This window comes from Pseudomonas sp. PA1(2017), from assembly GCF_001945375.1.
In the GTDB taxonomy this organism is placed as follows: Bacteria; Pseudomonadota; Gammaproteobacteria; order Pseudomonadales; family Pseudomonadaceae; genus Aquipseudomonas.
The window spans coordinates 1,280,263-1,393,849 of record NZ_MSXU01000009.1; the positions used below are offsets into that span (position 1 = coordinate 1,280,263).

107 protein-coding genes, 2 pseudogenes and 1 riboswitch (1 of these 110 cut by a window edge) are annotated in these 113,587 nt (G+C 63.5%); of the genes and pseudogenes, 33 read left to right on the forward strand and 76 right to left on the reverse strand.

Annotation, left to right across the window (positions count from 1 at the left end; genetic code table 11):
• Positions 1-174: 174 nt before the first annotated feature.
• The 19 genes from flhB to BVH01_RS12860 all read right to left on the reverse strand — a co-directional run bounded on the left by flhB (position 175) and on the right by BVH01_RS12860 (position 16,176).
• Positions 175-1,311 carry a flagellar biosynthesis protein FlhB gene (flhB, locus tag BVH01_RS12770; protein ID WP_075930655.1) on the reverse strand — a complete coding sequence of 379 codons (1,137 nt, stop codon included), beginning with the start codon at positions 1,309-1,311 and terminating at the stop codon, positions 175-177.
• Positions 1,311-2,087: a flagellar biosynthetic protein FliR gene (fliR, locus tag BVH01_RS12775; protein WP_075930656.1), complete on the reverse strand. Its 777-nt coding sequence runs from the start codon at positions 2,085-2,087 to the stop codon at positions 1,311-1,313. The genes flhB and fliR overlap by 1 nt, the downstream gene beginning before the upstream one ends.
• A 5-nt stretch (positions 2,088-2,092) precedes the next feature.
• Positions 2,093-2,362, reverse strand: coding sequence for a flagellar biosynthesis protein FliQ (gene fliQ, locus BVH01_RS12780; RefSeq protein ID WP_013791040.1), 270 nt, complete (start codon positions 2,360-2,362; stop codon positions 2,093-2,095).
• A gap of 10 nt (positions 2,363-2,372) precedes the next feature.
• Positions 2,373-3,158, reverse strand: a complete 786-nt coding sequence (fliP, locus tag BVH01_RS12785; RefSeq protein ID WP_075930657.1) for a flagellar type III secretion system pore protein FliP — start codon at positions 3,156-3,158, stop codon at positions 2,373-2,375.
• Positions 3,158-3,583, reverse strand: coding sequence for a flagellar biosynthetic protein FliO (gene fliO / locus BVH01_RS12790; protein ID WP_075930658.1), 426 nt, complete (start codon positions 3,581-3,583; stop codon positions 3,158-3,160). The genes fliP and fliO overlap by 1 nt, the downstream gene beginning before the upstream one ends.
• 4 nt (positions 3,584-3,587) lie before the next feature.
• Positions 3,588-4,058: a flagellar motor switch protein FliN gene (fliN, locus tag BVH01_RS12795; RefSeq protein WP_070886352.1), complete on the reverse strand. Its 471-nt coding sequence runs from the start codon at positions 4,056-4,058 to the stop codon at positions 3,588-3,590.
• 62 nt (positions 4,059-4,120) lie between these two features.
• Positions 4,121-5,095, reverse strand: coding sequence for a flagellar motor switch protein FliM (fliM, locus tag BVH01_RS12800; RefSeq protein WP_075930659.1), 975 nt, complete (start codon positions 5,093-5,095; stop codon positions 4,121-4,123).
• A 15-nt stretch (positions 5,096-5,110) separates the two neighbouring features.
• On the reverse strand, positions 5,111-5,635 hold the full coding sequence (fliL, locus tag BVH01_RS12805) for a flagellar basal body-associated protein FliL (protein WP_075930660.1): 525 nt from the start codon (positions 5,633-5,635) through the stop codon (positions 5,111-5,113).
• Between the two features lie 248 nt (positions 5,636-5,883).
• On the reverse strand, positions 5,884-7,167 hold the full coding sequence (locus BVH01_RS12810; protein ID WP_075930661.1) for a flagellar hook-length control protein FliK: 1,284 nt from the start codon (positions 7,165-7,167) through the stop codon (positions 5,884-5,886).
• A 73-nt stretch (positions 7,168-7,240) separates the two neighbouring features.
• Complete coding sequence (locus BVH01_RS12815) at positions 7,241-7,597, reverse strand: Hpt domain-containing protein (RefSeq protein ID WP_075930662.1); 357 nt, start codon at positions 7,595-7,597, stop codon at positions 7,241-7,243.
• A gap of 67 nt (positions 7,598-7,664) precedes the next feature.
• On the reverse strand, positions 7,665-9,359 hold the full coding sequence (locus BVH01_RS12820; protein ID WP_075930663.1) for a fused response regulator/phosphatase: 1,695 nt from the start codon (positions 9,357-9,359) through the stop codon (positions 7,665-7,667).
• Positions 9,360-9,365: 6 nt separating this feature from the next.
• On the reverse strand, positions 9,366-9,671 hold the full coding sequence (locus BVH01_RS12825; protein WP_013791031.1) for an STAS domain-containing protein: 306 nt from the start codon (positions 9,669-9,671) through the stop codon (positions 9,366-9,368).
• Positions 9,672-9,877: 206 nt separating this feature from the next.
• Complete coding sequence (gene fliJ, locus BVH01_RS12830) at positions 9,878-10,330, reverse strand: flagellar export protein FliJ (protein ID WP_075930664.1); 453 nt, start codon at positions 10,328-10,330, stop codon at positions 9,878-9,880.
• 3 nt (positions 10,331-10,333) lie between these two features.
• Positions 10,334-11,692 carry a flagellar protein export ATPase FliI gene (gene fliI / locus BVH01_RS12835; protein WP_075930665.1) on the reverse strand — a complete coding sequence of 453 codons (1,359 nt, stop codon included), beginning with the start codon at positions 11,690-11,692 and terminating at the stop codon, positions 10,334-10,336.
• On the reverse strand, positions 11,682-12,470 hold the full coding sequence (gene fliH, locus BVH01_RS12840) for a flagellar assembly protein FliH (protein ID WP_075930666.1): 789 nt from the start codon (positions 12,468-12,470) through the stop codon (positions 11,682-11,684). The genes fliI and fliH overlap by 11 nt, the downstream gene beginning before the upstream one ends.
• A 3-nt stretch (positions 12,471-12,473) precedes the next feature.
• Positions 12,474-13,490, reverse strand: a complete 1,017-nt coding sequence (fliG, locus tag BVH01_RS12845; protein WP_075930667.1) for a flagellar motor switch protein FliG — start codon at positions 13,488-13,490, stop codon at positions 12,474-12,476.
• On the reverse strand, positions 13,483-15,285 hold the full coding sequence (gene fliF, locus BVH01_RS12850; protein WP_075930668.1) for a flagellar basal-body MS-ring/collar protein FliF: 1,803 nt from the start codon (positions 15,283-15,285) through the stop codon (positions 13,483-13,485). The genes fliG and fliF overlap by 8 nt, the downstream gene beginning before the upstream one ends.
• Before the next feature lie 16 nt (positions 15,286-15,301).
• On the reverse strand, positions 15,302-15,631 hold the full coding sequence (gene fliE / locus BVH01_RS12855) for a flagellar hook-basal body complex protein FliE (protein WP_027905070.1): 330 nt from the start codon (positions 15,629-15,631) through the stop codon (positions 15,302-15,304).
• A 218-nt stretch (positions 15,632-15,849) separates the two neighbouring features.
• Positions 15,850-16,176 carry a helix-hairpin-helix domain-containing protein gene (locus tag BVH01_RS12860; RefSeq protein ID WP_075930669.1) on the reverse strand — a complete coding sequence of 109 codons (327 nt, stop codon included), beginning with the start codon at positions 16,174-16,176 and terminating at the stop codon, positions 15,850-15,852.
• Between the two features lie 182 nt (positions 16,177-16,358).
• On the opposite strand from BVH01_RS12860, the gene BVH01_RS12865 reads away from it, so the two are divergent.
• Positions 16,359-17,915, forward strand: a complete 1,557-nt coding sequence (locus tag BVH01_RS12865; RefSeq protein ID WP_075930670.1) for a beta (1-6) glucans synthase — start codon at positions 16,359-16,361, stop codon at positions 17,913-17,915.
• Between the two features lie 40 nt (positions 17,916-17,955).
• Here BVH01_RS12865 and BVH01_RS12870 read toward each other — a convergent pair whose 3' ends face one another.
• Positions 17,956-18,330 carry a hypothetical protein gene (locus tag BVH01_RS12870; RefSeq protein ID WP_075930671.1) on the reverse strand — a complete coding sequence of 125 codons (375 nt, stop codon included), beginning with the start codon at positions 18,328-18,330 and terminating at the stop codon, positions 17,956-17,958.
• A gap of 276 nt (positions 18,331-18,606) precedes the next feature.
• Between BVH01_RS12870 and BVH01_RS12875 the strand changes: the two genes are divergently transcribed.
• The 3 genes from BVH01_RS12875 (at position 18,607) to BVH01_RS12885 (ending at position 21,664) form a co-directional block, all read left to right on the forward strand.
• A complete protein-coding gene (locus BVH01_RS12875) occupies positions 18,607-19,905 on the forward strand; it encodes a serine/threonine protein kinase (RefSeq protein WP_075930672.1) in 1,299 nt (432 codons plus the stop codon).
• Positions 19,898-20,680: a VacJ family lipoprotein gene (locus BVH01_RS12880; protein ID WP_075930673.1), complete on the forward strand. Its 783-nt coding sequence runs from the start codon at positions 19,898-19,900 to the stop codon at positions 20,678-20,680. The genes BVH01_RS12875 and BVH01_RS12880 overlap by 8 nt, the downstream gene beginning before the upstream one ends.
• A 135-nt stretch (positions 20,681-20,815) precedes the next feature.
• Positions 20,816-21,664 (forward strand): pirin family protein, encoded by an 849-nt coding sequence (locus BVH01_RS12885; RefSeq protein WP_075930674.1) that lies wholly within the window; start codon positions 20,816-20,818, stop codon positions 21,662-21,664.
• A 14-nt stretch (positions 21,665-21,678) separates the two neighbouring features.
• Here the strand turns inward: BVH01_RS12885 and BVH01_RS12890 are convergent, their stop codons facing one another.
• The 5 genes and pseudogenes from BVH01_RS12890 to BVH01_RS12900 all read right to left on the reverse strand — a co-directional run bounded on the left by BVH01_RS12890 (position 21,679) and on the right by BVH01_RS12900 (position 26,803).
• Positions 21,679-22,278 (reverse strand): tRNA-uridine aminocarboxypropyltransferase, encoded by a 600-nt coding sequence (locus BVH01_RS12890; RefSeq protein ID WP_075930675.1) that lies wholly within the window; start codon positions 22,276-22,278, stop codon positions 21,679-21,681.
• A gap of 62 nt (positions 22,279-22,340) precedes the next feature.
• Positions 22,341-23,315: pseudogene (locus BVH01_RS25220) on the reverse strand (methyl-accepting chemotaxis protein); the annotation flags it as partial.
• A gap of 309 nt (positions 23,316-23,624) precedes the next feature.
• Positions 23,625-23,906: pseudogene (locus BVH01_RS25225) on the reverse strand (PAS domain-containing protein); the annotation flags it as partial.
• Between the two features lie 457 nt (positions 23,907-24,363).
• The gene (locus BVH01_RS24990) at positions 24,364-24,489 is read right to left on the reverse strand and encodes a PA1414 family protein (RefSeq protein ID WP_256562757.1); all 126 of its coding nucleotides are present in this window, start codon (positions 24,487-24,489) and stop codon (positions 24,364-24,366) included.
• Between the two features lie 187 nt (positions 24,490-24,676).
• Entirely contained in the window at positions 24,677-26,803 is a 2,127-nt protein-coding gene (locus BVH01_RS12900) for a TonB-dependent receptor (RefSeq protein WP_075930677.1), read from the reverse strand.
• A 330-nt stretch (positions 26,804-27,133) separates the two neighbouring features.
• On the opposite strand from BVH01_RS12900, the gene BVH01_RS12905 reads away from it, so the two are divergent.
• Positions 27,134-28,021: a DMT family transporter gene (locus tag BVH01_RS12905; protein ID WP_075930678.1), complete on the forward strand. Its 888-nt coding sequence runs from the start codon at positions 27,134-27,136 to the stop codon at positions 28,019-28,021.
• A 315-nt stretch (positions 28,022-28,336) separates the two neighbouring features.
• Here BVH01_RS12905 and cysK read toward each other — a convergent pair whose 3' ends face one another.
• On the reverse strand, positions 28,337-29,311 hold the full coding sequence (cysK, locus tag BVH01_RS12910; protein WP_075930679.1) for a cysteine synthase A: 975 nt from the start codon (positions 29,309-29,311) through the stop codon (positions 28,337-28,339).
• A gap of 134 nt (positions 29,312-29,445) precedes the next feature.
• Between cysK and BVH01_RS12915 the strand changes: the two genes are divergently transcribed.
• The 3 genes from BVH01_RS12915 (at position 29,446) to BVH01_RS12925 (ending at position 32,852) form a co-directional block, all read left to right on the forward strand.
• Positions 29,446-30,519 (forward strand): DUF748 domain-containing protein, encoded by a 1,074-nt coding sequence (locus BVH01_RS12915; RefSeq protein WP_075930680.1) that lies wholly within the window; start codon positions 29,446-29,448, stop codon positions 30,517-30,519.
• A gap of 103 nt (positions 30,520-30,622) precedes the next feature.
• Entirely contained in the window at positions 30,623-31,468 is an 846-nt protein-coding gene (locus BVH01_RS12920) for a MoxR family ATPase (RefSeq protein WP_075930681.1), read from the forward strand.
• Between the two features lie 205 nt (positions 31,469-31,673).
• Positions 31,674-32,852, forward strand: coding sequence for a VWA domain-containing protein (locus BVH01_RS12925; RefSeq protein ID WP_075930682.1), 1,179 nt, complete (start codon positions 31,674-31,676; stop codon positions 32,850-32,852).
• A gap of 58 nt (positions 32,853-32,910) precedes the next feature.
• On the opposite strand, the gene BVH01_RS12930 is transcribed toward BVH01_RS12925, so the two are convergent.
• The 3 genes from BVH01_RS12930 to BVH01_RS12940 are packed head-to-tail and all read right to left on the reverse strand — an operon-like array spanning position 32,911 to position 34,753.
• Positions 32,911-33,444: a DUF2937 family protein gene (locus tag BVH01_RS12930; protein ID WP_075930683.1), complete on the reverse strand. Its 534-nt coding sequence runs from the start codon at positions 33,442-33,444 to the stop codon at positions 32,911-32,913.
• 34 nt (positions 33,445-33,478) lie between these two features.
• A complete protein-coding gene (locus BVH01_RS12935; protein ID WP_075930684.1) occupies positions 33,479-34,255 on the reverse strand; it encodes a class II glutamine amidotransferase in 777 nt (258 codons plus the stop codon).
• Positions 34,256-34,279: 24 nt separating this feature from the next.
• Positions 34,280-34,753 carry an MFS transporter gene (locus BVH01_RS12940; protein ID WP_075930685.1) on the reverse strand — a complete coding sequence of 158 codons (474 nt, stop codon included), beginning with the start codon at positions 34,751-34,753 and terminating at the stop codon, positions 34,280-34,282.
• A 188-nt stretch (positions 34,754-34,941) separates the two neighbouring features.
• On the opposite strand from BVH01_RS12940, the gene BVH01_RS12945 reads away from it, so the two are divergent.
• The gene (locus BVH01_RS12945) at positions 34,942-36,981 is read left to right on the forward strand and encodes a S9 family peptidase (protein ID WP_075930686.1); all 2,040 of its coding nucleotides are present in this window, start codon (positions 34,942-34,944) and stop codon (positions 36,979-36,981) included.
• 29 nt (positions 36,982-37,010) lie between these two features.
• On the opposite strand, the gene BVH01_RS12950 is transcribed toward BVH01_RS12945, so the two are convergent.
• Positions 37,011-37,274 carry a hypothetical protein gene (locus tag BVH01_RS12950; protein WP_075930687.1) on the reverse strand — a complete coding sequence of 88 codons (264 nt, stop codon included), beginning with the start codon at positions 37,272-37,274 and terminating at the stop codon, positions 37,011-37,013.
• Between the two features lie 120 nt (positions 37,275-37,394).
• Between BVH01_RS12950 and BVH01_RS12955 the strand changes: the two genes are divergently transcribed.
• Entirely contained in the window at positions 37,395-37,763 is a 369-nt protein-coding gene (locus tag BVH01_RS12955; protein ID WP_075930688.1) for a YajD family HNH nuclease, read from the forward strand.
• A 57-nt stretch (positions 37,764-37,820) separates the two neighbouring features.
• Positions 37,821-38,288: an RNA methyltransferase gene (locus BVH01_RS12960; protein ID WP_075930689.1), complete on the forward strand. Its 468-nt coding sequence runs from the start codon at positions 37,821-37,823 to the stop codon at positions 38,286-38,288.
• A 55-nt stretch (positions 38,289-38,343) separates the two neighbouring features.
• On the opposite strand, the gene BVH01_RS12965 is transcribed toward BVH01_RS12960, so the two are convergent.
• From BVH01_RS12965 to dapA, 8 genes are all read right to left on the reverse strand, one after another.
• Positions 38,344-38,808, reverse strand: a complete 465-nt coding sequence (locus BVH01_RS12965) for a hypothetical protein (RefSeq protein ID WP_075930690.1) — start codon at positions 38,806-38,808, stop codon at positions 38,344-38,346.
• Positions 38,809-39,023: 215 nt separating this feature from the next.
• Complete coding sequence (locus tag BVH01_RS12970) at positions 39,024-39,656, reverse strand: LysE family translocator (RefSeq protein WP_075930691.1); 633 nt, start codon at positions 39,654-39,656, stop codon at positions 39,024-39,026.
• A gap of 79 nt (positions 39,657-39,735) precedes the next feature.
• Positions 39,736-40,962, reverse strand: coding sequence for a hypothetical protein (locus tag BVH01_RS12975; protein ID WP_075930692.1), 1,227 nt, complete (start codon positions 40,960-40,962; stop codon positions 39,736-39,738).
• Between the two features lie 105 nt (positions 40,963-41,067).
• Positions 41,068-41,517, reverse strand: a complete 450-nt coding sequence (locus BVH01_RS12980) for a YcgN family cysteine cluster protein (RefSeq protein WP_075930693.1) — start codon at positions 41,515-41,517, stop codon at positions 41,068-41,070.
• An 83-nt stretch (positions 41,518-41,600) separates the two neighbouring features.
• Positions 41,601-42,530 carry a D-2-hydroxyacid dehydrogenase gene (locus tag BVH01_RS12985; protein ID WP_075930694.1) on the reverse strand — a complete coding sequence of 310 codons (930 nt, stop codon included), beginning with the start codon at positions 42,528-42,530 and terminating at the stop codon, positions 41,601-41,603.
• Positions 42,531-42,545: 15 nt separating this feature from the next.
• Complete coding sequence (locus tag BVH01_RS12990; protein ID WP_075930695.1) at positions 42,546-42,839, reverse strand: YcgL domain-containing protein; 294 nt, start codon at positions 42,837-42,839, stop codon at positions 42,546-42,548.
• On the reverse strand, positions 42,836-43,969 hold the full coding sequence (gene rnd / locus BVH01_RS12995; RefSeq protein ID WP_075930696.1) for a ribonuclease D: 1,134 nt from the start codon (positions 43,967-43,969) through the stop codon (positions 42,836-42,838). The genes BVH01_RS12990 and rnd overlap by 4 nt, the downstream gene beginning before the upstream one ends.
• A gap of 56 nt (positions 43,970-44,025) precedes the next feature.
• The gene (gene dapA, locus BVH01_RS13000; RefSeq protein ID WP_075930697.1) at positions 44,026-44,880 is read right to left on the reverse strand and encodes a 4-hydroxy-tetrahydrodipicolinate synthase; all 855 of its coding nucleotides are present in this window, start codon (positions 44,878-44,880) and stop codon (positions 44,026-44,028) included.
• Between the two features lie 540 nt (positions 44,881-45,420).
• Between dapA and BVH01_RS13005 the strand changes: the two genes are divergently transcribed.
• Entirely contained in the window at positions 45,421-45,900 is a 480-nt protein-coding gene (locus tag BVH01_RS13005) for a hypothetical protein (protein ID WP_075930698.1), read from the forward strand.
• A gap of 160 nt (positions 45,901-46,060) precedes the next feature.
• Positions 46,061-47,362 (forward strand): OmpP1/FadL family transporter, encoded by a 1,302-nt coding sequence (locus BVH01_RS13010; protein WP_083659467.1) that lies wholly within the window; start codon positions 46,061-46,063, stop codon positions 47,360-47,362.
• 95 nt (positions 47,363-47,457) lie between these two features.
• Here the strand turns inward: BVH01_RS13010 and BVH01_RS13015 are convergent, their stop codons facing one another.
• The 19 genes from BVH01_RS13015 to ttcA form a co-directional block, all read right to left on the reverse strand.
• Complete coding sequence (locus tag BVH01_RS13015) at positions 47,458-48,015, reverse strand: glutathione peroxidase (RefSeq protein WP_075930700.1); 558 nt, start codon at positions 48,013-48,015, stop codon at positions 47,458-47,460.
• A gap of 20 nt (positions 48,016-48,035) precedes the next feature.
• Positions 48,036-48,158 (reverse strand): hypothetical protein, encoded by a 123-nt coding sequence (locus tag BVH01_RS24995; protein ID WP_256562758.1) that lies wholly within the window; start codon positions 48,156-48,158, stop codon positions 48,036-48,038.
• Positions 48,155-49,357 (reverse strand): MFS transporter, encoded by a 1,203-nt coding sequence (locus tag BVH01_RS13020; protein ID WP_075930701.1) that lies wholly within the window; start codon positions 49,355-49,357, stop codon positions 48,155-48,157. Before BVH01_RS13020 ends, BVH01_RS24995 begins: the two co-directional genes overlap by 4 nt.
• A 58-nt stretch (positions 49,358-49,415) precedes the next feature.
• Positions 49,416-49,820 carry a MarR family winged helix-turn-helix transcriptional regulator gene (locus BVH01_RS13025; protein ID WP_075930702.1) on the reverse strand — a complete coding sequence of 135 codons (405 nt, stop codon included), beginning with the start codon at positions 49,818-49,820 and terminating at the stop codon, positions 49,416-49,418.
• A gap of 330 nt (positions 49,821-50,150) precedes the next feature.
• Positions 50,151-50,879 (reverse strand): adenosylcobinamide-GDP ribazoletransferase, encoded by a 729-nt coding sequence (locus BVH01_RS13030; RefSeq protein ID WP_075930703.1) that lies wholly within the window; start codon positions 50,877-50,879, stop codon positions 50,151-50,153.
• Positions 50,876-51,442, reverse strand: a complete 567-nt coding sequence (gene cobC / locus BVH01_RS13035; RefSeq protein WP_075930704.1) for an alpha-ribazole phosphatase — start codon at positions 51,440-51,442, stop codon at positions 50,876-50,878. The genes BVH01_RS13030 and cobC overlap by 4 nt, the downstream gene beginning before the upstream one ends.
• A complete protein-coding gene (gene cobT, locus BVH01_RS13040) occupies positions 51,439-52,494 on the reverse strand; it encodes a nicotinate-nucleotide--dimethylbenzimidazole phosphoribosyltransferase (protein WP_075930705.1) in 1,056 nt (351 codons plus the stop codon). The genes cobC and cobT overlap by 4 nt, the downstream gene beginning before the upstream one ends.
• On the reverse strand, positions 52,491-53,012 hold the full coding sequence (gene cobU / locus BVH01_RS13045; protein ID WP_075930706.1) for a bifunctional adenosylcobinamide kinase/adenosylcobinamide-phosphate guanylyltransferase: 522 nt from the start codon (positions 53,010-53,012) through the stop codon (positions 52,491-52,493). Before cobU ends, cobT begins: the two co-directional genes overlap by 4 nt.
• Positions 53,013-54,497: a cobyric acid synthase gene (locus BVH01_RS13050; protein ID WP_075930707.1), complete on the reverse strand. Its 1,485-nt coding sequence runs from the start codon at positions 54,495-54,497 to the stop codon at positions 53,013-53,015.
• Complete coding sequence (gene cobD, locus BVH01_RS13055; RefSeq protein ID WP_075930708.1) at positions 54,494-55,486, reverse strand: threonine-phosphate decarboxylase CobD; 993 nt, start codon at positions 55,484-55,486, stop codon at positions 54,494-54,496. The genes BVH01_RS13050 and cobD overlap by 4 nt, the downstream gene beginning before the upstream one ends.
• Positions 55,479-56,387: an adenosylcobinamide-phosphate synthase CbiB gene (gene cbiB, locus BVH01_RS13060; RefSeq protein ID WP_075930709.1), complete on the reverse strand. Its 909-nt coding sequence runs from the start codon at positions 56,385-56,387 to the stop codon at positions 55,479-55,481. Before cbiB ends, cobD begins: the two co-directional genes overlap by 8 nt.
• A gap of 12 nt (positions 56,388-56,399) precedes the next feature.
• The gene (gene bluB / locus BVH01_RS13065; RefSeq protein WP_075930710.1) at positions 56,400-57,050 is read right to left on the reverse strand and encodes a 5,6-dimethylbenzimidazole synthase; all 651 of its coding nucleotides are present in this window, start codon (positions 57,048-57,050) and stop codon (positions 56,400-56,402) included.
• Positions 57,047-58,372 (reverse strand): cobyrinate a,c-diamide synthase, encoded by a 1,326-nt coding sequence (locus BVH01_RS13070; protein WP_075930711.1) that lies wholly within the window; start codon positions 58,370-58,372, stop codon positions 57,047-57,049. Before BVH01_RS13070 ends, bluB begins: the two co-directional genes overlap by 4 nt.
• Positions 58,369-59,004, reverse strand: a complete 636-nt coding sequence (cobO, locus tag BVH01_RS13075; protein WP_075930712.1) for a cob(I)yrinic acid a,c-diamide adenosyltransferase — start codon at positions 59,002-59,004, stop codon at positions 58,369-58,371. Before cobO ends, BVH01_RS13070 begins: the two co-directional genes overlap by 4 nt.
• Before the next feature lie 128 nt (positions 59,005-59,132).
• Positions 59,133-59,359, reverse strand: a riboswitch (cobalamin riboswitch).
• A gap of 68 nt (positions 59,360-59,427) precedes the next feature.
• The gene (locus BVH01_RS13080) at positions 59,428-59,955 is read right to left on the reverse strand and encodes a C40 family peptidase (RefSeq protein WP_075930713.1); all 528 of its coding nucleotides are present in this window, start codon (positions 59,953-59,955) and stop codon (positions 59,428-59,430) included.
• A 135-nt stretch (positions 59,956-60,090) separates the two neighbouring features.
• The gene (locus tag BVH01_RS13085) at positions 60,091-60,726 is read right to left on the reverse strand and encodes a C40 family peptidase (RefSeq protein WP_075930714.1); all 636 of its coding nucleotides are present in this window, start codon (positions 60,724-60,726) and stop codon (positions 60,091-60,093) included.
• A gap of 54 nt (positions 60,727-60,780) precedes the next feature.
• Positions 60,781-61,560 carry an NAD-dependent deacylase gene (locus BVH01_RS13090; RefSeq protein ID WP_075930715.1) on the reverse strand — a complete coding sequence of 260 codons (780 nt, stop codon included), beginning with the start codon at positions 61,558-61,560 and terminating at the stop codon, positions 60,781-60,783.
• Positions 61,560-62,279: a DNA-3-methyladenine glycosylase I gene (locus tag BVH01_RS13095; RefSeq protein WP_075930716.1), complete on the reverse strand. Its 720-nt coding sequence runs from the start codon at positions 62,277-62,279 to the stop codon at positions 61,560-61,562. The genes BVH01_RS13090 and BVH01_RS13095 overlap by 1 nt, the downstream gene beginning before the upstream one ends.
• A 22-nt stretch (positions 62,280-62,301) precedes the next feature.
• On the reverse strand, positions 62,302-63,126 hold the full coding sequence (gene ttcA, locus BVH01_RS13100) for a tRNA 2-thiocytidine(32) synthetase TtcA (RefSeq protein ID WP_075930717.1): 825 nt from the start codon (positions 63,124-63,126) through the stop codon (positions 62,302-62,304).
• Between the two features lie 142 nt (positions 63,127-63,268).
• On the opposite strand from ttcA, the gene BVH01_RS13105 reads away from it, so the two are divergent.
• Positions 63,269-63,847, forward strand: coding sequence for a DNA-J related domain-containing protein (locus BVH01_RS13105; RefSeq protein ID WP_075930718.1), 579 nt, complete (start codon positions 63,269-63,271; stop codon positions 63,845-63,847).
• A 299-nt stretch (positions 63,848-64,146) separates the two neighbouring features.
• Complete coding sequence (locus tag BVH01_RS13110; protein WP_075930719.1) at positions 64,147-64,641, forward strand: SprT family zinc-dependent metalloprotease; 495 nt, start codon at positions 64,147-64,149, stop codon at positions 64,639-64,641.
• Positions 64,642-64,643: 2 nt separating this feature from the next.
• Here the strand turns inward: BVH01_RS13110 and BVH01_RS13115 are convergent, their stop codons facing one another.
• From BVH01_RS13115 to BVH01_RS13130, 4 genes are all read right to left on the reverse strand, one after another.
• Positions 64,644-65,531, reverse strand: a complete 888-nt coding sequence (locus BVH01_RS13115) for a chemotaxis protein CheV (protein ID WP_075930720.1) — start codon at positions 65,529-65,531, stop codon at positions 64,644-64,646.
• A 79-nt stretch (positions 65,532-65,610) separates the two neighbouring features.
• The gene (locus tag BVH01_RS13120; RefSeq protein ID WP_075930721.1) at positions 65,611-65,847 is read right to left on the reverse strand and encodes a glutaredoxin family protein; all 237 of its coding nucleotides are present in this window, start codon (positions 65,845-65,847) and stop codon (positions 65,611-65,613) included.
• A gap of 57 nt (positions 65,848-65,904) precedes the next feature.
• Entirely contained in the window at positions 65,905-67,029 is a 1,125-nt protein-coding gene (locus BVH01_RS13125) for a DUF5610 domain-containing protein (protein ID WP_075930722.1), read from the reverse strand.
• 96 nt (positions 67,030-67,125) lie between these two features.
• Positions 67,126-68,334, reverse strand: coding sequence for an ammonium transporter (locus tag BVH01_RS13130; RefSeq protein ID WP_075930723.1), 1,209 nt, complete (start codon positions 68,332-68,334; stop codon positions 67,126-67,128).
• A gap of 368 nt (positions 68,335-68,702) precedes the next feature.
• Here BVH01_RS13130 and BVH01_RS13135 point away from each other — a divergent pair, with 368 nt between their 5' ends.
• The 6 genes from BVH01_RS13135 (at position 68,703) to BVH01_RS13160 (ending at position 73,704) form a co-directional block, all read left to right on the forward strand.
• Positions 68,703-69,032: a YqjD family protein gene (locus tag BVH01_RS13135; RefSeq protein WP_075930724.1), complete on the forward strand. Its 330-nt coding sequence runs from the start codon at positions 68,703-68,705 to the stop codon at positions 69,030-69,032.
• Positions 69,033-69,044: 12 nt separating this feature from the next.
• Positions 69,045-69,431, forward strand: a complete 387-nt coding sequence (locus BVH01_RS13140) for a phage holin family protein (RefSeq protein WP_075930725.1) — start codon at positions 69,045-69,047, stop codon at positions 69,429-69,431.
• The gene (locus BVH01_RS13145) at positions 69,428-69,757 is read left to right on the forward strand and encodes a hypothetical protein (protein ID WP_075930726.1); all 330 of its coding nucleotides are present in this window, start codon (positions 69,428-69,430) and stop codon (positions 69,755-69,757) included. The genes BVH01_RS13140 and BVH01_RS13145 overlap by 4 nt, the downstream gene beginning before the upstream one ends.
• 86 nt (positions 69,758-69,843) lie before the next feature.
• Entirely contained in the window at positions 69,844-70,998 is a 1,155-nt protein-coding gene (locus tag BVH01_RS13150) for an EAL domain-containing protein (protein WP_075930727.1), read from the forward strand.
• Between the two features lie 259 nt (positions 70,999-71,257).
• A complete protein-coding gene (locus BVH01_RS13155; protein ID WP_075930728.1) occupies positions 71,258-72,589 on the forward strand; it encodes a deoxyguanosinetriphosphate triphosphohydrolase in 1,332 nt (443 codons plus the stop codon).
• Positions 72,590-72,591: 2 nt separating this feature from the next.
• Entirely contained in the window at positions 72,592-73,704 is a 1,113-nt protein-coding gene (locus BVH01_RS13160; RefSeq protein ID WP_075930729.1) for an FUSC family protein, read from the forward strand.
• 52 nt (positions 73,705-73,756) lie between these two features.
• On the opposite strand, the gene BVH01_RS13165 is transcribed toward BVH01_RS13160, so the two are convergent.
• Positions 73,757-74,101, reverse strand: coding sequence for a YggL family protein (locus BVH01_RS13165; RefSeq protein ID WP_013790960.1), 345 nt, complete (start codon positions 74,099-74,101; stop codon positions 73,757-73,759).
• Between the two features lie 219 nt (positions 74,102-74,320).
• On the opposite strand from BVH01_RS13165, the gene dacB reads away from it, so the two are divergent.
• Complete coding sequence (gene dacB, locus BVH01_RS13170; RefSeq protein WP_075930730.1) at positions 74,321-75,799, forward strand: D-alanyl-D-alanine carboxypeptidase/D-alanyl-D-alanine-endopeptidase; 1,479 nt, start codon at positions 74,321-74,323, stop codon at positions 75,797-75,799.
• Positions 75,800-75,889: 90 nt separating this feature from the next.
• Here the strand turns inward: dacB and rlmKL are convergent, their stop codons facing one another.
• Entirely contained in the window at positions 75,890-78,136 is a 2,247-nt protein-coding gene (gene rlmKL / locus BVH01_RS13175; protein ID WP_075930731.1) for a bifunctional 23S rRNA (guanine(2069)-N(7))-methyltransferase RlmK/23S rRNA (guanine(2445)-N(2))-methyltransferase RlmL, read from the reverse strand.
• A 425-nt stretch (positions 78,137-78,561) separates the two neighbouring features.
• Between rlmKL and rmf the strand changes: the two genes are divergently transcribed.
• Positions 78,562-78,777, forward strand: a complete 216-nt coding sequence (gene rmf, locus BVH01_RS13180; RefSeq protein ID WP_073268316.1) for a ribosome modulation factor — start codon at positions 78,562-78,564, stop codon at positions 78,775-78,777.
• 96 nt (positions 78,778-78,873) lie between these two features.
• On the opposite strand, the gene BVH01_RS13185 is transcribed toward rmf, so the two are convergent.
• Positions 78,874-79,896: a quinone-dependent dihydroorotate dehydrogenase gene (locus BVH01_RS13185; protein WP_075930732.1), complete on the reverse strand. Its 1,023-nt coding sequence runs from the start codon at positions 79,894-79,896 to the stop codon at positions 78,874-78,876.
• Positions 79,897-80,273: 377 nt separating this feature from the next.
• Positions 80,274-80,495, reverse strand: coding sequence for a DUF2835 domain-containing protein (locus tag BVH01_RS13190; protein WP_075930733.1), 222 nt, complete (start codon positions 80,493-80,495; stop codon positions 80,274-80,276).
• A gap of 166 nt (positions 80,496-80,661) precedes the next feature.
• On the opposite strand from BVH01_RS13190, the gene BVH01_RS13195 reads away from it, so the two are divergent.
• On the forward strand, positions 80,662-81,525 hold the full coding sequence (locus BVH01_RS13195) for a DUF6685 family protein (protein ID WP_075930734.1): 864 nt from the start codon (positions 80,662-80,664) through the stop codon (positions 81,523-81,525).
• An 85-nt stretch (positions 81,526-81,610) separates the two neighbouring features.
• Positions 81,611-82,609 (forward strand): alpha/beta fold hydrolase, encoded by a 999-nt coding sequence (locus BVH01_RS13200; RefSeq protein ID WP_218189099.1) that lies wholly within the window; start codon positions 81,611-81,613, stop codon positions 82,607-82,609.
• A gap of 571 nt (positions 82,610-83,180) precedes the next feature.
• On the opposite strand, the gene BVH01_RS13205 is transcribed toward BVH01_RS13200, so the two are convergent.
• Positions 83,181-88,049, reverse strand: a complete 4,869-nt coding sequence (locus BVH01_RS13205) for an NAD-glutamate dehydrogenase (RefSeq protein WP_075930736.1) — start codon at positions 88,047-88,049, stop codon at positions 83,181-83,183.
• 282 nt (positions 88,050-88,331) lie between these two features.
• Here BVH01_RS13205 and BVH01_RS13210 point away from each other — a divergent pair, with 282 nt between their 5' ends.
• From BVH01_RS13210 to BVH01_RS13245, 8 genes are all read left to right on the forward strand, one after another.
• Positions 88,332-90,215 carry a methyl-accepting chemotaxis protein gene (locus tag BVH01_RS13210; RefSeq protein WP_083659468.1) on the forward strand — a complete coding sequence of 628 codons (1,884 nt, stop codon included), beginning with the start codon at positions 88,332-88,334 and terminating at the stop codon, positions 90,213-90,215.
• Positions 90,216-90,366: 151 nt separating this feature from the next.
• On the forward strand, positions 90,367-91,326 hold the full coding sequence (locus tag BVH01_RS13215; protein ID WP_013790950.1) for a MoxR family ATPase: 960 nt from the start codon (positions 90,367-90,369) through the stop codon (positions 91,324-91,326).
• Entirely contained in the window at positions 91,326-92,279 is a 954-nt protein-coding gene (locus BVH01_RS13220; RefSeq protein ID WP_075930737.1) for a DUF58 domain-containing protein, read from the forward strand. Before BVH01_RS13215 ends, BVH01_RS13220 begins: the two co-directional genes overlap by 1 nt.
• A complete protein-coding gene (locus BVH01_RS13225; protein ID WP_075930738.1) occupies positions 92,276-92,770 on the forward strand; it encodes a DUF4381 domain-containing protein in 495 nt (164 codons plus the stop codon). Before BVH01_RS13220 ends, BVH01_RS13225 begins: the two co-directional genes overlap by 4 nt.
• Positions 92,763-93,794: a VWA domain-containing protein gene (locus BVH01_RS13230; protein ID WP_075930739.1), complete on the forward strand. Its 1,032-nt coding sequence runs from the start codon at positions 92,763-92,765 to the stop codon at positions 93,792-93,794. The genes BVH01_RS13225 and BVH01_RS13230 overlap by 8 nt, the downstream gene beginning before the upstream one ends.
• Positions 93,791-95,536 carry a VWA domain-containing protein gene (locus tag BVH01_RS13235; protein WP_075930740.1) on the forward strand — a complete coding sequence of 582 codons (1,746 nt, stop codon included), beginning with the start codon at positions 93,791-93,793 and terminating at the stop codon, positions 95,534-95,536. Before BVH01_RS13230 ends, BVH01_RS13235 begins: the two co-directional genes overlap by 4 nt.
• The gene (locus BVH01_RS13240; protein WP_075930741.1) at positions 95,533-97,173 is read left to right on the forward strand and encodes a BatD family protein; all 1,641 of its coding nucleotides are present in this window, start codon (positions 95,533-95,535) and stop codon (positions 97,171-97,173) included. Before BVH01_RS13235 ends, BVH01_RS13240 begins: the two co-directional genes overlap by 4 nt.
• 11 nt (positions 97,174-97,184) lie before the next feature.
• Complete coding sequence (locus BVH01_RS13245) at positions 97,185-98,009, forward strand: AraC family transcriptional regulator (protein WP_075930742.1); 825 nt, start codon at positions 97,185-97,187, stop codon at positions 98,007-98,009.
• Between the two features lie 593 nt (positions 98,010-98,602).
• Here BVH01_RS13245 and BVH01_RS13250 read toward each other — a convergent pair.
• From BVH01_RS13250 to BVH01_RS13295, 10 genes are all read right to left on the reverse strand, one after another.
• Entirely contained in the window at positions 98,603-99,190 is a 588-nt protein-coding gene (locus tag BVH01_RS13250; RefSeq protein WP_075931027.1) for a LysE family translocator, read from the reverse strand.
• A 614-nt stretch (positions 99,191-99,804) separates the two neighbouring features.
• Positions 99,805-101,460: a hypothetical protein gene (locus BVH01_RS13255; RefSeq protein WP_075930743.1), complete on the reverse strand. Its 1,656-nt coding sequence runs from the start codon at positions 101,458-101,460 to the stop codon at positions 99,805-99,807.
• A gap of 135 nt (positions 101,461-101,595) precedes the next feature.
• Positions 101,596-102,258: a hypothetical protein gene (locus BVH01_RS13260; RefSeq protein WP_139315599.1), complete on the reverse strand. Its 663-nt coding sequence runs from the start codon at positions 102,256-102,258 to the stop codon at positions 101,596-101,598.
• Positions 102,259-102,351: 93 nt separating this feature from the next.
• Positions 102,352-104,730 (reverse strand): RND family transporter, encoded by a 2,379-nt coding sequence (locus tag BVH01_RS13265; RefSeq protein WP_075930745.1) that lies wholly within the window; start codon positions 104,728-104,730, stop codon positions 102,352-102,354.
• A gap of 19 nt (positions 104,731-104,749) precedes the next feature.
• Complete coding sequence (locus tag BVH01_RS13270; RefSeq protein WP_075930746.1) at positions 104,750-105,793, reverse strand: YCF48-related protein; 1,044 nt, start codon at positions 105,791-105,793, stop codon at positions 104,750-104,752.
• Between the two features lie 164 nt (positions 105,794-105,957).
• A complete protein-coding gene (locus tag BVH01_RS13275) occupies positions 105,958-107,319 on the reverse strand; it encodes a DUF1329 domain-containing protein (protein WP_075930747.1) in 1,362 nt (453 codons plus the stop codon).
• 15 nt (positions 107,320-107,334) lie between these two features.
• Positions 107,335-109,308 carry a DUF1302 domain-containing protein gene (locus BVH01_RS13280; RefSeq protein ID WP_075930748.1) on the reverse strand — a complete coding sequence of 658 codons (1,974 nt, stop codon included), beginning with the start codon at positions 109,306-109,308 and terminating at the stop codon, positions 107,335-107,337.
• Between the two features lie 523 nt (positions 109,309-109,831).
• Positions 109,832-112,495 (reverse strand): aminopeptidase N, encoded by a 2,664-nt coding sequence (pepN, locus tag BVH01_RS13285; protein ID WP_075930749.1) that lies wholly within the window; start codon positions 112,493-112,495, stop codon positions 109,832-109,834.
• A 69-nt stretch (positions 112,496-112,564) separates the two neighbouring features.
• Complete coding sequence (locus BVH01_RS13290; RefSeq protein ID WP_075930750.1) at positions 112,565-113,398, reverse strand: DUF2797 domain-containing protein; 834 nt, start codon at positions 113,396-113,398, stop codon at positions 112,565-112,567.
• Positions 113,398-113,587, reverse strand: partial view of a YeaC family protein gene (locus BVH01_RS13295; protein ID WP_070886441.1) — the 3' portion only. The gene runs 74 nt beyond the window's last position; the window shows 190 of its 264 coding nt (coding positions 75-264); its start codon lies beyond the right edge, outside the window — the gene reads right to left on this strand; the stop codon is at positions 113,398-113,400. The genes BVH01_RS13290 and BVH01_RS13295 overlap by 1 nt, the downstream gene beginning before the upstream one ends.

Here is a 113,587-nt window from a genome sequence, read left to right on the forward strand (position 1 = left end):
CCCCCTATACAACGATTCCATTCGGCCTCCTGAAGGGGCAATTTGTGTCGTCTGTTATTACCGTGCAGGAGAAGCATCAAAAAGCAAAGGCGGCGAACGGCTGCTCTTGCCTTGTAGTTGCCGCTTCATGCGCATATAAGACTTTGAACAGGCTCTGAAACGGGCTGCGCTGCATCATTGGTCGCGACGTAAATCAGGCGGAATGGGCAGATCCTTCAATGGCGCAGGCCGCTTGCCCTTGCCCGCCTGGTACTGGCGAATCTGGTAGACGTAGGCCAGCACCTGGGCAACGGCGAGGTACAGGCCGGCGGGAATTTCCTGATCGAGTTCGGTGGTGTGGTAGATCGAGCGCGCCAGCGCCGGCGACTCCAGCAGCAGCACATTGTGCTCGGCGGCGATCTCGCGAATCTTCAGCGCGGTGAAGTCGCTGCCCTTGGCCAGCAGCATGGGCGCCTGCCCGGTTTCCGGATCGTATTTCAGGGCCACGGCAAAGTGCGTCGGGTTGGTGATCACCACGTCGGCCTGCGGCACTGCCTGCATCATGCGCCGCTGGGTCATCTCGTGCTGGAGCTGGCGAATACGCTGCTTGACCTCGGGCTTGCCCTCGCTGTCCTTGTATTCGTCCCTGACCTCCTGCTTGGTCATCATCAGCTTCTGCTTGTTATCCCAGAGCTGGAACGGCACATCCACGGCGGCGATGAAAATCAACCCAAGGGACATCCATAGCGCACTCCAGCCGACCACCTGCGCCGAGTGCATGATGGCCGATTCGATCGGCTCGTTGGCGATCGCCAACAAATCGTCGCGATCCATGGACAACACCACCAGCGCCACCAACAGAATGACGATGAACTTCGCCAGGGCCTTGAGCAGCTCGATCAAGGCCTTCATCGAGAACATGCGTTTGAGCCCGGCCAGAGGGTTCATGCGGCTGAACTTGGGTGCCATGGCCTTGGCCGAGAACAGCCAGCCGCCCAGAGCGATCGGCCCGACGATGGACATCACCAGCAGCACGATCAGCAGCGGCAGCAGCGCTTCCAGCGCCAGTTGCCCGGAGGCGGCCAGCCATAGCGCCATGTTGCGCTCATCCATGAGGATCTCGCGCGGCAGGGCGAAGTTGCCGCGCATGATTTCCAGCATGGCATTGCCGATCGAGCCGCCAGTGGCCAGCAGCCCGCCGGTGCCCGCCAGCATGATGGCGAAGGTATTGAGTTCGCGCGAACGCGCAATCTGGCCCTTTTCACGAGATTCCCGGCGGCGTTTCTCCGTGGGTTCCTCGCTCTTGTCGGCACCGCTTTCCGACTCGGCCATCAGCCAGCCCTCGCCAGTTCACGCAACATGATCAGCGCCTCGCTCGCGATAGCCTGATAGTGCGACAGGATGTCAGCCAGAGAAATCCACACGATCACCATGCCCAGCACCAGGGTGAGCGGAAAACCGATGGAGAAGATGTTCAACTGCGGCGCCGCGCGGGTCATCACGCCAAACGCGATATTGACCACCAACAGCGCCGTGACCGCCGGCAACACCAGAATCAGTGCGGCGCCCATCACCCAACCGAGCTTGGTGGCGATTTCCCAGTAATGTTCGATCTGCAGGCCGGAACCCGGCGGCATGGTCACGAAGCTCTCGGCCATCACCTCGAACACCACCAGATGCCCGTTCATGGCCAGGAACAGCAAGGTCACCAGCATGGTGAAATACTGGCCGATCACAGGCACCGAAATGCCGTTGGCCGGGTCGACCATGGAGGCGAACCCCAGGCCCATCTGCATCGCCAGGATCTGCCCGGCGACCACGAAGATGTGGAAGAACAGTTGCAGTACGAAACCGAGCATCACGCCGATGAGGATTTCCTGGGCGATCAGCATGAAGGCCTGCAGGCTGATCGAGTCGACCAGCGGCATCGGTGGCAGGGTGGGCACCAGCACCACGCTGATCGCCAGCGCCAGGTACAGTCGCACCCGTGTTGGCACCAGTTGCGTGCCGATGATCGGCATCACCATCAGCAGCGCGGCGATGCGAAACAACGGCAGCACGAAACTGCTGACCCAGCTGCCGATCTGCGCATCGCTCAGCTCGAACATCGGGCTTAGCCGATCAGCTGCGGAATGTTCATGATCAGGTTCTGCGTGTATTCCATCAGTTGCTGCACCATCCACGGCCCGGCAACGATCAGGGTCAGCAGCATCACCAGCAGGCGCGGCAGAAAGCTCAGGGTCTGTTCGTTGATCTGCGTGGCAGCCTGGAACATCGCCACCAGCAGGCCCACCAATAGGCTGGGCATGACCAGCAGCCCGACCATCAGGGAGATCAGCCAGAGCCCTTCGCGGAACAGATCGACAGCAACTTCAGGGGTCATGTGAGCCTCGCTACAAGGTGCCGAAACTGCTGGCCAGGGTGCCCATGATCAGCGCCCAGCCGTCGATCAGCACGAACAGCATGATCTTGAACGGCAGCGAAATGATCAGCGGCGACAGCATCATCATGCCCATGGCCATGAGAATACTGGCCACCACCATGTCGATGATCAGGAAAGGAATGAAGATCATGAAACCGATCTGGAAGGCGGTCTTGAGCTCCGAGGTCACGAAGGCCGGCACCAGGATGGTCAGCGGCGCCGCTTCCGGGGTGGCGATATCGGTGCGCTTGGACAGGCGCACGAACAGCTCCAGATCGCTTTCACGGGTTTGCGCCAGCATGAAGTTCTTGATCGGCACCTCGGCCCGCTCGATCGCCTGTTGCGCCGGCAACTGCTGATTCAGATAGGGCTGCAGGGCCTCGCGGTTAATCTGGTCAAACACCGGCGCCATGATGAACATGGTCAGGAACAGCGCCAGGCCGATGAGGATCTGGTTGGAGGGCGTCTGCTGCAAGCCCATCGCCTGACGCAGGATAGAGAACACGATGATGATGCGCGTGAAGCTGGTCATCAGCATGAGGAACGCCGGGATGAAACTCAGCGCCGTCATGATCAGCAGGATCTGCAGGCTGACCGAGTATTCCTGCTGGCCCTCGGCGTCGGTGCTCAGAGTGATCGCCGGAATCGACAGCGGATTGCTGCCCTGCTGAATCAGCGGGATGGGTGAAGGCGGCTCCTGAGCGAAGGCCAGCGAGGCTCCTAGCGCGAACACCAGCACAAGCAGAAGTCGCAACATCAGGACTTGTCCTTCTGATCCTTGCCCAGCAGCTCCATGAGGCGCTGGGAGAACTCCGTGGAAGCCGGTTCGGCGTCGGCCAGGTGAACCGGCTCGCCCATCACGTGCAGTGAGTTGATGCGCCCGGGCGTAAGGCCGAGCAGGATCTGCTCGTTGCCGACTTGCACAAGCACCAGCCTATCGCGCGGGCTCAAGGCCTGGGTGGCGACGATCTTGATCACCTTGCCGTTGTTGGGGCCCAGGCGCTGCACGCGGCGCATCATCCACGCCAGCAGGAAGATCAGGCCAATCACCAGCAGCAGGCCAATCACCAACTGGACCAGTTGGCCAGCGACGCCGCCACTGGCGGCAGGCGCCTGGGCAGCTGGTTCGGCGGCGAGGGCGAAGCACGGCAGTGCCAGGAGTGCGAGCAGGAGTCTGTTCATGGCGTCAGCGCAGCTTCTTGATGCGTTCGCTGGGGCTGATCACGTCGGTCAGGCGAATGCCGAACTTCTCGTTGACCACCACCACTTCGCCATGGGCGATCAGGGTGCCGTTGACCAGCACGTCGAGCGGCTCGCCCGCCAGACGATCGAGTTCGATCACCGAACCCTGATTGAGCTGCAGCAGGTTGCGAATGGTGATGTCGGCATTGCCCACTTCCATGGAAATGGACACCGGGATATCGAGGATCACATCGAGGTTCGGCCCTTCCAGGCTGACCGGGTTGCTGGCCTTGGGCATGCTGCCGAACTCTTCCATCGGCGCGCGCGGGGCTGCCGGCTGGCTGGCTGCACTGGCGGCCAGCATCGCATCGATATCGTCCTGCCCGCCTGCGTCGCCGGACTCGGACAGCGCAGCCGCCCACTCATCGGCGAGCGCCTGTTCCTCGGGGCTGGTTTGTTCGTTCTCGTCTGCCATCGTTGGACCTCGGCTGGCGTTTATCGGTTTGGCCGCGCGCCCGGCGCGGCAGATGATTGGGGCTAGCGGTGCTGGCGATCCACGGGGTCGAGCACCTGCAACGACAGGTTGCCCTTGTGCGAGCCGAGCTTGACCTTGAACGACGGCACGCCGTTGGCGCGCAGGATCATGTGCTCGGGCAGTTCGACGGGAATCACGTCACCGGGCTGCATGTGCAGGATGTCGCGCACCTTCAGCTGACGCCGCGCCACGGTGGCGCTCAGCGGCACGCTGACGTCGAGGATGTCTTCGCGCAGGGCCTTGACCCAGCGCTCGTCCTGATCGTCCACGTCGGACTGGAAGCCGGCGTCGAGCATCTCGCGGATCGGTTCGATCATTGCGTAGGGCATGGTCACGTGCAGGTCGCCGCCGCCGCCGTCCAGTTCGATATGGAAGGTCGATACCACGATCACTTCGCTGGGGCTGACGATATTGGCCAGCGCCGGGTTGACCTCCGAGCCCACGTACTCGAAGTTGATGTCCATCACCGCCGCCCAGGCTTCGCGCAGGTCGACGAACGCCTGATCGAGCACCATACGCACCACGCGCAGTTCGGTGGGGGTGAATTCGCGGCCTTCGATCTTGGCGTGGCGGCCATCGCCACCGAAGAAATTGTCGACCAGCTTGAACACCAGCTTGGCATCGAGAATGAACAGCCCGGTGCCGCGCAACGGCTTCATCTTCACCAGGTTGAGGCTGGTGGGCACGTACAGCGAGTGTACGTATTCGCCAAATTTCATGACCTGCACGCCACCGACCGCTACATCGGCCGAGCGGCGCAGCAGGTTGAACATGCTGATGCGGGTGTAGCGCGCGAAACGCTCGTTGATCATTTCCAGCGTGGGCATGCGCCCGCGCACGATGCGATCCTGGCTGGTCAGGTCGTATTGCTTGACGCTACCGGGCTCGACGAATTCCTCGGTTTCCACCAGGCCGTCATCGACGCCGTGCAACAGCGCATCGATCTCGTCCTGGGACAGCAGGTCTTGTACGGCCATCAGTGAACTCCCGCCCTATTGCAACACGAGGTTGGTGAACAGCACCTGCTCGACCGTCACCTTGCCGGTCTCCTTCTCGGCCAGTTGCTGCACGCTGGCGGTCGCCTGCTGGCGCAGCATTTCCTTGCCGACCGGGGTGATCAGAGTGGCGAAGTCCTGGCTGGAGAACAGCATGACCAGGTTGTTGCGCAGCACCGGCATGTGCACCTTGAGCGCGTCCAGGGCAGCCTGGTCGCGGGTCATCAGCGCCACGCTGACCTGCATGTAGCGCGCCCTGCCGTTCTGCGTGAAGTTGACCACGAAGGCCGGCGTCAGCTCTTCATAGATCGCCGGCTGTTTGGTCGGCGCGGCGTTCTCGGCCTGCTCATGCTCGGCTTCCGGCTTGGCGCTGTCCTTGCTCAGAAAGAACCAGGTGCCACCGATCGACGCCCCCACGGCCAGCAACAATGCCAGCACGATCGCGATGATGAGCTTGAGCTTGCCAGGCGGCTTGCTGCCTGCTTCGGCAGCAGCGGCGGGTGGCGCGTTCTTCTTTGCCATGCCAAAAATCCGTCACGGAGCGGAGAACCCTCCGCTTTCAATAGGTTAAGAGCAAGTGTTATGCCAGCTCATAGACGCGGCTGCAATCACCGAGCGCGCCATGGTACGCGAAAGCGTGGTGCCTGACCCGCGGCGTTGAAAGCCAATCACCCCGCGCGACGGATCGAGCGGGGTGATTGGAAGTCTAGAACAGCAAGCGCAAAGCGCAGTCGCTTCAGCACTGCGCGGGCTGCGTCTTGAACGCGGCGTCAGGCGTAATAATCGACCATGCCGCGCCCAGCGCCCTGGGCCGGGTCGCGGATCTCGATACTGCCGATCACCCGCTCCTCGCTTTCGCCACCCGCCCCGCCTTCGTCCGCCATGCGGCTACCGCGGCCACGACCATCACCCTCCTGGCCTTGCCACGCACGCCCCTGGGACTGGTCGGAAACGTTCACGTCAGCCAGGTTCATGCCCTGCTGGGTGAACATCTCGCGCAAACGGTGCACCTGGCCTTCCAGCGCCTCGCGTACGCTTGGGTGCGCGCTGGCGAAGCTGATCTGGGTCTGGTCCTGGTTCAGGCTGATGCGCACATCGAGGCGTCCGAGTTCAGCGGGGTCGAGTTGAATCTCCGCGGACTTGAGGTTCTGGCTGGACATCCACATCACCTTGTCCACGACCCCTTCGCTGAAGCCGGCCTGTTGCATGGCCAGCGGCTGGCCAGGCACCACGGGAACCCGACCAACCTGCGAGGCCTGCTGGCCAATCGCCTGGCTCAGCGCACTGAGCTTGCTGACGAACTGCTCCGGCGCAGTGTCGGCCGAACTCTCCTTGAGCGCCTCGAGCGCTTCGCTACTGAGCTCGAAGGACGGTAGCGGGGTCACGTCGCTCTGCCCACCTTCCATGGTGTCCGCCTTCATGCCCATGGCTGCCATGGCACTGGCGAATGCCTGGCCGCTGCTGGCCGACGACGAGGCGGCGGCGCCACCAGGGGTGGCTGTCGACTGCGCGGCGGCCTTTTCCTGAGCGCCGACGTCGAGCGCCAGCTTCACCGCTGGCTGCTGATTGAGCGCGTCGATTTCCGGGTCGAAGCTCGCTTCGGTCATGCTCGCAGGCGCGGAGCCGATCAGGCTGGTCGAGGCTGCAGCCGCTGCGGCGGCCTCGGGATCGACCTCACCCTCGCCTTCGCCCACCTCGACTTGCGGCTCTGGCTGGAACAGGCCCAGCAGCATCAGTGGGTCAACGGCGCCTTCCTCGAGCGTCGACTCTTCAGGCAAATCCTTGCCGCTATCGGCAACCGCCGGCTCGGCGGCAGCAGCGGATGCCGGATCGCTGGCGCATGCCTGGGGGTCGGCCTTGGCGTCGCGCGCCGCCTTCGCGGCGTCGTCCTGGCGCTCGGCAGCTTTCGCCTGACGCTCCTTGGCGTAGACCTGCGAGAAGCTGGAAGCCTCTTGCTTGCGCGGCTGCGCGGTGCTCTGCGTATTGGTTGCCGGTGCGGCCTTGGGCTTGGCAGCCGGCGCCGGGGTCAGCAACAGATCAGGGGCAACGGGCATGAATGCTCTCCGCTTGAATAATGACGTATGCCCTCTTCAAGCAAGGGACGGGCCAACATTCAAGAAAAGCAGGCTAGCTGGCCGGAAAGCGTTGCCGCTCGGATTTCAGCAGGATACGCACGATGGCGAATTCGCGCTCGATACGCTCGACCAGGGGCGCCGACTCGGCCAGGTCACCACGGCGGGCCAGCTCTTCGAGATCCCGGCAGGAATCGGCCAGCACCTTGGCGCCCATGTTGCTGCAACTGCCCTTGAAGCTGTGCGCCGCGCGGCGCATGGCCTGAGCATCCTGATCGTGCTCGGCGGTTTGCAGCAGGCGCAGACGCTCCTCGGAATCGGTCACGAAGGTATCCAGCAGCACCGGATACTCGTCCTCCATGATGTCCTGCAGCGTGTTCAGTACATCGCGATCCAGATGATTGTCGGACACCCTAGACTCCAGGCCAGCCTCGAACGGCGGTTCGCCGTCGCGTGCGCGGCACGCGAATGCAGGCGGATTATGCCTGCGTGGTCCAGGAAAACTCCACACTGACCCGACGTCCGTCAGGCGACCATTCGCAGCGCTCGCTGAGTTCCTGAATCAGGCCCATACCGCGCCCGCTGAAACCACCGGCGGTACGCTGCCGCGCCATCACGGCAGCAGGATCGAAGCCTGCGCCATTATCTTCGACGGTCAGGGTCAGGCACCCGCCGCTTGCCTGCTGACGCACATCGAACACTACGCTGACGCGGCCGTCCTGCTGGGCATCGAGCCGCTCGGCGCGCAGCCGGTAGTACTCGGCAAAGCCGGCCGCGTCACGCTTGAGCGAGGAATCGAGCGCCAGCACGCCATGCTCGAGCGCATTGGTGTACAGCTCGCACAATACGCTGTAGAGGTTACCGCCATTGCCACGCAGCCCCGGCACTTCGAGCAGCAGTTGCAGCAGGTGCGGCAAGGGGTAGAAATCACGCAGGGTGGCGCCCCGAAAATCATAACGCGCCGACCAATTCTCCGGCCCGGCCTGGGATTCACTCGCCGGCAGTGGCGGCCGGACGACCGCGTCCTCCTCGATCATGGTCACTTCGACCAGGCTGACGTCGTCACGCGCCTCGCCATGAAAGGCCTGCAGGGCCTGCTGAATATCGGCGAACAGCCGCGAAGGCTCGCGGCTGGCATCGAGCACATCGAGCAGGCGCTGCTCGCCGAACAGTTCGTCGCGCTCGTTCTGCGCCTCGAGTACGCCATCGGAAAGCAGGAAGACCCGGTCACCGAGCTCGAGCGAGTAGGACTCGTAATCGTCGCGAAAGCTGTCCGGATCGAGCACGCCCAGCGGCAGGTGGCGCGACACCAGTGGCACCCGCTCGCCGCCCTGGCGCAGCACGTAACCGGCCGGCAAGCCGCCGCCCCAGAAATCGACCATGCGCCTGCGGAAGCTGATGTTCAGCAGCGTGGCACAGCAAAACACGCCGCGCGGCAGGATACGGCGCAGCTTGGCGTTGCCCTCGTGGAGAATCTCCACCAGTGAGTGGCCCTTGCCGGTCATGCGGTAGAAGACTTCCGCCAGCGGCATGGCGCCGATCGCCGCCGGCAGGCCATGGCCGGTGAAGTCGCCGAGCAGTACGTGCATATCGCCGCTGGGGTGGAAGGCGGCCAGCAACAGGTCGCCATTGAACAGCGCGTACGGCGATTGCAGGTAACGCACGTTGCCGGAGCCCAGGCAACCGGAGTGGGCCACCTTGTCGAAAACCGCCTTGGCGACCAGCTGTTCGTTCTGCAGGTGCTCGTTGTGCCGGGCGATCTGGTCGCGCTGGCGCAGCACTTCCTGATGCAAGCGTCGCAAGCGGTCCATGGCGTTGATCTTGGCTTCGAGAATCACCCGGCTATAGGGCTTGGCGAGAAAGTCGTCGCCGCCTGCCTCCAGGCAGCTGACCAATGCCTCATCCTCGCTCAGGGAAGTCAGGAAGATGATCGGCACCATGGTTTCACCGGCCATGGCCTTGATGCGCCTGGCGGCCTCGAAACCGTCCATCACCGGCATCAGCGCGTCCATCAGCACCAACTGCGGGCGCTGCGATTCGAACAGCGCCACCGCCTCCAGGCCATTGGCGGCAGCGAGCACCCGGTGCCCCTGGCGACCGACGATGGTCGACAGCAGCATGCGGTCGGTGGCGCTGTCCTCGGCGATCAGGACGGTGAGGGATGAGGCGTTCATCGCGCCTCAGTCGATCTGGAAAAGCTGTTCGAAATTGGAGATGGAAAGAATCTTGCGCACGTCGGCGTTGCAGTTGAGCAAGCGGATCTGCGCACGGTCGCCACCGGCATGGTCACGCAACAGCAGCAACATGCCGAGCGCCGAGCTGTCCAGGTAGGTGGTTCCCTTGAGGTCGACGGTGTAGCGCTTGGGGCGGATATCGACGCGCTCGTAGGCACGGCGAAACTCCTGGTGGGCGCCAAAATCGAAGCGCCCTTGAATGGTGATGGTCAACTCTTGCCCGTCTTCCGAGGGCAGCGAGGTGATGGGCATGAAACACTCCTTGATATCCGGGATACCCGCAGCCCGCTAAGGCGAGCCGACATGGCCGGAGCTGCCCGTTGAGCAGCCGATACCTTGTTGACCCGTGTGGTGACGCGGTGTCTCACCTGTTTTTCCTGGCCCTGCCCAACGCGCACTCCGACGCACTGAATTCCGGCTTAAGAAGATTTAGCACTAGCCCGCGTCAGCGGCAACCATCAATCCATCGATTCGCGTCGCGGTAGGCGTTGGGACAGCTCATCGAGCAGCTTTTGCTCGCGTTTGTCCTCGGCCAGGCGCGCTTCGTCCAGATAGCGCTGCACCAGCTTGCGCAGCCCTTCCAACCGGGCGTAACGCTGTTGCCAGACCTCACGAACCTTGTCCAGGTTATTGCGGTGCCAGTTGACCGCCTGCTGCTGCTGGGCAATCGCCACATCGAGCTGCGACAAAAAGCGCTGGTAGTTCATCAGCCACTGGCCGGACACCCCGCGCTGGCCCTCGCTGATCCATTGCTGCTGGTAGCCCTGCAGGTACTTTTCCAGATCCGCGAGCTTGTTCTGCGCCTGCCCGAGCAAACCCTGGGCACGACCGAGCTGCAGGGCAGCCTCGCGCTCGGCCTTTTCAGCCATGTCGACCACCGGCGCCAGGCGCGCCGCTCGGCTGTTGGCCACGGGTTAGGACGCCGTCGCGGGATTCAGCACCGCGGCGAGCAACTCGCGGCTGCTGTCCAGGCTCTCGCTTTCGCCCAGGGCCTGGCGCAAGTAGCGCACCATGACGGGCTGGCGGGCGATGGCCAGGTCGGTGTCCGCATCGCCACCCGGTACGTAGGCGCCGACGCTGATCAGGTCGCGGCTCTGCTGGTAGCGCGACCACAGCTGCTTGAAGCGCTGGGCGTTACGCATATGCTCGGGGCTGACCACCTGGGGCATCACCCGGCTGATCGAAGCTTCGATATCGATGGCCGGGTAGTGGCCTTCTTCTGCCAGGCGCCGGGACAGTACGAAGTGACCATCGAGTACCCCGCGCGCGGCGTCGGCGATGGGATCCTGCTGATCATCGCCCTCCGACAGCACGGTATAGAAAGCGGTGATCGAACCACCGCCCGCCTCGGCATTGCCAGCCCGCTCGACCAGGCGCGGCAACTTGGCGAACACCGAAGGTGGATAACCCTTGGTGGCTGGCGGCTCGCCAATGGCCAGGGCGATTTCCCGCTGGGCCTGGGCGAAGCGGGTCAGCGAATCCATCAGCAGCAGAACGTTCTTGCCCTTGTCACGGAAGTATTCGGCGATGCGCGTGCAGTACATGGCCGCGCGCAGGCGCATCAACGGCGCATCATCGGCTGGCGAGGCGACAACCACCGAACGTTTGATGCCCTCCTCGCCGAGAATCTCGTCGATGAATTCCTTCACCTCGCGGCCCCGCTCGCCGATCAGGCCGACCACGATGATCTCGGCCTCGGTGAAGCGGGTCATCATGCCCAGCAATACCGATTTACCCACCCCGGTACCGGCGAACAGGCCCAGGCGCTGGCCGCGGCCGACGGTGAGCAGGCCGTTGATGCTGCGGATGCCGACGTCCAGTGGTTCGCTGATCGGATGGCGCTTGAGCGGGTTGATGGTCGGGCCGTCCATAGGCACCCAATCCTCGGCCTTCATGCCGCCCTTGCCGTCCAGGGCGCGTCCGGCGCCGTCGAGCACCCGGCCGAGCATCGACATGCCCATCGGCAGACGTCCGGTATCCGGCAGCGGCACCACACGGGCGCCCGGCGCGATACCGGCCAGGCTGCCGACCGGCATCAGGTAGATCTTGCCGGAGGAAAAGCCCATTACTTCCGCCTCGACCTGCACCGGGTGGTAACTGTCATCGTTGATCACCAGGCAGCGGCTACCCAGCGCGGCGCGCAGGCCTTCGGCCTCCAGGGTGAGGCCGACCATGCGCAACAGGCGCCCTTCGACGATGGGCTGAGTCGGCAGTTTGACGGCCTCGCCGTAACCGTCCATGCGGCGAGCGAAGCTCAGGCGCTCAAGGCGCATCGCTGGCATCCAGGTCGATGACCATATCGGCAGCGCGCGGCGTGGTGGCGTGCTCGCGCTGCTGCTCGAACAGTTGCTTGAGCGCCTGGCTCAGGCGGGTTTCCACGCTGGCGTCGATACGGCTGTGCTCGCTTTCCACCCGGCAACCGCCGGGCAGCAGCGAGTCGTCCTCGAGAATCCGCCAGTTTTCCTCGTGGCGGTCGCGCAATACCTTGACCAGCTCGAAGTCCTGGGGATTGAGGTGAATGCGAATGTTCTCGGCGCCCATCGGCAGCAGCTTGAGGGCCTCGCGCAGTACCTGGCGAATCTGGCTGGAGTCACCGCTCAGCTCGCGCTGGATGACTTCACGGGCGATCTGCCCGACCAGGGTCACCAGGGCGACTTCCAACTGCTGATCCTGCTCGGCGATCGGCTCGAACAGATGGCGCATGACCTGCTCCAGCGCCTGCACTCGCCCGGCCAGAGCGGCATCCGCCTCCTGCTTGGCCTTGAGCTGGCCGGCGCGAAAGCCATCCTTCTCGCCGGTGGCGAAGCCCTCGTTGTAAGCATCCTGGCGGATGGCCTCGAGTTCGTCGAGCGTCAAGGGTTTGACATCCTCGAGCGCCACTTCCTCACTTTCCTGAGGCGGCGGCGGTGGCACCTCGGCCACCACGGCCTCCGGGGCCGGCACGTCCTGCTGGGCGTCGTCATGCTCGTCGAAGCTGGGCAGCGACCAGCGATCGACGCTGCCCAGATCCTTGGCGCGAATCAGTTCACTGACTGGTTCCTTGCCCGCCATGGGTTACACCATCTCCTCGCCGCCCTTGCCGCCAAGCACGATCTCGCCGGCCTCGGCCATGCGCCGGGCGATGGTGAGGATTTCCTTCTGCGCCGCTTCCACGTCGCTGACCCGTACCGGCCCCTTGGCTTCCAGGTCGTCACGCAGCAGTTCGGCGGCACGTTTGGACATGTTCTTGAAGACCTTTTCCTTGATCGCCTCGTCCGCGCCCTTGAGGGCGAGCACCAGTACATCGGAGGAAACCTCGCGCAGCAGCGCCTGGATGCCGCGGTCGTCGACATCGGCCAGGTTGTCGAAGACGAACATCAGATCCTCGATCTGCGACGACAGGTCCTCGTCGATCTCGCGGATCGAATCCATCAGCGGCCCTTCGACCGAGCTGTCGAGGTAGTTCATGATGTCCGCGGCACGCTTCACGCCGCCCATGGTGGCGCGGGTAGTGTTGGAACTGCCGGAGAACTGCTTCTCCAGGATCAGGTTCAACTCCTTGAGCGCAGCGGGCTGCACGGTGTTAAGGGACGACACGCGCAGGACGATATCCAGACGCACCTTGTGGTCGAAGTGCCCGAGCACCTCGCCGGCCTGGTCAGGGTCCAGATAGGCGACCACGATGGCCTGGATCTGCGGGTGCTCGTAACGAATCACGTCGGCGACCGCCCGCGGCTCCATCCACTTCAGGCTGTCCAGGCCACTGGTGCTGCCACCGAGCAGGATGCGGTCGATCAGGTTGCCGGCCTTGTCCTCGCCGAGTGCCTGGGTGAGCATCTTGCGGATGTAGCCGTCGGCGCCCACGCCAAGGCTGGTCTGGTCGCCGACGGTTTCGACGAACTCGCCCATCACCTGCTCGACCTGCTCGCGATGGATGTTGCGCATGGCCGCCATCGCCACGCCCACGCGCTGGACTTCCTTGGGCCCGAGATGGCGAAGCACCTGAGCCGCATCGGTCTCGCCGAGCGACAGCAGCAGGATGGCGGCCTTCTCGACCTTGCTCATCTTGGCGGGGGTGCGGTTCTCATTCATCGGCATTGATCCAGTCTTTGACTACCTGGGCGACGCGGCCCGGATCTTCGGCGACCAAACTCTTGATCGCGTTCAGTTGTGCATCATACCCCTCGCTCGGGCTCGGCAACATAATGCTTTGCGGCCCGCCCAGGCTTACCCGATCGGAGGCCAGCCCGTCCATGCCGCCCATCTCGCCGAGGTCGACGTCGCCATCGCGGCCGCCGCCGGCCAGGGCCAGTTCCTTGCCTTTGCCGCCACCGGTGATGTTGTTGAGCACCGGGCGCAGTACGAACCACACCAGCAGGAAGATCAGCAGTGCCGGGAACAGCGACTTGAGGCCGCCCATGGCCATCAGGAACAGCTCGCTCTGGTACCACGGCACTTCGATCACTTCCGCGGTTTCGCTGCTGAACGGCGTATTGATCACGCTGACGCTGTCGCCACGGCTGGCGTCGAAACCGACCGAGTCCTGCACCAGGCGAGTGAAGCGCGCCAGATCGTCGCTGGTCCACGGCACACGGGTGGCTTCACCGGTAGCCGGGTCGACACGCATCTGGTCATCTACCACCACGGCGACGGAAAGCCGGCGCAGGCGACCCTGCTGCTGCTTGGTGTAGCTGACCGAACGATCGAGCTCGAAGTTGCGGGTCGACTGGTCACGCTTGTCGGCCGGGTACGGCGCCAGCATCGGCTGACCGGTGGCCGGATCCATGATCTGCTGGCCATTGGCGTCGACCAGCGGCTGGCCGGGGGCGATCGGGCCGCCAGGTGCGGCGGCGCCACCGGCCTGCTGCGGCGCGGCAGCCGGGCCTGGCGGTTGATTGCTCAGCGCACCTGGTACGCCCTGGGGACCACTGCCGCTGCTGCGCTGTTCGTTGACCTGCTGCTCGCTGCGCAGGGCTGGCTGATCCGGGTTGAAGGTTTCCGAAGTCGATTCGACGGCGCTGAAATCCACGTCGGCGGATACTTCGGCCTTGTAACGACCGACGCCCAGCACTGGCTGCAGGATGTTGTGCACGCGCTGGGTGAACAGGCTCTCCATGCGGCGGCTGTAGTCGAACTGCTTGCCCGCCATGCTCAGCTCGGACATTTCCTGCTGATCGGACAGCAGATTGCCCTTCTGGTCGACCACGGTGACCTGGCCCTTGTCCATCTCCGGCACGCTGCTGGCCACCAGGTTGACGATGGCCATCACCTGGCTCGGCTCCAGGCTGCGGCCGGCGTACAGCTCCACCAGCACCGAAGCGCTGGGCTTGCGCTCGTCACGCACGAACACCGAACTCTTCGGGATCGCCAGGTGAACGCGAGCGGCCTTGACGTTGTTCAGGCTCGACACGGTGCGCGCCAGTTCGCCCTCGAGGCCACGGCGGTAGCGGGTGGCTTCCATGAACTGGCTGGTGCCCAGGCCCTGCTCCTTGTCGAGGATCTCGAAACCGATGCTGGTATCGGTCGGCGCCACGCCGGCGGACGCCAGGCGAATGCGCGCCTGGGCCAGGTCCGAGGACTTGACCAGCAATGCGCCGGAGTTCGGCTCGACGGTGTAATCGATATTCGCGGCAGTCAGGGTTTCCATCACGCTACGCGCATCCATGCCTTCGAGGCTGCCGTACAGCGGCTTGTAATCGGGCTGCTGCGACCACAGCACCACGGCGAAGCCGATAGCCACGCTGGCAGCGAGGCCAACCAGCAGGCCGGCCTGACGCAGCAGCGGCATGTCGGAAAGGTTTTCCAGGAAGGTCAGCCCGAGCAGCGGCTTCTTCGGCGCGTTGTCGGCGGCGGTGGCAGGTACGTTTGCGGCGAGAGCGTCGGCCATGATCGAAATCTACCCCTTAAACCGGCATCTGCATGATGTCTTGATACGCCTGAACCAGCTTGTTGCGCACTTGGGTCATGGCCTGGAACGAAACACTGGATTTCTGCGAAGCGATCATCACGTCGGTCAGGTCGACGCCGCTCTGGCCCATCTCGAAGGCCGTGGCCAATTGGCCAGCGGCCTGCTGGGTTTCGCTGACCTTGTTCACCGCCTGGCCGAGCATGTCCGAGAAGCTCGGCGCGCCGACTTCCTGAGCCTGGGGCGCAGCCGGTTTGCGCGCCATGGCCTCGGCCTGCATCGAGCGCATTTCCAGCATTAGACGATTGAACGCGACACCCTGACTCATGACATTTCCTCCACCTGACCGCGGTTTTTTGACGCCGCGAGTGCTTTGCTGGAGGTATTTGCAACAAGGGTGCCAACTACCAGAAGCGCCAGGAATCCGTTGCCAGCCAAGGGCTTGAAGCAGAAAACAGGCCAGCCTCGATGGGCCTGGTGACAGAAAAAACCATCGCCCATAAAAAAGCCGCGCCCTTCAGGAAAGGCGCGGCAGGGATGGAAGGCTTACTGGCTGACAGTCAGCTTGTCGCGGTTGCGTTCGAGCAAGGCTTCACCGATGCCCTTGACTTCGAGCAACTCGTCCACCGAAGCGAACTCGCCGTGGGTATCGCGGTAGGCGACGATCGCCTGCGCCTTCACCGCGCCAACGCCGCTGAGCTCGCGCTGCAGGGTCTCGGCATCGGCGGTATTGAGGTTGATGGAACCGAGTTCGGCCACCTGTTGAGCCGCAGGCTCGGTAGCCGGCGCTTTCGCCGCCTCGTTGGCAATGGCCAGCATTGACGCACTGGCAACCACAGAAAACAGCAAGGCTTGCAAGGTAGTTTTCAGCATGATTAACGTCCTGTGTGGGGTCCATTCGAGTAAAGCGACGCGGGTGTAGCGCACGACGCAGGATGAAAATAGTCAGCCTGCACGCCTCGTCAAAACGGCCTTTGTAACTACGTTTTCTGCGTCTATCTAAAGCCCTTGCTCGCCGCTAAGATGCGCGTCTCCATTTCCATGCGTGTTCGACCATGCCCGCCACCGCCCGCTTTCCCCTGCTCCCGTATCTCTGCGCCTGCATCGTCGGTTTTCTTGCGCTTGGCAGCCTCTGGCAAACCATCGGCAAGCCGGTCGTGCTGGCCGACGCTGCAACGCCGACCCACAAGCTGCAATGCGCGTCCTACACGCCGTTCGGCAAGGACCAGTCGCCGTTCAATCTGCCCCTGCAGATCCACCCGGAGCAGATGGATACCGACCTGGCGCTGCTGGCCGAGCGCTTTCAATGCATCCGTACCTACTCGGTCACCGGCCTGGAAAAGCTGCCTGAGCTGGCCCGCAAACATGGCCTGAAGCTGATCACTGGCGCCTGGGTGAGCCGCAACCCCCATGACACGGACATCGAGATCCAGGGCCTGATCAAACTGGCCAAGGAAAACCCGGATGTGGTCGAGGCGGTCATCGTTGGTAACGAAGCACTGCTGCGCAAGGAAGTGACGGGTGGGCAGCTGGTCGAGCTGATCAACCGGGTCAAGGCCGAAATCAGCCAGCCCGTTACCTACGCGGACGTCTGGGAATTCTGGCTGAAACACCCGGAAGTCGCCCCAGCCGTGGACTTCATCACCATCCACCTGCTGCCGTACTGGGAAGACAACCCGGCCGGCATCGACGCGGCCCTGCACGAAGTGACCGAAGTGCGCGAGCTGTTCGGCAAGCAGTTCGCGCCGAAAGACATCATGATCGGCGAGACCGGCTGGCCCAGCGAAGGCCGTCAGCGCGAGACCGCCGTGCCCAGCCGCGTCAACCAGGCCACCTTCATCCGCGGCTTCGTCGCTCTGGCCGAACAGCACGGCTGGCGCTACAACCTGATCGAAGCCTTCGACCAGCCCTGGAAGCGCGTGAGCGAAGGTGCAGTGGGCGGTTTCTGGGGCTTGTACGACGCTGATCGCCAGGACAAGTCGATCCTCGCCGGCCCGGTTTCCAACCTGCCGCACTGGCCGCTGTGGCTGGCCATCAGTGCGGGCGTTCTGGCTTTCGGCCTGCTGGTCGGCGGTCGTCCGAGCTCGACGCGCAACGCCGTGCTGCTGCCGCTGCTGGCCGCCCTGGGGGCTGGCTGCATTGGCCTGTGGGCGGAGCTGGCCTGGGTCACCAGCCGCTACGTGGGCGAATGGCTGTGGGCAGCCGCCCTGCTCGCCCTCAACCTGCTGGTGCTGGCCCATGCCACGCTGGCGCTGTCCGCGGCCCAAGGCTGGCGTGCCCAGGCCTTCGGCTGGCTGGAACGTCGTGCCGGTTGGTGGCTGGCGGCAGCCGGCTTCGCCGGTGCGGTGATGATGCTGGCGATGGTCACCGATGCGCGCTACCGCAGCTTCCCGAGTGCCGCGCTGCTGTTGCCGGCACTGGTGTACCTGCTGCGCCCGGTGACGGCGCCGCGTCGGGAAATCGCCCTGTTGGCGGTATTGATCGCTGCCGGCATCGTGCCGCAACTCTACGAGGAAACCCTGGACAACCTGCAGGCCATCGGCTGGGCCATTACCAGCGCGCTGCTGGCGGCCGCCCTGTGGCGCAGCCTGCGCCACTCGAAGGTTCGATAAAACCGCAGTGGCGCTGCGCTTGCCGCGCAGCGCCAGAAGTTTAGCGGGCGGTTACCGCCGGGGCGCGCACCAGGCGCAGCAGCGCCAGCACCACAGCGAATACCGCCAGGCTGGCGGTGTACAGCGCCAGCGCCGGCAAGCCGAGCAGCAGCCCTGGGACCGCCAGGCGCCAGCCCCAGACGCCAGGCAGGACGAATGCCAGCAGCGCACAGCCCAGCGCGGCCCAGGCGATGACCCGCAGGTGAATCATCCAGCCCAGGGTGGCGCGCACCTGGCAAGCCAGGATGCCCGGATCTTCGACGCAGCGGCCGACCCACTGGTCGCCCTCCATGAGCAGGTAGCGCAACGCATAACTGGCGATCACGCAGGCGAGCGCTGCGATCACCAAGGCGACGATGGGTAAACGACGAGGCATGCTGCACTCCAGAGGGTTTGAAAACGGCGCTCAGCATAATCGCCCGGCAGGCGGATGCAAGCGGCAAATCTTTGCTGATCGAATACGGCGCAGAGGCCCGTGGACAAGGGCGTTGGCGGTCTGACCGCGCTCTGGTATACCCCACATGCGGCATGGCAGAATTTCCCATGGCACTTTGATACAACGGCGGTTGTCCTAGTCATCGCGGCTGATGCCGAAAGCACCGGCTTGCCGGCCCACCTCTGAAAAGAATGTTCTCTTCCAAAGGGATCTTGTATGTCTTTCATTCCCCGTCTTGCAGCTCTGCTCGGCACCCTGCTGCTCAGCACCCACCTGTGGGCCGTCGATGTCGATGCGCAAACCTACGGCTATCCGCTGACCAACCCGTTCGAAGCCACGATCGCCACCACGCCGCCTGATCTGCGCCCGGAGCTGCCCGAAGACGCTGACATCAAGCAGGGTGACTACCAGGTTCGCCTGCGCCCGGAGCGGGAATTCCAGCTGCCCGACAACTTCTGGGCGGTGACCAAGATGAGTTACCGGCTGGCCGAGCAGAATGGGCCGGCGCCGCTGATCTTCATCATCGCCGGTACCGGTGCCCACTACTCGAGCAGCACGCCCGAGTACCTGAAGAAACTCTTCTATGGGGCCGGCTACCACGTCGTGCAGCTTTCGTCGCCGACCAGCTACGACTTCATGACCTCCGCCTCGCGCTTCGCCACGCCGGGCATCAGCCGTGACGATGCCGAAGACATGTACCGCGCCATGCAGGCCGTGCGCGCCCAGCATCCACGCCTACAGGTCACCGACTATTACCTGACCGGTTACAGCCTCGGCGCCCTGCACGCCGCCTTCGTCAGCCAGTTGGACGAGACCCGCCGCAGCTTCAACTTCAAGCGCGTGCTGATGCTCAACCCGCCGGTCAACCTGTACACCTCGATCACCAACCTCGACCGCCTGGTACAGACCCAGGTCAAGGGCATCACCAACCGCACGACGTTCTATGAGCTGGTGCTGGCCAAACTGACTCGCTACTTCCAGCAGAAGGGTTACGTGGACATCAACGACGCCCTGCTCTACGACTTCCAGCAGTCCAAGGAACACCTGACCAACGAACAGTTGGCCATGCTGATCGGCACCTCGTTCCGTTTCTCGGCCGCCGACATCACCTTCACCTCGGACCTGATCAACCGCCGCGGCCTGATCACGCCTGTCGACTACCCGATCGGCGAAGGCACCAGCCTCACGCCGTTCTTCCGCCGTGCGCTGCAGTGCGACTTCGATTGCTACATGACCGAGCAGCTGATTCCCATGTGGCGCGCCCGCTATGGCGGCGGCAGCATCAACCAGCTGATCAACGAGGTCAGCCTGTACGGCATCGAGGATTACCTGAAGAACAGCCCGAAAATCGCGGTGATGCACAACGCCGACGACGTGATTCTCGGCCCTGGCGACCTGGGCTTCCTGCGCCGCACCCTGGGCGATCGCCTGACCGTGTATCCGTACGGCGGCCACTGCGGCAACCTCAATTACCGCGTCAACAGCAACGACATGTTGGAGTTCTTCCGTGGCTAAGTCCTTCCCTACTCTCGCATTGTTCGCTGCCGTATTGAGTTGCGGCACCGCCTCAGCGCAAACCACCACCCCCGTCGATGACGATGGCTTCAAGCAGCCGCTCAGGGAGCTCAAGTTCAACCCGGGCCTGAACCAGCGCGAGTTCGAGCGTTCGACCCTGTCGGCCTTGGAGATCCACGACCCGCTGGAATCCTGGAACCGCCGCGTCTATCACTTCAACTACCGCTTCGATCAGTGGGTGTTCCTGCCCGTGGTCGACGGTTACCGCTACGTCACCCCAGGCTTCGTGCAAAAAGGCGTGACCAACTTCTTCGGCAACCTGGGCGACATACCCAACCTGATCAACAGCGCCCTGCAGCTCAAGGGTGAACGCGCCCTGAACACCACTGCCCGCCTGTTGTTCAATACCACGTTGGGCGTGGCCGGCTTGTGGGATCCAGCCACACTGATGGGCCTGCCCAAGCACCGCGAAGACTTCGGCCAGACCCTGGGCTTCTATGGCTCACCTGCCGGCCCGTACCTGATGCTGCCAATCTTCGGCCCGTCCAACCTGCGTGATACAACGGGCCTGGTCGTGGACTTCGGCGTAGCCCAGGAAATCAACTACCTCAACGTTGCCGAGATCAGCAGCAGCCACCCGGAAGTCACCGTGCTCAGAGGCATCGATCAGCGCTCGACCACCAGCTTCCGCTACGGCCAGTTGAACTCGCCATTCGAGTACGAGAAGCTGCGCTTCTTCTATACCGAGTCGCGCAAGCTGCAGATCGCGGAGTGACACCGTTCGGGCGGCGGCGCCCATGGCGCCGCTCGCCACATCGACTTTATCGATAGATGAGTTGATCTTTTCCCAACCATCTGGCGGCCGGGCTGGCCTACCATGGGCTCATCGCTTTTTACCGGAGTCTGCCAGATGAACCAGCTACGTCGCGTACTCGCCGTGCAACCAGGCCAGCCTGCCTCCGATGGTGCTGGCGTACGCCTGAACCGGGTGATCGGTGGCGCCGGCATCGAACGTTTCGATCCGTTCCTGATGCTCGACGAATTCAGCACCGCCAATGCCGACGACTACATCGCCGGCTTCCCGCCCCACCCACACCGTGGCTTCGAGACCATCACCTATATGCTCGAAGGCCGCATGCGCCACGAGGATCACCTCGGCAACGTAGGCCTGCTGCAAGGCGGTGACGTGCAGTGGATGACGGCGGCAAGGGGCATCATTCACAGCGAAATGCCCGAACAGGAACGGGGCGCCATGCGCGGTTTCCAGCTCTGGCTCAACCTGCCGGGCCGCGACAAGATGGCCGATCCGGCCTATCGCGACATTCCCAACGCACAGATTCCACGCCTGCACACCGATCAGGGCGTCGAAGTCGTGGCCATCGCTGGCGCTTTCGTCGAGGGCGAGCACCGCCAGATCGGCGCCGTGCAGCGCCCCCACACCGAGCCACATATTCTCGACCTGCGCCTGCCCGCCAACAGCAGTGTGCGCCCGGAACTTCCCGCAGGCCACCGTGCCCTGCTCTACGTCTATGCGGGCGAGGCACACATTCAGGAGAGCCATGAGGTACAAGCCGGCCGCCTTGTGCGCCTGGACGACCACGGCGAGCTGTCGATCAGCAGTGCTAGCGGCGCCAGCGTGTTGCTGATCGCAGGCAAACCGTTGGGTGAGCCGATCGTGCAGTACGGCCCATTCGTGATGAACAGCCGGGAAGAGATCGAGCAAGCCCTGCGCGACTTCCGTGACGGCAGCTTCGCCTGAGCGGTCATCGCCGCTCAGCCTGAGTGGTTGCGTCGGAAGGTTTCCTCGCCCATCGCAGCGATCTGCCCTTCGATCAGCGCATCGAAGGGTTTGAGCAGTTCACGGTAATCGGCCGGCGCCTCCAAGACGTTCAACACCTCGACTATCGCCTCCAGGGTCGACAGTGATCCCTCCATCGGCGCCTTGCGCAGCCGGTAGCGCGATGGCGGCGCATCGAGCAGGGTTACCCGTGGCAATGCCTGCAGCGCCGGATTCACATACAGAAGCTTGCGTGCCTTGCGCCAGGTGCCATCGGGCACCACCAAGCGCACGGGGCGTCGGTCCTCATCAGCGCCAAGCTCGTTGATCGGGCGCGCCTGCTCACCCGGAAACAGCAGGCAGGGACGATAACCCGGCTCTGCCAGCCAATCCGGCAACGCCTCGAATACTTCGCCCACCCACAACGTCGCGTTGCGCAGCCCCAACGCAGCGAGGTTCGCGGTATTGAGCGCATGATCGACTTCATCGGGATGCTGCAGCACCAGCACTTCGGTTCGGCTGGGCAAGTCGGGAATCAGGGCGCACAGGCAGTGGCTGGCTGGGCGCCTACAGCGGCTACAACGGGGGCGTGACATGGGCGGGTCTCCTCGGCCGCGCAGTGTGCCACAGCACGCGCCGCGCAGCCGAGGCAGAGAGGTCAGCGGTTGAAACGCTCGGCCAGGCTATGCAGGTAGTCGGCCATGCTTTCCAGCTCCTTGCCAATCGCCGCCCCCTGATGGGCCTGTTCCGCGCCCTGCTCGGAAAGCTGGGCGATGCGAGTGATCTGCCGGCTGATGTCGTCCGCTACCTGGCCCTGCTCCTCGGAGGCTGCCGCGATCTGCTGGCTCATGCCGCTAATGCGGCTCACCGACTCGCTGATGCCATCCAGGGCGATACGCACCGCTTCCACGCTCTGTACGCTTTCCCGGGAGATCTCTTCACCCCGCCCGGCAGTGGCGACGGCACGCTCGGCACCAGCCCGCAGCGATGCGATGATCTGGTGGATCTGCTGGGTCGACTCACGGGTACGCGAGGCGAGCGAACGCACCTCATCGGCTACCACGGCAAAACCACGTCCCTGCTCGCCTGCACGCGCCGCCTCGATGGCTGCGTTGAGCGCCAGCAGGTTGGTCTGCTCGGCAATCGAGGTGATCACGTCGGCCACGCTGCCGATCGACTGCGTCGAATTGGCCAGATCGTTTACCGCCTGGCCGATATCCACCACGGCCTTGGCCATGTGCTGCATGGATTCCAGGCTGCCACCCGCCAGTTGCCGCCCTTCCCTGGCCAGGCGATCCGCCTCCTCGGCGGCGTGGCTGGTGCTCTGTACGTTCTGGGTGACTTCCTGGATGGTGGCGGCCATCTGGTTGATGGCAGTCGCCGACTGATCGGTTTCGCTACGCTGCTGGTCGAGCATCTCCGCCCCGGAACGCGAGAAGCCGGCGGCCTGGGCAGCCTGCCGCTTGACGTTGACGCCAGCATCCTCGAGGCGCGTCAGGGCGGTCTGCAGGCGGGCCTCTTCGCTGATCATGGCCATGTCGAGCAGGGCCTGGGCGCCGCGGTTGTCGCTGTAGGTGAGCGCCACCAGGCTGCTGGTGAAGGCCTTGGGGTGCTCACCGAGGGTCCGGCGGATCAGCGCACGCTTGCTGTATAGCTGATAGGAGCCCAGCGCGGCCATTACCGCGGCCACCAACAACGCCAGCCATACCCCGGAAAGCATGGTCTGAGCGGCCAGAATCACCAGCGCGGCGATGATCAGCGGCCAGGAGCGAATCAGGTCGTAGGTCAGGTGTTCGATTTTCGGCACCGGCGGCTTACCAGCCCGCAACCGCGCATACAGCGCTTCAGCGCGACGTTTCTGCTCTTCGCTGGGCAGCGAACGAACCGACTCGTAACCGGCAACCTGGCCGTTCTGGTAGATCGGCGTGACATAGGCGCTGACCCAATAGAAGTCGCCGTTCTTCGAGCGATTCTTGACGATGCCCATCCAGGGCTTGCCCTGCTTGATGGTGTCCCACATATGACCGAACACCGCTGGCGGCATGTCGGGATGGCGTACCAGGTTGTGCGGCTGGCCGATCAACTCTTCGCGGGTGAACCCGCTGATGGCCACGAAAGCATCGTTGCAGTAGGTGATCTCGCTGTTCAGATCGGTGGTGGAAATCAACCGCTCATTGCCGGGAAAAGTCCTTTCCCGTTGAGTCACCGGCAGATTCTGACGCATGGTTGCAATCCTTTGATACGTGAAAGGTACGTCCTTGCCACTCCACTATGTCTAGCACAGCAACACTACTGTGCCAGCACGGGTAGGCGGTTGATAGGCAACGCTCGAACGCTTGAGGAAAGACATGGAAAAGTCGCCCACCGGCTCCCTGCGATATCCGCCTCTGTCCACGAACGGGACTTTTACCTTTGTCGGCAAGACGTACGACGACTTGAGGCGGCCTGAACCAATTTCTCTCTCACTTGGCCTGTGCGATCAAGTAATGCCTCCTGTGCGCACCTCTCAAAAAAAGTGATCTAGAGAAATTCGCCACACGCGCAAAAACAGGCCAGTGCATAAGCAAAGGCCTGTTCAACAGGTTATTCGCTAAAAAAAGAGAAGCGCCAAACACCTTGAGTGTGTAGCGATCTATGACGAGCGCCGTAACTGACGCTCGTCGAGGGAATTCGCGGAGGAATCAGCGGCGACGACGGCGCTCTTCGGCCAACCGGCGTTGCTCTTCACTACGGATAGGGATGGGCTGCATGCGCGGGGCGAACAGGGCGTTGAGCTGGGCAGTGATCTTTTCGAACCAGGCTTTCATAAGGATTTCCTCGAACTACGCGCGGCTATGGTGACCGCTTGATTTCAGAGTAGCTGAAACCTGAGCGGGAGTGGAGAGCCGCGCAGCTTCAAAGCATTGCAAGTCGCTACCGACCGTCGCTTAGTTCATGTATGGAGGCCGCTTACCCAACAGCGCTTTCGTATGGGGGCTCTCCCGCCGTCCGTGCTCAGAACTGATATTCGATGCCAGCACCTGCGTACCATGAGCGTCCTGGCGCTGCCTCGTAAAATCGACCATTACCATCCCCGACGATTACCGAGCCTACGTATTGCTTGTCGGCGAGGTTGTCCAGGCGCAGGGTCTGGTGAGTTTTCCAGGGGCCGAAGTTCTGCTCGAAGCGGGTTCGCCAGTTGAATACCGCATAGCTCGGCGCCGCTCTTTCGGTATTGGTGTCTTCCACATACACCTTGCTGCGATAAAGCCCCTCGAGCGCGGTGCTGATGCCGTCGACCGGCTTCCACGCCAGCTCGCCGAACAGCGTGGTGCGCGGCACGCCGGGCAGGTTGTTACCTTTGTCGATCACATCACCGCCGGCGGCGAAGCGCGAATCGTAGGTTGCCGCCAGGTAGGTATAGGCCAATGCTGCCGACCACTGCTCATTGAGCTGGCTCTCGACGCCCAGCTCGAAACCGCGACGCAGGGTTTTGCCGGCGTTCTGGTAGCTGGTGCGGCCAAACTGGTTCGCCAGCACGACGATCTCGTCGTCGGTGTTGATCTGGAAGATCGCGGCGTTGATGCGGGTATCTCCGGCGATACGGGCTTTCAAGCCGATTTCGTACTGCGTGCTTTCCGACGGTTCCAGGCCATAGTTAAAGCCGGCATTACCCTGAGAGTAAGCCAGCTCGGCCTGGCTGGGCGTCTCGAACCCCTTGCCGACACTGACGTAACCGTTCAGATCAGGTGTGAAGGCGTAACCGAGACTGACTGAGGGCGTAGCCTTTTCGTAGCGTTTGGTGCCGCTGTCGTCGCCATTGGCACCGACGATGTACTTGTCATCGACATCCACCTCAACGGTGCTGTAGCGCAAGCCACCCTGCAGGGTCCAGTTGCCGATGGTCCAGGTGGCCTGGGCGTAGGGATCGAGGCTGGTGACGGTATCCACTTCGTCGCGGCGCAAGTTGCCTTTAACGCCGATCTGAGTACCCGAGAAATTCTCGTAACCGCGTCGATCGTCGCGGCTCTGATCGTAGTCCAGCCCGAACACCAGGCGCAGGTCTCCGCTTACCCCTTCGACCGGTTGCAACCAACGAATGCTGCCGCCATGAAATTCACGGTCGAAATCGACGACGCCGCCACTGTGGTTCGGGTTGGCCTGCGCCCCTTGGGGAATGGATAGATATTGAATGACGCTGCGCTTGCCGGCGTAGACCGTGGTCTGCAGCGTCGCGCTACCGAAATAGCGCTCATAGTTGGCGCCCAACTGCTGATGATCGATGCTCTTGCGGGTATTGAAATTCAGCGCGTTGACGGCCACCGAACGCGGATCCGCCTTGTAAGCCTCCCATGCCTGCCCGAGCGGATCCTGCGTACCATTCTGCTCCAGGCTGCTGTAGATCAGCGCCAGCTTGCTGTCTTCATCGGGCTTGAAATTGAGCTTGGCGAACGTCTGGTCGCGGCGCGCCGAGCTGTGGTCGCGGTAGCCATCGGTGTCCATGCGCGAAGCGTCGAGCACGAAGCCGACGCCGTCCGCCTCGCCCTCGGCGGTCAGGTGATTGCGGGTCAGGCCATCGCTGCCGACCAGGGTTTCGGCGCCGATACGGGGGCGACCGACACCGTCCCTGGAGAACACCTGGATCACCCCACCGGCGTTACTGCCGTACAACGTGGAAGCCGGCCCGCGCAGCACTTCGATGCGATCAGCGGTGTCGAGGTTGAAGGTCGCCGCCTGGCCCTGGCCGTCCGGGGTGCTGGCGGGAATGCCGTCGGTGATCAGCTTCAGCCCACGCACGCCAAAGGCCGAGCGCGCCCCGAAACCACGAGAAGATATCTGTAGATCCTGGGCATAGTTCTGGCGATTCTGCACCACCAGCCCGGGCACTCGCGTCAGCACCTCGGAAGCGTTGATGCCCAACTGACCGTCGCTGATCTGTTCGCGGTCGATGCTGTCCACCGAGAACGGCAGGTCGAAACTCTGTGCCGCACTGCGCGAGCCACTGATCACGCTGGGTTCCAGCACCAGGCTGCCAGCAGCCTCCTGCGCTTGCGATGTGCCGGCGGCTGCGCAGCTGCACAGCACGATGGCCCGGCTCAGGCGGGAAAGTTCGAAGGCGCGCGATGGGGGGCTACAGCTCATTGGAAAAATCCTTTCATGGTTCGACTCGGTACCCCGTGGCGCAACCACCCGGATCGGATGGCCCAGGCCTGGCGGGAGACCTGACCGCTCGGCAGCTCAGCCACGCGGTCGCACAGCCCGCCATTGTGACCGGTGCAGGCCTGAGGTGCGACCCGCAGGCCAACACCGTCGTTCAAACAATAGTGCCGGATGACTGCCGGACGCCTTGAGCGCATGACCATGGGCACGCCGCTTATTGCAACGGTAAGCCTATACCGGCAAACGGTGAGCTTGCCTTGCGTGCATCATCCAGCAACACTGCCGCCCTTCATTCTTCGATGGGAGCCTGCCTTGCGCCCTGCCGACATGCTGCGCCTCCTGCTGCTCGCCGCGATCTGGGGCGCCAGCTTCCTGTTCATGCGGATCGTAGCGCCGGTCATCGGCAGCATGCCAACGGCGTTCTTTCGCGCCTCGATCGCCATGCTGGGCCTGCTGGCGATCCTGTTGCTGATGCGGGTCAAGTGGGATTTCCAAGGCAAGCTGGGCCTGTGCCTGATACTCGGAATAATCAATGCCGGCATTCCATCGGCCATGTACAGCATGGCCGCGCTGGTGCTGCCGGCGGGTTACTCGGCGATCATCAATGCCACCACGCCGATGATGGGCGTGCTGATCGGCGCCCTGTTCTTCGCCGAAGCGATGACGATGAGCCGCGCAGCGGGTGTCGCCCTGGGCCTGTTCGGTGTCGCCGTGCTGACCCGCAGCGGGCCGGCAGAGCTGGACATGGGTTTGGTGCTCGGGGCCCTCGTTTGCCTGTTGGCGACCGCCTGCTACGGCGTGGCAGGTTTTCTGACGCGGCGCTGGATAGCGGGACGCCTGGACAATCGCCTAACCGCGTTCGGCAGTTTGCTGGGCGCCAGCCTGTTTCTGCTGCCGCTGTTCGCCGGCTCGCTGGCGCTGCAGGCTCCGCACAGCTGGGGTGGCTGGCTGGAATGGGCATCGCTGTTGGGCCTGGGACTGGGCTGCACGGCCTTCGCCTATGTGCTGTATTTCCGCCTGCTCAACGACATCGGGCCGATCAAGGCGTCGACCACCACTTTTCTGATCCCGATCTTCGGCGTGCTCTGGGGTGCGCTGCTGCTTGGCGAGCCGCTGTCCTGGGCGCACCTGTACGGAGGCGTGCTGATCGCTATCGCGTTGTGGCTGGTGGTTCGACCTACGAAGAGCCTAGCGGCTTAACTAAAGCGGCCCCGCTGCGGTGGGCGCTAGCTTGAACGATTAGTGGGTCTGAACGTGATGTCGAGCGCTAGCGTTGGTGGGCTGAAGCCCATGGCTTGAGGTCGACTGCATATTTTGTGGACGCGGGCGGGGACGCCTGGTCCATGCCCGCGAATCGGGCGCATGACGCCCTCCCACATCGGACAGAACTGGCGCGACCTTTCATCAGCCCGTGGCCGGGCGGTAATTGCGGCGTTGGTCCATTACTCATTCGGCTTGATCGACTCGTCCCTAGCGGGCGCTGGAGACGAGCGGATCAGCAGTGCAGCCAATCGCTTACTGCTGCAGTTCCTGCTCGGTGAACAGGTCGCTGAACAGCATGCTGGTCAGGTAGCGCTCGCCGGAGTCCGGCAGGATCACCACGAGGGTCTTGCCGTGCATCTCCGGCTGTTCGGCCAGGCGTACCGCTGCGGCCATCGCCGCGCCGCAGGAAATCCCGCAGAGAATGCCCTCTTCACGCATCAGGCGCAGGGCCATGGTCTTGGCGTCTTCGTCGGTGACCTGCTCGACGCGGTCGACCAGCGACAGGTCGAGGTTCTTCGGCACGAAGCCGGCGCCGATGCCCTGGATCTTGTGGGGGCTGGGCTTGACTTCATCACCGGCGATGGTCTGGCTGATCACCGGCGAGGAAACCGGCTCGACCGCCACGGACAGGATCGCCTTGCCCTGGGTCTGCTTGATGTAGCGGGAAATACCGGTGATGGTGCCGCCGGTGCCGACGCCGGACACCAGCACATCGATGGCGCCCTCGGTGTCGTTCCAGATTTCCGGGCCGGTGGTCTTCTCATGGATAGCCGGGTTCGCCGGGTTCTCGAACTGCTGGGGCATGTAGTACTGCTCGGGGTTGGACGCGGCGATTTCGGCGGCCTTCTCGATCGCGCCCTTCATGCCCTTGGCCGGCTCGGTCAGGACCAGCTCGGCGCCAAGTGCCTTCAATACCTTGCGACGCTCCAGGCTCATGGAGGCCGGCATGGTCAGCATCAGTTTGTAGCCCCGGGCCGCGGCGACGAACGCCAGGCCGATGCCGGTATTGCCGGATGTCGGCTCGACCAGAGTCATGCCCGGCTTGAGCACACCGCGGGACTCGGCGTCCCAGACCATGTTGGCGCCGATCCGGCACTTCACCGAATAGGCCGGGTTGCGGCCTTCGATCTTGGCCAGGATGGTCACGCCCTTGGGGCCGAGGCGGTTGATCATCACCAGGGGAGTGTTGCCGATAGCCTGTGCGTTGTCTGCGTATATGCGGCTCATGGTGTATCGGTTCCTTGTCATGACTGAGCCCGTCAGCCTATGCCTCAAGCCCAGGCGCGTCCAGCGTCTGGAAATTCGAACTCCGGCGGATCGGCAGCAGTCCACTCCACACACCGCGTAACAGGACGCCCACGATGAAACGTCGCTACAGCCTGCCCCTGTGGATCTGCCTCGGCCTGCTCGCCCTGATACTGGTCGTGCACATCGCCCTGCCCTACATGGTGCGCAATTACCTGAACGACAGGCTGGCCGAGATGGGCGACTACCGCGGGCATATCGACGATATCGACGTGGCGCTGTGGCGCGGCGGCTACCGCATCAATGGCCTGCGTATCGTCAAGGTCACCCAGGATCTGCCGGTGCCGTTCGTCGACGCCCCGCAGATCGATATCTCGGTAAGCTGGAACGAGCTGCTGGAGAAACAGGCCGTGGTCGCCCGAGTGGTATTCGAGCGACCAGAAGTGAACTTCGTCGACGGCAAGAGCCGCGAAGACTCGCAGACCGGTGAAGGCACCGACTGGCGCGAGCAGCTGAACAAGCTACTGCCCATCACCCTCAACGAGGTGCGCATCAACGATGGCACCCTGGGCTTCTACAACTTCAATGCCTCGCCGCCGGTGAAGCTCAAGGCCAACGATATCCAGGCCAGCCTCTACAACCTGACCAACGTGGCCGACGAACAGGGCGATCGAGTGGCGCGCTTCGAGGGCAAGGCCAAGCTGATGGATCAGGCGCCGCTGGAAGCCAGTGCCGTGTTCGACCCCTTCCACAACTTCCAGGATTTCGAGTTCCGCGTACGGGCCACCAATATCGAATTGCCGCGCCTGAATGACCTGGCCAACGCCTACGGCAAGTTCGACTTCAAATCGGGCACCGGCGATATCGTCGTCGAGGCCTTCGCCGAAGACTCCCAGCTCAGCGGCTATATCAAACCACTGCTGCGCAACGTCGAAGTGTTCGACTGGCAGCAGGATGTCGAGAACGCCGACAAGGGCTTCTTTCGCTCGATCTGGGAGGCCGTTGTGGCCGGTAGCGAGAAGGTACTGAAGAATCGCCCGCGCGATCAGATCGCCACCCGCGTAGAACTGCGCGGCAGCACCAAACAGCAAGACGTCAGCGCCTTTCAGGCGTTCATCGGCATCCTGCGCAACGGTTTCGTGCAGGCCTTCAACAGTGGTTTCGAACGCGACGCTGCTGAAGAACCCTGAGCGCGTCCATTCAATGACTGAATACCCCAGGCGCGTTCACACTCATGCGCCGGGCGCGCTATAGTCGCCCCTTTCGCATCCGCCTGCCGCGTGAGGATTCCCGATGAAGTTCGAAGGCACCGAGCACTATGTCGCCACCGATGACCTCAAGCTCGCGGTCAATGCCGCCATCACCTTGCAGCGCCCGCTGCTGGTCAAGGGCGAACCGGGCACCGGCAAGACCCTGCTCGCCGAGCAACTGGCCGAATCCTTCGGCACGCGGCTGATCACCTGGCACATCAAGTCGACCACCAAGGCGCACCAGGGCCTCTACGAGTACGATGCGGTAAGCCGCCTGCGCGACTCGCAATTGAGCGCCGACAAGGTTCACGACGTTCGCAACTACATCAAGAAGGGCAAGCTCTGGGAGGCCTTCGAAGCCGAGGAGCGCGTGGTCCTGCTGATCGACGAGATCGACAAGGCCGACATCGAGTTTCCCAACGACCTGTTGCAGGAACTCGACAAGATGGAGTTCTACGTTTACGAGACCGACGAGACGATCAAGGCCAAGCACCGGCCGATCATCATCATCACCTCGAACAACGAAAAGGAGCTGCCGGACGCCTTCCTGCGCCGCTGTTTCTTCCACTACATCGCCTTTCCGGATCGCCAGACCCTGCAAAAGATCGTCGACGTGCACTACCCCGGCATCAGCAACAGCCTGGTGGCCGAAGCGCTGGACGTGTTCTTCGACGTGCGCAAGGTGCCGGGCTTGAAGAAGAAGCCCTCGACCAGCGAGCTGGTCGACTGGCTCAAACTGCTGATGGCCGACAACATCGGCGAAGCGGTGCTGCGCGAGCGCGACCCGACCAAGGCCATTCCACCGCTGGCCGGCGCCTTGGTGAAGAACGAGCAGGATGTGCAGTTGCTCGAGCGCCTCGCCTTCATGGCCCGCCGCACTTCTCGGTAAAAAACCGGGCTGCTGCGCGTCGGCCATGCTGCGTTGGAATCAGGTTCGCAATGCTCATGTACAAAAGTACACTCCGCTTGCTCACCTGATTCCGCCTTGCCTGGCTCTAGCTCGCGAGCCCTTGCACCGAGTGATCCAATAGCCGTTACCGGCAAATGGCGCTGACGCAATGCATCAGGGCTGATTAACAAACGAGGGTGCAGCCATGCTGCTCAACCTGTTCAACGAAATGCGCGCGGCCAAGGTGCCGGTGTCCCTGCGCGAGTTGCTCGACCTGATCGATGCGCTCGAGCACAAGGTCGTGTTCGCCGACATGGACGAGTTCTATTACCTGGCGCGCGCCATTCTGGTGAAGGACGAGCGCCATTTCGACAAGTTCGACCGGGCCTTCGCCGCCTATTTCGACGGTTTGCAAAACCTCGACCAGCACCTCGAAGCGCTGATTCCCGAGGAGTGGCTGCGCAAGGAATTCGAGCGCTCGCTGAGCGACGAGGAACGCGCGCAGATCCAGTCGCTTGGCGGCCTCGACAAGCTGATCGAGGCCTTCAAGAAACGCCTGGAAGAACAGAAGGAACGCCACGCCGGCGGCAACAAGTGGATCGGCACCGGCGGCACCAGCCCCTTCGGCTCGGGCGGCTACAACCCGGAAGGCATCCGCGTGGGTGATGCCGGCGAGCGCCAGGGCAAGGCGGTCAAGGTGTGGGATCAGCGCGAGTACAGGAACCTCGACGACTCGGTGGAGATCGGCACGCACAACATCAAGGTCGCCCTGCGCCGCCTGCGCAAGTTCGCCCGGCAGGGCGCCCAGGACGAGCTGGATCTGGACGGCACCATCGACCATACCGCCCGCGACGGCGGCCTGCTGAACATCCAGATGCGCCCGGAGCGCCGCAACACGGTCAAGCTGCTCCTGCTGTTCGATATCGGCGGCTCCATGGACGCCCATGTGAAGGTCTGCGAGGAGCTGTTCTCGGCCTGCCGTACCGAGTTCAAGCACATGGAGTATTTCTACTTTCACAACTGCGTGTACGAATCGGTGTGGAAGAACAACCTGCGGCGCAATGCCGAACGCGTTTCCACTCATGACCTGCTGCACAAGTACGGCGCCGACTACAAGGTGGTGTTCATCGGCGATGCGGCCATGGCGCCCTACGAGATCACCCAGCCGGGCGGCAGTGTCGAGCACTGGAACGAGGAAGCGGGATACCTGTGGCTGCAGCGCTTCATGGAAACCTACAAGAAGCTCATCTGGATCAACCCCTACCCACGTGAAGCCTGGGACTACACCAGCTCGACGCGCATCATCCGCGATCTGATCAGCGACCAGATGTTCCCACTGACCCTGCAGGGCCTGGAAGACGGCATGCGCTTTCTGGCCAAGTAGCTACGCACCGGTAGCCTGGGTCGAGCGCAGCGACACCCGGGAGACGGGCAACCTGCTCTCAGCGCATGCGCGGTGTCTGCCGCTCGGGCAGGCTGCGGCGTTCGCGGCGCCGCAATGGCAAGGCCAGCAACAGCAGAATGCTTTCCACCACCCAGGCCAGGAACAGCGCGCAGGCGATACCCCAGGCGATGGCCTCTGGCGCCAGCAGCACCTGATAGCGATAAGCGGCGCGTGTTTCCGCCAGCAACTGTGCGTCGGCCGCGGTCGCCAGGTGCCAGACCTGTCGGTACCAGGCCCCCTGCATGGCCAACGATTCCTGCTCCAGCAGCGCCGAGCGCTCGACCAACAGAGCGACGCTGCGTGCATCGCTCTGCATCACCGGGTCGCTGCTGTTGCGGTAATGGCCGACCAGCCGCTGCAGATCGCCATCGAAGAAGCGCCGAGCAGTGTCGCGAAAGCCGCTCAGGCTCTGCTCGGACTCCAGGCGATGTGCCTCGACGCGTTTGGCGTAATCATCGATGAAGCCCGGCACCTGAACGCCGAGCAACAGGCCGAGGGCGAACAACGCCAGACGCAGATAGCTTCTTATCATCCTTCACTCGCGGCCCCGCCACGCGGGACGTCAGTCAGTTGCTCAGGCCCTGGGCGATGCATTCGCCGCCGCGCCACAGGCGCCATTCGCCCGGCTGGTACAGCGACCACTGCTCGTTGTCGGTCAGCGGCTCGGTGGCCAGCACCGAAACCACGTCGTCGGGCGTGGTTTCGGCATGAAAATCCACGCTCATGTCGGCGTCACGCAGGTGCGCAGGCCCGAAGGGTGCACGCCGGGTGATGTGCGCCAGCTTGGTGGAGCAGAAGCTGAACAACCAGTCGCCGTCGCTGAGCAGGCAGTTGAACACGCCATGCTGTCGATAGGCCGCGCAGGCCGCGACAAGTTCAGGCAACAGCACCTCGACCGGCACGGCTTCCGGGAAGGCGGTACGAATGCGGTTGAGCAAGTCGCAGAAGGCCGACTCGCTGTCGGTGTCGCCCACTGCACGGTAGAAGCTCAGGGCCGGGCGGAAGTCGGCCAACTGGCCGTTATGGGCGAAGCACCAGTTGCGTCCCCACAGCTCGCGTACGAAAGGATGGGTGTTAGCCAGACACACGCGGCCGACATTAGCCTGGCGGATATGGCCGATCACCACCTCGCTCTTGATCGGATAGCGCTGCACCAGTTGCGCCACCTCTGACTCGCTGCTCGCCCGTGGATCCTGGAACAGGCGCAGGCCACGCCCTTCATAGAAGCCGATACCCCAGCCATCGCGATGCGGCCCGGTACGCCCGCCCCGCTGCATCAGCCCGGTAAAGCTGAAGACGATATCGGTGGGGACGTTGGCGCTCATGCCGAGCAATTCACACATGGCCTGGTTCTCGATTGATCGGGCTTACAGACGCGGTTCGACGCGCGTGCCGCGATTGCTGCGGGGCGCCGAATAAGTCGGCTCCTGTTCCTGTTGCAGGCGTTCACGCAGGGTCAGGTCGCTGTCCTCGCTCTGCTGCTCTTCACGCGCCGCCTTGCGCGCCTTGGCGCGGCTCAGGAACGGCCAGCGAATGGCCACGAACACCAGATAGACGGCGAACGCGATCATCCCGTACATGGCCAGATCCGCCACCGCGCGCCAGGCATTACTGCCGACCTTGAACAGCAGGTCGAGAGCGACGATTGCCACGGCCGGGGCGAACAGCTCCTTGGCCGGGTCGACGATGGTCGGGCAGAACAGCAGGATCGCCACAAGCACCCGCAGCGGCTCACGCAGGTAGCGCCACATCCAGCGGGTAATCCTGAACCACACCAGCAGGCAGCCCAGCGCGGCTATCGCATAGGCGCCCCAGGCGAGGAAGTAGTCGTTCTCAATCATGCGGGCGGTGTTCCCTGGCTTGTCTGGGCTCGTGCGGACGAATGCGCATTTGCGCGCTTGCCGGACGACAAAGGCGCTTATGATAACGGCTTTTACCCGGTTAGGCGCCTTCGGGGCACTTCTAAACGAGCGCACACCAACGCTTTTCGAAGTCCACCCGCTGGCTGCCCCATGCTCTGGAGACGCCCATGACCACCGCCCCTATCGCCCGCAAGGCCGCTGGCGCCGACCCTTACCACTGGCTGGAAGCGCGTGACAGCGACGAGGTGCTCGAGCATCTGCGTGCCGAGAACGCCTACCTGGAAAGCCAGCTGGACGACCTGCCGCTGCGCGAGCAGCTGTTCCAGGAAATCAAGGCGCGCATCCGCGAGACCGACCTGTCGTTGCCCACGCCCTGGGGCGACTACCTCTACTACCAGCGCACCACCGCCGGCGACGAGTATCCCCGCCACTATCGCTGCCCTCGCCCGATCGATGGCAGCCTGAACCTAGACGAGAACGCCGAGCAATTGTTGCTGGATCCCAACGAGATTGCCGCCGGTGGCTTTCTGTCCCTTGGTGCTTTCAGCATCAGCCCCGATCAGCAGCGCCTGGCCTACAGCCTGGACACCAGCGGCGACGAGATCTATCGACTGTTCGTCAAGGAGCTCGCCAGCGGCGCTGTCACCGAGCTGCCATTCGAAAACTGCGACGGCAGCATGACCTGGGCCAACGATAGCCAGACCCTGTTCTACGGCGAGCTGGACGATACGCACCGCCCCGCCACCCTGCATCGCTTTCGCCTCGGCGATGGGCGTAGCACCCAGGTTTTTCATGAAGCCGACGAGCGCTTCTTCCTCAGTTGTTATCGCAGCAGTTCCGAACGCCAGTTGGTGCTGCTGCTGGGCAGCAAGACCACCACGGAATCCTGGATACTGGACGCAAATACCCCCGACCAGGCCTTTCAGTGCCTGGCCCCGCGCGAGGAAGGCCACGAGTACTACGCCGACCACGGCAAACTGGACGGCCAGTGGGCCTGGCTGATTCGCAGCAACCAGAGCGGCATCAACTTCGCGCTGTACAGCGCAACGCCCGAGCAGCCCACACGGCCCGATTGGCAGGAACTGGTGGCACACAACGAGCAGGTGATGCTCGAAGGCGTCAGCCTGGCAGAGTCGGCGCTGGTGCTCAGCCTACGCGAGGGCGGCTTGCCGGTGATCGACGTGCGTCCGCAAGGCATAGCCGGCTACCGCGTCAGCCTGCCGGATGCGGCTTACAGCCTGTACGTACAGGACAACCTGGAGTTCACCAGCCCGGTGATCCGCCTGCGCTACGAGGCGCTCAATCGCCCGGCGCAAGTCCGTGAGCTGAACCTGGCCAATGGCACCCAGCAGGTGCTAAAGGAAACCCCCGTGCTCGGCGACTTCGCTGCCGATGACTACCTCAGCCAACGCCTGTGGGCGACCGCGCCGGATGGCACCCAGGTGCCGATCAGCCTGGTGGCGCGCCGTGATGCCCTGGGCCAGGCGGCGCCGCTTTATCTGTATGGCTATGGCGCTTACGGCGAAAGCCTCGACCCCTGGTTTTCCCACGCACGGCTGAGCCTGCTCGATCGCGGTGTGGTGTTCGCCATCGCCCATGTACGCGGTGGCGGCGAGCTGGGCGAGGCCTGGTACCGCGCGGGCAAACTCGCCCATAAGCAGAACAGCTTCAGCGACTTCATCGCCTGCGCCGAACACCTGATCGCCCAGGGCTTCACCAGCCCGTCGCAACTGGCCATCAGCGGCGGCAGCGCCGGCGGCCTGCTGATCGGCGCGACACTCAACCAACGACCGGAACTGTTCGCCGCGGCCATCGCCGAGGTGCCGTTCGTCGACGTGCTCAACACCATGCTCAACCCGGAGCTGCCGCTGACGGTCACCGAATACGACGAATGGGGTGACCCCAACCAGCCGGAGGTGCACGCGCGGATCAAGGGCTATGCGCCTTACGAGAACGTGCAGGCGCAACGATATCCGGCGATCCTGGCGGTGGCCGGTTACAACGACAGTCGGGTGCAGTATTGGGAGGCCGCCAAATGGGTGGCGCGGCTGCGTGAACTGAAGACCGATGACAACCTGCTGCTGCTCAAGACCGACCTGGGCGCTGGCCATGGCGGCATGAGCGGTCGTTACCAGGCGATCCGCGATGTGGCGCTGGAATATGCCTTCGTGTTCAAGGTGCTCGGCCTGCGCGCGGCAGGCCGCTAACCGGCTGCCGGCGCAGGCAACGCAGGGGATCAGTCCGGAATCTGCTCGCCCGGCTGCTCGGGCGTCAGCTCCTGCTGATGCTCGGAGGCATCGTCGGCCTCTTTGGTGGATTCATCGTTGTCACGCCCGTCACGGATCACTGGCGGGGTGTCGGGGTCGACCTTGGACGGGTCCGGCACCTGCGGCGTCTGGGCGGCGCCGGTGGGCTCGGTCGGCGCCGACTGTTGCTGCTGGGCGTGGGCGGTACCGGCCAGCGACAGCAGGCTGATCAGCACGAGTGAGGGTGTGCGCATGCTCTGTACTCCAAGAGGCAATGGGACGTGCTGCGTTGGGCAGCGCATGCCGACGGAAAGTGCAGACTGATTCCGCGGCCCTGCCTATATACTGCCTGGGTCCACCAGCAAGGAACGATCATGAGCAGCCCTTCCACGCCTACCTCCAAACTCGACCGCATCCTTGCCGAGGCCCAACGCAGCCGTGAAGAAGGCTACCGGGACAAGGCCCTGCGCATGTATCCGCACGTCTGTGGTCGCTGCGCTCGCGAATTTTCCGGCAAGCGCCTGAGCGAACTGACCGTGCACCATCGCGACCACAACCACGACAACAATCCCCAGGACGGTTCCAACTGGGAACTGCTGTGTCTGTTCTGTCACGACAACGAACACGCGCGCTACACCGATCAGCAGTATTTCAGCGAAGGCTCCACGGCCAGCCAGACCGGCCCCAAGACCACCCACAAGGCGTTCGCCAACCTGGCCGAGCTGCTGCAGAAAAAGTCCTGAGCAGCGCACGAAGTCCACAGAACGTATAATGCCGGCCCTTTTCTCGAGGCCTGATCCGTGGGCAACAAACGATACAGCTGCATCGGTCTCTACAACCCCAAATCGCCGGAGAACGTCGGCGCCGTGATGCGCGCCGCCGGCTGCTATGGCGTGGCCTCGGTGTTCTACACCGGTAAACGCTACGAGCGCGCCCGCGACTTCGTCACCGACACCAAGCGCGTGCACCTGGATATTCCCCTGATCGGTATCGACGACCTGCAGAAGGTCATCCCCCTGGGCTGCACACCGGTCGCCGTGGAACTGGTCGATGGCGCACGGCCCCTGCCCAGCTATACCCACCCGGATCGCGCCTTTTACATCTTCGGCCCCGAAGACGGCTCACTCGACAAAAGCATCCGCGACTGGTGCGAGGAAGTGGTCTACATCCCCACCGAGGGCTGCATGAATCTGGCGGCCACGGTCAACGTCGTGCTCTATGACCGCCTCGCCAAAGGCAACAACACCCGCACCGGCGCCAAGTACTGAATCCCAGGCAAAATAAAGCCCGGACGATGCCGGGCTTCGTTTCGAGGCTGACAGATCAGGACATTTCGACCTTGCCACCGGTACGGCTGTAACCATCTTCGGCAACCAGTTTGCCGCCAACGCGCTCGTAACCACTCTCGGCGATCTTGCCACCGGTACGCTTGTAGCCATCTTCGGCCACCAGTTTGCCACCGACATGCTCGTAACCGCTCTCGGCGATCTTGCCGCCAGTGCGCTTGTAGCCGTCTTCGGCGACCAGCTTGCCACCGACACGCTCGTAACCGCTCTCGGCGATCTTGCCGCCAGTGCGCTTGTAGCCATCTTCGGCGACCAGCTTGCCGCCGACACGCTCGAAGCCACTCTCGGCGATCTTGTCACCGGTACGCTTGTAACCGTCTTCAGCCACTTTCTGGGTGCTGATCGAGTGCGAGGCAGTGGCTTCCACCGGGCCTTGCGGCAGAGCGAATGCGGCGCTGGCAAGGGTGGCGATGAACAGGCTGGCGATGAATTCAGTTTTCATGATGAGCTCCTTGGGAGGAAGTAAGTGGGTATGGAGCTCATGTTACTCAAGAAAATTTGATGAAAAACTCGATCCCGAGAATAGTAAAGATCGACTCCATTGATATCTCACCTAAAGCCAGCAACGACGGGCCCTGCAAACAAAAAGCCCGGTCCATTTCGATACCGAGCCGGGCGTTTTCACTTCGATAATAAATTATCTATAAAGTCGATAGATCAAGCCTTTCGCTCACTAAACGCGAGGCCGACGCCCATTGCCATGATCACGCTGCCCGACAGGCTCTGCTGCCAGCGCCGCCATTTCGGGTTGTGGCCAAGCCGACCACCGAAGTGCCCGCTCAGCACCGCTACCCCGGCGTTTATCAGGGTACCGCAGAGGCTGAAGACCAGCCCCAGCAGCAGCACTTCCCAGACGAAAGCCTCGGAAGCCGGGTGCGCGAACTGTGGGAGAAAGGCAATGAAGAACAACGCCACCTTGGGGTTGAACACATTGACCAGCACGCCTTGCACGAACACCTGGCGCAGCCCCGCCGGCGGCAGGTTCACGCGCTCCTGTGCCCGCCAGCCGGAACGGATCAGCTGCAGGCCGAGCCAGATCAGATAGACCACGCCGACCCACTTGACCACGCTGAACGCCACCGCCGACATCATCAGCAGGGCGGACAAGCCGAACGCCGCGGCCAGCACGTGAACCAGGCAACCCGCACCGATCCCAAGGCTGGATACCAGGCCCGCTGTGGTGCCCTGGGCACTGGAGCGCGACGCGATATAGATCATGTCAGGGCCTGGCGTCAGGTTGAGCGCCAGGGTGGCGGTGAGAAACAGGGCGAAGTGTTCGATACCAAACATGGAGGGTACTCGCGGAGAATTTCCGCGAGCTTAGGAGCGCGACGCCCCCTGCGCAAGCGCCGCGCAGGTGCTTGCGGGGTCAGCGCAGCAGGCGTGTATCGAGCACTTTGGAGCTGCGACCCATGACGTTCTCGGTGATCTCGATGAAATCCTTGGTGCTGGCCTTGTCCATGCGCATCAGGCCACGGGCCACGTCATCCAGAGAGCGTTGCTGGCCGTCCTTGGTGGCCTGGCGAATCTCGCGATCGAGTTCCTGCAGCAACAACACCGCACGGGCGGTGACCGGCCCAGTGGAGTTCTCGGTACGCAGCGACTTGACCGGCTTGCTCCACTTGATCAAATGCTCGCGAACCTTCTGGTAACGGTCTTCGCTCAGGCCACCAGCGCGACGCATCACCTCGATGGCGTAGTACTCGGCGATGCCTTCGCTGATCCAGTCGCTCTTGTCGGTGTCGCTGATGCGGCTGAACACATGCACCAGTTCGTGCACCAGGGAACTTGTACCGTTCTCGCTGACCAACGGGCGGTCGGCATGCATGAAATAGGAATTGGGCGCCGACAGGCCACCGCGCCACATCGGGTCACCGGCGCCAACCACCAGCAGCTTGGCGGGATCGCGCGGGAACACTGCCTGCATTTCCGGCCAGACGAAGGTCAGCAGAGTCAGCGCATCCATCCGGCGCATGCCCTCGCCCACCGGCGCAGCGATGGTCACCTGGGTTTCGCCGAGCTTGGCGCGGCGGGTGCCGATCTTGCCAGCCAGAATCCAGCCAGTGGGCCGGTCGAACTTGCGCTGCGGGTTGTCGATGCGAAACTTGTTCTTGCCGACCCGCGGCCAGCCGGTCTCGACGCTGCGCCAGCCCTTGGGCAAGTCGAACTCCAGGCGCGCGACCAGATCGATGCCGTCGACCTGATTGAGTACCGCGCTGGGAATCAAATCGTCACCGCGCAGCAGTGCCCAGTCCTCGGTCATGCGCGCATCGAAGCGGCCTTCCCCGCGCGGGTGATCGATACGCACCTTGTAGCTCAGGGTGCTCTTGCCCTTGCCGGGTACCCACAGGCCGCGGTTATCGCCTTCGGGTTTCCACTCGCCATCGGCCTTGAAGTCGCTGTAATAACCCTCGTCGCCGAGGTTGAAATTCAGCCCGCGCACACGCTCACCCTTTTCCAGGGTGATGCTCACTTCTGCCTCGTCGCTCTGCGGCAGGAATTTGACCTTGTAATCCAGATCGACCTTCTCGGCGGCCCACAAGGGTGTGCCGGTACTCAACAGAACAACGGACAGCAGCAGGCAGCGAATCGACATATGGAGGACTCCAGAACGGACAAGCGATACGTCACAAGACTATGCGTAACGGCGTCATCAAACACCAGCGCGCTTAAACGAGCCTTAACGGCTCATCACAGACACTCAGCCGGCGCGAAAGATCAGGTGATCTTCCCAATCATCCTCGGCCACGGCGTTTTCACTGAGCATGCGCCCGGCCTGGGAAATGCGCTCGCGGTGCACGGCGTCGGGGTCGCCGCATACCAGGTGATGCCAGGACGGCAGATCCTTGCCCTCGCTGACCAGCCTGTAGCCGCAGGTCGGCGGCAGCCACTGGAACTGATCGGCCTGGGCCGGAGTGAGCTGGATACAGTCGGGCACGAAGGCCTTGCGATTCGGGTAGTCGCTGCAGCGGCAGGTCTGCAGATCGAGCAGCTTACAGGCGATGCGCGTGTAATACACTGCGCCGTCGTCCTCATCCTCCAGCTTCTGCAGGCAGCACAGGCCGCAGCCGTCGCACAGCGACTCCCACTCCTGGTGGTCGAGCTGCTCGAGGGTCTTGTGTTGCCAGAAGGGATACGCAGGTGCGGCCATGGTCGAGCTTGCAGGGAGGATACGAAAAGGCCGGCAGTCTAGGTCTGCCGACCGCACAGTACAAGCCGCGCGCGATGGCGCGCTCAATAGCCGCGAGCGAAATCCACCAGACCGTGCAACTCGGCGCCGGCCTGATAACGCTGCAGATTGGCCAGGAACAGCTCGACCAGCAGGTGCGGCAAGGTCGGCGCTGCGCTGTGCCCGGTCAGCGTGAGGTTGCGCGCATTCCAGAACGAATGGCCGGCCGGCAACGGTTCTTCGCGGCAGACATCGATCACCGCCGCGGCCAGTTGGCCAGCAGCCAGCGCGGCGACCAGATCCTCATCGACCACTGACGTGCCACGCCCAGCGTTGATCAGCACCGCCGTGGGCTTGAAGCGAGCCAACAAGGCGGCGTCATAGATATCGCGGGTCGCGGGCGTATTGGGTAGCAGGTTGACGACGTAATCGGCCTGGGCCACCAGCCGCGGCAATTCCTCGAGCGCAGCCACTTCGCTGAACGGCACCAGGGTTCGCGGGCTGCTGGCCACGCCACTCAGCTCGACGTTGAACGGCTGCAGGAAGCGGGCGACCGCCGCGCCGATCTCACCGGTGCCGACGATCAGCACCCGGCGCCCCGCCAGGCTGCCCGGCAGACGGCCATCCCAGCATTGTTCGCGCTGCGCCTGCTGGCGAGCGACCAGCTCGCGCTCATGGGCGAGCATATGGCACAGCACGTACTCGGCCATGATCTGCCCGAACACGCCGACCGCTCGAGTCAGCCGATAATCGCGGGGCAGGTCGTCCGCCAGCAGCGGTGTAATGCCCGCCCAGGTCGACTGCAGCCAGGCCGGCTTGTGGCCGGCGCGCAGCACGCTGGCGAACAGGTCGGGCTCGCCCAGCCAGACCGGGCAACGGGCGGCCTGCTCGGCCAGCGCCGCGTCCTCGCCCACGACGAGTTCGAGCTGTGGCGCGGCCTGCTGCAGCAACCGCTGGTACTCGGCGTGATCCTGCTCGGCGATCAGTACGCGCATGGCATCGCTCTCCCGTCAGACCGGATCGTTACGGCGCAGCAATTCCTCGGGAAGATGCTGGATGTAATCCTCTTCCGGCGGCGGCATCTGCAGGTGATAGCCCTGATTGTCGAGGTTCTCCAGCACCTTGGTGATGTCCTCGCGCGCCAGGGCGCGCTCGGGCGTGAGCACCATGTCGAAAGCATGCACCGGGGCGCCGAAGGCATTGAGCAGAGGCTCGGGCACCCGGCTCAGCGCGTCGGCACGCAGCACGTAGAGGTACATCTCGTGCTTGCGCGGGCTGCGGTAGATCGAGCAGATACGTTTCAAGCAGCTTCTCCTTCATCGGCCAGGCAGTCGAGCAGCGCCTGGCCCATCAATTCACGACGCCAGCCGCGCAGGCTGTCGGGCAGGCGGTAGGGGCCGTTCGGGTAGCCGCTCTTGAGCAGCGCCTCGAGGGTCTTCTTGCGCAGCATCAGTTCGGGGACGATTTCCAGGCGCTCGCCTTCACGCTGGCCGATCGCGCGTAACTTCTTGAGCAGCCCCGAGGCTTCGATCGGCAACGGCTCGGGCATTGCCGGCGGCCACTCGGCAGGTGGCAATGCCGCTGCCTCGCGAATCAATTGCAGGATGGTCTCGCCATCCTGGCGCACGGTTTTCGGGTGCATGTCCTCGATGCGTGCCAGGCTGACCAGATCGTTCGGTTGATGGCGCGCCAGCGGCCATAGCGAATGCTCGCGCAGGATACGATTGCGCGGCTGATTGCGCGCCCGCGCCTGACGTTCACGCCAGGCACACAGCGAACGCAGTACGGCCAGTTGCGCGCGGGACAGCTTCCAGGCCAGCTTGGCTTCGCGGTAGGCGTCCTCGGGCGAGGTCTCGCGGCGCAAGCCGGCGGCCAGCTCAGCGCCGTCCTCGAGCACCCAGGCGTTCTTCTCGGCGGACAGCCTGGCCTGCAGGCGGCGATAGAGTTCGGCCAGGTGCACGACGTCTTCGGCGGCGTAGCTGACCTGGGTCTCGGACAACGGGCGCTGCAACCAGTCGGAGCGGGTCTCGCCCTTGGGCAGCTCGATCTCCAGCACCGCCTGCACCAGGCGCGAATAGCCCATGGAGAAGCCGAGGTTGAGGTAGCCGGCGGCCAGTTGCGAGTCGAAAAGCGGTGCCGGCAGGCTGCCGGTCAGGCGCAGGAATACCTCCAGATCCTCGCTGCAGGCGTGCACAACCTTGATCACCTGCGGGTCTTCGAGCAGCGCGGCGAACGGTGCCCAGTCGCCGATCAGCAAGGGGTCGATCAGGTAGGCACGCTCGCCCTCGCTGACCTGCAGCAGACCGGCGATCGGGTAGAAGGTATCGACACGCATGAACTCGGTGTCCAGCGCCACGAAGGGCTGTTTGCGCCAGACAGCGCACTGCGCTGCCAGGCTGGCGTCGTCTCGAATCCAGACAATTTCGATGGTCACGCGGCTCTCCCGTAAAGATTGCCGCGCAGTATATCCCGTGAGCCCCTGCCGTGCGCTCATGGCAACTCATTGCGCAACTGCGCGCGCAAGCCATCGGAAACGCGCAGCATGGGTTCGCGCAATTCATCGGCGATCATGCCCTGCAGCGCCAACGCGGCCTTGACCGGCGCGGGGTTGGGCTCGCTGAAGGCCAGGCGTATCCACGGCAACAGCTCACGAAACAGCGCACGCCCGGCAAGCAGGTCGCCCTTGCGCAGCAGGCTGACCACCCTGGCGAAGTCGGCGGTACGCAGGTGCGCGGCTGCGGAAATGGCGCCGCTGCCGCCCAGGCACAGGGTGGCGAAGATCTGCTCGTCTTCGCCGGTGAGCACGTCGAGCTGGCCATCGGCGATCAGTGCCTGGGTCTTGCGCACGTCACCGCCGCAATCCTTGATCGCGACGATGCGCGGGTGTCGGGCCAGTTGCCGCAGGGTCTGCAGTTCCAGGGTCACAGCGCTGCGATAGGGAATGTCATAGAGGATGATGGGCAGTCGCGAGGCCTCGGCGACAGCCAGGAAGAACGCCTGCAAGCCGTCTTGCGACGGTCTTATGTAGTACGGCGCCGGTACCAGAATGCCGGCCAGTGGGCGACGCTGAATTCGCTGCAGGCGGGCCAGCACCGCCGCCTGGTTGTTGCCGGCAAGGCCCATCACCACGCGGCTGGCCGGTACCACCTCGAGCACGGCATCCAGCACCGCCAACTGCTCCTGCTCATCCAGGGCCGCTGCCTCGCCGCTGGTGCCGCAGACCACCAGCCCGGCCGCACCACTTTCGATCAAATGCGCCGCCAGGGATCGCAATGAAGGCAGGTCCACCTGCCCGCCGCGAAACGGCGTTACCAACGCAACCCAGATACCGGAAAATGTAGACATGCTTGCAACTCCTCGGTGTAGACCGTCTGGTCACCGTCGATGGAGTGCGGGAAGGGAGTGTAGCGAAGGGATGCTTCGACTCAGCGCCTCTGTCCTGTCAGCCCATCTGACGGGACAGCGCGCCCCGGTCAAATGAGCGACTGTTTCTTCGACTTGCTAGCGCCCAGGCACACGCACTGAGCCATAGCGACGAGGCTATGGGTAGCAGGCGTGGGCAACGAGGTGGCGAACATGGGACGCTCGGCAAGGCGATTAGAACCCGATACTGCCGAACCCGACGCGGCGGTGTCAATCTCGATGCGAAGCAGCGTCGGGAGGGCTGGCAGTTCCAATTGGATATATGCAGACTGAGCTAAATCCTTAAACGATTTAAAAACAGCCTTTTACAGCGTAAATATCCCACTACACTTCAAGTTGAGCAGCTAAGCACCGCTCCTGGTGGGACTTATCGGTCATCGACCCTGAACAACGACGCCTCTGGCAGCCATCGCTCTGCTACCCGCGCCCTCCCCCACCGGTTATCTCTTTGTAGAGGCTCGTATGGGAATCGCCGCCAGTGACCTGAACCAACACGTCATCCGCCCAACCTTGCTGTATCTGAACAGTCAGTCCGTCGCTGCCGAAGCCCTTCTGCTGGGCATCGCCGCGTGTCAGTCGTCACTGGGCGCCGAACTGGACAACCACAACGGCTACGGCCTGTACCGAATCTCGGCGTTTCACCACCAACATCTTTGGGACAACCACCTGGCCAGCAGCCCTGACCTGGCCAGCCGGGTTCGCGGCCTGGCCAGCCAGCACGCATTTTTAGGCGCGCCGCATTTCGAGCTTACCGTCAACCTGCGCTACGCCACGGCCATCGCCTGGCTGCTTGTCGAACAGCGGTACAAGGAGCTGCCCGCCGCGGATGATCTCGGCGCCCAGGCGCTGATCTGGCAACAGGTCTTCGCACCTTGTCGTCAACCCGGCGAATTCGTCCGCGCCTGGCAACGCTGCGTCCTGGAACTGGCAGCCGTCGCCTGAAAAAACTGACTGCAGAGTCACAGGTGCCAAGTCACGAAAGGCTCTATATCCTGCGTTTCACGGACAGCATCAACCTCGAAGGATCGTGTTTACCCTGAACTTTCCGAATTGCCGCTTAGTCAGCAAGCGAGAGTTCCCCGACCCTGCCATGGAGCACCCCGTGAGTAAAACAATCCTAAGAACCGGTCTGGCAATCGCCATCGCATCCACCTCCACCTACGGCCTGGCCGCCGGCTTCGCGCTCAACGAGCAAAGCGTCGCCGGCATGGGCATGTCGTTCGCCGGTCGCTCCTCTTCAGCGGAGGACGCCAGTACGGTATTCGGTAACCCGGCTGGCATGGCGCGCATCCAGCGCGAACAGGTCAATTTCGGCGTCGCAGCCATTCATGCCAAGAGCCGTATCAGCAACACCAGCAGTACCACCGCACCGGCGGCGGGCGGCGGCGGCGCGAACGGCGGTAGTAACGATGGCGACATGGTCCCCACCACTGGCGTACCCATGGGCTACTACGTCAAACCACTGGATGAAAAGGTCGCATTCGGTATTGGCGTCTATGCCCCGTTCGGCTTGGCCACCGAATATGAAAACGGCTTCCAGGGCCGCTACTTTGCCGACAAGAGCTATGTGCGCGTCATCACCGTACAACCGACCCTGAGCTATCGCTTCAACGACAAGCTGTCGGTGGGGTTCGGTCCGACGTTCAACCACATCGAGGGTGAGCTGAGCTCCTCGCTGACCAATCCGTTCGGCCCGGCCGGTGCCAATGACGGCAAGGTCAAGATCAAGGGTGACGATACCGCGGTCGGCTTCAACGCCGGCGTGCTCTACGAATTTACCCCGCAAACCCGTGTTGGCGTGACCTATCGCTCGCGGGTCAAGTACGAACTGGAAGGCGACACCCGTGTATCCGGCCCCGGTGCCGCAATCGGCACCTCAGCTGGCAAATACGACGCTTCGCTCGATGTGACGACTCCAGAATCGGTGGACATGTCCTTCACCCATGAGCTGAATGACGCCTGGACGCTGTACGCAGGCAGCACGTGGACGCGCTGGAGCCGCTTCAAGGAATTGCGCATCGAGAACGAAGGCGTAGGCGGTGCATTCGCCGGCTCGCTCGGTACCATCGTCGAAGAACAGGAATGGCACGATACCTGGGCTCACGCCGTCGGTCTGTCCTACAAGGTCAACCCGCAGTGGGTGCTGCGCACCGGTATCGCCATCGACCAGACGCCGACCAACAACACTGACCGTTCGCCGCGTATCCCGTCCGGCGACCGGACGATCTTCAGCCTGGGCGCCGGCTGGAGCCCGACCGACGACATGACCATCGACCTGGCCTATTCCTACCTCAAGGAAGAAGAAGTCGAGGTCAACCGCGCGAGCCCGGCTCGCGGCAGCTACAACGCCACCTACAAGAACAGTGCCCATGGTCTGGGCGCTTCTCTGACCTACCGCTTCTGACGGATACCAGGCTCGGCCGCTGTAATGTGGTCGAGCCTTCTCCGCTCACAATAAAACCGCGGCCTTTGCCGCGATTTTTTATGCCTTAACAGGCCTCAAGGTGCCGAAGCGATCGCCTTCTCGATGGCCGCGATCAACTCCGGATCATCCGGTTTGGTCATGCTGGAAAACCGCGCGATCACCTGCCCCTGGCGATCGACCACGTACTTGAAGAAATTCCAGCGCGGCGCGGCCGTTTGCCGGGACAGCTCCTTGAACAGTGGAATGGCCTTGTCACCGGTGACGGGCTGAGTCTCGCTCATGGTGAAGGTCACACCGTAGTTCACGTAGCAGACCTTGGCCGTTTCCTCGGCATCGTCGGACTCCTGCCTGAACGAGTCGGACGGCACGCCAAGAATCTCCAGCCCCTGCTCGCGATAGCGCTTGTTGAGCGCCTCCAGCCCCTCGAACTGCGAGGTGAAGCCGCAGAAGCTCGCGGTATTGACCACCATCAGCGGTTTGCCGGCGAACTGCTCGCACAGGTCGATCTTGTCCTTGGAGCGCAGCTTTGGCAGCTCGCCCTGATCCGCCAGTAAAGCCGGGCATTCGGCAGCCTGGAGCTGGCCGCTCAACGCCAGCAAGGCCAGCGGTACGGCAAACAGTGACAATCGCATGGAAGGTTTCCTTGTCGGTCTCAGCACAGGTTCATGCCCAGTTGCATGATCGCCAGCCCGCTCGAGCGCCAGGCCCAGAAAACCAGCGCGAGCACCGCGAATACAGCCAGCGCTGCCAGGGCGAAGGCGGGCTTGAAGGTCATGCCTGGGCTCCTTGCAGACGCGCTACGGGTTGCTCGCGAACCGGCCAGTTGAGCGCGGCGGCAAGCACGCTGAGCAGAATGGAGATCTGCCAGACCAGATCATAGCTGCCCGTGTGGTCGTAGAGGTAACCGCCGAGCCAGCCGCCCATGAACGAACCCAGCTGGTGGAACAGAAACACGATACCGCCGAGCATCGACAGGTTGCGCACGCCGAACAGGGTCGCCACGGTGCCATTGGTCAGCGGCACCGTGGACAGCCACAGCAGCCCCATGGCGATGCCGAAGGCGTAGGCCGTCCATACGCTAAGCGGTACCGTGATGAACAGCGTGATGACCACACCGCGGGCCAGGTAGAGCGCGCTGAGCAGCCGCGGCTTGGAGCGGCGCCCGCCCAGCCAGCCGGCAATGTAGGTGCCGAACACGTTGAACAGCCCCACGAGCGCCAGCACCGTGGTGCCGACGATGGCCGGCAGATGCTGGTCGACCAGATAAGCCGGCAGGTGCACGCCGATGAACACCACCTGGAAGCCACAGACGAAAAAGCCCAGCGCCAATAGCCAGAAACCGGAATGGCTGCAGGCCTCGCGCAGCGCCTCGCCCAGGGTCTGCTGGGGCCCCTGGCTGACCTGCGGGCGATCCTTGATCATCAGCGCCAACGGCACGATCAACGCCACCATCATGCCCAAGGCAATCAACGCAGCCGACCAACCCAGCCAGCCGATCAGCCCCAGGGTGCCCGGCAACATGGCGAACTGGCCGAAGGAGCCGGCCGCCGCGGCGATGCCCATGGCCATGCTGCGCTTCTCCACCGGCACGGCCCGACCGACGACGCCGAGAATCACCGAGAACGAAGTGCCCGACAGACCGATGCCGATCAGCAGCCCGGCGCTCAGCGACAACGACAGGGGCGAGTCCGCCAAGCCCATCAGCACCAGACCCGCTGCATAGAGCACGCCGCCAACGATGATCGCCCGCTGCGCACCGAAACGGTCGGCCAGGGCGCCGGTAAACGGCTGTGCGATGCCCCAGATCAGGTTCTGCAAGGCGATGGCGAAAGCGAACACGCCACGCCCCCAGCCGAAATCCGCGCTCATCGGCGACAGGAACAGGCCGAAGCCGTGACGGACGCCAAGGGACAGGGCGAGGATCAACGAAGCCCCCAACATGATCCAGACGCTGGTGCGCCAAACCGAATTCATTGCATTTCCTTTTGTTGTAGGTCGAAACGGAAAACGGCAGTGGCGCCGCCCTGCCCCGTCAATCCAGGCTGGCGAGCAGTTCGTCCAGCGCTTGCAGATGATGAGGTTGTAGCCGGTGCTTGAGTTCGAGCTGCACACCCTGCCAGGCATCCAGCGCCTCGGCGAGTAGCTTCTCGCCTCTTATAGTCAGGCTCACCAGGCGATTGCGCTGATCGGCGCCGTCCGCCAGGGCCACCAGGCTGCGCCCTTCGAGCAGCCTGAGGTTGCGACCCAGCGTGCTGCGTTCCAGGCCCACCGCATCGGCCAGATCAGTGATGCTCGGCTGATCGAGCCGTTGCAGGTGGCGCAGCAGAGAATACTGGGCAACGCTCAGCCCGACACCGCTCAGGGCGTCGTCATACAGCTTGCTGACGCCACGACTGGCGCGACGCAAGCGAGTGCACAGGCATTCGGTCGGCAACATGGATATAGGTATATACCCGTAATTTGGCTTTAACAAGCTATGTGCTGCCGAATCGGGCGAAAGCCGAACACGGTGTCTTTCGAGCTCAAATCCTGTTCACGATCTTTATGCGCTGAAGCGGTAACTACACGGCAGGAGCAGAGACTCAAACCAGCCTGTGGGAGCCCCGACCTCGGGGCGAAACGATTGCAGTCTGACTGCCTATTTCGGCGGTGCCTGAGCGAATCGCCGCGAGGTCGCGGCTCCCACAATGGATCGGATAACGGCCGTTTCCGCCCCACTTAGCTGCCAAAATCGGCGGACCTGGGCCGGAAGATCATGCACAGGCTCTTAGCTGACCTGCAGCGCCGCAGCGAGCAGCACCGTGCACTCGATCACTTCCAGCAACGCACCCGCCGTATCGCCGGTCGTGCCGCCCAGGCGCTGCAGCATCATCCGGCGCAGCCAGAGAAAGACGCCCGCTACCGCCACCATCACCCAGAAACCGCCGAGCAGCAGGCCAAGCAACGCGGTCATAGCCAGCACGACCGTGGCGCTGGAGCGCGGCAGATGAGTCTTCAGTGCATCGCCGAGCCCACCGGGCCGCACGTAGGCCGTGCAGAGAAACAGTGCCAGAAGCGCCCCTCGCCCCAGCACCGGCGCCAGCAGCAATACGAGGTGATCACCCTGTTCGAGCAGCGCCAGCAAGGCGGTGAACTTGAGCAGCAGCAGCAATGCCAGCACCACTACGGCGATCGGGCCGCTACGCGGATCCTTCATGATCGCCAGGGTACGCTCGCGATCACCGAAACCGCCCATCCAGGCATCGGCGCTGTCGGCCAGGCCATCGAGGTGCAAGGCACCGGTCAGGCCCACCCACAGAGTCAGCAACAAGGCCGCCTGCAATGGCACCGGCGCACCGTCGAGAAGATGAGCGGAAACGATCAAAAACCCACCGATCACCACGCCTACCACTGGGTAGAACAGCAGCGAACGGCCCATCTGCTGCGGCGTGGGCATGCCCGCCAGGCGCACCGGCAAACGGGTGAGAAATTGCAGGGCGATCCACAATGGCGTCATGGTAGCTCCCGCAACCCGTGCCCATCGAACTGCAGGTGCACGCGCTGGCCGTGGGCCACGCTGACCTGCAGCAGTTGCTCGCGCGGTAAGCCCCGCGCCCTGGCCAGCAACAGGCGCATCACGCCGCCATGGGTGACCACCAGCAGTTGTCGTTCACGATACTCGGGGTGTAATCGTTGCAGCGCATCCAATACCCGCGTTTCAAAAGCCGGCAGTGACTCGCCGCCCGGTGGCGTGAACGCATAGGGATCGGCCCAGAAGCGGCCAAGATCATCCGCATCGGTTTCCATCAGTTGCGCGGCCGTGCGCCCTTCCCATTCACCGAAATGCAGTTCCTGCAGACCCGGCTCCAATTGCAGCGGCAAGCCGCGGGCAGCCGCCAGCTCTTCGGCAAAACGCGCACAGCGCTGCAGCGGCGAGCTGACCAGCGCATCCCAGTGCTCATCAGCCTGCACGGCCGCGCGCAACTGCGCCCAGCCTGCCTCGGTCAGGGCATCGTCGAGGCTGCCACGCAGGCCGCCACCCTGCTCGGTTTCGCCGTGGCGCAGCAGATGCAGGATCAAGCCGGGCGATCCGCAACCGCTGCTTCGGCGAAGGTGGCCATGCCGTTATGCAGCGCACAGGCCAGGCGCAGCATCGGCACCACCAGCGCCGCCCCGCTGCCCTCGCCCAAGCGCAGCCCCAGGCTGACGATCGGCGTGGCCTGCAGCGCGGCGAGCAGGCGCTGATGTCCGGGCTCGGCGCTCTGGTGGGAGAACAGCAGCCAGTCGCGGCAGGCCGGGTTCAGGCGCACTGCCAGCAAGGCCGCGACGCTGCAGATGAAACCATCGACCAGCGCCACCACGCCCTGCTGGGCGCAGGCCAGGTAGGCGCCGGTCAGCGCGGCGATCTCGAAGCCGCCGAGGCGCCGCAGGGCCTCGATGGGCTGATCGGCGGCGCCCTGGTGCAGCTTCAGGGCCGTTTCGATCACCTGCGCCTTGTGGGCAACGCCGGCCGCCGCCAGGCCGGTGCCCGGCCCTACCAGCTCGCCGACCGGGCAATCGAGCAGCAGGCAGGCCAGCGCTGTGGCGGCGGTGGTATTGCCGATGCCCATTTCGCCGCCGATGAACAGCTCATGGCGCTGTTCGGCAGCCCGACTCACGCTGTCGCGCCCGGCCTGCATGGCGATCAACGCCTGAGCCGGGGTCATCGCCGCCTCGCGCATCAGGTTGGCGGTACCCGCGCCGACTTGCAGATGACGCACGCCCGGCAACGGTTCGAGCGGCTCGGCAGTGCCCAGATCGGTCACTTCCAGGGCAGCGCCCAACTGACGGGCCAACACGCTGATCGCCGCGCCGCCGGCAACGAAGTTGCGCAGCATCTGCCCGGTCACCGCCTGCGGATAGGCAGAGACGCCCTCGGCCACCACGCCGTGGTCGCCGGCAAAAATGGCGATCCACACCTTGTCGATCAGCGGCCGCTCACGGCCCTGTAGCGCCGCCAGGTGCACCGCCAGGCGCTCCAGCTCACCAAGCGAGCCGGCCGGTTTGGTCAGTTGGGCCTGGCGAGCCGCGGCCTTGTCGCGCGCCACCGGGTCCAGCGGCTGCGTGGGGTTGAGCCACCAGTCGAGGGTCATAACGGGTCTCCCTTGAGAATCATCGGCAAGCCGGCCACGGTAAACACCACGCGCTCGCAGCGCTCGGCAACGGCCTGGTGCAGCAAACCGGCGGCATCCACGTAACGGCGGGTCAGCTCGCCCATCGGCACCACGCCGAGGCCGGTTTCGTTGCTGACCAGAATCACCCGACCGGGTAAGGCTTGCAGGCCCGCCAGCAGTGCGTCGCACTCGCAGCTCAGGCGTGCTTCGTCCTCCAGCATCAGCAGGTTGGTCAGCCAAAGGGTCAGGCAGTCGACCAGCAGGCAACGCCCTGGCGAAGCCTGTTCTTCGAGCACTCGCGCCAGCGCCAAAGGCTCCTCGACCAGCCCCCACTCGACCGGGCGGCGGTCACGGTGCGAACGGATGCGGCTGTTCATCTCGCCGTCGAGCGGCTGGCTGGTGGCAACATAGACGACCTCCAGCCCGGACTCGGCGGCCAGGCGCTCTGCCAGGCGGCTCTTGCCCGAGCGGGCGCCACCCAGAATCAGCTCACGCATCTAGCACGCCTCCTCGTCCAGACCGCAGAGCGCACGCAAGGCGGCTTTATCCAGATGGTTTTCGACCAGATCGGCGAGGCGCTCGATGTCGCGCTCGCGCAGCGCGTGGTAATCCACGGTCTGCACGTCACGCAGCCCGGCCCAACGCAGCAATGCGCTGCACGCCGCCGAGGACTCGAACAGCCCATGCAAATAGGTGCCCATGACCTGGCCATCTTCGCTCGAAGCGCCGTCGCTGCGGCCATCGTCGAGCCTCACGGCGGCGCGCTGCAGGCCGGCGCCGGACGTCACCCCGGCATGGATTTCGTAGCCGCTGATGGCGGCATCGTTCAGGCACAGCCGGCCACTGACGTTGCGCAGCTGTTTGTGCGGTTCCAGCACGGTATCGATCTGCAGCAGGCCGAAACCGTCGCTTCCACCCGCCGGCCCTTCCAGCCCTTGCGGGTCCTCGACCCGGCGCCCGAGCATCTGCAAGCCGCCACAAATGCCCAGCAACTTGCCGTCGTAGCGCAGGTGCCGGTCGATGGCCGCCGCCCAGCCGCCGCTGCGCAGGAAGGCGAGGTCGGCGCGTACGCTCTTGGAACCGGGCAGGATGATCAGGTCGGCCGGCGGAATGGCTTCGCCGGGGCCGACGAAGGTCAGCTCCACCTGTGGGTGCAGGCGCAGCGGATCGAAATCGGTGTGGTTGCTGATCCGCGGCAGCACCGGTACCACTACCTTGAGCACCTGATCGGCCTTGCTCACCTGACGCCGGTCGATGGCGTCCTCGGCCTCCAGATGGAAATCCATCAGGTACGGCAACACGCCCAACACCGGTTTGCCGGTGCGCTGCTCGAGCCAGTCCAGCCCCGGTTTGAGCAAGGCGATATCACCGCGAAACCGGTTGATCACGAAGCCCTTGAGGCGCGCCTGCTCACTCGGCGAAAGCAGCTCCAGCGTGCCGACCAGATGCGCGAAGACGCCGCCCTTGTCGATATCGGCGATCAGGATCACCGGGCAGTCGACCGCTTCGGCGAAGCCCATGTTGGCGATATCGTTGGCGCGCAGGTTGATCTCGGCCGGCGAGCCGGCGCCCTCGACCATCACCACCTGGTGGTTCGCCCGCAGGCGAGCGTGAGACGCCAGCACCGCTTCACGGGCGACGCGCTTGTAGTCGTGATAGGCCACGGCATTCATGTTGCCGACGGCCTGGCCATGGATGATCACCTGGGCGCCGGTGTCGCTGTTGGGCTTGAGCAGCACCGGGTTCATGTCGGTGTGCGCCGGCAGGCCACAGGCCTGGGCCTGCACCGCCTGGGCCCGACCGATCTCGCCACCGTCGGCGGTCACCGCGCTGTTGAGCGCCATGTTCTGCGGTTTGAACGGCGCCACGCTGATGCCCTGGCGCTGCAACCAGCGGCACAGAGCGGTCACCAGGGTGCTCTTGCCCGCATCCGAGGTGGTGCCCTGCACCATCAGGGTGGCGCCGGCTTGCAGATGACTCATCGTGCCTCCTCGGCAAAGACCTTTAGCGCCGCGGCCAGGCGCTGCCAACCGGCTTCATCGGGCGGCAGGCCGAAACGAATGCTGGCCGGGCGCTCGAACAGGCGAGTGAAGATGCCATTGCAGGCGAGGAATTCATGCAGCAGCGCAGCGTGCTCGCTGGCGATCCACTGGAACAGCGCACAGCCACCGGTGGGCGCCAGACCATGCTCACGCAGCAGGCTGGCCAGGCGCTGGCCATCATTACTCAGGCGCTGGCGCTGGGCTTGCTGAGCAGCCTTGTCTTCGAGCATCCGGGTCGCCAGCCAGCGGGTCGGGCCGCTGATCGTCCAGGGCCCGAGCATTTCTTCCAGCTCATCGAGCAGCGTGCGCTCGGCCAGCACGAAGCCCAGCCGGGCACCGGCCATGCCGAAGAACTTGCCGAACGAGCGCAGCACGATCAGCCCTGACAATTGCGCATGGACCGCCAGGCTTTGCTCCGGGATGCAGTCGACAAAGGCTTCGTCGACGATCAGCCAGCCGCCCCGCTCGGCCAGACGCGCATGCCAGGCATACAGCTGCTCGGGGGAAAACCGCCGCCCGGTAGGGTTGTTGGGGTTGACCAGCAAGAGCACGTCGATCCGTTCCAGGGCGCGATTGACGCCGGCCTCGCTGATCTCCAGCACCCGATGCCCTTCACGCTGCCAGGCCGCCGCGTGCTCGGCGTAGGCCGGCGAGACGATGCCGACCCGTGCCTCGCGGCGCAGCCGCGGCAGGCACTGGATCGCCGCCTGGGAGCCGGCCACTGGCAGCAGGTCGGCAGCGCCGTAATAGGCGCAGGCGGCGGCTTCCAGACCGTCGTCCTGCTCCGGCAGGCGGTTCCAGGCTTGCGCGGGAATTTCCGGAAGCGGCAGGCCGTATGGCGCCACGCCGGTCGAAAGGTCCAGCCAGTCGCCCAGCGCAATACCATAGCGAAGCGCCGCCTTGCGCAACCGCCCGCCGTGCTCAAGCAATGCACACCTCCACGATCAGCATCAGCAGCAACCAGAGCAGCACGCCGCCCCACACCAGGTTCATCGCCCGCTCGATATCCCGCGCCCGTGGCGGCGGGCCTTCGCCCAGCTCGGGGCGCTGGTGCAGCTCACCGTGATAGACCGCCGCGCCGCCGAGGCTGACGCCCAGCGCACCCGCTCCCGCTGCCATCACCGGCCCGGCGTTGGGGCTGTCCCATCGTGGTGCCTGGCGCTGCCAGCAACGCATCGCCAGGGCGCTGTGACCCAGTACGGCATAGGTCAGCGCCACCAGCCGGGCCGGCACGTAATTGAGCAGATCATCGATCTTCGCGGCGGCCCAGCCGAAGCGCTCGAAGCGCTCGTTGCGGTAGCCCCACATGGCGTCCAGGGTGTTGCTCAGGCGGTACAGCACCACACCCGGCGCCCCGGCGACGAGAAACCAGAACAGCGCGGCGAACACCGCATCGCTGCCGTTCTCCAGCACCGACTCGGTACCCGCACGGGCCACGCCAGTGGCGTCCAGGTCCTCGGTACGTCGGCTGACCATGTAGCCCACTCGCTGGCGCGCCACCGGCAGATCACCCAGGCGCAGCGCCTGGGCCACCGGCTGGGCATGCTGATCGAGGCTGCGCAGCCCCAGGGCGGCGTAGAGGACGACGATCTGCACCAGCCAGCCGATCCACGGCAGTTGCACCAGCAGCACGGTAAGCAGCGTCAACGGCAGCACCGCCAGGCACCAGGCGCTCACGCCATGGCTGCGCCAGCCACCACCGGATGGGTTGAAGCGCTGCTCCAGGCGGTTGGCCAGCTTGCCGAAACCCACCAGCGGGTGCCAGCGCTTCGGCTCGCCGAGGGCGGCATCCATAGCCACGCCCGCGACAGCGCTGAGGATCAGGCTCATGGACGGTTCTCGTTATTCATGCTGATCCCAACGATCCTCGAACAGCAGTTCGTGCAGCGGCCGCACTTGCGCCCAACCTTCCTGGGCCAGCATCGGCGCCGGGTAAAAGGCCTGCACCGGCCCCAGGCAGAGCACCGCGACCGGCTTGCTGCCCGGCGGCATGCCCAGCAGCTCGGCCAGGGCGACGGGGTCGAACAGCGACACCCAGCCCATGCCCAGGCCTTCGGCACGGGCCGCCAGCCATAGGTTCTGGATCGCGCAGGAAAGCGACGCCATGTCCATTTCCGGCAAGGTGCGCCGGCCGAACACGTGGGCCTCGCGGCCTTCCATCAAGGCCGCCACCAGCACTTCGGCGCAGTCGCGAACGCCCTCGACCTTCAGCCGCATGAATTCGTCGGAGCGCTCGCCCAGTGCCTCGGCGGTCAGCTGGCGCTCGCGCTCGACCAACTGATAGATGGCTTCACGCAGCGCCGGCCGGGTGATGCGGATGAAACGCCACGGCTGCATCAAGCCAACGCTGGGCGCCTGGTGCGCCGCTTCAAGCAGGCGGGCGAGCAACTCGGGCGCGACCTCGCCACCACTGAAATGGCGCATGTCACGGCGCTCGGCAATGGCGCGGTAGACCGCGGCGCGCTCCTCGGCGCTGAAGGCGTGCGCGGTCATGGACGAAACAACGCCGCAGCGGCTGGCGGATTGGAAGGCAGGTAGAAATGAATATAGGACGCGGTCAGGCGCTCGAGTCGGAACACCGCCTCGCTGACCGGCTTGTCGTTCGGGCAGTCCCCGCGGGCCAGCGGCTGCAGCGCAGAGTCCAGGCACGAGTGGTGATAACTGTGCCCGCGCAGCACGCCCTCGGGCAGTTCGACACTCTGCAGGGCCAGGGCAACCAGACGCTTCTGCATCTGCGCAGTGCCAGGCAGCAGACCGGCCAGCTCGGCGCGCTCGCCAGCGACATCGCTCAGCGACTCGAGCAGATACAGCATGCCGCCGCACTCGGCGAGCAGCGGCTTGCCGGCCTGCTGATGGGCCTTGATGGCGTCGATCATCGGCCGATTGGCGGCCAGCGCCTGCAGATGCAACTCCGGGTAGCCGCCCGGCAGGTAAAGGCTGTCCACGTCGGGCAGCGCCTCGTCGGTCAGCGGGCTGAAGAACGTCAGCGTCGCGCCCATCTGCTCGAGCAGGTCGAGATTGGCCTGGTAGATGAACGCGAAGGAAGCATCAAAAGCCACACCGATGCGTACGCCAGCGAGCAGCGGCGCTACCGATTCGGTCGAGGGCGCGGCGAAGGTCACCGGCGGCGGCAGCGTGATCGTCGCCGTCTGCTCCAGAGCATCGGCCGCGGTATCCAGGCGCGTATCGAGGTCGACGAGTTCGCCAGCCTGCACCAGGCCGAGGTGCCGGCTGGGCAGTTCGATGGCCGCACGGCGTGGCAACGAGCCATACCAGCGGATCGAAGCCGGCAGGCTGTCACGGATCAGGTCGTTATGGCGACCCGGATTGACGCGGTTGCCGAGCACGCCGGAGAACGGCAGGTCAGGCTGGTAGCTGGCCAGGCCGACGGCCAGGGCGCCGAAGGTCTGGGCCATGGCCGAGCCATCGATCACCCCGAGCACCGGCACACCGAAACGGCGCGCCAAGTCAGCTGCCGACGGCGAACCGTCGAACAAGCCCATTACCCCTTCGATCAGAATCAGATCGGCCTCGCCAGCGGCTTCCCAGAGCAGGCGGCGGCTCTCGGCTTCGCCGACCATCCACAGGTCCAGCTGATAGACCGGGTTGCCGCTGGCGCGGGAAAGAATCATCGGGTCGAGAAAGTCCGGCCCACACTTGAACACCCGTACCCGCTTGCCTCGTCGGGTGTGCAGGCGCGCCAGGGCAGCAGTGACGGTGGTCTTGCCCTGCCCCGAGGCGGGCGCGGCGATCACCAGGGCCGGGCACTGCCGTGGCGCCCCAGGCTCGGCGGAAAGCGCATCTGTCGTGCTCAAAATTCCACGCCCTTCTGCGCCTTCACACCGGCCTTGAAGGCATGCTTGACCAGAGTCATTTCGGTCACCGTATCGGCCGCTTCGAGCAGGGCTGGCGGTGCGCCACGACCGGTCACCACGACGTGCTGCAGCTCCGGGCGCGATTCGATATCGCGCAGCACCACGTCCACATCCAGGTAGCCGTGCTTGAGGGCGATGTTCAGTTCGTCCAGCACCACCAGGGCGATCTGCGGATCGTTCAGCAACTGCCTGGCAACATCCCAGGCCAAGCGTGCCTTCTCGACATCGCGCTGGCGATCCTGGGTATCCCAGGTGTAGCCCTCGCCCATCACGTGGTAGCTGACTTCATCGGGAAAGCGCCGGAAGAAGTGCTCTTCGCCGGTGGCCATGCCGCCCTTGATGAACTGCACGACGCCGACTTTCAGGCCATGGCCGAGCGCACGGGCAACCATACCGAAGGCCGAACTGCTCTTGCCCTTGCCGTTGCCGCTGTGCACCAGCAGCAAGCCGTATTCTTCCTGGGCCTGGGCGATCTTTTCGTCCATCAGCGCTTTCTTGCGCGCCATGCGGGCGTTATGGCGCGCGTCGCGCTCGGCCGATTCGCGGCTGGGGGATGGGGTCGATTCGCTCATGGGATCTCCTCGGCGCCAGCAAGCTCGCGCGGTTCGAGCACGTATCGGTGCCCGACGATAAAAACGATCACGCAGGAGCAGGCAGGGGCTGGCCCTAGGGCCGCGCACCGGCCGCGCCCACCGCGCAACCTAAGGAAAAAGCGACAGGCCGGTCTCCGGGCTCACGAGTGCCGCGTTCACAGAACACGACGAACCACGCCGCCTTCCCGCATCGAAGATACAGTGGCCAGAAGCATGGTTGGGCTCGTTTACCGTTGCGGGGGCAGCGTCGGCATTGCTCGCTTGGCGGCAGCGCACCGACTTCCCAGTTTCACCCCTGGCCGAGACCAGGGACACCTGAAGCAGGTCGCAAAGGGTAAGGACTGACGGCATAAGCGTCAATCGGAGAGTCAGCCATGTAGCGCTGCTCTGGGCGACGGCAGCTCAGGGATGGCTGGCAAGCTCCACCGGAAAAACGCGCTTGGCTTCGATATAGGTGCGCTGCCAGTAACTGTTGCCGAGGCTGTCCAGGCGGACGGTGCCGCCCGATGACGGCGCATGCACGAAGCGCCCCTCACCGACGTAAATGCCGGCATGGCTGACCTGCCTACCACCGCTGGTAGCGAAGAACACCAGGTCACCACTGCGCAGGGAATCGCGGCCGATGGTCGGCGCGCGCATGCTGATCAGCTCGCGGGTCGAGCGTGGCAGGCTGATGCCGGCGGCATCACGGTACACGTAGCCGATCAGGCCGCTGCAATCAAAACCGCTGTCCGGCGTGTTGCCGCCGTAGCGATAAGGGGTACCCACCAGACCGAGCGCACGAAACAGCACATCATCCGCGCCACCCTGATAGGCACCGGGAGCAGGCATGACGACGACAGGTTTCGGAGCAGGTACGGGCGCCCGGCTGGAACAAGCACTGAGCAGTGCCGCGAGCAAGAGGAAGGCGATGCGGATGGTGGCAGTCATGGACGGACGATCCTGGAGCCTGAATGCGCCCTACTCTGCCGCGTTCACAACTGCAGTGCAAGCTTTAGCTTTACGCTGCAGTCACTTGAAAACATTAAAATTGTTGCCCGACCGACTCGATCAGGCAACGATTTATCAGTGCTGGGAGGCCAGATGCTCGGTCGGCGCCAGCGCCAGAACGCGCTTGGCTTCGATGAACGTACGCTTCCAGTAGCCATCATCCAGGCTGTCGATGCGCACGCCACCGCTGCGGCTGCTGGAGGAATGGATGAACTGATCGTCACCCAGGTAGATGCCTGCATGGCTGACGCGGCCACGGCCGGCGGTGCTGAAGAACACCAGATCACCCGGCTCGAGCGCCTTGCGTTCGACCAACGGAGCATCGATGTTGATCATGTCGCGGGTCGAGCGCGGCAGTTCCATGCCCAGCTCCTCGCGGAACAGGTAACCGATGAAGCCACTGCAGTCGAACCCGGTCTTCACCGAGTTGCCACCGAAACGGTAGCGAGTGCCGATCAGGGAGATGCCCTTTTCCAGCACGCTGTCGGCCAACTGCGGCAGCTCATAGGGTGCGTGATCGGCGAATTCGGCAGCGGCGTCGTCTGCACCGGCATCGGCCTGATCGAGAGCGGGCGCTACTACGACTGGCCTGGCAGGCAAGGAAGCCTGGGCCGACGGCGCATCAATCTGGGATTGTGGAGCATGGTTAGCGCACGCGGCGAGAACCATTGTGAGTGCGAGAGGCACGAGGGGTGCGAAGCGTTGGCGCATGGGCACGACCGTGGCATGAAAATTGATCAGCCGCGACTATGCCCGCTAACGGGATCATTTGCAAATATTATGATCAGCAATGTGACTCAGTAGTTCCGGGAAAACATCTAAGGCCCGCTTTTCCAGCCTGAAGTCAACCAGTGCGCTGACGTCCGTGTGCGACAAATTGACCTCGACCGTGACCTTGCCCGAACGGCGCGCCTGTATCAGCGGCTCGGCTATATAAGGAAAGCTGGCGCTGGTTCCGACACTGATCACCAGGTCGAAGCCCTCCCGCATCTGCCCATATAGACGCTCTACGGCCAGTGGCGGCAGCCGCTCGCCGAACAACACTACGGGTGGCCGCAACACCCCTCCACAGGCCACGCACATAGGCGGCAGGGGTCGCTGCAGATGCTCGCCCAACCGCTCGTCGGTTTCCCGGCAAACCTGGCAATACAGGGGCGCCAATTCACCGTGAATCTCGATCAAGCGATCGTCGGGGCTGCCGGCCAGGCGATGATAGCCGTCGATGTTCTGGGTCAGCACCCAGCAATCCGGCTTGAGCGTCTGCAGCTCGGCTATCGCCCGGTGGGCGGCATTGGGCTGGGCGCCCAGGCAAGCGCTGCCAAGCTGCGCCAGATACTTCCAGCACAGCGCCGGATCGCGGCGCAGCATGTCGCCGGACATTGCCACCTCGATCGGCACACCGTCATCGGTATGGTCGTTGTAGAGGCCGCCGATGCCGCGGTAGGTCGGCAAGCCGGAATCGGCCGATATTCCCGCCCCGGTGATGATCAGGATGCGCCGGGCATCGATGAACGCTGACACCAGGCGCTGCAGTTGCGCCGCCATCAATGGTTGACCGTGTGCGCCAGCATCACTGAAAGCTGACACATCGGCCTGCCGCTTTCTGCATGCCACTGATTGAAGGCGGCCTGAACCGCCGCCCGGTCGCGCTGGCTATTGGGCGTCTTGTCGATGATCTTCTGGGCCTTGAGGGCGGCGACCATGTCATCGCTGGGGATGAAGGTATCCTTGCCGACCATGCGCAGGAAACGCGGCGCGGAAAGCCCGCCCAACTGGCTGCCTTGCTTGGCCAGCCAGTGCCAGAGACCGACGATATCGGTCACCGGCCAATCGGCGATCAACGCGCCAAAGGCGAAACCCGGCTTCGGCGTGCCGGCCTTCGCGGCAGCGGCAGGCCCGCTCAGCGCACCACACTCCACGTCGAGAATGAACTGCGCATTGCGCGGCACGCTCTTGAGCTTGCCCAGATGGCGAATCAACCGAGCATCCTGCATCAGACGCTCCAGGCGCTCGCCGCCCATCAGCACGACCTTTTCCGGATCGAAGCCGAAGAACACTTCCTCGAAGGCCGGCCACTTGGCATCGACCAGGCTGTGTTTGAGGCCAGCCCGGAATATGCGCAGGCTCATGATGGACAGGTAGCGATCATTACCCAGCGCCCGTAGCTTTTTGTCGGAGACGGGCTGCGGCAGGCGCGCCTCGAGTGCCTCGAGCGAGCCGAAACGGTTCACGCAGTATTCATGCAGCCATCGATAATCGTGCATCGCTTGGAGTCAGCCCTCGAAATTACAGGTTCATCACGTTCAGAAAGCGCGGCGTGGCCTGCTCGTCGATCTTCAGGCTGGTGAAATCGAACAGGTTGCGGTCAGCCAGTTGCGAAGGCACCACATTCTGCAGGGCGCGGAACATGATCTCGGTACGCCCCGGCGACTTTCGCTCCCACTCCTGCAGCATGTCCTTGACCACCTGGCGCTGCAGGTTTTCCTGGGAGCCGCACAGGTTGCACGGGATGATCGGAAATCCCTTGAGCGTGCTGTAGGCCTCGATATCGACCTCGCTGCAGTAGGCCAGCGGGCGAATCACCACGTTGCGGCCATCGTCGGCACGCAGCTTGGGCGGCATGGCCTTGAGCGTGCCGCCATAGAACATGTTGAGAAAGAAGGTTTCGAGGATATCGTCACGGTGGTGACCGAGGGCCATCTTGGTCGCGCCGATCTCGTCGGCAAAGGTGTACAGCGTGCCGCGGCGCAGGCGCGAGCACAGCGAGCAGGTGGTCTTGCCTTCCGGAATCTTTTCCTTGACCACCGAGTACGTGTCTTTCTCGACGATGTGATACGCCACACCGATGGACTCCAGGTAGGCCGGCAACACGTGTTCGGGGAAGCCGGGCTGCTTCTGGTCCATGTTCACTGCGACGATCTCGAAGTTGATCGGCGCGACCTTCTGCAGGTGCAGCAGGATGTCGAGCATGGTGTAGCTGTCCTTGCCACCGGACAGACAGACCATGACCTTGTCCCCCTCCTCGATCATGTTGAAGTCGGCGATGGCCTCGCCGGCCTGACGACGCAGGCGTTTTTGCAGCTTGTTCTGATTGACCGAGAGGGTGCCCATGGCGCGCAAGAATCCGCTATAAGTACTGAAGCCGCGCATTTTACCCAGAAAACGAGGCGCACCCCAGCTACAAAACGGCTAACCGTCGGCATGCCGACGAAACCGGCCAACAACACACCCTCTCATCGACCAAGGAAAGCCGATGAACCAGGAAACCTTACCCGGCAGCCGGCTGCTCGATTTGCTGGAGGCCGCGCCCGAAGGGCTCTCCGAGTACGAACTGATGCTGCGCCTGAGCCGCTGGCAGGGTCGTGACGAGCGCCTGCCGAGCGACACCCTGGAACTGTTTCGCAGCCACTTTCTGCTCTTCCATACGCTGTATCGGCTGCGCGACGAGCTACATGCCGCGGGCCGCGCGTCATTGCAGATAAGCCCGTTATGCATACGCTTGACGCCTTATCAGGCGGCAGAGAGCGCCTTGAGCGAACAGGAGCCACTGCGCGAGTACTACCTCGATCTCGCCCACTTGCGTGACACCGGCGCTGAGGATGTCGAGCAGATGCTCGGCGCCTTCTGGGTGCGCCTGCACGGCGCGGAAGATCGGCAGCAGGCCCTGGCGGCGCTGGAGTTCGACGAGCAGGCTGGCGAGCTTGACCTGGGCGTCATCCGTCAGCGCTACCGGCAGCTGGTCAGCCTTCATCACCCGGACCGAGGCGGCTGCACGCAGCGCCTGCAGCGCATCAACAGCGCCATGGAAACGCTGCAGCGCTACTACCGCTGAGAGCCTGTTCATAATCTTTCGGTCCAGGCTCGCCTATTTTTTGTAGCTAAGAGGCGCAAAAGGCCGTTCGCCAATCCACTGTAGGAGCGGGCCATGCGCGCGAAAAATCGCGGGCATGGACTGGGCGTCCCCGCCCGTTCCTACAGATACTGCGCCGATGACCGCTTCCGCCTTGTAGCTGCCGCTTCATGCGCATATAGATCTTGAACAGCCCCTGAGGCCACCGCTCGGCTCCTGGCCCTGCAGCGGGCGCTGATCTGCGGCATAATCGACGCCAGTTACCCGCCCTCGAAGCCGCCATGCCCGATCAGATCCACACCCGCGTCGAAGCCTGTTACCAGCAGGCGGAAGCCTTCTTCAAGCGGCGCTTCGTCCGCCCGCAGGTGAGCTTCAAGCTACGCGGGCAGAAAGCCGGCGTGGCGCATCTCACCGAAAACAAGCTGCGCTTCAACCCGCAGCTGTATCGCGAGAACCAGGAAGACTTCCTGCGCCAGACCGTCGCCCACGAAGTGGCCCACCTGATCGCCCACCAGCTGTTCGGCCTAAGCATCCAGCCCCACGGCGAGGAATGGCAGTTGATCATGCGCGGCGTCTACGAACTGCCGCCGCACCGCTGCCATACTTATGACGTGAAGCGCCGCCAGGTCAGCCGTTTCATCTACCGTTGCCAGTGCCCGCAAGGCGAGTTTCCGTTCTCCGCCCAGCGCCACGCGCTAGTGGCCAAGGGGCGCCGCTACTTCTGCCGACGCTGCAAGATCACCTTGCAGTTCACCGGCGAACAGCGCGTCGAGTAGCCTCAGCCCTGCAGACGCTGAAAGGCGCGCAGCAGTGCTTGACTGAGATCCACGCTGGAGAATTTGGTGAGCACGTCGTTGGCACCTACCGAGCGGGCCTTCTCGGTGTTCATGGTGCTATCCAGTGAGGTGTGCAGCAACACGTAGGTGTCGGCCAGTTGGCTGTCTTTACGGATTTGCTGAACCAGGGCATAGCCGTCCATTTCCGGCATCTCGATATCCGAGACCAGTACCTCGACGGGTCGCCCCTCCTCGCGCGCGCGCTTGAGCACTTCGAGGGCGCTGGCCGCGCTGCGCACGGCCTCGCAATCGAGGTCCAGCTTGCGCAAGGTCATCAGCGTCTGCTGAATCGCCACCTGAGAGTCGTCGACCACCAGCACACGCCGCCCTTGCAACAGCTGGCGCTCGACCGGGGTGAGCAACTCCACGTTGACGTCTTCCAGCGGTGCCGGGGCGATTTCATGCAGCACCTTCTCGATATCGAGAATCTGCACGATGACCCCATCGATCTGAGTCACGCCAGTGATGAACGCGCGCGTGCCGGCCCCCGAAGGTGGCGGACGCACGTCGCGGGTCGGGCACTGCACGATACGCTCGACGCTGTGCACGTGCAGGCCCTGCCGCGAGCGGCTCAGCTCGGTGACGATCAGGCAGCCTTCGCCGGTATCGCTGCCGCCGCGCTCGCCGATCGCCCGGGCCAGATCGATCACTGTGAGCGCCGAGCCACGCAGGGTCGCGACGCCACGCACATGAGGATGTCGGCTGGGCATCTTGGTCAGGGCGGGACAGGGAATGATCTCGTTGACCTTGAGCAGGTTGATGCCCAGCAGGCGGCCGTTATGCAACCGAAACAGCAGCAGCGACAGCGCGTCGCCGAGCACCATGTTCATACCCGTATATCCCCATCCATCAAAAACGAAAAAGTGGCCCGGCGGCATGGCGCCCGGCTCGTTGCTCTAAGGCAGTCGGTCAGCCTAGAAAGGCGGCGACCTGTGGCGCATCGAATGGCCAGTGCAGCTCGGCGCCGCTGTCCACACGCCGCAACACCGGAATCACCAGGGCATAGCGCTCCAGCAACCCCGGCCCATCGACGATATCCACCAGCTCGACCAGAAGGCCGTTTTCCACGAATGGCATCAGCACGGCTTCCGCGTAGTCACACAGGTGACAGCCGAGCGTGCCGAGCAACTGGCATTCAGGGAGCATGGTCGAGGCAGCCTGCAAGGTGATGGAACCTTGAGTTTATCACCTCGAACGACTTGCTCAGGCCTTCTCGCTGCCCTCGCCTTGCGGCGGCGCCAGCGTCGAACCCAGCAGGCCCTGCAAGCCATCGAGCAAGCGCCCGTTGACCTGCTCGGCCTTGTCCAGGCGACCGGCATCGAAGCGGTCGTCCAGCGAGAACCCGCCCTTGAGCAGATCCTGCAGCAAGCTCTTGCCATCACTGACCCAGGCGTCGGCATTACGCAGGGCATCGAGCAGACCCTGGGCGTAATCGGTCAGCGCACCATTGACGGCACTGGCCGGCTGCCCGCCCTGGCTGGACACCGAACCATAGGTGTCGGTGGCCTGGCGTACGCTGGTCTGGGTCAGGCGCAGGGACATGGAGGCCAACTGCGAGCTGTCCATGTCCAGCGCCATGGCGCGGTCGAAGGCGCCGGCCATATCGCCTGAATAGAAGGAGTTGGACAGGTCCTGCACCTGAGAGAACAATTTCTCCAGTGCGGCCTTTTCCTGATCGTCCAGCTCGCCCTCTACTTCGACCTGCCAACCGCCGATCTGCAAGCTGCCGGACTGACTGTTCGCACCCTCGGTACGCGACCAGGCTGCCGAAGCCTGGGCCACCGAAACGCGCAGACGGTCGCCGTCACGGGTGGTGATGTTGAGCTCGAAACTTTCCGCCACCGCGGCGAAGCGATCGCTGGATGTGGGCGCTACGCCGTTGCCTTCACCCGCGCTCGGTACGGAGCCGTAAAGCTTGTCGAGCCCGGCGAAACCTTGCTGGATGCGTTTGAAGGTGTCGTCGATATCGCTGGCGATCTTGTCCTTGAGCACACCCATGCCGTCGAGGATCTTGCGCGCCTCGTCGAAGCCTTTCTGCACACCGGAGCGGGCCTGATCGAGCAGTTGCTGCAGCTTCTCGGGGCTGGCGCCGGATGCCGCCTCGCTCTTGAGCCGTTGTTCGACGAAGCCCATGACGCGATCGGCGACCTTCTCCGGCGAGAAGTCGTCCTGCTTGGCCGTCAGCGAGCCGGGCGGCAGGCCGAGGCGCTCGGCCAGGCGATTGGACAGCGCCGCCTGGGCGTCGGCCGCATTGCGAATGGTGGGCTGACCGCCGAGTTGTGGCGAGCGGCCTGTCGTGTTGGTCGACAGCGGGATTGAGATAGCCATGGCAAGTCACCGAAACGGAGCATGTCCAAGGTTGACGGCAGCCCTCGGCGAAAGTTTAGGGTTGGCTTTCAAACAATCGACCCAACGGTAACAGGCTCAATCCTGGCTCACCGAACCAATCTTGTGAATCGACAGATCGGCGCCGTAATACTCCTGCTCCTGGCTCAGGCGAATGCCCACCAACTGTTTAAGTAGTCCGTACACCGCAAAGCCGCCAAGCAGCGCCACGGCGACGCCAGCCAGGCTGCCCACCAATTGGCTGGCGATGCTCACGCCGCCGAGACCGCCCCACAGCGGCTGGCCGAAGATGCCGCAGGCGATACCGCCCCAGACGCCACACAGTCCGTGCAGCGGCCAGACGCCGAGTACGTCATCTATCTTCCATTTAACCTGTGTCGCGGTGAAGGCCCAGACGAACAGCGCACCGGCGATGGCGCCGGTGAACAGGGCGCCCACCGGATGCATCAGGTCGGAGCCGGCGCAGATGGCGACCAGCCCCGCCAGCGGACCGTTGTGCAGAAAGCCCGGGTCATTGCGACCGACGATCAGCGCGGCCAGGGTGCCGCCCACCATCGCCATCAAGGTGTTGACGGCCACCAGCCCGCTAATGCTGCCCAGGGTCTGCGCGCTCATCACGTTAAAGCCGAACCAGCCGATAATCAGTACCCAGGAGCCCAGTGCCAGGAAGGGAATGCTCGACGGCGCCATGGCCACCAGGCGTCCGTCGCGGTAGCGGCCATGGCGGCGCCCCAGCAGCACCACCGCGGCAAACGCCAGCCAGCCGCCGACGCCATGAACGACCACCGAGCCGGCGAAGTCGTGGAACGGCGCACCGAAGGTCGTCTGCAGCCAGGCCTGGAAACCAAAGTTGCCGTTCCAGATCATGCCTTCGAAGAACGGGTAGACGAACGCGACGATCAGGGCGGTGGCGCATAGCTGCGGGCCGAAACGCGCACGCTCGGCGATGCCCCCGGAAATGATCGCAGGGATCGCTGCGGCAAAGGTCAGCAGAAAAAAGAATTTCACCAGCGCGTAGCCATTGCCCTCGACCAGTACGCTGGCCGGGTGCAGGAAGCTGACCCCATAGGCGATCCAGTAGCCGACGAAGAAGTAGGCGACGGCCGAGATCGCGAAATCCGAAAGGATCTTGGATAGCGCATTGACCTGGTTCTTCTGCCGCACGGTGCCGACTTCCAGAAAGGCGAAGCCGGCATGCATGGCCAGGACCATGATGGCGCCGATCAGGATGAATAAGGTGTTCGAGCCATGAATCAGGGTTTGCACAGCACTGTCGAGGTTTTCCATCGAAGCACAGACTCCGCAGCGAAAAGCACCAAAAAGGAACACCAGCCCAGCAAGAAGCACCATTTATAAGCACGCCATCTCACTTCCCTGCGCACCCATTGGGAGCGCATCGCCATCACGGCGCTCCGTCGCCCCGCCTTTTCAAAACTTATTCTTGGTTTATCAATTAGTTAATAAGGCACCAGACAGATGCCAGGAAGAATGCCGAGCACCATAACCATGCATGTCGGCCTGCTTCGCCGTTCGCCAATGCAATGCCTGTGCCCCTCTGCGCGGTCCCGCATCCGTCCCCGGCAGATAGAGTGAACCTGCCAGGGGTGCGCCACTCGAACCCCTTACACCGCCTCATACCTACAGGAGATTGATCAATGGCCCGCCCACTCCCCTCGCGCCCCGTAGCTCCAGCCAACAAGGAAGAGCTGCTCGAAGAGTTCCAGGCACTGGTACGTGACACCGAAACCCTGCTTCAGCATTCGGCCAGCCTGGTCGGCGACCAGGCCGAAGAGCTGCGCGCGCAGATTCGCGACAGCCTTGGCCGTGCGCGCACCACGCTGAAGAACACTGAAGAAACCGTGGTTCAGCGCGGCCGTGCGGCCGTGGGTGCGACCGAAGACTACGTGCAGACCCATCCGTGGCAGACCATCGGTATTGCCGCTGGCATTGGTATACTGATCGGCATGCTCATTAGCCGACGTTGATCAGGACAGCACATGGATGACAGCCAGACAGCAGCACCTCCCAGCCGCGGCCCCTCGCCACGGCGCCTGGCCGGTGCGCTGCTCGGGCTGGTCCACGGCCATGTCGCGCTGTTCAGCGAGGAGTTCCGGGAACAGCAGGCGCGCACCGTCACCCTGCTGATCCTGACCGGCCTCTGCGTCCTGTTCGGCCTGCTGCTGATCATCGGCCTGTCGGCTGCCTTGCTGATCGGCTTCTGGGACACTCACCGAATTCTGGTCATCACCCTGCTCTGCCTGTTCTATGCAGCCGGCCTGCTGGTTTGCGGCTGGAGCCTAGTGCAGCGCATGCGTAATGCCCCGGCACCTTTCAGCGCCAGCCTCGAAGAATTGGCCCGCGACCGCGAGCAACTGCTGCCATGAGCGACAAAAATACCCAGGAACTGCGCAAGACCATGTTGCGGCTGCGCCTGGAGATGCACCGCCAGGAAATTCGCTATGAAACCCAGGTCATGCTGGAGCCACTGCGCAAGGCCAAGGATTTGGGCACTCACTGGCGCCAGGAACTCAAAGGTAGCCACGCACCAATCTGGATCACCGGCGGCGTATTCGCCCTGACCGTCCTGGGTATGCGCGGCGGCCAATGGCGCCGCTGGCTGCGCGTGGCGCTCGCCGCGTTCCCTGACCTGCGCAAACGCTCGCCTGGCCATGAAAGCGAAAAGCCAGCAGAAAAATCCGATCAGGCCTGAAACTGGCCATCTTCTTGCTAGGAAAGAGCACGAAAAAGCCTGGGTAACGCCTGGCTAACCTGCCCTTCTCACTAAGGATGTGCCCGGTGCTCGACGGTCAACCTACCGCCGTCTTCCAACCTTTCATCGATACCGCTACCGGACAGATCGCCGGCATCGAGGCCCTGGCTCGACTGCGCGACTCCGCTGGCCATCTGCATTCTGCTGGACCGCTGTTCGCCGATCCGAAAACGCCCGCCGCGGCCTTGCGCAGGCTGGACCGAGCAATTCGTGAGCAGGCGTTCATGCGCTTTCATGACGCGCCGCCCGACTGGTTCCTGAGCGTGAACATCTCGCCACGCTGGATTGGTCGTCTGCGCCCACAGCAGGCGCTGCCGAGCCTCAAGCAGCTGGCAAGCAGTGGCGTCGATCCCACTCGCGTGGTGTTCGAGATCACCGAACTGGGCGGCGCCAGCCAGCGCCTGGCCGCAGTGGCCGCGCGCTACCGCGAGGCCGGCGTGCGTATCGCCATCGACGACTTCGGCGCCGGCTACTCGCAGCTCGACCGCGTGCTGGCACTGCGCCCCGACATCCTCAAACTGGACATGCGCCTGTTCCAGGAAGCGGCCCGGGGCGGGCCCAGCGGCGAAGTGGTCAAGGCGCTGGCGATGATGGCGGAAAAGACCGGCTGCTGGATCATCGCCGAAGGCGTGGAAACCGAAGCCGAACTGCATTTCGCCCTGGAGTGTGGCGCCCGCTACGTGCAGGGCTATCTGTTCGCCAGGCCGGAGCTGGGTTTTTTCGACAGTGGCGCATTCGTCGATTGCTTCGCCCGCCTGCGTGACGCCTATGTGCAAAAGAAACTCGCCGACCGCATGCAACTGATGACCCTGCGTCGCCAGCTCGCCGAGCTGTTCACCCAGCTCAAGCATAGCCCCGAGGGGCTCGCACCAATGGTGACCCCAGGCGCCTACCCCTGGCTGATTCGCCTGTACCAGTGCGACCGCCATGGCACGCAGATCACTCCCAACCTGGAATGGCGCGACGGCGCCTGGCAGGCCGACGATCGCTACCTGGGCCACAACTGGTCATGGCGCCCCTACTTCTATCAACTGCTTGCCGAAGGCTGGGAAGAGCGCCGCTTGATCCTCTCCAACACCTACCGCGACGCCACCACCAACCAGTACTGCCTGACTGCCGGGCAATTCATCGATAACGGCAGCCGCCTGCTGCTGGTCGATATCGACGCCAGTGGACTTTAGGATCGATACGAAAAGTCTCCGAGCGACGGTCAGGCAAGGCAAAAATCTGTGAGGACGCGCAGTTTAGGTATTGTAAATGAGCGCTCCGAACGGGTTTTTAGCGAAGCATCACCGAGCGCAGGTACTTTTCGGACAGAGCCTTGTGGATACGGCCTTGCAGTTGCGGGAACGAACAGAGAAGCTAACGGACATTCGCGCATGCGCCGCCTTTCGAGGGCCGTACGCGCCCGACTCGTCGTATCCGGTAAAGGAAGTACGCTTGGACTGGCAAACCCTGCTCACCCGTGAACGTCTTGGCAAACCGGCGCCCAGCGCCGATGAACTGGGCCGCAGCCCCTTCCACAAGGATCACGACCGCATCATCTTCTCCGGCGCCTTTCGCCGGCTGGGCCGCAAGACCCAGGTGCATCCGGTGTCCAGCAACGACCACATCCATACCCGCCTGACCCATTCGCTGGAGGTCAGCTGCGTGGGTCGCTCCCTGGGCATGCGTGTCGGCGAGATGCTGCGCGGCGAACTGCCGGCCTGGTGCGAGCCCAGCGATCTGGGCATGGTGGTGCAGTCCTCCTGCCTGGCCCACGACATCGGCAACCCGCCGTTCGGCCACTCCGGCGAGGACGCCATCCGCCACTGGTTCCAGCAGGCCGCCGGGCGCGGCTGGCTGGATGCCATGAGCGATGCCGAGCGCGGCGACTTTCTCAGCTTCGAAGGCAATGCCCAGGGTTTTCGCGTACTCACCCAGCTGGAGTATCACCAGTTCGATGGCGGCACACGGCTGACCTACGCGACCCTTGGCGCCTACCTCAAATACCCCTGGACGTCACGGCACGCCGAGGCCCTGGGCTACAAGAAGCACAAGTTCGGCTGCTACCAGAGCGAGTTGCCGCTGCTCGAGCAGATCGCCGGCAAACTCGGCTTGCCGCAGCTCGAAGAACAACGCTGGGCACGTCACCCACTGGTCTACCTGATGGAGGCCGCGGACGACATCTGCTACGGCCTGATCGACCTGGAAGATGGGCTGGAAATGGAACTGCTCGACTACGCCGAGGTGGAATCACTGCTCCTCGATCTGGTCGGCGATGACCTGCCGGAAACCTACCGCCAGCTCGGCCCGCAGGATTCGCGGCGGCGCAAGTTGGCGATCCTGCGCGGCAAGGCCATCGAGCACCTGACCAACTCGGCCGCCCAGGCCTTCGTCGAGCAGCAGCCCAGCCTGCTGGCCGGCCGCCTGGAGGGCGATCTGGTCGAGCATATGCACGGCCCGGCCAAGCATTGCGTGCAGGCGGCGAAGGCCATGGCCCGCGAAAAGATCTTTCAGGACAAACGCAAGACGCTGCACGAGATCGGCGCCTACACCACGCTGGAAATTCTCCTCAATGCCTTCTGCGGCGCGGCGCTGGAGCAACACGGCGGGCGCACGCCGTCGTTCAAGAACCGGCGCATTCTCGATCTGCTGGGCCATAACGCACCCGATCCGCACTGGCCGCTGTACCGCTCGTTCCTGCGCATGATCGATTTCATCGCCGGCATGACCGACAGCTACGCCACCGAGATGGCGCGGGAAATGACCGGTCGCTCGAGCCCGGTCTGAATATGCGCCAGGTGCTCAGGCAGTTGTTCAGTTGGCACGCCGGGCCACCCGCCTGGGGACCTGCGGTGGTCGCTGGCCTGGGCTGTGCGCTGCCGCTGCTGCTTGGCCTGTTCAGCGCCCATCCGGGCTTTCTGTGGGCGTCGGTCGGCGCCTTCCAGGCGGCCCAGGCCAACCCGCTGCACCGCTTCGGCATGCTACGCATGCTGCTGCTCACCGGCCTGGGCGCCTGCAGCGCCGGCCTGGGCTTCTGGTCGGCGACCCACCCGCTGATCAGCCTGTCGCTGTTCGCCGCCTTCGGCCTGTTACTGGCCTGGCTGCAGCGCTATGGCACCGAGGCCGGCAAGCTGGGCATCGGCCTGACCGTCTGCCTGTGCCTGGGGCAAGGCCAGTACGGCAGCAGCATGCTCAACAACCCCAACGCCATCGCCATGCTGTTCATGCTCGGTGGGCTGTGGGTGATGCTACTGGCCTTCGGTTTGCGCGGCCTGCATGGCCTGCGCATGTGGCCGCACATGCCACGCCTGATCAGCCTGCTCAAGGTGTTGCGTCGTCATGCGCAGCGACAGTCTCGCCAACAATGGGGCCTTTACGCCCTGGGCTGTACGGTGGCGGTTTCCATGGCCGGCTTGATCGTCAATCTGGCCCACCTGCAGCGCGGTTACTGGCTGACCCTGGCGGTGGTCACCACCCTGCAACTGGAGTTCAGGGGCAGCCTGGTGCGCGCGTTGCAGGCGAGCATGGCCAGCCTGACTGCTGCTGGCCTGCTGATCCTGTTCGGCCATAGCCTGCAAAGCCCACCGCTGATGGTCGCCATCATGCTGCCGCTGATCATGTTCAGCCGCGCCCTGCAGGCCAACCACTACGGTCTGTTCGTGCTGCAGACGACGGTCTGCTTCGTGCTGCTCGCCGAAAGCCTGGCCAAGGACTGGCACCTGCCGCAGGTGCGCCTGTTCAACGTCACCCTGGGTATCGTGCTGACCCTGTTCATCGCCCTGCTGATGCACGGCTTGCGCCAATGGCTGGATAATCGCAACGCCGCCAGGCTAAGCACCGCGGCAGCAGACGAGCGAGCGCCGGCGCAGCAACTGGAAACAAAGGCAATGAACGACGAGTGACCCAGGGCGGGCACAAAAGAAAAGGGCCTCGAACGAGGCCCTTTGTCGTGAATCAGGAAGCGGAGTTGATCTCTTTTTCCGGGTACCACACGTCCAGCAGTGGGCTGACGCTGAAATCGACCAGCTCGGAGCGGCCCTTCAGCCAGGCTTCCACAGCGGCGCGCTGCTCTTCGCTGACCGAACCACGCTTGGCCAGGCACACCAGGCCGTAGTCGTCGCCGCCAACATAGCCCAGGCCATTGGCGTTCATCGCGTCGCTCAGGAAGGCATCGAGGAAGGCGTCGACCGCTTCATCGCTCAGGTCTTCCTTGAAATTCAGGTTCAGTTCGAAACCCAGCTCCTGAAACTCGTCCACACAGAGTTTCTTGCGCAGACGACGGGAACGATTGGTAGCCATGGGTATAAATCCTTGCAGAGTGATAACGCGCGGCACTCTACCAGTTTAGCGGCGGCGATGCCTGCCAGCCGACGAAAAATCCACCGGGATCACCGTCTCGGTCGTCCACCCCGACAGCCAATCGATGGCCGACCATAAAATCCCGCAATCACGGCCCTTGGTGGCCTGGTGATGGGGCATAATGCGCGGCATTGTCCCAAACCGCTGTGGGAGCTCGTAATGCGATTTTCCGTTGTACCCGCCGTTCGGAGGCTGCGCATCCTCCGCCCTCTGGCCTTCGCCTGCCTCGTTCTGCCCACCGCCCTGCCTGCTCATGCAGCAACCAACGCCACGCTTCCGGAAAGCGTCGCCAAGAGCCTGAAGACCAACAAGATCGGTCAACAGTCGCTTTCCGTGGTGACCCTGCCGCTCAACGGGCCGGGCAATGGCACCATCTTCAATGCCGACGTGTCGGTGAACCCGGCCTCGACCATGAAACTGGTCACCACGTTCGCCGCCCTCGAGCTGCTCGGCCCGACCTTCCAGTGGAAGACCGAGTTCTACACCGATGGCCAGCTCAAGGATGGGGTGCTCAACGGCAACCTGTACCTCAAGGGCGGAGGCGATCCCAAGCTGAACATGGAAAAGCTCTGGCTGATGCTGCGCGACCTGCGCGCCAATGGCGTACGCCAGGTGACCGGCGATCTGGTGCTCGACCGCACCCACTTCGTGCAACCGGATTTGCCCGCCTTCAATGACGATGGCGGCGATGCCAACAAGCCCTATCTGGTCACCCCCGATTCGTTGCTGGTCAACCTCAAGGCGCTGCGCTTCATCGCCCGCGCCGAGAACGGCAAGGTCACCGTGGCTGCCGAGCCACCCCTGGTCGGGCTGAAGCTGGACAATCAGGTCAAGGTGCTCAAGGCCGGCAAATGCCCAGCCTGGCCAGACGTGCGCTACAACCCGGTGAAGGAATTCGATGGCACCCGCGTGATCGTCACCGGCCAGCTGACCGATGGCTGCAGCGCCCAGACATACTTGTCGCTGCTCGATCACCCGTCCTACGCCGCTGGCGCGGTGCGGGCGATCTTCGGTGAGCTGGGCGGCAGCATCATGGGCAAGGATCGCCAGGCCGAAGTGCCGAAGAGCGCCACCCTGCTGGCCCGCGCCTTCTCACCAGACCTGGTGGAGATCATTCGCGACATCAACAAGTACAGCAACAACACCATGGCCCGCCAGCTGTTCCTCAGCATCGGCGCGCAGAACCGCAACGAGGCAGATGTCGATGACGCCCACGCCGCGCAACGGGTGATCCGTGCCTGGCTGGCGCGCAAGGGCATCACCGCGCCGCAACTGGTCATGGAGAACGGTTCCGGGCTTTCCCGTGCCGAACGCATCAGCGCCCGGGAAATGGGGCGGATTCTGGAGGCGGCCTGGAAGAGCCCTTATGCGGCCGAGTTCATCAGTTCGATGCCGATCGTCGCGCTGGACGGCACAATGCGCAAACGCCTGCGCAACACGCCGATGGCCGGCCAAGCGCACATCAAGACCGGCACCCTGAACAACGTGCGTGCCATCGCCGGCTTTAGCCGCGACAACAATGGCAACAGCTGGGCAGTGGTGGCCATCCTCAACGACCCCAAACCCTGGGGCGCCTCGGTGATTCTCGACCAGGTGCTGCTGGACCTCTACAAGCAGCCGAAAAGCGCTGCCCGATAAGCGCTGAAGTCGCTCGGGTCGAGCGCCGCGACACCCGGGAAGCCATCCTGGGTATCGCTACGCTCAACCCAGGCCAGGGCTGTAACAGACTTACTTGGCCATCACCTTCCAGACACGGTGGATCTTGGCGTTGCGAGCGAAGTCCGGGTCGATGGTCTCGGCGCTGATTTCCTCGACCCGATAACGGGCCGGCAACTGCTCGTCGAGCAGGAACTTGCGGAAGTTGTTGGAGAAGTACAGCACGCCACCCGGCGCCAGGCGCGCCATGGCCATGTCCAGCAACTGGACGTGGTCGCGCTGCACGTCGAATACCCCTTCCATCCGCTTGGAGTTGGAGAAGGTCGGCGGATCGATGAAGATCAGGTCGTACTCACCACGATCATCGCCCAGCCAACTCATCACATCGCCCTGCTCCAGACGGTTCTTGTCCGAGAAGCCGTTGAGCGACAGGTTGCGCCGTGCCCAGTCCAGATAAGTCTTAGACAGGTCGACGCTGGTGGTGCTGCGCGCGCCCCCCTTGGCCGCGTGCACACTGGCCGTGGCGGTGTAGCAGAACAGATTGAGGAAGCGCTTGCCTGCTGCCTCTTTCTGAATGCGCAGGCGCAGCGGGCGGTGGTCGAGGAACAGGCCGGTATCCAGATAGTCGGTGAGGTTGACCAGCAGCTTGATACCGCCCTCCTTCACCTCCATGAACTGACCCTGGGCCGCCTGGCGCTCGTACTGTTTGGTACCGCTCTGGCGTTCACGACGCTTGATCACCACCTTGCTCTTGTCGATACCAAGGGCCTGGGGAATCGCCGCCAGGGCATCGAACAGGCGCGCCTGGGCTTTCTCCGGGTCGATGGAGCGCGGTGCGGCATATTCCTGCACATGTACCCAATCGTGGTATAGATCGACGGCCAGGGCGTACTCGGGCATGTCGGCATCGTACAGTCGGTAGCAGTCGACGCCTTCGCGACGCGCCCACTTGCCGAGCTGCTGGAGGTTCTTCTGCAGGCGATTGGCGAACATCTGCCCGCCCTCGCTCAGGCGCGCCTGCTCGACCGGCGCTGGCGCGGGCTTGATCGGGTTGCCGTTGCGGTTGAGCTTCGGCGCCTCGGCCTGCAAGGCACTCTGCTCACGCTCACGTTCCCGCTGCTCCGGCGTGCGGCGCTCGCCGGTGACGAACTGCTCGGGCTGCACCTTGATCAGCAACAGTTTGCACGGCAGCGCGCCGTTCCAGAACGAGTACTGCTTGTGGCTGCGGATACCCATGCGTTTGCCCAGGTCAGGCGCGCCGGTGAACACCGCCGCCTCCCAGCCCATGCAGGCCTGACGCAGACGCTCGCCGAGGTTCTGATAGAGGTACAGCAGGCTCGCTTCATCGCCCAGGCGCTCGCCATAGGGCGGGTTGCTGATCACCAGACCTTTCTGGTTCTGATCCGGCCGCGGCTCGAAGGTCGCCACTTCGCCCTGATAGACCTTGATCCAGTCGCTGAGCCCGGCACGATCGATGTTATTGCGCGCCGGCTGGATCAGCCGCGGATCGGCTTCGTAACCACGGATCCACAGCGGTGGCTTGGCCAGCCCCGCCGCGGCACGCTCCTCGGCCTCGGCACGCAGGCGATTCCAGGTGGCCGGCACATGGCCGAGCCAGTTGCTGAACCCCCACTGCTCACGCGTCATGTTGGGCGCGATATCGGCAGCGATCATCGCCGCTTCGACCAGAAAGGTGCCGACGCCGCACATCGGGTCAGCCAGAGCACCGCCCTCGGCGGCGATGCGCGGCCAGCCGGCGCGGATCAGCACCGCCGCCGCCAGGTTCTCCTTCAGCGGAGCAGCACCTTGCTGCAGACGATAGCCGCGCTGGTGCAGGCTATGGCCGGAGAGATCCAGCGACAGGATCGCTTCGCCGCGATCCAGGCGCAGGTGCACACGCAGGTCCGGGTTGAGCTTGTCCACCGAGGGGCGCGTGCCGTCGGCCTGGCGCAGCTTGTCGACGATGGCATCCTTGACCTTCAGGGCGCCAAAATGGGTGTTGTCGATGCCTGAACCGTGGCCGCTGAACTCCACTGCCAGGGTGCCGCTCGGTTCCAGGTGCTCGAACCAGTCGACGTCGAGCACGCCCTGGTAGAGCGACTCGGCATCGCGCACCGGAAAACGCGCCATCACCAGCAACACCCGGTTGGCCAGGCGCGACCACAGGCACAGCCGGTAGGCGGTTTCCATGCTGGCAACGCCACGAATGGCCGAGGTGTGCTCGCGGGCCTCAATCAGGCCCAGCGCCTTGGCTTCCTCGAGCAGCAGGCCTTCGAGCCCCTTGGGACATGTGAGGAAGAGTTCGTTTTGGTCCGACATCATAGATCCAGTGCCCAAAGGCGGTAATGGGTTGGCCCCGTGGTGGGCGCAACCAAAAATAAGTGACAAGAAGTCGCAATGCGACCCTTCGTCCGAATAAATAACAGGTGCAATCGATAGCCATTCACGATGGCAAAACACCACCAGCTTTAGCGAGAGCCACCAGCGGCGCGGGTTTCAGCGGCTAGCGCGGTCATCGTTCATGAAGCTTATGGCTTGACCCTCAAAAGCGTTACGTCCTTATGACAAATCGATCATTCACACCGCTTCGTGCATTCGATAGAAATCTACCTAGGCCGTCGTCGCAACGACGATGGCACATGGAGGCTCGCGACGCCGGCAGCGGACTCCAACGGCAGACCTTCTGCCTGACCTCCTGGAGGTCAACGGGACATAAAACAGTCAACAAGTGAGGGCAACACCCTATGAGAAGACTTAAGCGTGATCCGTTAGAAAAAGCATTTTTGCGCGGCTATCAGTACGGTATCAGTGGTAAATCCCGCGAGCTGTGTCCTTTCACTCTTCCGTCCGTGCGTCAAGCCTGGCTCAATGGCTGGCGTGAAGGCCGCGGTGACAACTGGGACGGTTTGACCGGCACTGCCGGTATTCATCGACTCAACGAACTTCGCGCAGTCGGCTAACGCCAAGGACCTACCGACTTCACCAAGCACGCTCCATCCGAGCGGCGGGCGCAAGCCCAGGGGCTCCCCAAGGGAGCCCTTTTTATTGCCCGCGATTCAACGCCGCGCTGCCGCGATGGCGTCCACCGCCTCGCGAATCAACGCCGGTCCTTTATAGATGAAGCCCGAATAGATCTGCACCAGGCTCGCGCCTGCGGCGATCTTCTCTGCCGCATGTCGACCCTCGGTGATGCCACCGGCAGCGATGATCGGCAACCGACCGCCCAACTCGCCTGCCAGGACACTGACCGTATGGGTGCTCTTGTCGCGCACCGGCGCGCCGGACAGACCACCAGCCTCGTTGGCGAATTCCAGGTTCTCGACGCCCTCGCGACTCAGCGTGGTGTTGGTGGCGATCACCGCATCCATACCGCTTTCCAGCAGCGCGGCGGCGACCTGCACGGTTTCCTCGTCGCTCATGTCCGGGGCGATCTTGATCGCCAGCGGCACGCGCCGACCGTAGCTCAGGGCCAGTTCGTTCTGGCGCTTGTGCAGGGCATCGAGCAACTGCTTGAGCGAGTCGCCGAACTGCAGGCTACGTAGCCCCGGGGTGTTCGGCGAGCTGACGTTGACGGTGATGTAGCTGGCGTGGGCGTAGACCTTGTCCAGGCAGATCAGGTAATCGTCCACCGCGCGCTCGACCGGCGTATCGAAGTTCTTGCCGATATTGATGCCCAGCACGCCGCGGTACTTGGCCGCCTGCACGCGGGCCAGCAGGTGGTCGACGCCGTGGTTGTTGAACCCCATGCGATTGATGATCGCCTCGGCTTCGGGCAAGCGGAACAAACGCGGCTTGGGGTTGCCCGGTTGCGGCCGAGGGGTGACGGTGCCGATCTCGACGAAGCCGAAACCCAGCTGCGCGAAGCCGTCGATGGCATCGCCGTTCTTGTCCAGGCCCGCCGCCAGACCTACCGGGTTGGCGAACTGAAGGCCCATGACCGTGACCGGCAGGCTGCTCGGTGCCTTGGTCAGGCGGCCCGCCAGCCCCAGACGGCCAGCGGCGCCGATCAGGTCGATGGACAGCTCGTGGGAAGTTTCCGGGGACAGTTTGAACAGCAGCTCGCGGGCCAGGTTATACATGGGCAGGCTTAGCTCGGCAGTGGCGAAATCGAAAGGCGCGAATTATAGCCGGCCAAGCCACCCTGTAGCGAGGATTAGAGCCTGCTCACGATTTAGCGAGCTAGAGCGATACAAGAGCTCGGCGCCCCCGCAAAAACAGGCGAGAAACGCAGCGCAGCGGAGTAACAGCCAACGGCTGGCCCGCAGGGTGAGCGCAGCGAATCAAGCGGACTGGGCTCGCACACGAGTTTACGAGCTGTAAATGAGCATTACTCGCTTCGCTCGCCCTTCGGGCCGCGCTAAAGCGCGTTAGCCGCAAGCGGCTTTCCGACTGGGCTGGCAATCCAGCTTGTTTTTAACGCTGTAGCGCCGACGCGCAGCAGATCGTGAACAGGCTCTTAGGCTAGGCGCCGCAGGCTGAGCAACTCACCGGCATCATTGAACTCCAGTTCGAAGGAACCATGGATACCGGTGTGGGTCAGAAACGTCCGGAAATGATGGGCGGGAATACTGACTCGCCGCCCGTCGCGGCTGAGCGCCTGAATGCGGTTGGCCCGCCCCTGATAGATCGCCTGCACGCGGTCTGCGGGTAATGCGATATCCAGAACCAGGCTTGCCATGGAGGCCCCTTGCAGATGAATGAACGGATTGTGCCACACTCGAACGCACCCCACGCCTCAGGCCAAGGCATTTCAGCCACGGCATGGACATTCTGCAGCGAGGGTCGTGCAACTCCCGGCAGCCTCTGCCACACTCCGCCTGGCACACCGACGTACGCGAGCTGCCATGAGCCTGCCTGAACCGCCCAGCCCCCTTGCCTCACGCCTGGCCGCCCTGGCTCAGCGCGTGGGCCTGCTTGGCCGCGGCTGCAAGCCCATCTTCGAACGCGCCAGCCAGCTTCAGCTGCCTTTCTCTGCCATTCCGACCTTCGGGGACAACATCTGCTGGCTGGGCGGCCCGCCCCTGCAGCGCCTCAAGGACCTGCCCCGTAGCGCGCTGTCCGGCCCGGTGCAGGAAGACAAGGCGGAAGCTCACGCCGCGCTGATCCAACTCATCGAAGTCGAACACCGTGAATTGGAGCAGTTCGATCTGCGCCTGGTCGACAGCCTGGTGCACTGCGACGGAAGCTACGGCAGCCTCGAGGACTACGCGGCCAGCGAAGCCTGTCGACAGATTCGCATCATCAGCTACCGCGACTTCCTCAAGCACCTTGGCAAGGCGTTGCCCGACTATCCGCACCAGAGCCTCGAGTTGTTCCACGCCCAGTGGCGCGGAGAGCGGCTGTTCTGGGCCGGCGACTCCAACCCTGAAGCCTTTGCCAGCGCGGTGGCCTACGCGCGATTGCGTGGCCTGGAAATCACCCTGCCGGCACACATCACCTACTACCGCATCAGCCCCGACGGCCTGCGTGATCTGGAACAGCACTACCACGCCCTGGCGATGCCCTGCGCAGCCTGGAGCGATGCCGGCTTCATGCAGTTGTTGATGGAGCACGAGGTGCCCTACGCCCGCCTGAGCCTGTTACGCACGCCGGGCTCACCCGAGTTCCTGCTGCTGCCCAAGCATTCACCGCAGGCCTGTGCGCTGGGAGAAGGGCTGCTCCAGGCCGGCGCACCGGACATGTTGCGCTACGTGCGCGAGCTGAGCTAGCTGACAGGTTTTGTAACCACTTCGCCCGGACGCCTTCATCAATGAGGGGTCAGTCTTTGCTCCCCTCTTTATCTGGAGCATCGCCGTGCGCATTGCCCTCGCTTCTTTGCTGATCGCAGGTAGCCTGCCCGTCCTAGCCGCCGAAACGCCACGTTACGGCGCCGAGCTGCAGGGGTTCGATTACCCCCATGAAGTCAAACGCTTCAACCTCGAATCGCAAGGCGTGTCGTTGCAGATGGCCTACATGGACGTACAGCCCGAGAAGGCCAATGGCCGCACGGTACTGCTGATGCATGGCAAGAACTTTTGCGCCGCAACCTGGGAAGGCAGCATCAAGGCGCTGAGCGAAGCCGGTTACCGCGTCGTAGCGGCCGATCAGGTCGGTTTCTGTAAATCCAGCAAGCCGGCGCACTACCAATACAGCTTCCAGCAACTGGCCAGTAACACCCACGCGCTGCTCGAACAGATCGGCGTCGACAAGGTGACCGTCATGGGTCACTCCATGGGCGGCATGCTGGCCACCCGCTACGCCCTGCTCTACCCCGAGCAGGTCGAGCAACTGGTGATGGTCAACCCGATCGGCCTGGAAGATTGGAAAACCCTCGGCGTGCCCTACCTGAGCGTCGATCAGTGGTACCAGCGCGAGCTGAAAACCACCGCCGAGGCCAGCCGCAACTACCAGAAGAACACTTACTACGCCGGCCAGTGGCGCCCCGAGTTCGATCGCTGGGTCGAAATGCAGGCGGGCATGTTCAATGGTGACGGCAAGAAGATCGTCGCCTGGAACTCGGCACTGACCTACGACATGGTCTACACCCAGCCAGTGGTCTACGAGTTTTCCCAACTGAAAATGCCCACCCTGCTGCTGATCGGCGAGCAGGACAACACCGCCATCGGCAAGGACGCAGCGCCCGAAGCGATGCGCAACAAGCTGGGAGACTACAAGGCGCTGGGCCCAGCCACTGCTGAGCGTATTCCCGATGCTACGCTGGTGACTTTCCCGGACCTCGGCCACTCGCCGCAGATTCAGGAACCCGATCGCTTTCATAAAGCATTGCTCGAAGGGCTCGACCGCAAGCGTTGACACCCAATCAATGCTCGGGCCCAGGCGTTAGGCAGGCATATCAGCCTGCCTAACCGCACAACGTCAGCGGTGGGGCATGGCCACAAAACCACACCGTCACAACCCCATAGGAGCGTCGCCCCCAGAGTGAACGATTGTCGCCTTGTCGCTCAATCGGTGCCGCGCCGACTATTCGCTGCGGGTCGTAGCTCCTACAGGGATCGTGAGCAACTCGGCATTCGTGTGGGAGCGCCGATCTCGGCGCGAACGATTGTGGCCATGTCGCGCAATCGGCATCGCACCCACTATTCGCTGCGGGTCGCAGCTCCTACAGGGATCGTGAGCAACCCAACACTCGCGTAGGAGCGTCGCCCTCGGCGCGAACGATTGTCGCCATATGGCGTAATCGCGCTGCGCCCACTATTCGCTGCGGGTCGTAGCTCTCACCATGATGCTGAGCAACCCCACACATGGCATCCCGCAAAAACCTACTGGTGATCTGCGGACAATTGGGTCGCTCGCAGCCAGCAGGCCTTGAAACGAAAACGCCCCGAACCAGTCGGGGCGTTTTCATTTACAGCCGTTACTCAGCTCAAGCCGGCAACACAGGCGGCTGGCTTTGCGCCAGGTCGCTCAGCTCCCGATTGGCCACGGCGTACATGGCGTAGTCACTTCCGGTAGCCGCACGCAGCTCGGCGAGCATGGCCTTCCAGCGGTCGACCAGTCGACGGTTTTGCTCCAGCCACATCTCGACCCGCGCCTCGATCGACTCCGGCCCGTTAGCCAATTGCAGAACCGAGACGGTGATGGCGCGCTGCTGCGCATCCAGATCGTCGCGGAACGCTTCGCGGGCCAGGGCCTGCCAGTTGCTTTCCACGCTCAGGCCGCTGATCTGCTGCAGGTACCAGGACAGGTCCAGGGCATCGGATACCGCAAAGTACGCGGACGCCACCTCGGTCGGCTCATAGCCGGTGAGATCGGCGGACTCGATGATCGGCAGCAGCGTGTACAGGTGGCCGGTGCCCGCCACCACGCGGGACAGCAGCTCCGGCACGCCAGCCTCGACATAGGTCTGGTAGCGCGCCATCCACTCGTCCCGGGCCGGGCCTTCGAGCAGCTCGTCCAGGCGCATGGCCAGCGCCTTGACCCGTGGGCCGAGGTGGGCCACGTCGCGGGCGGCATCCAGGTCGTTGCGACGGCTGCGCAGGTACCAGCGCGTGGCGCGACGGCCCAGACGCATCAGCTCGTCCATCATGGTCAACTGGAGGTCGGCCGGCACCTGGTTGTCCAGGGCTTCGATCTGGCGCCACCAGAACGGCAGGTGGAAGACGTCGCGTACGACTACGTAGGCAGCGGCTACCTGGGCCGAACCCACGCCGGTGGATTCCTTCAGGCGCTGCACGAAGGTGATGCCCATGTGGTTGACCAGATCGTTGGCGATCTGCGTGCTGACGATCTCGCGCTTGAGGCGATGACGACGCATGGCCTCGCCATACTCCTGCGCCAGGCGCGCCGGGAAGGCGGTTTCCATCTCGCGCGCCAGGTAGTCGTCGTCGGCAACGTCGGACTTGATCAACGCCTCCTGCAGCTCGATCTTGCTGTAGGAAATCAGCACGGACAGCTCGGGACGGGTAAGCCCCTGGCCCTTGGTGGCGCGCTCGTTGAGCTCCTCTTCGCTGGGCAGGAACTCCAATGCGCGGTCCAGCTTGCCGGAGGCTTCCAGCGCCGCCATCAGGCGCTTGTATTCACCCTGGCGTTCACGGGCGCGGCGCTCGGCCAGCGACAGCGCCTGGGTCTGCTTGTAGTTGTTGCCCAGCACCAGATTGCCCACGTCCTCGGTCATCTCGGCGAGCAGCGTGTTGCGCTGCTTGCCGGTCATGTCGCCGGCGGTGACGATCTCGTTGAGCAGGATCTTGATGTTCACCTCGTGGTCGGAGCAGTCCACACCACCGGCGTTGTCGATGAAGTCGGTGTTGCTGGCCCCGCCACCCAGGCCGTACTCGACGCGACCGAGCTGAGTCATGCCCAGGTTGCCGCCCTCGCCCACCACCTTGGCACGCAGTTCTCGGCCGTCGACGCGCAGCACGTCGTTGGCCTTGTCGCCGACGTCGGCATGGCTCTCGCGGCTGGACTTGACATAGGTGCCGATGCCGCCGTTCCAGATCAGATCGACCGGCGCCTTGAGCAATGCGTTGAGCAGCTCGGTCGGCGCCAGTTTGTCGGCCTGGATATCGAAGCGTGCCTTCATTTCCGGGCTGATGGCGATGCTCTTGGCACTGCGCAGGAAGATGCCGCCACCCTGGGAGATCAGCGACGCGTCGTAATCGGCCCAGCTCGAACGCGGCAGGTCGAACAGACGCTTGCGCTCGACGAAGCTGCGCGCGGCATCCGGGTTCGGGTCGATGAAGATGTGCAGGTGGTTGAAGGCAGCGACCAGCTGCAGCGACTCGGACAGCAACAGGCCGTTACCGAACACGTCACCGGCCATATCGCCGATGCCGATCACGGTGGTCAGATCCTTCTGCACGTCGATGCCACGCTCACGGAAGTGGCGCTGCACCGAGACCCAGCCGCCCTTGGCGGTGATGCCCATGCCCTTGTGGTCGTAACCGGCCGAACCACCCGAGGCGAACGCATCGCCGAGCCAGAAGCCGTATTCGTTGGCGATGCCGTTGGCGATGTCGGAGAAGGTCGCAGTGCCTTTGTCCGCCGCGACGACCAGATAGGGATCATCGGCATCGTGGCGCACCACGTTGGCCGGTGGCGCCACCTCGCCTTCCTTGAGGTTGTCGGTGATGTCCAGCAGGCCGCTGATGAAGATGCGGTAGCAGGCGATGGCCTCGGCCTGGATCTCGTCGCGACCGCCACCCAGCGGCAGGCGCCGCGGCACGAAACCGCCCTTGGCGCCGACCGGCACGATCACCGCGTTCTTGACCTGCTGGGCCTTGACCAGGCCGAGCACTTCGGTACGGAAGTCTTCTTCACGATCCGACCAGCGCAGGCCACCGCGAGCGACGTTGCCGAAACGCAGGTGAACGCCTTCGACCCGCGGTGAGTAGACGAAGATCTCGAACTTCGGTACCGGCCGTGGCAGTTCGGGAATCGCGCTCGGGTTGAACTTGAAACTGAAGTAGTTCTTCACCTCGCCCAGGGCGTCGGGCTGGTAGAAGTTGGTGCGCAGGGTGGCCTTGATCAGGTCCAGGTAGCGACGCAGGATGCGGTCTTCGTTGAGCACCGCGACGTTGTCCAGCGCGCCGAGAATGGCCTGCTCGAGCTTCTGCTGCTTGTCGTTCAGGTCGTCGGCATTGAGCTTGCGGGCGAGGTAGAAGCGCGTCCGGAACAGACGCACCAGCTCGCGGGCGATATCGGCATGGTTGAGCAGCGTGTTGGCGATATAACCCAGGTCAAAGCCCAGGCGAATCTGCTTCAGGTAGCGGGCATAGGCGCGCAGCAGCGCCACGTCACGCCAGGCCAGGCCGGCGGTCAGCACCAGGCGGTTGAAGGAATCGTTCTCGGCATCGCCGCGCACGATGTGCACGAAGGCGTCCTGCAGCGTGTCGTTGAGCTGCTGGATGTCGAGCTTCATGCCCTCGGGGTAGGTGAAGGCGAAATCGTGAATCCAGAACTCGCGACCGTTCTGGTGCTGCAGGCGATACGGGAATTCGCCCAGCACGCGCAGGCCGAGATTCTCCAGCACCGGCAGCACGTCGGACAGCGCCAGCGGCGTGTCGGCGTGGTACAGCTTGCAATGCAGCTGACGCTCACCAGGCACCAACGGCTGGTAGAAGCTCATGACCAGCGGGCGCTCCTCGGAGAGGCTGCGCAGATGCTGCATGTCGACCACTGCCGAATGCGGTGCGAAGCGCTCGCGGTAACCGGCCGGGAAGCTTTTCGGGAAGTCGGTGAGCACGCGGGTGCCCTTGGCTTCGCCGAAATTCTCCACGGCCAGGGCGGCATAGTCGTCGGTCCATGAACGGCAGGCCTGCACGACTTCGCGCTCGAGCTGCTGAGGGTCGATGTCCAGCTTGGTCTTCGGGTCCACACGCAGAATGAACTGCACACGGGCCAGCACCGACTCGGAGAAATAGGTCCAGAACTCGCAGTCGCTGGCCTGCAGGCGATCGACCAGCACCTGCTGGATACGCAGGCGGGTTTCCGTGGAGTAGACGTCGCGCGGCACGTAGGCCAGGGCGTAGACGAAACGACCGTAGGGGTCGAAGCGCAGGAACAGGCGTACCTTGTTGCGCTCCTGAATCTGCACGATCGACAGCGCCGTGCTGGCCAGTTCGTCGACCGGCGTCTGGAACAGGTCGTCGCGCGGCAGCACTTCGAGAACCTTGACCAGCTCCTTGCTCAGGTGGCCCTGGGAGATGAAGCCGGAGCGCTTCTCGACCTCGGCGACCTTGCGGCGGATGTAGGGAATCTCGCGCACGCTCTCGCTGTAAGCGGTCGAGGTGTAAATACCGAGGAAACGGCATTCCTTGACCACCTTGCCGCTGGCGTCGATCTCGCGAATGGAAACGAAATCCGGGTAGGCCGGGCGGTGCACGCGGCTCGGTTGCGCCGCCTTGGCGAACGACAGCAGGGTCGGTTCACGCAGGTAGGCCAGCGCGTAGGGCTCGATGTGCAGGTCGTCCTTGCTCAGGCCGCTGCGCAGGCGCCGGGACAGGCCCAGCAGCGAGCTCTCGTCATACTGCAGGTGGCCGCCATCGACGGCGTCGTGAACGGTGAATTCCTCATAGCCGAGGAAGGTGAAATGGTTATCCTGCAGCCAGGCGAGAAACACCTTGATCTCGTCCAGCTCGGCGGGGTCGGTGGCACCCTTGCCGAAGGTGCCGTCGCCGAGCTTGGTCAGCAGTTCCTGGGCCTTGGCCTTCATCGGCTGGAAGTCGGCCACGCTCAGGCGCACCTCTTCGAGCACTTCGAGCAGGGTCTTCTGCAGCGACTTGATTTCGGTGTTGCTGGCGCAGCGGTTGATCTCCAGGAACATCAGCGACTCGAGGCTGACGCCCTCGCCGGTACTGCCCTTGGGCAGCAGTTCGAGCAGCGCGCCCTGGGCGTCGCGGCGCACGCTGAGCACGCTGTTCTGCAGGGTATGAATGCTGTAGCCGCGGCGCTTGAGTTCGATGCGCACTGAGTCGACCAGGAACGGAATGTCCGGGTGCAGCACCTCGATACCGGTGTGGGTGCTCTGCCAGCCGTGCTTTTCATAGTCGGGGTTGAATACGCGGACCTGCGGTTGGGCGGGATCGAACTGGGCCAGCAGGCGCCAGGCCGAAAGGGTGCAGCCAACGAGGTCGGAAAGTCGCCGCTGAGTCAGCTCTTCGAGTGCGATGATGCCAAAGAACTGTTCAGCGAACAGGGCCACTTGTGGCAGGTCCTGCTCGCTGACGTGCTGCGCCAGGGCCGCTTGCAGTTGATGCTGGAAGTCGGCTTTGCTGGCCGCGGTGAAGAACGCCATTTGTGTGCTCCGTCTATGGGCTTGGTATGTGCGATTCGTGTTTCCATGCGTAGTTCAACCTTAGACCGGCTGCCTGCAAACGCTACCTGAAATGCGCGATGACGCTCCGGTCAAAGGTGCCCGGAGAGCTTAACGAGGCGAGTGCGATGCACGCTTGCGGTGCAGCGACATTTTCGTTCACGCTGCCTGCGCCACAGCAGACATCGTACGACCGCTTGCACTGTGCCAGCACAACACCTAAAGTCTGGCGTCAATAAAAATAAAGCCAAACGGACACCCCCCATGTCACTGTTCCTTTCCTGGAAGCAGAAGTTTCGCCTGCTGATTCTCATCACCCTCTCCAGCCTGGCGCTGATGACGGCCGCCTCGTTCTGGGCCACGCAAACCCTGAGCGCTGCCCTGCAAGCCAGGGAAGACGCCACGGCCTACGCCGGCGCCTCGGCCGCGCTGATGAACCAGTGGCTCAAGCTGGGCGCGGAACGTCGACGCCTCACACCCGATGATGAAGAGGATTTCCAGGACAGCCTGACGGCGCTCAGCGCGCTCTCCAGGCAATATGCCGAGCGCGCCGAGCGCCTGGACGATGAGTCGGTGATCGACAGCTCCCGGCAGATCGACGAAATGCTGCAGGAAGACATCCGCCTGCAGCACAACTGGCTGGAGCAATCCCACGAGCTGGGCCTGACGCCGTTCACTGGGCAGCGCGCCAAGCTCGCCGAAAGCGGCAAAGGCCTCGAACGGGTGAGCATCAGCCTGATCCAGGCATCGATCGCCGAAGCGTTGAGCAACCAGCGTGATTATCTGGCCACCTTCGACGGGGCCTATGCCGAGCGCGTGCAAGCGGCGCTGGCCGACCTGCAGGCCCGCATCATCGAACTGGAATGGCAGGACAGCCAGGTCGGCAAGGCGGTCACCAGCTACAGCGCCGATTTCGCCGCTGCGGATGGGATGATCCAGCGCATCGCCGCCACCGAAAAGCACCTGCTCGACCAGGGCCGGCAGATCGAAAACAGCATCGAAGCCCAGCGCGTTCATCTGCAACAGACCGTGCTGGCCAATGCCACTCGCCAGGCCGAACAGGCGCGCAGCACCGCCAATTGGGCCATGGGGCTGACCTTCGTGGCGGTGTCGCTGTTCATGCTGATCACCCTGAGCCGCGCTTCACGCCTGCTGATGGCGCAGCTGGACAGGGTCAACCGCCTGCTCGCCCAGGTCGCGGCGGGCAATCTCACCGCGCGGATCGACGTCGGCCAGAACCATCGCGACGAATTCAACCAATTGGGCAGTGCCTCGAACCAGATGACCCAAGGTATCGCCGGGGTGATTCGCCAGGTGCTCGACGGCAACCAGCAGCTCAACCAGCTGCACAGCTACCTCAACGACGCCATGCGCCGCCTCGAGGAGAACAGCACACAGGTGGAGATGCAGACCGAGCAGGCCGCCTCGGCCTCCCAGCAGATTTCCGCCACGGTCCACGAAATGGCCCAGCGCACCACCGATGTCGGCAACGCCACCCAGGCCGCCTATCAGTCGGCGCGCGATGGTGCTTCGGTGATCACTGCCAGCGCCGACAACATGCGCCGCCTGTCGCAGCTGATTCAGGACACCCACGCCCAGGTCAGCGCACTCACCCAGTCGAGCACCAAGGTCACCAGCATCATCGACGTGATCAACGGCCTGGCCGACCAGACCAACCTGCTGGCACTGAACGCCGCCATCGAAGCAGCCCGTGCTGGCGAGGCCGGCCGCGGCTTCTCGGTGGTCGCCGACGAAGTGCGCTCCCTGGCCCAGAAGACGGTGGCGGCTACCACCGATATCGCGGTGATCGTCAACGAGCTGCGCCAGCAGACCCAGCAGATGGACCAACTGATGACCAGCGGCCTGAACCTGGCCACCCAGGGCGAGCGCAGCTCCGGCGAAGTGGCCCAGGCCATCGACGGCATCACCGGTTCCATGGAGCATCTCAGTGCCGAGATGAGCCAGGTGGTGGTGGCCATCGAGCAGATTTCCTGCACCACCGAGGAGATCGCCGCCAAGGTCGAGGACATCAACCTGCACACCGGCAAGACCAAAACCCTGCGCCTGAGCCTGGACGAACACACCCAGGGCCTGTCGCGGCAGGTCGAGGCGCTCAACCACAGCGCCGGCCAGTTCCGTATCGTCTGAGCCGGTGCCGGCCTCCTGCTCCGGTAGGCGGCTGGCGACCCGGTCACAGACCGCGTCCGGCTCGCATGGCTTAACGCCCCTGCCTTCGATTATCATGGACGGCCCTGGCGAGCGGGGTTCGTCGCTCGCGATTCGCATCTGGACAGCCCCAATGGAACACAGAGACGCGCTGCTCGCTCTTCGCCACTTTCTCGCCAGCCAGATCCTCGGCCAGGAAAAGCTCATCGATCGCCTGCTGATCGCCCTGCTCGCCGACGGCCACATGCTGGTCGAAGGCGCTCCCGGCCTGGCCAAGACCAAGGCGATCAAGGAACTGGCCGAAGGCATCGAAGCCGAGTTCCACCGCATCCAGTTCACCCCCGACCTGCTGCCGGCCGACATTACCGGTACCGAGATCTATCGCCCGGAAACCGGCAGTTTCGTGTTCCAGCAGGGGCCGATCTTCCATAATCTGGTGCTCGCCGACGAGATCAACCGCGCGCCGGCCAAGGTACAGTCGGCACTGCTCGAAGCCATGGCCGAACGCCAGGTATCGGTGGGCCGCAGCACCTACGACCTGTCGCCGCTGTTCTTGGTCATGGCCACCCAGAACCCCATCGAGCAGGAAGGCACCTACCCGCTGCCCGAAGCCCAGCTCGACCGTTTTCTGATGCACGTGAAGATCGGTTTCCCCGACGCCAGCGTGGAGCGCAAGATCCTCGCCCAGGCCCGCGGCGAAGCGCTGCACGGCGAGACCAAGCCCGATCATCGTCTCAGCCAGCAGGCGATCTTCTCCGCGCGCAAGGAAATCCTCGGCCTCTACATGGCCGATGCGGTGGAGGAATACCTGGTGCAGTTGGTAATGGCCTCGCGCACCCCCGGCAAGTTCGACGCCGAGCTGGCCGAGTGGATCGCCCACGGCTCCAGCCCGCGCGGCTCCATCGCCCTGGATCGCTGCGCGCGGGCCCACGCCTGGCTGGCGGGCCGCGATTTCGTCAGCCCCGAAGACATCCAGGCGGTGCTGTTCGATGTATTGCGCCACCGCATCATCCTGTCGTTCGAGGCCGAGGCCTCGGGCATCGACCAGGACCGCGTGGTCCAGCGCATCCTCGACGTGGTCGCGGTGGCCTGATGCTTTCGCATGCGGATAACCCTGAGCTGCAGGCGGGCATCCGTACCGATCTCAAGCAACTGATCGACATGCGCCACCGGGTGCGCGAGGTACAGCTGTTTTCCACGCCGGGCCGCCGCAGCCCGCTGATCGGCCTGCACCACTCGAAGCTGCGCGGGCGCGGGGTCGACTTCGACCAGGTGCGCGTCTATCAGCCGGGCGACGACGTGCGCACCATCGACTGGCGCGTTACCGCACGCACCCAGGAGCCACACACCAAGCTGTTCCACGAAGAACGCGAACGGCCCATCTACCTGCTCGTCGAGCAGAGCCGCCAGTTGTTCTTCGGCTCGGGCCTGATGTTCAAGTCAGTGCTCGCCGCCCGCGCGGCCGGGCTGATCGGCTGGGCCGCTCTGGGTCACAACGACCGCATCGGCGGGCTGGTCTTCGGCGGCCAGGACAACCACGAGATCAAACCGCGGCGCAGCAAGCAAAGCCTGCTGCAGCTGCTCAGCCGCCTGGCCCGTGCCAATCAGGCGCTGTCCGCCGACACGCCGCTGGTGCGCGACAGCTTCGGCCAGGCCCTGCGCCGTGCCCGGGAAGTACTGCGCCCAGGCAGCCTGGTGGTGATCCTCTGCGACGAACGCACTCTGGGCGACAGCAGCGAGCAGCAACTGATGCTCCTGGCCCGGCATACCGACCTGCTGCTGCTGCCGGTCTCCGACCCGCTCGATCACGCCCTGCCCGCCTCCGGCCTGCTGCGCTTCGCCGATGGTGACGCCCAACTGGACGTGGACACCGAAGACGCCAACCTGCAGCACAGCTACCGCGATCAGGCCCAGGCACGCCGCGCGCGCTGGCAGCGCCTGGCGAACAAGCTCGGCGTGCCGCTGCTGTCACTGTCGACCGGCCAGGAACTGGTCGAACAGCTGCACGAGCACCTGAACAACCTGCGCCCGGGTCGATCGGCATGAACCCGCTGGACCAGCTCGAACCGTTGATCGCCCCCGCCGCCGTCGGCTGGTGGCCGCCAGCGCCCGGCTGGTGGTTGCTCGCCGTGCTGTTGCCCGTGCTGCTGTGGGCCGCCTGGCGCCTGGCACCGCGGTTGCCCCGGCCACGCCGCAAGCAGGCCGTCGAACAGCCCCTCGATCCGCTACGCGAGGCGGCCCTGCAGGAGCTGCAGCGCCTCAGCAAACCCTATGACGGCGCAGCCGCCGGCCCCTGGCTGCAGCAGCTCAACGGCCTGCTCAAGCGCTTGTGCCGCGAACGCTACCCGGACAGCCACAGCCATACCCTGAGCAGCCGCGCCTGGCTGGCGTTTCTCGACAACCGCTGCCCGGCCGCCGGGCTGACGCGCTGGATGATCCTCGTCGAGGGCGCCTACAAACCGCAGTGCAACCTGGACGACAAGGCCATCGACGGCCTGCACCAGGCGGTCGCCATCTGGATTCGCAAGCATGTTTGAATTCGCCTGGCCGTGGCTCTTCCTGCTCGCGCCGCTGCCCTGGCTGTTGCGCCTGTGGCTGCCGGCCGCCGACAGCGGCGAAGCGGCGCTGCAGGTGAGCTTTCTCAGCGAGCTGGAGAACCTGTCAGGGCGCCGCGCCCGCCTGCAGCTGCCGCCCTGGAAGAAGCAGGTGCACTTCGCCCTGCTCTGGCTGCTCTTGCTGATCGCCGCCGCGCGCCCGGAATGGGTTGGCGAGCCACTGCCACTGCCGGCCAGCGGGCGCGATCTGCTGATCGCCGTGGACGTGTCCGGTTCAATGGATTACGCCGACATGCGCCTGGAAGACGAGGACGTCAGCCGCCTGACCCTGGTCAAGCAACTGATCGGCGAGTTCATCGATGGCCGCACCGGCGACCGTGTCGGCTTGATCCTGTTCGGCAGCCAGGCCTATTTGCAGGCGCCGCTGACCTTCGACCGGCAGACGGTACGCACCTGGCTCGACGAAGCGGTGATCGGCATCGCCGGGCAGAACACCGCACTCGGCGACGCCATCGGCCTGGCGGTCAAGCGCCTGCGCCAACGCCCTGCCGACAGCCGCGTGCTGGTGCTGATTACCGATGGCGCGAACAATGGCGGGCAGATCGAACCGATGACCGCCGCCCGCCTGGCCGCCGAGGAAGGCGTGACCATCTACCCAATCGGCATCGGTTCCGACCCGCAGCAGGCCGGCAATTTTGCCGCCTTTGGCCTCAACCCGAGCCTGGATCTGGATGAGCCGAGCCTGCGCGCCATCGCCGAGCTCACTGGAGGCGAGTATTTCCGTGCCCGCGATCAGAGCGAATTGCAAAACATCGAGGCGACCCTCGACCGCCTCGAACCGGTGGCCCAGCAACCGACCCTGGCGCGCCCGGCCCAGGCGCTATACGTCTGGCCACTGGCGGCGGCTCTGCTGCTGAGCCTGCTGCTGGTGATCCGCAGCCTGTGGCCACAACTGCACCAGCAGGCGCTGAGCGCCGCACAACGCCTGGGGCGCAGGACGCCATGAGCGAATTCCTGCCTCACCTGCTGCGCCCATGGTGGCTGCTGGCGCTGCCCGTGCTGGCCTGGCTGCTGTGGTTGCTGGCGCACCGGGAAACCCGTAGCGGCCGCTGGCAAAGCCTGCTGCCACCCGCCTTTCACGCCGTACTGCTGCGCGGTGGCCGGGGCCGGCGCAGCCGCTTGCCGCTGATCATTCTCGCGCTTGCCTGGCTGCTGGCCACCCTGGCACTGGTCGGCCCCAGCTGGCAGCGCATCGAGCAGAACGACGTCAAACCGGCTGACCCGCTGGTGGTGATGCTCGAACTGACGCCGCAGATGCTCGCTAGCGACGCCTCCCCCAACCGCCTGGCCCAGGCCCGTCGCAAATTGCTCGACCTGTTGCAGGCCCGTGGCGACGCGCAGACCGCCATCGTGGTGTACGCCGGCAGCGCCCACACCCTGGTGCCACTGTCCGATGACCTGGGTACCAGCCGCAACCTGCTCGAAGCGCTCAAGCCGTCGATCATGCCCGAGCCTGGAAAACGTGCCGACCTGGCGGTGGCCAAGGCACTCGAATTGCTCAAGGGCGGCGCCCAGGGCCAGGGGCGCCTGCTGCTGATAACCAGCAGCCTGGACGACGGCGAACGCAGCGCCATCGCCAGATTGCTCGGCAGCCGCGGCGAGCGTTTGCGCATCCTCGGCGTGGGCAGCAGCGAGGGTGCACCGATCGTTCAGGAAGACGGCACCTTCATGAAGGACGAGCAAGGCGCCATTCTCATTCCGCGCCTGGATGTCAGTGGTTTGCGGCAGTTCGCGGCGAGCGTCAAAGGGCAATACCGCAGCATCAGCCTCGACGACCGCGACCTGCGCAGCCTCGGCCTGCTCGACGGCCCGTCGCAACTGCGCGACAACGGCCACAAAACGCAATTGCGCAGCTGGGCCGACCAGGGTTACTGGCTGCTCCTGCCGCTGTTGCTGCTGGCCGCCTGCGCGGGCCGCCGTGGCTGGCTGCTGTGCCTGCCGCTGCTGTTGCTCGGTACCCCGCAAAGCGGCATGGCCATGAGCTTCGACGACCTCTGGCTGCGCGCCGACCAGCAGGGCCAGCGGCTCCTCGAAGCAGGCCGCCCCAAGGAAGCCGCCGAACGCTTCGAGGACCCGCACTGGCGCGGCACCGCGCTCTATGAGGCCGGCGACTACGCGGCGGCCGCCGAACAGTTCGCCAAGGATGACAGCGCGCCCTCGCTCTACAACCGCGGCAACGCCCTGGCCCGCAGCAACGAGCTGGAGGCGGCCATCGATGCCTACGAACGCGCGCTGGAGATCGACCCGCAACTGCAGCAGGCCGCGAAGAACAAGGCCCTGGTCGAGGAGCTGCTGCGCCAGCGCCAGCAACAAGAGCAGGAGCAGCCGGACGACGGCGACGAGGAGCAATCCGCAGACAAGCCCGATGACCAGCAGCCACCTGGCCAGTCCTCGGCCTCCAGCGAAGACGAGCAGCAGCAAGGCCAGGGTCAGCCGTCGGCCAGCGAGGATCAGCCACCCGCCAAGCAGGAGCAGGCGCCCAGCCAGACCGGCGAGCCCGACGAAAAGGCCGAGCCGGCGCAGACCTCGCCGCCAGACGGCGAGGCCCAGGACGCCGATGCACCGCTCGATGGCGAGCGTCGTCAGGCTCTGGAACAATGGCTGCGGCAGATTCCCGATGACCCGGGCGAATTGCTGCGCCGCAAATTCTGGTACGAACAGCAACAGCGTCAGGAACAACCCCGATGACCCGCCTGCTCTGCACCCTGCTTCTCTGTTTGCTGGCATTGCAGGCCAGCGCGCAGGAATTTACCGCCAGCGTCGACCGCAGCCGGCTGAACCTGGGCGAAAGCCTCGACCTGATTCTCGAATCTACGGATGCCACCGAGTTCGGCAAGCCCGACCTGACGCCGCTCAACGAACTGTTCGACGTACTCGGTACGCGCCAGGTCAACCGGCTGACCACCCTGGATGGCCAGGCGCGTGCCAGCACCCGCTGGATCGTCACCCTGAAGCCACGGCATAGCGGTTACGTGGTGGTGCCGCCGCTGCGCCTGGGCGACTCACAGAGCCAGCCCGTCAGCCTGCATGTGGTGGAATCGACCAGCCAGGGCGCGGACGAGCAGATGGCGCCGGTGTTCATCGATGCCAGCCTGGATCACGAAAGCGTCTACGTGCAGGCGCAGAGCGTGCTGACTCTGCGCATTTATCACTCGGTATCGCTGTACGACGACAGCAGCCTGACGCCGCTGGAGATCGCCGATGCGAGGGTCGAATCCCTGGGGGAACCCCGCACCTACGAGCAGGACATCGGCGGCGTACGCCACGGCGTGATCGAGCTGCGCTATGCCATCTTCCCGCAGAAGAGTGGCCAGCTGACCATCCCCAGCCAGGTGTTCAGCGCGACCCTGGCCGACCGCAGCAGCCGCAACGGCTATACGCCGTTCGGCCCGCGCCCGGGCAAGGTCACCCGCGTGCGTTCACCGGAGATTCCCCTGACGGTCAAGGCCAAGCCCGCCGACTACCCGGCCGACGCGCCCTGGCTGCCGGCCCGCGCCCTGAGCCTGGCCGAGGCCTGGAGCCCTGAGCCGGGCCAGGTAAAAGTCGGCGACTCGCTGACCCGCAGCCTGATGCTCAAGGCCGATGGGCTGTCCAGCGCCCAGCTGCCACCACTGCCGGCGACCCAGGTGGAAGGCCTGCGCCGCTACCCCGATCAGCCCCAGTTGAACAACGAAGGCAGTGAGCGTGGGGTGATCGGCAGCCGTGAAGAGCGGGAAGCCCTGGTGGCAGGCAAGGCCGGCAACCTGGAATTGCCCGCCGTGGACGTGGTGTGGTGGAACACCCATGAAGACCGCCTGGAACACACCAGCCTGCCAGCTCGTACCCTGACCGTGGCCGTCGATCCGGCTCTGAGCGTCGAACAGCCGGTGGAGACACGCCCACGCGAAAGCAACGCCGAAAACGTGCTGTTGTGGCCCTGGCAACTAAGCACCGTGCTGCTGGCACTGACCACCCTGCTCGGCTTTGGTCTGTGGTGGCACGCACGCAGCCAGCCGGCGGTGCAGCGTAGCGCCCAGGTCGGGCCCAGCCCGCGCACCCTGCTCGACGACCTCAAGCGCGCTTGCCTGGCCAACGACAGCCAGGCCACCCGCCAGGCTCTCGATGCTTGGGCGCGCCAGCAACCGGAAACCCTGGCCGACATGGCCGCCCGCTTCGCGCCGCTGTCCGAAGCCCTGGACGGCCTCAACGGCGCGCTGTACAGCGAATCCGGCCAGCACTGGCAGGGCAAGCAGCTGTGGCAGGCCATCGGCGAGCTGCCGGCTGCGGAAAAAAACCAGGATAGCGGGCAAGACAGCGGCCAACTGCCGCCGCTCTACCCGCGCTGAAGGAAGCCACCATGGACGCTCGCCCCGCCTCGCCCACCCCCAGCTTCTGGCGCGACGCCGCACTGCCCTGCATCGAGCTGCGCTCCATCGAAGACGGCAGAAAGGTCTGCTACGGGCGGCACAGCCATGCGTTTTTCTCGATCGGCGCCATCACCGGAGGCCAGAGCACCTACAGCAACCGCGAGGTGGATCGCCAGGTGAGCCAGGGTACGGTGGTGCTGATGAACCCCGGCGACGTGCACGCCTGTAACCCCATCGACGGCGAGCCCTGGTCATATCTGATGTGCTACGTCGACCCGCAGTGGCTGGGCGAGCTGCAGCATGCCCGGGGCTTTACCGACACACCCGCTTTCCAGCGCTTCGCCTCCATCGCCAGCGACGATGCCGAGCTGTATCAGGGCCTGCTGGCATTGCGGCGTTGCCTGCTCGATACATTGGTAAGCACAGCCGACAAGCGCGCCGAGGCCGAGGCATTCTTCGGTCTGGCGCTGCAGCGGCTGATACTCGAAGGTGAGCGTGACGACAGCCTGAACCCGCGCTTGGAACTGGCCGCCGAGCTGATCGAGCAGCACTGCGGCGAGCCGCTGCGCCTAGATACCCTCTGCGAGGCCGCGCAGCTGTCGCCATCGCAATTGATCCGCGGCTTCAAGCAACGCTACGGCCTGACTCCCCACGCCTACCTGCTCAACCGCCGCATCCAGTTCGCCCACGCCCGCCTGAAAAGCGGCGCAGCCCTGGCCGAAGTCGCCCAGGAAGCCGGCTTCGCCGACCAGGCGCATTTCCAGCGCACCTTCAAACAACTCCTCGCCGCCACGCCTGGCCAATACCGCGGCTAGCGACAACCAGCCCGTAGCCTGACCCAACCCCGTAGCCTGGCGTTGAGCGCAGCGATACCCAGGAATCACTCTCGCGAAGATGCCCCCGGGTGTCGCTACGCTCAACCACGGGCTACGGCTCTGTGGCGCTCCAAGAACCTGCCCATAATCTTTCAGCACAGGTTCGTCGATTTTGGCAAGCAAAGTGGTGGAAGCGGCCGGTCGCGCGCATAGGATTGACTGGTGATTACCTGTGGGAGCGGGCCATGCCCGCGAAGAAATCACGGGCATGAACTGGGCGTACCCGCCCGCTCCCATAAGGAGTCCACCAGCATTACCGTTTTGTTTGCGCGCTCGCTCGTAGGGCGGCCTCAGGAGCGAAGCGAACAGTCCGCCGATTCATGCCGATCCTGACGCCGCCGCAACGGCATACGGCTTCGCGAGTACGCCCTACCGTACTGTTCGCGATTTCGTGGGAGGGGCTTTAGCCCCGAGCTCTTTGTTTGCCTCAATAAAAAACTCGAGGCTAAAGCCTCTCCCACGGGTGACCGTCCGTTTCCGCCTTGTAGTTGCAGCTTCACGAGCATAAAGATCATGCGCAGGCTCTAACGGACTTACGCCAACACCAGATACCCAGCACTGGCCACCAACAACCCCGCCAACACCCGATTGAAAACCCGCACCCGCTGCGGCGCCTGCAGATACGGCTGCAAACAGGTCCCGGCAATAGCCCAGCAAGCCAACGACAGATAACAGACCACGCAGTAGATCGCCGCGAACAGCCACACCCGCCCCGCATCACCATCGGCTGCAAAGGCACCCGTGCCGGCAATCGCTGCCAGCCACGCCTTGGGGTTAAGCCACTGCATCAACGCGCCGCCAGCAAAAGACGCAACCGCCCCACCTTCAGCGCTGTGCAACTCGCCGTTATCGACCGCCAAGCGCCAAGCCAGACACAGCAGAAAGGCCACGCCAGCCAACTGGATCGCTGCCGTCAGCCAGGGCAGCAGCTCCAGCAACTGATGCAGCCCCAGGCCAATCAACACCAGCAGTAACGTAAAGCCCAGCGTCGCCCCGGCAACATGCCCCATGGCCACCCGCAGGCCATGGCGAGCACCCGCGCTCAGCGACACCAGATTGACCGGCCCGGGAGAAATGGAAGCGGCCAACGCGAACGCCGCCATGGACAGATACAGACTCATCATCACGCCTACCTCACTGCTGATCGAGTGAGGCACGTTACGCAGCGCCAATGCGGGCGTATTGAAGAAAATTTGCACCCTCTGAAATGAAAATCGCGGCTAGGCTGCGTTTTTTCGTTTGCCGATCACTCCGATGGGTGAGCGTGGAGCTTAGAGTGACGCGATGGCTGACTTAATAAATGGCACGTGTATCGGAGAGCGATCTTCAACCAGAGCAGGAAGCAGTTCAGTTATTTTTCCAACTTCAAAAGTTGGCTCAAGGTGCCAGGCGTCCACTGGCACGCCATGGCAGACGCTAGTTTCATATATAAGGTCCTCCAGCGTGCAGCACCATATGTCGCGAGCAATCAGACTAAATTCTTTATTCTAGATTTGAATCAATAAGAACTCAATATGACCATCTTCAAATAAAGCCAATTCGACTTCTACTGCCTCTATCTTGTACGCGGGAGTTGGCATCCAGAGTAGCTCTGGATGTGGCTGAGGTATAGATGTAGAGAAAAGCCTAATCATATAAGTCTAACGCTCGGCTCATGCGCCGGCTTGGAGCCGAAAGCGGCGAAAATCGATCGTAATGCAGCCAATTGTTAGTACATGCTTTCTAAATCTGCAAGTTACCATATCCATATCTTGTTAACGGCCGATATAAACATCGCCAAAAGCACAATCAGAAATGAGGCAGTCGCGAATGCAGCCAGTCCAGTGAGCCAATCAACCCAGCCAGGATACGTTGTTTGCAGCATCGGCTTAAATACTATGTCGGCCAGCCCGGCCGCCCCCACTATCCCAAACACCGCCGTCAGCCACCGGTCCATCCGTGACCGTTGTTTTTCGGCCTTGTAACGTCGTTCATCTAAGAACCATCTAGCCTGCTCTTTCCCTGATGCGATGAGTCCTGTTGTGCCGGCAGCAGTCATCAAAAACTCAAGCGCATCAGTAATCTCGCCAGCTTGGCTTGATTTGTGAATTACAGAATCGGCATTGGCCAACGTTTCGTACGCGTATACAAGTTGTTCATCGGATGGAGGTCCTTCTGCTATGGCACATGCCCGCGCAATGCGAATGTTGTGGTACTCGAAGTGCTCCGCCCTGGCCTGGTTCTCTAACAAATGAGCCCTTGTGTTTGGGTCATCCCAAGCATTGTCAGATGCGCCGAGTGGGCGCAGCCACGTCCAGAGCAAAACTGCTCGATTGCCGTGTAAGCAATAGTCATTAAATGGACGAAGGTCAGGAGGGAGGTGCGGAGGATCAGTCATTTCAGGGGAGCGCATCAGGATACGGGACATCGATTGTCCGTACATCTCAAATAACTGGTCCTTGGATTTAGGCTGGCCGGCGAATCGCATTAAGGAGACTGAGGGCCGGCCTTGCCACAACTGTACTCCTGCTACCCCGTCATTCTTTTTGTAGTTTTTTGATACTACCTGCGATGCTACCGCATTTGCGTAGATGGATCTGCAAAGGTCAATCGTCCCCTCCCAATCCATTTGGTCCTCCGATCCCGCGATTTGATGTAAGAGCCATGGCTCCCCATGCAAATCAAAACATCGTCCTTCCTTGCCGAGGGAGTTGTCTAGTGTAGTTCTTGCGGTTAGCCGCATCTTCTTGACGAGCTTACGAGTCCTTCGGTCATCTACACCTTGCCCGCCGATGGAGATTTCACCCTCGAATGCATCAAGCAAGAGCTGCTCACCATCTATTCTTTGAAGTGCCGCCTCTACCCAAACAGATTTAAAGTAGCGCTGAAACAAGTTGACGACATCGCTTATAAAATCTTCCTCGCTCAGATCATCCCATGTCGTATCGAGTTGGAAGCAAATGCACATAAGTCCGTCAGCATGGAGCTTTAGCCATGGGTAGACTGGTAGAGTCAAGTCGTCATTCTCTAGTACGACTGGAGGCAGTGCGGCTCGCAAATGCGGAGGCACTTGTCCCACCTCGTCACCTTCGATACGCCGCTCGTGGAATGCTAACTCCAAGCAGAAAATCAGGTCCTCGGCGGTATATTGTGGCAAAGAATCGCTGAGCTGGACCGTCCAACTATTATCCCATCGACGCCCCTTCGGTCGTAGCCATTCGAGCTTAACCTCACCATGTTCGTCAAGGTATATGGCCTTCAGGTCAGAGAAACAAACGGTTCTAACTGTACCCGACTTTAAAAGTGCCTTGGCTGTTTTAAGGAGATCGACCCGAGTGACATCAAGGCCAATTGCGTAATTGTAGAAGCAGTTCACCTGCTGTACCCGCAGATTTCTCGATTCAGCCGCCATAGCTAGCTCTTCAAATTGTGGATTGTGGGCCTATTTACATAGGCGATCGGAGGTGAGCTAACGCCTGCATAAGCGGTGCCCTGTCAAGGGCGTCCGATGGAGGCTCGAAGGGCTGGGATGTACTTCATGCACTTTTTAGACGCTTTTGTACTCTTGTGCATAGATGTCCTTTAGAAACGCCAATAAATTCTTCTGGCTCTCATTTATATGGCGAGTAATGTCCTCAGGAGTTATATCCATCATACTGCCAAGATTCTCTGCAACCTTGGGATGCTCCCAGTTCATATGTTGGTTACTAAGCATAGAAAAAACGACTTGCAGCCGATCAAACTGCCAAGCAATCATATTGCAGGCATTTTGACACTCGCGATAGTTAGAGATGCCTAGAACTTGACCTTTAACCAGTAGCGACCGAATACGGTGAACTGGCTGCTCCGCATTTTTCAGAAGCGTCATTAAACGGTCGGCGGACTCCCTGCCTTCTTTTTCGATATACGCAACTGCTAGGGGATGCTGCAGCTCTCTATTGAGGTCGCGGTTGAATTCTTGACTTTCGATGCCTATCCGAACAAACGAGAGCATTTGCACAGCTGGCGAGATTGATTGAACAAACTCGTGTACTGAGTCGGTGAGCTCATCGAGCAACTTGGTTACGGCTTGTGAGCGGTGTTGACGCCGCCATGAAGTTAAAGCAATAAAAGCAACAATAAGAGTTCCAAGCCCGGTTATGCTTTGAACTATTCCAGACCAGTTCCAACTCAAAATTTCGCACCATGCATTCAAAAGTTGTTCTTCCATATAAAAATCAGCCCTCTTTTCGGGCGCAGTAGCAAAACGACCTCTACGACATGCAAATACCGTAGAGGTCGCGCCTTTTATAGAGCCAACCCGTCAGTGCGCCAGCAGCGAACCACCCTTCTTGCCCGCCAGCTTCTCGGGTTTGATCAGGTAGTGGGCCAGGGCCGGCAGTAGCCACAGTGCACCGAACATGTTGACGATAAACATGAAGGTCAGCATCAGGCCCATGTCGGCCTGGAATTTGATCGCCGAGAACATCCAGGTCGCCACGCCGATGGCCAGGCACAGGCCGGTGAACAACACCGCTTTACCGGTGGAGCGCAGGGTCTGGTAGTAGGCTTCCTGCAGCGGCAGGCCGGCGCGCAGGAAGGTTTCCAGGCGGCTGTAGATATAGATGCCATAGTCCACGCCGATGCCGACGCCCAGGGCGATCACCGGCAGGGTCGCGACCTTCACACCGATGCCCAGGAAGGCCATCAGGGCATTGCCGAGGATCGAGGTGAGGATCAGCGGCAGCACGATGCAGATGGTCGCGGCGAAGGAGCGGAAGGTGATCATGCACATCGCGCCGACGCACAGGTACACCAGGATCAGGATCAGCAGCTCCGAGGTGCTGATCACTTCGTTGGTGGCCGCTTCGATACCGGCGTTACCGGCGGCCAGCAGGAACTCGACGTTGTCGGACTGGTGCTCGGCGACGAAGCCCTCGACCGCTTTCACCGCACGTTTGAGCGTTTCCGCCTTGTGGTCTTCGAGGAATACCAGCACCGGCGCCACCGAGCAGTCGGCGTTGTACAGGCCGTCGGCACGGGCGATGGAGTTGTTGAGCACGTCGGGGTTGCGCGACAGGGTTTCCCATTTCAGGTTGCCCTCGTTCATGCCCTTGATCACCTGGCGCGACACGCTGACCATGGAGATCGCCGACTGCACGCCCTGGGTGTTTTCCATGGTCCACATCAGCTCGTCCATGGCCGCCATGGCCTCATAGGTCGAGCAGCCTTCGGGTGCGGTCTTGACCATCACCACCAGCACGTCGGAGCTGGTCGAGTAGTTGCGGATCACGAAGTCGTTGTCGAGGTTGTAGCGCGAATCCGGGCGCAGCTCAGGCGCGCCCTGATCGAGGTCGCCGACCTGCAGGTTTTGTTGCTGATACCAGAAGCCACCGACACCGGCCACCAGTGCCAATGTCACCGAAATCGGCGCGACTTTGGCGCTGGCGAAGTTCGACAGCAGGCGCCAGAACGGATGCTCGCTGACCGCATCGCGCTTGCTGCGCTCCACCGCTTTCCTGCTGATACCGATATAGGAAATGGCCACCGGCAGCAGGATCAGGTTGGTAAATACGATGACCGCCACACCGATGGAGGCGCCGATGGCCAGCTCGCGAATCACCCCGATATCGATCAGCAGCAAGGTGATGAAGCCTACGGCGTCGGCGAGGATGGCGATCATGCCCGGCAGGAACAACTGGCGGAAGGTCAGTCGCGCGGCGGTCAGCGAGTTGTCGCAGCCGCCGGATTGCAAGGCGATGCCGTTGATCTTCTGCACGCCATGGGAAATGCCGATGGCGAAGATCAAAAACGGCACCAGCATCGAATACGGATCGAGCCCGAAGCCCACCGTGTGCATCAGCCCTAGCTGCCAGCCCACCGCTACCAGGGTGGTGATCAGCACGGCAATGGTGCTGCGGATGCACCAGGTGAACCAGTACAGCAGCACGAAGGTGACCAGCAGCGCCACGCCGAAGAACAGCGCGACCATCACCAGGCCGTCGATCAGGTCACCGACCTTCTTGGCGAAGCCGATGATGTGGATCTGTATGTCCGGGTTCTGCGCCTGGTACTTGTTGCGGATTTTCTCTTCGAGCTGGTGGGAGAACTGCTGGTAGTCGAGCTTGATCAGGCGGCCCTGGTCTTGTGGGTCCGGGTAGGACTCGAGCAGCGGCACGTCGATGATGCTGGACTTGAAGTTGTTGGCTACAAGGCGGCCAATCTGCCCGGACTTGAGCACGTTGCCGCGCAGCTCTTCGAGGCTCTGCGCGCTGCCGTCGTAGGTTTGCGGAATCACCTCGCCACCGGCGAAGCCTTCCTCGGTCACCTCGGTCCAGCGCACGCTGGGGCTCCACAGCGACTTGAGCCCGGAGCGGTCGACGCCGGGGATGTAGAACACCTCGTCGTGGATCTGGCGCAGGGTTTCCATGTAGGACTGGCTGAAGATGTCGCCGTCCTTGGCCTCCACGGAAATACGCACGGTATTGCCGAGGTTCGCCAGGTCGTTGCGGTGCTCCATCATGTTCTGGATGAACGGATGGCTCAGCGGGATCATCTTCTCGAAGCTGGTCGAGGGGCGCACCTGGGTGGCCTGGAAGAACAGGAAGAGGCTGACCAACAAGCAGATCAGGATCACTGCCGGTCGGTTATTGAAGATCAGGCGTTCCAGCAGGCTGGCCTTGTCTTGATCAAGGTTACTCATCGAACACTACCCCAGCTTGTTATTGTTGGCCTGGATTGGCACCGGTCTCGGTGGTCAGGCGTACGCCGCCCTGCCCGACCAGCACCAACTTGCCGTCTGCACCCGCGGTGACGCTCGCCAGGGATACGCGATCCGGGCGGTTGAACACGCTGAAGCTGTTGCCGTGGTCGGTGCTGCGCAGCACGCTGCCGCCATGGCCGACCACCACGATGCTGCCGTCGCCGAGCGTAGCCGCGCTGGCCAGGCCGAACTCCAGGTCACCGCCGCTGGCGGTGGTGAGCGCGACCTGCTGCCAGGTTTCGCCCGCATCGGTGGAATGGAACAGGTGGCCGCGCAGGCCAAAGACCAGCAGGCCATTGGCCTCGCCGCTGGCGATCACGCCGAACAGCGAGCCCTGATAGGGGCCTTCGAGGGTTTCCCAGCTTTGCCCTTCATCGGTGGAGCGGAACAGAGCGCCCGCCTCGCCAACGATGAACAGGCCGGCGCCCGGCACATCGGCGATGGCGTTGAGGTGGTAGGTGTCTTCGTTGTCGAGGCGGTCGCTGACGTCGTCCCAGTTGGCGCCACCATCGCTGGTCTCCAGCAATGCACCATAGGCGCCGATGGCGAAACCGTGCTGGGCGTCCTTGAACCACAGGTCGAGCAGCGGTGCTTCGCGCTGCAGGTCCTCGAACTGCTTGGTCCAGGTCGCACCGCCGTCGCTGCTCGCCAGGATCAGCGCGTCGTGGCCGACCGCCCAGCCACGCTGGTCGTCGACGAAATACACCGCGGTGAGCATCTGCCGGGTCGGCACCTTGGCTTGGGTCCAGTTGGCACCATCGTCGTCGGAGTACAGCACGTGACCGCGCTCGCCGACCGCCACCAGGCGCTTGCCGGCATGGGCGACGTCGAGCAGCAGGCTGGAGACGGCGCGGGTCGACGGCACCGAGAAGGTCGCCTCATCGGCAGACTGGGCCTGGACGAGCGGCGCGGCGGCCATCAGCAGCGAACACAACGCCAGTGCCTGCAGCACGGGCCGGGTGACTTTACCGCTTCGGGTGCGCCGCACGATGGGCTCACTCATACACAACTCCCCCTTTTGTTCTTGTTATATCAGCGCCTGCGCGGCGCCGCCTATGCTATCGGCCTTTGCAAGGCATGGTAGCCACTTTGAGCCGCTGTTTTGTAAGAAAAAGCCCAGTTATCGACCGCGCGAATGGCTGTCGCACAACGGGCGAGCCTTGCCTGCTATCGGGTGCCACGACGGCGCAGTGCTGCCGGTGTGAAATAACTGTCTTCGGCCATCGGCTGACTGAAGTCGATGGTGTTGGCTTCCTCGTTGTCCAGGTTCTGCACGTGGTAGCGACGGGCCTGCAAATCGTGGAACACGTCCAGCGCGGACCAGGTGGTCGGCAGTTCGTAGTAGTTCTTCAGATACGCCATGGACACGCGCCACAACTCACCACGGCCATCGTACTGATCGACCACCGCGGCCTGCCAGCTGTCTTCATCCAGGTACAGGGTGCGCTTGGAATAGATGTGCCGCTCGCCGGTCTTGAGCGTGCCCTCCACCACCCATACGCGGTGCAGTTCGTAGCGGGTATAGGCCGGGTTGAGGTGGCCGACCTGCAGCAGGTCCTTGTACTTCACCTCTGGGCTGGTGAGCTTGTAGCTGTTGTACGGGATGTAGATCTCGCGCTTGCCGAGCAGCTTCCAGTCGTAGCGATCCGGCGCACCGTTGAACATGTCGGTATCATCGGCGGTACGCAGGCCGTCGGCCGTGGAGATCGGCGTGTCGTAGGCCAGGTTCGGTGCACGGCGCACCCGGCGCTGGCCGGCGTTGTAGCCCCAGGCCTGGCGTGGCTCCTTGACCTGATCGAGGGTCTCGTGAACCAGCACCGCACCGCCGGCCAGACGCGCCGGGCTGCGGGTGAACGACAGGTAGTAGAACAGGATGTTGTTGAGGTTGGCGTAGCTGCCTTTCGGGTCATAGAACTTGAACAGCGCTTCCTGCTGCGAGGTGACCAGCGAATAGGAGCCGTTGCGCTGCACCGCCACTTCCGAGGCGCGGCGCACCACGTAGGTGCCGCGATAACGGGCGATGTGGTTCCACAAGGCCTCGACGCCATTCTGCGGAATCGGGAACGGGATGCCGCCGAAGGCATCGGCGAAACCATTACCGCCGTCGAGCAGCTTGGCGCTGGCGGCGTTCCTGGCCGTATTGTCATACACCCACTGCGGCGCCGAGCCCGAGCGGCGGCTGGGGTAGACCGGCATCTGGAAGGTGTCCGGGTAGGCCTCGAACAAGGCTACCTGCCCCGGCGTCAGTTGATTGCGGTACTGGGCCAGGTTGGCGCGGGTGATGGTGAACAGCGGCTTGTCGCCGGCGAACGGGTCGACATGGTGCTTGCCCGAGCCCTGGTAGCCAGCCGGCGGCTGGGTGATGCCGCCCGTCCACGCCGGGATGGTGCCAGCAGCGTTGCCGGCCTTTTCGGCGCCCAGCGGCGTCAGGCTACTGCCGAGCTTGGCAGCGTCCTGCGGCGAGACCGCTGCCATGCTGTTGCCGGCCAGCAGAACCAGTACGACGGCGACACCCTTGATGTTCAGCATGCTGTTTCCCCGTGATCAGAAGGAGTATTTGACGTTGAAGCCGATGTTGTCGCGGTCGCGTACGGCGTTGTTGTTGCCACCGCCGGAAAACTCGGTGTACTGCAGTTCGGCTTCCAGGCTGTTCATGTAGGCCGCCTTGATGCCAAGGGTGTAGGCCTTGCGGCCTTCGATAAAGCGCCCGGTCTGGTAGGAGTTGCCTTCGAAATCATCACGATAGACGACGAAGGGCGACAGGTTCACACCGGCGAACACGTCGTTCCAGGTGCCTGACAGCACCAGGGTGTAGCCGTAGGCATTCTTGTTGACCTGGTAACTGCGCCCGTAGCCGAAGGTGTAGGACGAATCGCCCCGGCCCGAGTAATAGCGGGTCGAGCCGTCGAAAGCGGTGTACTTCAGGTCACTGCCGCGCAGGTGCTCGGAGGCCAGCTCGGCCACCCCGGTCAGCGCATCGAAGCCCAGCGACGGGCCGAAGTTGTAGATGGTGCCGAGCGAGGCGTTGTAGGCCTCGACCCGCTCGTAGTTGTGAATCTCGTCACCGAGCTGCAGCGGCTGGCCGCCGATGTTGACCTGCTGGCCCTGCACCACTTGCGGCGCCTGACGCAGCAGGTCGCCGAGCAGATCGTTGGTCGCGGCGACGCCGATCGGCAGGTTCGGCCGGTAGGTCAGCTCACCGAACACCGAGGCATCGCCCAGGGTGGTATTGAAGCTGAAACCGTACATGCGGATGTTTTCCACGTACTCTCGACGAGCATTGACCTGGTTGGCCGCATCGACGGTGGCGGCGCCATTGACCAGCCCGAGCAACCCCTGGGCAGTGCTGTTGCCCAAACCAGCCAACGTCTGCAGTGTCGAATAGTTGGTAATCGCATTGCCGCTGGCGGCTGCGGTGATCGCATCCAGATCCAGCCCCGAGAAACCCTCCAGATCGGCGTTGAGCGTCGGTTCCTTGGCGTGGTAATTGACGAAGTAGAAGCCGAACTCCGTGGAATTCAGCTGTTCGGCAATGTAGCGAAACGCGACGCCAAACTGACCGTCGTCCTTGGCCTCGATATCCGAGCCGACGCTGGCGACCTTGAAGTAGCCATTGCTGTCGAGGTACTCGGTGCCCTGCAGCCCGCCGACGCCCAAGGCACTCAGACCCGCGTAGTTGCCTTGAAACGCAGCGCTGCCCAGCGCGGCATTGCGGCTGTAGGCTGTACTGCCACCTTCAGCGAACAGATCGGTCTCGGAGAAATAGCTACCCACCGGATCGATGGCGGTTTCCTTCCATTTGAACTGGTAGAAGGTTTCCATCGACAGGTTGTCGGTCAGGCCGATATTGAAGCTGACCGCCTCGACGGGGATCAGCACTTCCTTGAGCTCCGCGCCTGGCAGGCGGAAGCGTGCGCCGTCCACCGGGTTGCTGGTGTTCACGCCACCGCGGTAGAACAGGCCCTCGCCCCAATTGAATACCTGGCGCCCCAGGCGCGCAGTGACCGGGCGCTCGGCGACGTCCCAGTTGCCATAGACGTAGGCGTCGAGAATCTGCGCATCGCGGCCGGCGGTGTGCCGCGTGTCGCGGGTGAAACGATCGTCGTTGGGGGTGTTCTGGCTGGGTTGGGCGGCACGGTCGCCACTGTAGAAGTCGTTGCGCTTGTCCATGATCTGCGTGTCGTAGAACGCGGTGCCACGCACGAACAGGCCGTAGTTCTGGTAGTTCATCTCGAGGTCCGAGGTGATCTTGAACACTTCGGAAGCCAGCCCGGTGTCGAAGTTGCGATTGCCGTCGTTGACGTTGACGTCGTCGTTACCGCGGCTCTGCCCCTGCACACGCCACAGTTGCCCATAGGACAGCGTGGTGTCCAGCGAGCCGCTGACCTCGTTATCGGCGAAGCTGAACTCCACCGCCTGCGCAGGCGCGGCAACCAGCAACGGCAGCACGCCGGCCAGGGCAAAACCGGCTTTGGCCGGCACCAGACGCGGGGCCTGCACAAGGGACTTGATACGCATTGAATCTCTACTCCGCAGACAGACAGTCATTATTCTTGCGGCTCATTTTCCGATGAGCCTGACGAACCCCTCGCAGGGCGCCCGTCGATGACCTTGAACTGGCTGGCGTGACTGCGTCATGCAGTGCAACCTTGGTGCCAATTCAAACGATCGTATTAGCCGAAAGTGCTTTTCTAGAGCAGCTCTGCTGCGTCTCTTTGTGACTGGTCGGCCACTGAACAGCAACGCCCCGATATCGATGCAGAATCGCTCATCAGCGCTTTCAGCAAGCTGTCGAAGTGCCTCACGGGCAATAAAAAAACTTGATCAAAATGCCAGCATGGCGACAGCGGCGGCGATATTAAGTGGCTGACGGAGGGCGGCGGTAGCTTTTCATCCCCTGAGGTAACAAAAATTTGTTACCACCAAAGCGCGGGTAACAACGATCGGGGGGCTAAGCACAGTTGATGGGGCGCCCAGAACGGGCGCCGGTGGGATGCAGCAATGGTACGCCCGGAACGGCCAGCGCCGTTCCGAGCATGGCTCAGGCCAGGCTCTTGCTGACCACCTCATAGACATCGGGTGACAACTTGCCGGAGGCGAGAATGCGCTCAAGCTCGGCCTTCATCAGCGCCTGACGCGCGGCGCCGTACTTGCGCCAGCGGGTCAGCGGCGCCAGCAGACGCGAGGCGATCTGCGGGTTCAGCGCGTTGAGCACGATCACCTGATCGGCCAGGAAGCGGTAGCCGCTACCGTCGATGGCATGGAAATTCACCAGGTTCTGCCCGGCGAACGCGCCGATCAGCGCCCGCACCTTGTTGGGGTTCTTCAGGGTGAAAGCCGGGTGCTCCATCAGCGCCTGCACGCGGGCCAACCCGCCCGGCAGGGTGCTGGCGGCCTGCACGCTGAACCACTGATCCATGACCAGGGCATTGTCCTTGAAGTGCTCGGCGAACGCCTCGAGGGCCTTGCTGCGCTCGGCCTCGAATGGCGAATTGACCAGCACCGCCAGGGCAGTCAGGCGCTCGGTCATGTTGTCGCTGTTCTCGAACTGATCGAGCGCCGCGGCCAGCACCTCGGGCTTGTCACCCAGCATCAGGTAGGACAGCGCGATGTTCTGCAGCGCACGGCGAGCGAAGTGATCGGCCTCGGCAACGTATGGCGTGGCGCGCGATACCGCGCGGTTGGCCTGGTAGCGCTGCCACAGCGGTTCGAACAACGCATCGGCCAGTTGCTGGCGGGCGAACTCGCGGGCGCCATGAATGGCGTCGACATCGGCAACGTCGCTGATTTCGGTGAGGTAGGCCTCGCCCGGCAGTGACAGCATTTCGGCGACCATGGCCTGATCCAACGTGTCGTCCTGCAGCAAGGTGCGCAGTGCACTGACCAGGCGCTGGTCGAGCACCAGCGTTTCGCCGCGCTGGTGTTGGCCAATCAGTTCCTGCAGCACCTGCACGCTGAGCTGCTGGCCGGCCTCCCAACGGTTGAAGCCGTCGCTGTCGTGCTGCATCAGGAACATCAGCTGGTCGCGGTCGTAGGCGAAGCTGAGCTTCACCGGTGCACTGAAGCCACGCAGCAACGACGGCAGCGGCTTCTCGGCAACGTCGACGAAGGTGAACGACTGCTGCGCCTCGGTCACCGACAGCACGCGGTTGCCTACCACTGCGGCGGCTTCGCCCTGCAGGCGCAGTGGCAAGTCGTTGCCCTGCCCGTCCAGCAGGCCCAGCTCCACCGGGATCACGAACGGCAGCTTGCTGCTCTCGCTCTGCCCCGGCGTGGCCGGGCAGCTCTGGGTGAAGGTCAGGGTGTAGGTTTTCGCCGCGGCGTCGTAGCTGTCGGCGACCGCCAGGCGCGGCGTGCCGGCCTGGGTGTACCAACGCTTGAACTGGGTCAGGTCGACGCCGCTGGCATCTTCCATGGCCTTGACGAAATCGTCGCAGGTCACGGCCTGGCCATCGTGGCGCTCGAAGTACAGGTCCGAGCCCTTGCGGAACGCTTCGGCGCCCAGCAGGGTGTGGATCATGCGCAGGACTTCGGCGCCTTTCTCGTAGATGGTCAGGGTGTAGAAGTTGGAGATTTCCATGTACGCATCCGGGCGCACCGGGTGGGCCATGGGGCCGGCGTCCTCGGCGAACTGGTGGGTGCGCAGGTAGGCGACGTCCTGGATGCGCTTGACCGTCGGCGAGTTCATGTCCGCCGAGAAGCCCGCGTCGCGGAATACTGTGAAGCCCTCCTTGAGCGACAGCTGGAACCAGTCGCGGCAGGTCACGCGGTTGCCCGACCAGTTGTGGAAGTACTCGTGGGCGACGATCGCCTCGACACGCTGGTGCGCGGCATCGGTGGCGGTTTCGGCGCGGGCCAGCACGGCGCTGGAGTTGAAGATGTTGAGGCCCTTGTTCTCCATGGCGCCCATGTTGAAATCGTTGACCGCGACGATCATGAAGATGTCCAGGTCGTACTCGCGGCCATATACCTCTTCGTCCCACTTCATGGACTTCTTCAGGCTGTCCATGGCGTGCTGCACCTTGTCGATGTTTTCCGGCTCGACGTAGATGCGCAGGGTCACGTTGCGGGCGCTCATGGTGGTGAAGGTGTCTTCCACGCACCACAGGTCACCAGCGACCAGGGCGAACAGGTAGGCCGGTTTCTTGAACGGGTCTTCCCAGGTCGCCCAGTGGCGGCCGTCGTCTTCCTCGCCGCTGGCGATCGGATTGCCGTTCGACAGCAGGATCGGGTACTTCTGCTTGTCGCCGCTGAGCGTGGTGGTGAAGCTGCTCATCACGTCCGGGCGGTCGAGATAATAGGTGATCTTGCGAAAACCCTCGGCCTCGCACTGGGTGCAGAACATGCCGCTGGACTTGTACAGGCCTTCCAGCGCGGTGTTGCTTTCCGGATGGATGCGCACGGTGCTGTCGATGACGAAGCTGGCCTGGGTGGGCTGCAGGGTCAGGTGACTGTCAGTGAGCTGATAGTCGCCGGCGCTCAGCTCACGGTCGTCGAGTTTGAGGTGCAACAACTCGAGCTGCTGGCCGTCCAGCACCAGCGCCGGCAGTTCGGCGGACAGCTCTGGGTTGCGGCGCATCACCAGCTGGGCATGCACCAGGGTGTGATCCTCGAACAGCTCGAAGGTCAGGTGGGTTTCGTCGATCAGGTAATCCGGCGCCTGATAGTCCTTCAGGTAGATGGTCTTCGATTGTTCGGTGCGCATGGGGAACCTCTTCGATGCCGCGCCGGCTGGCGCGGCAGACAGGTGAATGGCGTCAGCCGCGCATGCCGGTCAGGCGGCGCAGCTGGCTGCGATCTGGTAAGCGGTGTACTTGCGAATATTGATCACGCCGGTATCGAACATCAGGTACTGGCCCTTGATGCCCAGCAGAGTGCCTTCGGCGATGGGGTTCTTGTCCAGGTTGAAGCTGGTGATCTTCGCCGGATACGCCTCGATCGGATAGCGGATTTCCACCACGCTCTGTTCGTTGAGCGGCTGCACGGCCTGCAGGCCGAAACGCTCCTGCAGCGCGGTGATGCCACTGGCGCAGGCATCGAAGATCTGCTCGCGCACGTGCAGCAGGTCGACCGGCGCCGCGTCGCCCTTGAGCAAGGCACGCCAATTGGTCTTGTCCGCCACCTGGCTGCGCAGCAGGTCTTCGACGAAGCCCGACTGCTGGCGCGTGGCCACGCGCATGATCGGCAGCGCCTGGGTGGCGCCCTGGTCGATCCAGCGGGTGGGAATCTGCGTGGCGCGGGTGATGCCGACCTTGATGCCTGACGAGTTGGCCAGGTACACCACGTGATCGGTCATGCAGAATTGCTCGCCCCAACCGGGATCACGGCAGGTGCCGGCGTCATAGTGGCAGCGCTCGGGGCTCATGATGCACAGGTCGCACTGGGCCAGCTTCTGCATGCAGGGGTAGCAATAGCCCTGGCTGTAGCTGGACTTGGTCTTGCGGCCGCAATGGCTGCAATGAATGGCGCCGAGAAACTCCAGGCGCACGGTCTTGCCGATCATCGGGTTGACGGCAACCTGCTCGTCACCCAGGCGAAACGCGTACTGCACTGGCGCATCGAGCTGGGTGGCCATCTTGCTCAAAGCGCCGCGGGCTACCTCAAACATCAGTGCAGGGTTTCCGAGGACTTGAACAGGATGTTCGGGACGGGCTCGGACTTCGAGGCACATTCGGACGCGCCCATGTAACCGGTGCGCTGATCCTCGGGCAGGTTCTCGATTTCCCAGGCGATCATCGCTTGCAGGCTCAGCTCTTTCTGCTCCTGGGTCAGCTTGCGGCCATCGGGCCACTTGCCG

Excerpts from the sequence above, each read along its gene's own strand:
- flhB (WP_075930655.1), bottom strand. The coding sequence starts at position 1,311 with ATGGCCGAGTCGGAAAGCGGTGCCGACAAGAGCGAGGAACCCACGGAG.
- fliR (WP_075930656.1), bottom strand. The coding sequence starts at position 2,087 with ATGTTCGAGCTGAGCGATGCGCAGATCGGCAGCTGGGTCAGCAGTTTC.
- fliQ (WP_013791040.1), bottom strand. The coding sequence starts at position 2,362 with ATGACCCCTGAAGTTGCTGTCGATCTGTTCCGCGAAGGGCTCTGGCTG.
- fliP (WP_075930657.1), bottom strand. The coding sequence starts at position 3,158 with ATGTTGCGACTTCTGCTTGTGCTGGTGTTCGCGCTAGGAGCCTCGCTG.
- fliO (WP_075930658.1), bottom strand. The coding sequence starts at position 3,583 with ATGAACAGACTCCTGCTCGCACTCCTGGCACTGCCGTGCTTCGCCCTC.
- fliN (WP_070886352.1), bottom strand. The coding sequence starts at position 4,058 with ATGGCAGACGAGAACGAACAAACCAGCCCCGAGGAACAGGCGCTCGCC.
- fliM (WP_075930659.1), bottom strand. The coding sequence starts at position 5,095 with ATGGCCGTACAAGACCTGCTGTCCCAGGACGAGATCGATGCGCTGTTG.
- fliL (WP_075930660.1), bottom strand. The coding sequence starts at position 5,635 with ATGGCAAAGAAGAACGCGCCACCCGCCGCTGCTGCCGAAGCAGGCAGC.
- BVH01_RS12810 (WP_075930661.1), bottom strand. The coding sequence starts at position 7,167 with ATGCCCGTTGCCCCTGATCTGTTGCTGACCCCGGCGCCGGCTGCCAAG.
- BVH01_RS12820 (WP_075930663.1), bottom strand. The coding sequence starts at position 9,359 with ATGAACGCCTCATCCCTCACCGTCCTGATCGCCGAGGACAGCGCCACC.
- BVH01_RS12825 (WP_013791031.1), bottom strand. The coding sequence starts at position 9,671 with ATGCCCATCACCTCGCTGCCCTCGGAAGACGGGCAAGAGTTGACCATC.
- fliI (WP_075930665.1), bottom strand. The coding sequence starts at position 11,692 with ATGCGCCTTGAGCGCCTGAGCTTCGCTCGCCGCATGGACGGTTACGGC.
- fliH (WP_075930666.1), bottom strand. The coding sequence starts at position 12,470 with ATGGCGGGCAAGGAACCAGTCAGTGAACTGATTCGCGCCAAGGATCTG.
- fliG (WP_075930667.1), bottom strand. The coding sequence starts at position 13,490 with ATGAATGAGAACCGCACCCCCGCCAAGATGAGCAAGGTCGAGAAGGCC.
- fliF (WP_075930668.1), bottom strand. The coding sequence starts at position 15,285 with ATGGCCGACGCTCTCGCCGCAAACGTACCTGCCACCGCCGCCGACAAC.
- fliE (WP_027905070.1), bottom strand. The coding sequence starts at position 15,631 with ATGAGTCAGGGTGTCGCGTTCAATCGTCTAATGCTGGAAATGCGCTCG.
- BVH01_RS12860 (WP_075930669.1), bottom strand. The coding sequence starts at position 16,176 with ATGCTGAAAACTACCTTGCAAGCCTTGCTGTTTTCTGTGGTTGCCAGT.
- BVH01_RS12865 (WP_075930670.1), top strand. The coding sequence starts at position 16,359 with ATGCCCGCCACCGCCCGCTTTCCCCTGCTCCCGTATCTCTGCGCCTGC.
- BVH01_RS12870 (WP_075930671.1), bottom strand. The coding sequence starts at position 18,330 with ATGCCTCGTCGTTTACCCATCGTCGCCTTGGTGATCGCAGCGCTCGCC.
- BVH01_RS12875 (WP_075930672.1), top strand. The coding sequence starts at position 18,607 with ATGTCTTTCATTCCCCGTCTTGCAGCTCTGCTCGGCACCCTGCTGCTC.
- BVH01_RS12885 (WP_075930674.1), top strand. The coding sequence starts at position 20,816 with ATGAACCAGCTACGTCGCGTACTCGCCGTGCAACCAGGCCAGCCTGCC.
- BVH01_RS12890 (WP_075930675.1), bottom strand. The coding sequence starts at position 22,278 with ATGTCACGCCCCCGTTGTAGCCGCTGTAGGCGCCCAGCCAGCCACTGC.
- BVH01_RS24990 (WP_256562757.1), bottom strand. The coding sequence starts at position 24,489 with ATGAAAGCCTGGTTCGAAAAGATCACTGCCCAGCTCAACGCCCTGTTC.
- BVH01_RS12900 (WP_075930677.1), bottom strand. The coding sequence starts at position 26,803 with ATGAGCTGTAGCCCCCCATCGCGCGCCTTCGAACTTTCCCGCCTGAGC.
- cysK (WP_075930679.1), bottom strand. The coding sequence starts at position 29,311 with ATGAGCCGCATATACGCAGACAACGCACAGGCTATCGGCAACACTCCC.
- BVH01_RS12915 (WP_075930680.1), top strand. The coding sequence starts at position 29,446 with ATGAAACGTCGCTACAGCCTGCCCCTGTGGATCTGCCTCGGCCTGCTC.
- BVH01_RS12920 (WP_075930681.1), top strand. The coding sequence starts at position 30,623 with ATGAAGTTCGAAGGCACCGAGCACTATGTCGCCACCGATGACCTCAAG.
- BVH01_RS12925 (WP_075930682.1), top strand. The coding sequence starts at position 31,674 with ATGCTGCTCAACCTGTTCAACGAAATGCGCGCGGCCAAGGTGCCGGTG.
- BVH01_RS12930 (WP_075930683.1), bottom strand. The coding sequence starts at position 33,444 with ATGATAAGAAGCTATCTGCGTCTGGCGTTGTTCGCCCTCGGCCTGTTG.
- BVH01_RS12935 (WP_075930684.1), bottom strand. The coding sequence starts at position 34,255 with ATGTGTGAATTGCTCGGCATGAGCGCCAACGTCCCCACCGATATCGTC.
- BVH01_RS12940 (WP_075930685.1), bottom strand. The coding sequence starts at position 34,753 with ATGATTGAGAACGACTACTTCCTCGCCTGGGGCGCCTATGCGATAGCC.
- BVH01_RS12945 (WP_075930686.1), top strand. The coding sequence starts at position 34,942 with ATGACCACCGCCCCTATCGCCCGCAAGGCCGCTGGCGCCGACCCTTAC.
- BVH01_RS12950 (WP_075930687.1), bottom strand. The coding sequence starts at position 37,274 with ATGCGCACACCCTCACTCGTGCTGATCAGCCTGCTGTCGCTGGCCGGT.
- BVH01_RS12955 (WP_075930688.1), top strand. The coding sequence starts at position 37,395 with ATGAGCAGCCCTTCCACGCCTACCTCCAAACTCGACCGCATCCTTGCC.
- BVH01_RS12965 (WP_075930690.1), bottom strand. The coding sequence starts at position 38,808 with ATGAAAACTGAATTCATCGCCAGCCTGTTCATCGCCACCCTTGCCAGC.
- BVH01_RS12970 (WP_075930691.1), bottom strand. The coding sequence starts at position 39,656 with ATGTTTGGTATCGAACACTTCGCCCTGTTTCTCACCGCCACCCTGGCG.
- BVH01_RS12975 (WP_075930692.1), bottom strand. The coding sequence starts at position 40,962 with ATGTCGATTCGCTGCCTGCTGCTGTCCGTTGTTCTGTTGAGTACCGGC.
- BVH01_RS12980 (WP_075930693.1), bottom strand. The coding sequence starts at position 41,517 with ATGGCCGCACCTGCGTATCCCTTCTGGCAACACAAGACCCTCGAGCAG.
- BVH01_RS12985 (WP_075930694.1), bottom strand. The coding sequence starts at position 42,530 with ATGCGCGTACTGATCGCCGAGCAGGATCACGCCGAGTACCAGCGGTTG.
- dapA (WP_075930697.1), bottom strand. The coding sequence starts at position 44,880 with ATGTCTACATTTTCCGGTATCTGGGTTGCGTTGGTAACGCCGTTTCGC.
- BVH01_RS13005 (WP_075930698.1), top strand. The coding sequence starts at position 45,421 with ATGGGAATCGCCGCCAGTGACCTGAACCAACACGTCATCCGCCCAACC.
- BVH01_RS13015 (WP_075930700.1), bottom strand. The coding sequence starts at position 48,015 with ATGCGATTGTCACTGTTTGCCGTACCGCTGGCCTTGCTGGCGTTGAGC.
- BVH01_RS24995 (WP_256562758.1), bottom strand. The coding sequence starts at position 48,158 with ATGACCTTCAAGCCCGCCTTCGCCCTGGCAGCGCTGGCTGTATTCGCG.
- BVH01_RS13020 (WP_075930701.1), bottom strand. The coding sequence starts at position 49,357 with ATGAATTCGGTTTGGCGCACCAGCGTCTGGATCATGTTGGGGGCTTCG.
- BVH01_RS13025 (WP_075930702.1), bottom strand. The coding sequence starts at position 49,820 with ATGTTGCCGACCGAATGCCTGTGCACTCGCTTGCGTCGCGCCAGTCGT.
- BVH01_RS13030 (WP_075930703.1), bottom strand. The coding sequence starts at position 50,879 with ATGACGCCATTGTGGATCGCCCTGCAATTTCTCACCCGTTTGCCGGTG.
- cobT (WP_075930705.1), bottom strand. The coding sequence starts at position 52,494 with ATGACCCTCGACTGGTGGCTCAACCCCACGCAGCCGCTGGACCCGGTG.
- cobU (WP_075930706.1), bottom strand. The coding sequence starts at position 53,012 with ATGCGTGAGCTGATTCTGGGTGGCGCCCGCTCGGGCAAGAGCCGCCTG.
- BVH01_RS13050 (WP_075930707.1), bottom strand. The coding sequence starts at position 54,497 with ATGAGTCATCTGCAAGCCGGCGCCACCCTGATGGTGCAGGGCACCACC.
- cbiB (WP_075930709.1), bottom strand. The coding sequence starts at position 56,387 with ATGAGCCTGATCCTCAGCGCTGTCGCGGGCGTGGCTATGGATGCCGCC.
- bluB (WP_075930710.1), bottom strand. The coding sequence starts at position 57,050 with ATGACCGCGCACGCCTTCAGCGCCGAGGAGCGCGCCGCGGTCTACCGC.
- cobO (WP_075930712.1), bottom strand. The coding sequence starts at position 59,004 with ATGAGCGAATCGACCCCATCCCCCAGCCGCGAATCGGCCGAGCGCGAC.
- BVH01_RS13080 (WP_075930713.1), bottom strand. The coding sequence starts at position 59,955 with ATGACTGCCACCATCCGCATCGCCTTCCTCTTGCTCGCGGCACTGCTC.
- BVH01_RS13085 (WP_075930714.1), bottom strand. The coding sequence starts at position 60,726 with ATGCGCCAACGCTTCGCACCCCTCGTGCCTCTCGCACTCACAATGGTT.
- BVH01_RS13090 (WP_075930715.1), bottom strand. The coding sequence starts at position 61,560 with ATGGCGGCGCAACTGCAGCGCCTGGTGTCAGCGTTCATCGATGCCCGG.
- BVH01_RS13095 (WP_075930716.1), bottom strand. The coding sequence starts at position 62,279 with ATGCACGATTATCGATGGCTGCATGAATACTGCGTGAACCGTTTCGGC.
- ttcA (WP_075930717.1), bottom strand. The coding sequence starts at position 63,126 with ATGGGCACCCTCTCGGTCAATCAGAACAAGCTGCAAAAACGCCTGCGT.
- BVH01_RS13105 (WP_075930718.1), top strand. The coding sequence starts at position 63,269 with ATGAACCAGGAAACCTTACCCGGCAGCCGGCTGCTCGATTTGCTGGAG.
- BVH01_RS13110 (WP_075930719.1), top strand. The coding sequence starts at position 64,147 with ATGCCCGATCAGATCCACACCCGCGTCGAAGCCTGTTACCAGCAGGCG.
- BVH01_RS13115 (WP_075930720.1), bottom strand. The coding sequence starts at position 65,531 with ATGAACATGGTGCTCGGCGACGCGCTGTCGCTGCTGCTGTTTCGGTTG.
- BVH01_RS13120 (WP_075930721.1), bottom strand. The coding sequence starts at position 65,847 with ATGCTCCCTGAATGCCAGTTGCTCGGCACGCTCGGCTGTCACCTGTGT.
- BVH01_RS13125 (WP_075930722.1), bottom strand. The coding sequence starts at position 67,029 with ATGGCTATCTCAATCCCGCTGTCGACCAACACGACAGGCCGCTCGCCA.
- BVH01_RS13130 (WP_075930723.1), bottom strand. The coding sequence starts at position 68,334 with ATGGAAAACCTCGACAGTGCTGTGCAAACCCTGATTCATGGCTCGAAC.
- BVH01_RS13135 (WP_075930724.1), top strand. The coding sequence starts at position 68,703 with ATGGCCCGCCCACTCCCCTCGCGCCCCGTAGCTCCAGCCAACAAGGAA.
- BVH01_RS13140 (WP_075930725.1), top strand. The coding sequence starts at position 69,045 with ATGGATGACAGCCAGACAGCAGCACCTCCCAGCCGCGGCCCCTCGCCA.
- BVH01_RS13145 (WP_075930726.1), top strand. The coding sequence starts at position 69,428 with ATGAGCGACAAAAATACCCAGGAACTGCGCAAGACCATGTTGCGGCTG.
- BVH01_RS13160 (WP_075930729.1), top strand. The coding sequence starts at position 72,592 with ATGCGCCAGGTGCTCAGGCAGTTGTTCAGTTGGCACGCCGGGCCACCC.
- BVH01_RS13165 (WP_013790960.1), bottom strand. The coding sequence starts at position 74,101 with ATGGCTACCAATCGTTCCCGTCGTCTGCGCAAGAAACTCTGTGTGGAC.
- dacB (WP_075930730.1), top strand. The coding sequence starts at position 74,321 with ATGCGATTTTCCGTTGTACCCGCCGTTCGGAGGCTGCGCATCCTCCGC.
- rlmKL (WP_075930731.1), bottom strand. The coding sequence starts at position 78,136 with ATGTCGGACCAAAACGAACTCTTCCTCACATGTCCCAAGGGGCTCGAA.
- rmf (WP_073268316.1), top strand. The coding sequence starts at position 78,562 with ATGAGAAGACTTAAGCGTGATCCGTTAGAAAAAGCATTTTTGCGCGGC.
- BVH01_RS13185 (WP_075930732.1), bottom strand. The coding sequence starts at position 79,896 with ATGTATAACCTGGCCCGCGAGCTGCTGTTCAAACTGTCCCCGGAAACT.
- BVH01_RS13190 (WP_075930733.1), bottom strand. The coding sequence starts at position 80,495 with ATGGCAAGCCTGGTTCTGGATATCGCATTACCCGCAGACCGCGTGCAG.
- BVH01_RS13195 (WP_075930734.1), top strand. The coding sequence starts at position 80,662 with ATGAGCCTGCCTGAACCGCCCAGCCCCCTTGCCTCACGCCTGGCCGCC.
- BVH01_RS13205 (WP_075930736.1), bottom strand. The coding sequence starts at position 88,049 with ATGGCGTTCTTCACCGCGGCCAGCAAAGCCGACTTCCAGCATCAACTG.
- BVH01_RS13210 (WP_083659468.1), top strand. The coding sequence starts at position 88,332 with ATGTCACTGTTCCTTTCCTGGAAGCAGAAGTTTCGCCTGCTGATTCTC.
- BVH01_RS13215 (WP_013790950.1), top strand. The coding sequence starts at position 90,367 with ATGGAACACAGAGACGCGCTGCTCGCTCTTCGCCACTTTCTCGCCAGC.
- BVH01_RS13220 (WP_075930737.1), top strand. The coding sequence starts at position 91,326 with ATGCTTTCGCATGCGGATAACCCTGAGCTGCAGGCGGGCATCCGTACC.
- BVH01_RS13225 (WP_075930738.1), top strand. The coding sequence starts at position 92,276 with ATGAACCCGCTGGACCAGCTCGAACCGTTGATCGCCCCCGCCGCCGTC.
- BVH01_RS13230 (WP_075930739.1), top strand. The coding sequence starts at position 92,763 with ATGTTTGAATTCGCCTGGCCGTGGCTCTTCCTGCTCGCGCCGCTGCCC.
- BVH01_RS13235 (WP_075930740.1), top strand. The coding sequence starts at position 93,791 with ATGAGCGAATTCCTGCCTCACCTGCTGCGCCCATGGTGGCTGCTGGCG.
- BVH01_RS13240 (WP_075930741.1), top strand. The coding sequence starts at position 95,533 with ATGACCCGCCTGCTCTGCACCCTGCTTCTCTGTTTGCTGGCATTGCAG.
- BVH01_RS13245 (WP_075930742.1), top strand. The coding sequence starts at position 97,185 with ATGGACGCTCGCCCCGCCTCGCCCACCCCCAGCTTCTGGCGCGACGCC.
- BVH01_RS13250 (WP_075931027.1), bottom strand. The coding sequence starts at position 99,190 with ATGAGTCTGTATCTGTCCATGGCGGCGTTCGCGTTGGCCGCTTCCATT.
- BVH01_RS13255 (WP_075930743.1), bottom strand. The coding sequence starts at position 101,460 with ATGGCGGCTGAATCGAGAAATCTGCGGGTACAGCAGGTGAACTGCTTC.
- BVH01_RS13260 (WP_139315599.1), bottom strand. The coding sequence starts at position 102,258 with ATGGAAGAACAACTTTTGAATGCATGGTGCGAAATTTTGAGTTGGAAC.
- BVH01_RS13265 (WP_075930745.1), bottom strand. The coding sequence starts at position 104,730 with ATGAGTAACCTTGATCAAGACAAGGCCAGCCTGCTGGAACGCCTGATC.
- BVH01_RS13270 (WP_075930746.1), bottom strand. The coding sequence starts at position 105,793 with ATGAGTGAGCCCATCGTGCGGCGCACCCGAAGCGGTAAAGTCACCCGG.
- BVH01_RS13275 (WP_075930747.1), bottom strand. The coding sequence starts at position 107,319 with ATGCTGAACATCAAGGGTGTCGCCGTCGTACTGGTTCTGCTGGCCGGC.
- BVH01_RS13280 (WP_075930748.1), bottom strand. The coding sequence starts at position 109,308 with ATGCGTATCAAGTCCCTTGTGCAGGCCCCGCGTCTGGTGCCGGCCAAA.
- pepN (WP_075930749.1), bottom strand. The coding sequence starts at position 112,495 with ATGCGCACCGAACAATCGAAGACCATCTACCTGAAGGACTATCAGGCG.
- BVH01_RS13290 (WP_075930750.1), bottom strand. The coding sequence starts at position 113,398 with ATGTTTGAGGTAGCCCGCGGCGCTTTGAGCAAGATGGCCACCCAGCTC.